The following is a 114,088-nucleotide window of genomic DNA, read 5'->3' on the forward strand; positions in this document are numbered from 1 at the left end:
ACCATGGTGAGGGAGAATTCGGGGCGGCGCGCCAGCGCCTCGCGGAAGGTTGTTGTGCTGCAGACCAGGATCTCGGCCCCCTCGAGGGCCTGTACGAAAGCGGGGGTGTGCGTACTGAAGACGTCCCCCTTCTCCAGGAGGGCCAGGGTGAACTCCTTGTCCTCGTAGGCGAGGTAGATGCGCAGCCTGCCGCTTCGCACCACGAAGACGAGGTTTTTCTCCTCGAAAGGTGAGTAAATGAGGGTTTTTCTGTCGTAGCGGCGCGGCGTGAAGCCGGCCTGAAACTCGGGGTCGGCCTGGAAGAGCGAGAGGAGGTCCGCGTCGGAAAGCTTCATCTTTTTATGCATCGATAGCTCCTCCATCAGAGTTACCGGCGCATTATGAAGCAGCCCGAATGCAAAAGGCAAGGCGGGTAACGCACTCGATGCGTATACGGCCAATGACTGCAGGGCACCGCCTGTCGACCAAAATCTTGCCGCGGGCTCTTTTTTTGTTAGCCTTCTCCAATGTGTTTTTTGACGGGGAGCGATTCATGGGAACGAGACGCGACATACTGATCGTCGATGACAACGAGGTGGTGACTTCGGTCCTGGTCGAACTCTTTTGCAAGGAGGGGTACGACAGCTCCGGGGTCGCGACCGGCGAGGAGTGCCTCGAGGAGTTGCAGCGCACACCGTACAAGCTGGTCATGCTCGACGTGCGCCTGCCGGGGATCAGCGGCATCGAGGTGCTGCGCGCCATCGGTGAGTCCCACCCCGGCGTCGACGTCATCATCATGACGAGCCACGTGTCGCTGGAGACCGCGGTGCAGGCGCTACGCCTGGGAGCCCAAGATTACCTCTTCAAACCGTTCGACGACCTGGAGATGGTGCTCACCACGGTGAACAAGACCCTGGAGCGGCGCCGCCTCATGAGCGAACACGACGACCTGGTGCGCACCTTGGCCGACCTCGCCGTCGAGAACACGCGCATCATGAAGGAACTGCGCCAGGCGAACAGCGACCTCGAGGAAAAGGTGTCGCAGCGGACCGCGGAGCTGTCCCGGGCCAACCTGCACCAGAAGGCGATCATCGCGGAGCTCAGGGAGGCAAAGGAGGCGGCCGAGGCGGCGAACCGGGCCAAGTCCCAGTTCCTCGCCAACATGAGCCACGAGATCCGCACCCCGATGAACGGCGTGCTCGGCATGGCGGAACTTTTGCTGCGCACCGACCTGGATCAGAGGCAGCGCGGCTACGCCGAAATGCTGCACCACTCAGGGGCGTCGCTCCTCGCCATCATCAACGACATCCTCAACATCTCGAAAATCGAGGCGGGAAAGCTGGAGCTGGAGAAGATCACCTTCGATCTGCACGACGCTGTGCAGGGGGCCGTCGAGCTGTACCGCGAGGTCGGGCGGCGCAAGGGGGTGGCGGTCGAGCTCGAAGTGGCGGCCAAGGTTCCCCGCCATGCCGTCGGCGACCCGAACCGTCTGCGCCAGGTGCTGATCAACATCATCGATAACGGCCTCAAGTTCACCGAGCAGGGCTCGGTCGAGGTCCGGGTCAACCTCATCGAGGAAAGCGGCGCGGGGCATCACGTCGGGTTCGAGGTTAAGGACACCGGCATCGGCATCCCGGCGCAGGCACTTGACACCGTCTTCGACCTCTTCGCCCAGGTGGACGGCTCCACGACGCGCCGATACGGCGGGACCGGTCTCGGGCTCGCCATCGCCAAGCAGCTGGTCGAGCTGATGGGAGGCGAGATCGGCGTCGAGAGCGAGCCGGGAAAAGGGTCCACCTTCAGCTTCATAGTCTTTCTCGGCAAGAGCCCGCAGGTACCGAAGCTTCAGCGAGAGACGCCCCGCGAAGAGCAGGCGGACGGGGAAAACTCCGCGGCGGCCTTTGCCGCCCATGTGCTCTTGGCCGAAGACAACCCGGTCAACTGCGAGGTGGCCCACGCCATGATCACCGCGCTCGGGTGCCAGGTAGACGTGGTTCAAAACGGCGTGCAGGCGATCGCGGCGCTCTCCTGCAAAGGGTACGATCTCGTCTTCATGGACTGCCAGATGCCGGAGCTCGACGGTTACGAGGCGACCCATGCGATACGTTCCAAGGAGCGCGGCACCGGCAGACATACCACCATCGTCGCCCTCACCGCCCACGCCATGGCCGGCTCCCGCGAATTCTGTCTCGGCGCCGGCATGGACGACTATCTCAGCAAGCCCTTCAGCCTCGATCAGCTCCGGGAGGTGGTGTCAAGGTGGCTACGCCCCTGCTGTCCCTCGGACTTCATCTCTCCGTGACGGTGAACCTGTCGAAGAAAACATAGGAATCGGCCTTCGACCAGAGGCCGATGCGGCCGTCGACCGGTTCACTCCAGGGCTGATCCACATACTTCACCCCGTTCAGGTATCCGAGTATCCTTTTCCCTTCCACGACGAGCCTGAGATCGTGCCACCGGCCGGACGGGACCGGCACCTTGCCGGCCCACTGCACCGTGGTCCGCCGCCCCTGTTCCATACGGAACAGGACCAGGTTGTCCTCCAGTGCGTTGGCGCGCAGCAGCAGGTAGTCCCCGTTCGGCTTGATGTCGAAGGCGATCCCCGCCGCCTGATCGATCGTGCCGCTCACCCCCTTGAAGGCCACCTCGATGCTCCCGCCCCGGAAGTTTCTGACCTCGTTGCAGATCGACAGCGGGAAGTATCGGTACCGCTCCAGTCCCGCAAGGAATTGCGGGGCGCCCGATCCGTAGAACGCCTTCGCCTTGACGGGGGCTGCCGGAGCCAGGACGCCCTGTTCCCAGCTCCGGCCGTCGACCGCGTAGACGGCGCGGGTCCCGTCCCGGTCCACGTGCCAGCTCCCGACCAGCGCGCTGAAACTCCGCGCTTCGGCTCCCGGCCTCTCCCCGGCAAACCCGATTTGCCCTTTCGCCGAGGCCGGAAGTGCTGTAGCGGCCAAGGCAGCCGCCGTCACAAGTATCGTCAAAATTCTCCTGCAGTTTCTCTTCACCTGGCTCATCTGTCGGCACTCCCGGCGCATTTTTGTCACCCCTGCTTGACCTTCAAGGTGAAGGTCACCCCGTTCATATCGGTCTGATCCTCGGTGTAGGAGCGGCTGTTGTAACGGTTGAGGTCGTAGATCAGGCGCGCCTTCACCGTGTAGGTGCCGCTTGGAAGCGCCGGGGTCCAGGTGAGGATGCGCTCCTCGCCGGCCCTGATGATCGCCTCATGCGGCCCCTGCGCATCGGCCTGGCTCGCCGCGATCGCATCGGGACGCTTCTTGTCTTCCTCGAGGAATTTCCTGTCGTCCGGGCGGGGGCCGTAGGAAGGGGCGAACATCCATTCCCTGGTCGCTACGGGCTTGCCCATCTGGTCCGTCACCACAACGTTCAGGTAGACGGCGCGACGGTTGGAACCGGTGGGGACCGAGTGTCCCGCGCCGATGTTGATCAGATGGAAGGCGAGATCGGCTTTCCCCTCGCCCGGCTGGCTGATCGCCATGCTGAGCGCGCTCGCCAGGCGCTGCTGGGAGCGCCCACCGGTCCACAGGTGGCGCGCCACCGGGCGCTCCGGGTTGTCATAATCCTCGGCGACCTTGCGCATCGTGCGCGGCATGTGGCAATCCTGGCACTGCTGCTTGCCAAGCCCCGGTTTGAAGAAGTCCTCGCGCCATTCGAGGAAGGTTTGCGTCTGCTTGCCTGCCACCCGTTTCCCCATGCTGTGGCAGTAGGCGCACATGGCGGACGTCTGTATGGCGGGATCGGCCACCGTCTCGTGCGGCGCATTGACGGCATGGGCGGAGCGGATCTTCCCTTCCGGGGTGAGATGGCAGCTCGCACAGGTGATGCCGACTGCCTCCTTGTCCTTGCCCCGGGCCTTCGGCTTGCTCATCTCGGCGACGTTGATGTCGGGAATGGCGAAGGGCTCGGGGTAATGGCAGACGTTGCAGGAACGCCCCTCCTCCTCAGCCTCTCGGGCGTGCACCGGGTACTTCTCGGACCCGGCGAAGGCGTGGGCGGTGGCGGTAGCCGAAACTCCCGCAGGCATCGGTATCGCCTCCCCTTCCTTCTGCGGAATGGTGGTCGGCCGGTAGTGCAGATCACTGCCGAAGCCGAAGGCGAACTCCCGGTAAATGGCCTTGTGGCACGCTCCGCAGGTCTCGGAAGGGGTGGCGGTCCCCTGCGGGAAGTTCATCCCTCCGGTACCGGCACCGGCGGCCAGCGCCGTTCCGGCCAACAGCATGGCAACGAGCCCCGCGCATCCCGAGATGATCGATTTTTTCATGTTTTCCTCCTGTGGCGGCCGTGCCGCCTTTGCCGTCCCACGTTACGTGCGGTTTATGTGATCGGAAGCAGGATGCTGAACCTGCAGCCCCGTCCCTCTTCGCTCTCCAATTCGATCCTGCCGCCGTTCAACTCCACCGCCTGGCGCGAAATGGCGAGGCCAAGCCCCGCCCCACCCATCTCGCGAGAGCGTCCGGGGTCGGCTCGGTAAAAGCGGTCGAAGATGAGTGCCCGGTGTTCCCGCGCGATTCCCGGCCCCTGGTCCTGCACCTCGAGCGCGGCCTCGCCCCGCTCCGTCCTGCGCACGCGCACCTCGATGCGTCCTCTCGGCGGCGAGTACTTAACCGCGTTGTCCAGCACGTTGATCAGCGCCTGGCGCAGCATCTCCGGGTTCACCATGGCGTAAAGCCCCTTTTCGGCCCGCAGTTCGATCGTCTGTCCCTTTTCCTCCGCCAGCACCCCGATGATCTCCACCACGTCCGCCGCCATCTGCGCGAGCTCGACCCGTTCCCTCACCACGGAAAGCGCCCCCGCGTCACCGCGGCTCAAGGTCAGCAGGCTGTCCACCAACCTGGTCAGCCGGTCCGATTCCTCCAGCATGCTGGCAATCACCTCGCGACAGCCGGCGGCATCCAGTTCCCGCTGCAACCCTACTTCTCCCACGCTCCTGAGCGCCGTGAGCGGCGTGCGCAACTCGTGCGAGGCGTCGGCGCTGAAGCGGCGCAGCCTCTCGAAGGAATCCTCCAGCCGCGCGAAGGTGCCGTTCAGCATCAGCGCCAGGCGGCCGAACTCGTCGTCGGAATTTTCCACCGGAAGCCGTTCGGAGAGCCGCTCCGCGGTGATGACACCCGCCCGCGCCGTCATCGTCTCGATGGGAATGAGGACCCGACCGGCCAGCAAATACCCGCCCAACACCGCCATGAGCACGGCCAGCGGGCTTCCCACGAGCAGGATGATGGCGACGCTTTCCAGACTGGTCCTTAGCGTCTGTTCGTTCTCGGCGACGACGACACGCGGCTGTCCCGGCAACTGCAGTACCGCGTTCCTGATCCGGAAGGGTTGCCCGGCGTGTGAACGCCAGGAGCGAGCGGGACCTTCCGGCACCTCGGCGAGCGCCTTCTCCAGCACCTCCTTGCTCCACCCGGGCGTCTCGGCGACGACCACGTTCCCATGGCTCACCTGGAAAAATTCCACCGAGCCGTGCTGCGCCAGTTCGTTGATCTCGAACGGCTCCTCGCGCAGCACCCGCGTCACCGTGGCGAGGTCGCGCTCCAGTTGCGCGTCCATCTCGCGCAGCAGGCTGGCGCGGACGAAGAGGTACACCCCGAGCGCGAAGGCGATCACGATGGCGGCCAGGGCGGCGGCGTACCAGACGGTCAAGCGCAACCGTATGCTGCGCGGTCTGAGGATCATTGCCCTTCCTCCATGGTGAACCCAAGCCCTCTTACCGTCCTGAGCAGCTTGCGCTCGAACGGGCCATCCACCTTGCGCCTTAACCTGGCGACGTGCACGTCGATCACGTTGTCGAGCGGGGTCGAGCGTTCCTTCACCTGCCAGACGTCCCGCGCCAGCATCTCGCGGGTCACCACGCTCCCCTGGTTGCGCAACAGGTACTCAAGGAGCTGAAATTCCTTGACCGTCAGCTCGATTCCCTCGCCGTCGCGCTTCACCTTCCGCCCTACCAGGTCCATCTCCAGCCCCCCCAGGGAGAGTTTCACCGGAGTCTCCTTCTTTTCCCGGCGCAGGATCAGCCTGATGCGGGCCAACAACTCCGGGAACGCGAACGGCTTCACCAGGTACTCGTCCGCACCGCTGTCCAGCCCGAGGACGCGATCCTCGATCGAGTCGCGCGCGGTCAGTATCAGCACCGGCATCTCAAAGCCGCGCTTTCGCATGGTGGTAAGGATTTCGAGCCCGTCGCGCCCCGGCAGCATCAGATCGAGCAGGACCAAATCGAAGGTGCCGGCACTCAGCTGGTAGAACCCGTCTTCACCGCTGTAGGCCACGCTCACCTGGTACTGCTCGGCCTCGAGCCCGACCTTCAAGGCATCGGCCACCTTCTTTTCGTCCTCTATCACCAGCACGTGCATTCACGCTCCTTGAACTGTTTGCAGTATCAGCGAAATCGGTCATCCGTCTCAACTGAAGTTGTTCTGACAAAGAAGTAAGAATAGCCGTCGGAGCGCCGGGTTATCGACGCACGGTCGGTCCGCCTGGTTCGTGAAGGCAGAAGTTAAACCTGAAGCGGGCTTTGCACGATACCCGTAACGGAGAGAGGGGTGCACCGTTGCCTGGAGGTGAGTGTGGCAAAGGCGTGGATCAAGGCTTAAGTTGGTCGAAAAATTTCCCGTGATATTTCGCCGTCCCGATGCAGCGCTCGAAAACGAACTGGCAGATCCTCGTCCCCGGGTAGAGCGCCAGCGGCTTGTGCCCCAGGTTCACGATCTCGAGCACCTGCCGGTTCGAGATCCCGGGTTGCATGAACCCGGCCGTGACATGCACCGCCAGCCCGAAACGGGCGAACCGGCTTCTTCCCTCGAGCCATCCGGCGACGGTCTCCGCAAGCGTTATGCGCTCCCTGGTGATCCCGAGAACCATCTCGCAGGGTGCGATGGTGATGAATTCCCCGTCCGCCACCGAGACGGCTTCGGTCACGTCGGCGAAATCGGACTCGTTGTGCACGTGGCAGAGCCCGGTCTGCTTCTTGAAAATCCTGAAGTCGTTTCCCAGGGTGAGATCTACGGAGCCCGGCCCGATCTGGGAAGGGTCCAGCGGTTCTATGGTTATCTCCCCGCGTCCGATCGCCGCCGTTATTTCCCGGCCTACGAGTATCGACATTTTGCCACCTCCCTAGTGTGTACCGCCTTCCTTATCCGGGCAGCCCCTTTGTGCCCCGCCCATCTTCTACCCTGCTACCGGCTGAAAAAACTTCCAGGGTCCACACAAGCCACATGAGCACCAGCACTGCGACGAGAGGGACCAGGCTGATCGTCGTAACCGGGAAGGGAACCAACGGGCGGCACGCCCCGGCAGACGCTGGGTCGCCCATGCCGGACATGAGTCGGTTCAGAGTGGTCGGCGGCACCATCAAAAGCGCCCCGGCCATGATTGCTGCGTTGGTTGGGACGACCGGGAACTGTTGCTCAACCAGCCGCTTCGCGACGAGGGCGGCCGGGATGGCTGCCAGCACAAGATAGCAGTTCCAGGCGACCGGAGAGATCAAGATGCTGACGCAGACCATGAGGGCGAAGGGAGCATCGAAAGATGATTTCGAAACGCGTGCGGAGGCGAATAACCCCGCCCCGAGCAGTACCACCGGCGCAACGAACGCGAGGGGCCCGGCGAGTTCGGGTGCGCTCCAGAGCGGCGCAGCCTTCACGCCGCACATAGCCGGCGAGTCGGTTCCTGCGAAAAGCCTCCCGGCAATGCTCCAGACCGAGAAGTTGGAAGCGTGCCCCCGATACAGCGAGGAGACCAGCGGCCCGACCTTGGTGTAGTAGGCGATGACGGCGTCACTCCCGATGACCATGGCGGCGACGCCGTTGGCCGCGAGGACGGTTAGACCCGCCGCGACCACGGCCTTCCAGCGTCTCAGCACGGCAAGGAGAAGCACCAGCGGCCACGCGATGAATTTGACGGCGATAGCGGCGCCGAGAAAAAGGCCGCCGCCGGCTTCCCGACCGGTTTTCAGCATGTACCAGGTCCCGATAAGCAGGGCGAGTTTCAGGGTCATCAGTTGGCCGAGTACCAGATCCTGGAAAAACGGGCTCCAGGTGACTGCGAGAAAGGAGCAGGTGAGCACGACAAAGGGCGTAGGCCGCAGCTCCAAACAACGCAGCATCCCGTACGCCGACGCCGCCACGAGGGCAAGCTGGATGACGAACCACGTCTGCACCGCGTGCTGGTAGGAAAGAAGGCCAAGCGGGGAAAAGAGCAGCCCGACGGCCGGAGGATGGGGTGTGGGATGCTGAAAAACGGCGGTGGTGAGGGGGCCAAGGAAGCGTTTCGCCAGTTCCGGGAGGGGAGCGTATGGATCAGTGCCGGTAAGGACCGCCTTCGCCAGGAGGTATTCCTGAATAAAATCCCTCTGGTATATGTACTCGGGAGTGAAGTACTGGACCAGTCGCCAGAGGGAGAGTGTTCCGCAGACGGCAATGAGAGTCGCCAGGACCGGCTTGGCGAAGGACGGCATCGAGACGACTATCCTCTTTATGACGTGTCCTGACTCAGCCACACCCCCTCCGCTCCATTCCACCAGGCATTGCCATCACACAAGTATCAGTGCAATTGTAGCGTTCGACTCAGCTTGCGCCACTTGAAACCGAGTGAGTAAACGAGTCGATAGGATACTACCTGCGTAAAGGAGGTCAAGCTTGGGCAGGACGAACGAGCCGGCGTGTGGCTTCGAAGCGAACGGCTTTAGCTCAAAATTGGAACGTGACTAAGGTGTAGGATTACGGTATACCATTGGAGGCGCTAGCTATAGGAGGTGTGCAATGCACATTGCAAAAGCCAAACTCGAAAGCTTCCTTGAGGACCTTCCTGAGCAGGTAGACACCGAGGAAGTAATGTATCGCCTCTATCTTCTAGAGAAGATTGAGGCCGGCGAGACCGACATTGCTGAAGGCCGTTCTCTGCGCCATGAAGAGGCAGTGCAAAGGCTAAAGCGCAGATGGCAACAATAACGTGGTCTGAAAAATCGCTTTCAGACCTCGAGGAAATCTTCGACTACATCGCCCTCGATTCACAATTCTACGCGCAACACCAAGTCACCAAGGTGATTGCTGCTGTGGAACGGCTTGCAATCTTCCCGACTTCCGGTCGCCCTCTCCCCGAGTTCCCCACTTCTCCCCTACGCGAAGTCATCGTCGACCCCTACCGCATCGTCTATCGCACTTCAGGATCTGAGATTTTGATCCTTGCCGTCATCCATGGGAAACGGCTGCTAAAAGAAGAGGTGCTGTGAGCTTTCCCTACATTTAACTCTGACACTCAGAAAAAAAGGGGAGACGGCTTGCGCTATCTCCCCTTTAAAATTTCCACTGCGGTAAAACCTATTCCACCGTGACGCTCTTCGCCAGGTTCCTCGGCTGATCGACGTCGGTTCCCTTCAGCACGGCAACGTGATAGGCGAGCAGTTGCATCGGGATCGAGATGATGATCGGCATCACCTCATCGCCGTCCTCCGGAACCTCGAGGGCGACCTCGACCTTGTCGGCCACCTCGGCGTCCCCCTTGGAGCAGACCGCGATGACGCGGCCGCCGCGGGCGATGACCTCCTCCATGTTGGAGAAGACCTTCTCGTAGGTCGCCCCCTTGGGGACCAGCACGACGACCGGCATGTGCTCGTCGATGAGGGCGATGGGACCGTGCTTCATTTCGCCGGCCGCGTACCCCTCGGCGTGTATGTAGGAGATCTCCTTCAGCTTCAAGGCCCCTTCCAGGGCGATCGGGTAGTTCATGCCGCGCCCCAGGTACAGGAAGTCGCGGGCGGAGAGGTAGTTCCTCGCCACTTTTTCCACCTGCTCGTTCAGCTTGAGCGCCTCTTCCATGAGGGCGGGGACGCGCACGATCGCGGAGATGAGCTTTCTCCCTTTTTCCACGTCCATAGCGCCGCGGGCGCGTCCGAGACGGATGGTGAAGAGGTAGAGGGCGATCAACTGGGTGACGAAGGCCTTTGTGGAGGCGACGCCGATCTCGGGCCCGGCGTGGGTGTAGATGACACCGTCGGCCTCGCGTGCGATGGAGGAGTCCACCACGTTGCAGATGGCGACGCAGGCGCCGCCGCGACGCTTGGACTCGCGCATGGCGGCCAGGGTATCGGCGGTCTCGCCGGACTGGGAGATCAGCATCACCAGGGTGTTGTCGTCCACCACCGGGTTTCTGTAACGGAACTCGGAGGCGATATCCACTTCAACCGGTATGCGGCAGTACTCCTCGATGAGGAACTTGCCGACCAGCGCCGCGTGCCAGGAAGTGCCGCAGGCGACGATGCAGATACGGCTGATATCTTTCAGCTTTTCCTCGGTGAGGGCAAGATCCTCGAGGTAGACGTCACCCTGTTCTTCGCGAAGCCTGCCGGCGATGGTGTCGCGCACGGCGCGGGGCTGCTCGAAGATCTCCTTGAGCATGAAGTGCTTGTAGCCCCCCTTCTCCGCCATGTGCGGCGACCAGTCGATGTGGCGCGGTTTCTTCTCCAGCAAATCCCCCTGCACGTTGCTGAACTGGGCGTTTCCCCCCTTGAAGACCGCCATCTCGCCATCCTCCATGAAGATCATGGAACGGGTGTGGGAGAGGATCGCCGGGATATCGGAGGCGACGTAGAACTCCCCTTCGCCAAGTCCCACCACCATCGGCGCGCCGTGCTTCGCCGCGATCAGCTTGTCGGGCTCGCTCTCGCTCACGATGCAGATGGCGTAGGCGCCGCGCAGGACGGCGAGGGCCTGGCGCACCGCGCTCTCGAAGTTACCCGTCCCCTTCATGTACTGGTCGATCAGGTGCGCGATGACCTCGGTGTCGGTCTCGCTCTTGAAAACGTGCCCCTGCGCCTTCAGTTCCTCGCGCAGTTGCAGGTAGTTCTCGATGATGCCGTTGTGCACCACGACGATGGGTCCGGCCTGGTGGGGATGGGCGTTGATCTCGGAAGGACGACCGTGGGTGGCCCAGCGGGTGTGCCCGATGCCGACGGTGCCGACGACCGGGTTCGCCGCGAGGAGCTTCTCCAGGTTGGAGAGCTTGCCTTCGCTGCGCCGGATGCTCGCCTTCCCATCGTTGATGGTGCAGATACCGGCCGAGTCGTAGCCACGGTACTCGAGCTTTCTCAGCCCTTCAATGATGATGGAGGTGGCCTCCTGGTGGCCGGTGAATCCTACGATTCCGCACATGTATGACTCCGTTTCGACGATTTCTTAATTAACAAAGGGAAGTTCCCAAGACGTTACAGGATAACATCTCGTCGGAAGCAGCAACAGTTATTTTTTCCTGAGGGTCCACCCCTCTTTGTTCACCTGGGGCGAGCGGGCGATGGCAAGCGAGTCGGCCGGGACGTCCTTCGTCACCGTGGTTCCCGCGGCGATCAGGGAGTTTTTCCCCACCGTGACCGGGGCGACCAGCTGCACGTCGCTCCCCACGAAGACGCCGTCCTCGATCACGGTCTTGTGCTTTTTCACCCCGTCGTAGTTGCAGGTGATGGTGCCGCAGCCGATGTTCACGTCGCGGCCGATGGTGGCGTCGCCCAGGTAGGTGAGGTGGGAGGCCTTGGATCCCTCGCCCATGAAGGCCTTCTTGGTCTCCACGAAGTTGCCGATTTTAACGTGGGCCGAGAGCTCGGTGCCGGGGCGCAGGTGCGCCATGGGGCCGATGGCGGCATCGGGACCGACGACGGACTCCTCGAGCACGCTCCCCGCTTTCACCGCCACGTCGTCGGCGATGCGGCAGTCGATGATGAGGGTGTTCTGTTCGATACGGCAACGCTCGCCGATCACGGTGTTGCCGCGGATCACGGCGCCGGGATGGATCACGCTGTCGCGCCCGATCTGCACGCCGCGCTCGATGTAGACCGCGTCCGGGTCGATCATGGTGACCCCTGCGCGCATCAGCTCTTCGTTGATGCGCCGGCGCAGCACCCGGGAAGCCTCGGCCATCTGTACCCGGTCGTTCACCCCGGAGATCTCACGGGAGTCGCCCACCTGATAGCTGCGGCAGGAAAGCCCCTTCGCCCGCGCCTGCCGCACCACGTCGGTCAGGTAGTATTCCTTCTGGGCGTTGTTGTTGTCCAGTTTCGCCACCGCCCCGGCGAGGAAGGCGCGGTCCACGCAGTACCCCCCCGCGTTCACCTCGCGGATCAGGCGCTCGGCTTCACTTGCGTCCTTCTCTTCGGTGATGGCCACCACGTTCCCCGCCTCGTCCTTCACGATGCGGCCGTAGCCGAACGGGTTCTCTACCGTCGCGGTCATGACGGTCACGCAGGCCCCGCTCTCCGCATGCGCCTTCAGCATGGCACGCAGGCTCTGCTCAGTCAAAAGCGGCGTGTCGCCGCAGAGGATGAGGACGGTGTCGGCATCCGAATCTATTTCCGGCATGGCGCAGGCGACCGCATGCCCGGTGCCTAGTTGCTCGGCCTGGACCGCGAAGCTCACCTCGGTCCGCCCGGCGAAGCAGTTGCGTACCTTCTCCTGCTGGTGCCCCACCACGAGGACGCAGCGCTCGACGCCGGAGGCGAAGGCTGCGGCTACCGGCCACTCAATCATGGGCGGGCCGGCGACCGGATGCATCACCTTGACCAGATCCGATTTCATCCTGGTTCCCATACCGGCTGCGAGCACTATTGCTGATGTCTTGTTCATGGTTTCCCCCTTGCGGCCGAGCAAATTGTTCTTTTTTAACAACAATGACTCACCAGGTCAAGCTGTTTCGCCTGCGGTTTTCGACGCCCTGCATCCTTTTATCGTTTACTAATCCGTCACTTACGGCTATAGTCCTGCGGTGGAGGTTTCATGGGAGTCGCCGAGGACATAGCCAAGCTTGAGCTTGACCTGCGCGAGCTGATTATCAAGTACGAGCAGTACTTTTTCGGCATCGAGAAGCGGGAGCCGCTGCGCCTGCTCGACGCGGTCGAGCGCGCCGTAAGACGCTACCAGAACGTGAGCATCCCGAACACCAGCCACAGGTTCAAGTACGAATCGCTTGTCTCTACGCTTAGCGTGCACAAGCAGAAATGGGCCCGCACCAACCGCCTCATTGAGGAGGGGAAGTTCCAGCGCGACCGCTTCCGCATGTCGCTGCACCAGGCTGAACGTGCCGAGAAGGCCGAGAAGAAAAGCACCACCGCCGCTCCCCCGCAGGATGCACAGATCGAGAACATCTACCAGCAGTACGTGAACGCCCGCCGCGCCTGCAACCTCCCGGTTGAAAGCGTGACCCGCGAGAAGCTCGCCGAGGCGATCAACCGGCAAAAACCCGCGCTTATGGAGAAGTACCGCTGCCGCGACGTCGAGTTCGTCGTCGTGATCGAGGGTGGCAAACCCTCCCTGAAGGCCCGCCCGAAGAATCCATGAAAATAGCCCTTATCGCAATTCACCCGTACCCATCGCCGCAAGCGGTGCCGCTTGCCTGTGCCTTTCTCCGGGAGGCGCTTTTGTCCGACGTCACCCTCGCCGGGCGCGTCGACACCGAGATCCTCGAGTTCTTCACCGACGACGATCCCGCCGCGTGTGCCAGGACCGTCGCCTCCCGCGCACCCGACCTCGTCGCCTTCTCGATCTATGTCTGGAGCCGTGAGTGCGCCCTCGCCATGGCCGTGGCCCTGCGTCCCCTGCTCCCTGCCGCCCTCTTCTGCGCCGGAGGCGCCGAGCCTACCGCGAACCCCGACGGCCTTCTGGACGGTGCCTTCGACTTCGTGGTCCGCGGCGAGGGTGAAACCGCCCTGCCGCAGGCGGTGCGCCGTCTCCTGGAGGGTGCGCAACCAGACGGCATCCCTGGCGTGCTTCTGCCGGGCGCATCCTCCGCTCCCCTTCCCTCTCCCGCCGACCTGGAGACGATCCCTTCCCCTTACCTCTCGGGAAGGCTCGATCCTTCCGCCGTCGGCGGCGCGCTCTGGCAGCTCTCGCGCGGCTGCGACTTCGCCTGCTCCTTTTGCTTCGATCACAAGGGGGCAGGCGGGGTACGCCGCTTTTCCATGGAGAGGATCGAGGCGGAGCTGCGCCTTTTCGCCCGTCTTAAGGTCCCCCAGGTCTTCGTGCTCGACTCCACCTTCAACAAGGTGCCCAAGCGCGCGAAGGAGATCCTGCGCCTCATCAGGAAGGTGGCGCCGGACATCCACTTCCACTTCGAGGTGAGAAGCGAGTTCATCGACGCGGAGATGGCCGGGCTCTTCGCCTCCATCACCTGCTCGCTGCAGATAGGGCTGCAAAGCGCCGACGCCGCCGTGCTGCGCGGAGTGGGACGCGGTTTCGACCGCGACGATTTCGTGAACCGCGTCTTTCTCTTGAACCAAAGCGGCGCCATCTTCGGCTTCGACCTCATCTTCGGACTGCCGGGGGATACGCCGGAGCTTTTCCGTTCTTCACTCGACTTCGCCCTGTCGCTGTACCCGAACCACCTCGACATCTTCCCGCTCGCCGTACTTCCCGGTACGCGGCTTTACGGAAAGGCGGCGTCGCTCGGCTTGAAGCATCTGGACACGCCCCCCTACACCGTCCTTGCCACCCAAGGTTTCACGCCGCAAGAACTCGTTGATGCCGGCAGGCTTGCCGCGGCCTGCGATCTCTTCTACAGCAGGGGAAAGGCCGTGGCTTGGTTCAACTCGGTAGTCGCCGCCTTGCGGCTCAGCCCGAGCGCCTTCCTGGCCCACTTCGCCGCTTTCATGGGGGAGACTCCGGAAGCCGAGGTCCCCGAAGACGCGATCTGGGGGATGCAGCGCACTTTCCTGGAGCGGATCTTCCAGGAGCGCAGGAAGGCGAAGCTTTTACCGCTCGCCCTCGACCTGGTCGACTACCACCATCATTACGCGTCGGCGCTCATGGCGGCGCCGCCAACACCCCTCTCCCCGAAACGGCTGCGCAAGCTGGACCTGTTGCAGGAGCCGCTGCAGCTCTTCGCCAGTTCCACGCTCGCGCGCTTCAACTACGAGGTGCTCGAAATCCTGGAAGCCGGCGAGCCCGATCTCGCCGATTTCGCGTCCTGCTTCCAGGCCACCGGTTCCTGCGCCGTCATCTACCCCGCGCACGGCGAGGTGTGCACCGAATCGCTGTCCCCCGCCTATTTCGAGCTTTTGCAGGCACTGGACGGGAAAATGAGCGCACGGCAGCTTTGCCGAAAGGTACGACTCTCGGAAGAAGAGGCCCGGGAATTCCTGGAATTCGCCATCGGGGAAGGGATCGTGCAGCTCGCGTCCCCGCCTGCAGATTAATGGGACCATTTTAGTCTTCTTCCTCCCCCCTGCCTCCTCCCCCCTGCCCAGCACCCGAACGCATTAAAACGGGACAATACAGGCGTCCGCCGGGTCCCTCTCCAATGGTGCGCAATTAATCATCGCTCTGTCATAGATCCCGACCACCCACAGCTGCCATTACAAAGAATCCGTGTACTTGTAAACATAATCTTAGTTGGCGCCCATCTTGATAAAGAAGCGGCATTGTCACATAAACAGCGTGAAAAACATTGAACGTGAAGTTGTATCCTGCTTATTAATTGACGCTTTTTCAGTTGATTTCTTAGGCCGCGCGTATTAAAGTAGCCGCCGTTGCGAGCGCCGACCCAGATTAAAGCGTTCTAAAACGATCCTAAATACAGGAGATCACAATGGTTCAAGTTTTCACACGCCTCATCCCGCTGCTACTGCTCCTCGCACTAGCCCGGCCCGGTTTTGCAGCACAGGGCCTGGCCATCGACCCGGCAACCTGCCTTGGCTGCCACGGCAACAAGATTTCTGCCGAGCAGATGGCCAACTCGGTGCACGGCAAAAACGGCTGCACCAGCTGCCACATCGAGATCGTTGAACTCGCCAAGCACATGAAGGGCGAGATCAAGGTGGGTAAGGTCCAGTGCGTGCGCTGCCACAAGAAGGAAGCGGCCGAACACGCAAGGAGTATCCACAGCGAGAAGGGCGTCGGGTGCGCGCAGTGCCACACCGACATGCACAGCCACACCTACTGGAACAAGGACAAGCGTAGGGTCATCGTCAAGTGCACCCAGTGCCACAAAGACGAGCGCGGCTTCAGCCAGTCCGTACACGGCAAGGGCGTCCTCGCCGGGAACCAGGATTCGGCAGCTTGCAACGACTGCCACAACCTGCACGAGATCAAGGCGCTTGGTGACCCGAACTCGAAAGAGAACCGCGAGTTCCATACCAAGGTCTGCCTCCGCTGCCACGCCGACCAGAAACTCGTCGAGCGTAACCACATCTCCGAAGTGGCCGTGAAAAGCTACATGGAGAGCTACCACGGCAAGAACTACCGCCTGGGCTATCCGGAGAAGGTTGCCGGCTGCGCTGACTGCCACACCGCGCACGCCATCCTCCCCTCCAAGGATCCCAAGTCCTCGGTCAACCCGGCGAACCTGGTTCAGACCTGCAGCAAGTGCCACGCCAAGGGGAGCCAGCTCTTCACCAAGTTCTACGCACACGGCGAGCACAACGACCGCGAGAAGTACCCCATCCTGTTCTACACCTTCATCGCGATGACCGGCCTGCTGGTCGGCACCTTCACCGTCTTCTGGATCCACACCCTGCTCTGGATGATCCGCGGCTTCGTGGAGAACCGTGAGAAGGCGGCAGCGCTCGAAGAAGGCATCATCATGCATCACGTCCCCGAAGGGCACAAGCAGTACCGCCGCTTCAGAAGGGTCCACGTGTTCATGCACCTCCTGGTCATCATCAGCTTCCTCGGCCTTTCCCTCACCGGTCTGCCGCTCAAGTTCAGCGACCAGGTATGGGCCAAGTTCCTCATGGATCTCTACGGCGGGGCGCCCAATGCAGGCTTCTTCCACAGGGTCTGCGCAGGCATCACCTTCGTCTACTTCGCGATGGCGCTCTTTATGAGCATCCACTTCCTCTTCGTCAGGAAGGACATCAAAGGCAACCCGATCCAGAGGCTCTTCGGACCGGACTCCCTCTGCCCGAACCTGCGCGACATCAGCGACGTGATCGGCATGGTCCGCTGGTTCTTCTTCAAGGGTCCGAAGCCGACCTTTGAAAGGTGGACCTACTGGGAGAAATTCGACTTCATCGCGGTCTTCTGGGGTATGTTCGCCATCGGCGGCTCCGGCCTGATGCTCTGGTTCCCCGAGTTCTTCGGCATGTTCCTGCCGGGTTGGGCGTTCAACGTGGCGACCATCATCCACTCGGACGAGGCGCTCCTGGCTACCGGCTTCATCTTCTCGGTCCACTTCTTCAACACCCACGGGCGTCCGGAGAAGTTCCCGATGGACTTCGTCATCTTCAACGGCCAGATGTCCAAGCACGAGTTCGTCGAAGAGCGTGGCGATCAGTGGGCTCGTTACGAGAAGGACGGGATCACCGAGCAGTTCGCTGCCAAGAAGTCTTCCGGCATCTTCTATGACTTCTGCCTGAAGGCCTTCGGCTTCACCGCGCTGTTCACCGGCATCACCTTGCTGCTGCTGATGATCTACGCTTTCATGCACCCGCACCACTAAGCGGTTGCTGAACATGCAGTAAAAAAGGGGCCTCCCATTCGGGAGGCCCCTTTTTGTTTTTAGCCGTCTGAGCTGTCTGAGTAGTCAGACCGGTCCGACTGGTCAGACGGCTTCGTCGAGGGAAGCAGCGCCTACAGCATGTCCACCGGATCGACGTCGATGGTGAGGCGTACGGTGGAGGGGTGGCTGAAGCCGCCGCGGAAATGGAAGAGGAGCCGGTGCAGATCGGCACGCTCCACACCTTTCAGAAGGATCTGCCAGCGGAACCGGCCACGCACCTTCCCAAGCGGAGCGGTCACCGGACCTAGCACCTCGACCCTCAGGCGCGTCTCCCGCTTGATCTTGCGCAAAAGAGCGGCCGCCTCGTCCGCAGCACTCTCCCCCTGGCGCGCCGCCACCGCCGAGAAGGTGAGCGCGGCCAGGTGCGCGAAGGGAGGATATCCCACCTCCTCGCGGAAGGCGATCTCCTCGCGGTAAAACGCCTCGTAGTCGTGGGCGACCGCGTGGGTGAGGGCGTAGTGCCCGGGGGCGAGCGTCTGCACGAAGACACGTCCCGGTTTGTCGCCGCGCCCGGCCCGACCCATCACCTGGGTCACCAGCTGGAAGGTGCGCTCGGCGCTCCTGAAGTCCGGGAGGTTCAGCGAGGCATCGGCGGAGAGCACCCCGACCAGGGTGACGCCGGGGAAGTCGTGCCCCTTGGCGATCATCTGGGTCCCGATCAGTATGTCCACCGTCCCGTCCTCCAGTTCCTTCAGGACGCGCGCATGCCCCCCCTTCCCCTTTGTGGAGTCCCGGTCCATGCGCGAGACCCGGGCGTCCGGGAAGAGCTTCTGGACCTGGTCCTCGACCCGTTCGGTGCCGCGCCCGAGCAGGGTGATCGCACCGCTCTTGCAGTCGGGGCAGCTGGCGGGGGGGAGCATGGTGAAGTCGCAGTAGTGGCAGACGTGCTTTCCCTTGATGCGGTGGAAGGTAAGGGTGACGGCGCAGTTCGGGCAACGCAGCACGTGGCCGCAGGTCTCGCAGACGAGGTAGGTGGCGAAACCGCGCCGGTTCAAAAAGAGCAGGGTCTGCCCCCCGGCATCCAGGTTCTCCCCCATCGCCTCGACGAGCTCGGGGAGGAAGGTCTCCCCCTTCTGGTTGCGCGCGTCCAGCATCGTCGTCTGGGGCATCGGGAGCTCGCGCACCCGGTCCGGGAGGTGAAGGTAGCCGAGCCTGCCCTGCATCGCTGCGTGGTAGCTCGTGACGAGCGGGGTTGCCGAACCGAGGATCACGACGGCGCCGGCCTGTTTGCCGCGCACGAGGGACAGGTCGCGGGCGTTGTAACGCACCCCCTCGGACTGCTTGTAGCTACCTTCGTGCTCCTCGTCGACCACGATCACCCCTACCCCCTGCAAGGGGGCGAAGAGTGCGGAACGGGCGCCGATGACAATGGAGGCCTCCCCGCGCCGGATGCGTCGCCACTCGTCGTAGCGCTCCCCGTCGGAAAGTCCGGAGTGCAGCACCGCGATGCCGCAGTCGAAGCGGCGCTTGAAGCGGCCGACCAGCTGCGGGGTGAGGGCAATTTCGGGAACGAGGACGAGGGCCGTCTTTCCTGCGGCCAGCGCGATCGCGATGGTCTGCAGGTAGACCTCGGTCTTGCCGCTCCCGGTAACCCCGTGCAGCAGAAACGGTGCGAAGGAGCCGGCACTTAGTGCGGCGGTGAGCCGGGCGAGCGCTTCGCCCTGGGCCTGGTTCAGGGGCAGTGGCGCGTCGTGTCCGAAACTCTGCGCCTTGAACGGGTCCCGGTACACCTCGCGCTGTGAGAGCCTTGCCGCGCCGAGCTCCACCAGGCGCGCAAGCTGTGCCGTGCACCCCCCGAAGCGTTCCCTGAGCTCGGGGCCGGAGCATGGCCCCGCATCGAGGAGATACTCCAGGATCTCCAGCCCCTTGCCGCGCGGACGGGCCGCACACTCCGGGTCGGCGGTGTAGATCCGCTCGGTGCGCACGCTTTTCCCCCCGGCCAGGTACTCCTTGAGGACTGGCGTGCCGTCCTCGGACTCCTCGCAGCGGTAGCGGCTCACCACGTTGATCCCGGCGGGAAGCGCCATCTTGATCACTTCGCCGAGCGGGTGCAGGTAATATCCGGCGATGAAACGGTAGAAGTCGAGTTCTGAGGGGGTGAAGAGCGGCTCCTCGTCGAGGACGTCGAGGACCTCCTTGAGCTCCCCCACTCCTGGATGATCGTCGTCGCCCAGGAGGTATCCGGTGACCTTGCGACGGCCGAAGGGGACGAGGACACGCTTGCCGGCCACGGCCACGGACGAGAGGCGTTCGGGCACGAGGTAGTGGAAGCTTCCCTCCAGGGGGAGGGGGATGGCGACCTCTACGATGTGCTGGCGGGCTGTCTGCATGGAGTAGAGATGTCTGCTGCGCTTAGGGTTAACGACCTCCCCCCGGTGGGGGGAGGAGGTCGTAAGAGGAAGGAAGGGGGAGCGTGAAGCGGAGCGGATTACTTTTTCAGGACCTCTTCAGCCACCGCACGTCCGAGGGCCTCGCACTCGGCGATCACCTCGGGCTTGGGCATGAAGGGGGAGCGTACGAAGGGATGCGGGAGCTTGAAGTTCATGCTCTTCAGCCGCTCCTCCGCCATCCGGCACGCCTCGCCCGACCAGCCGTAGCTGCCGAAGATGCCGCCGACATTGCCTTTGAGGCTCACCGTCGAGAGGTAGGCGAGCACGTCCCACATCGGCTTCGGGATGTCACGGTTGATGGTCGGGGTGCCGAAGATGAGCGCGTCGCACTCTTCCATCAGGTCGCGGATGTCGGCCACGGAGGCGTGGTTGATGTGGCACAGGGTAACGTGCACCCCGACCTCGCCTGCCCCCTTCGCCACCGCCTCGGCCATCTGCTCCGTGTTGCCGTGCGGGGAGATGTAGAACACCGCGATGCGGCGGCCGGCCGCTTTGGGCTCGGACCACTTGCGGTACATGTCGATCGCTTTTCTCGCGTCGGCGCGGTAGACGGGACCGTGGCTCGGGCAGAGCATGTTCAGCTCGACGCCGTCGAGTTTCGCCACCGCCTGGAGGATGCGCTCCTTGAAAGGACGCATGATGCAGTCGAAGTAGAAGCGGGTCTCGCCGGAGAAATCGGGGCACTCGTCCGCGAAGAGGGCCTCGGGGGAGAAGTGGGAGCCGAAGGCGTCGCAGGAGAAAAGGGCGCGGTCCTCCTCGAGAAGGGTGAACATGGTGTCAGGCCAGTGCAGAAACGGCGCGGAGATGAAGCGAAGCGTGCGCCCGCCGAGGTCGATCTGATCGTTATCCTTCACGATCTTCGACTCGAAGGGAGTGTGGATCTGGTTCCCGAGGAAGGTGCGCGCCGCCTGGCTGGATACCACGGTCGCCTTCGGGCAGTGCTGCAGCAGCTTGGAAAGGGAGCCGGAGTGGTCCGGTTCCGAATGGTTCACCACGATGTAGTCCACGCACGCGGGATCGACCAGGGAACGGATCTTCTCGAGGTACTCGTCGAAGCGCTTGGCCTTGACGGTGTCGATGATGGCTATGTGACTCTCCCCCTGCACGAGGTAGGAGTTGTACGTGGTACCGTGTTCGGTGGGAAAGAGATCGTCGAAGACGGCGAGGCTCGGGTCCTTGACCCCGATCCAGTGGAGACCCTTCCCTAACTCGACTGCTGCAGACATACCGCTACCCCCTGTCTTATCTTTCATAACGGCCGGATGCCGGCCCTCGCTCAGTTGACAAGCGGCCCCGCGGCGATGCGCCGGGGGGCCGTATACACAGATGCGAACTGTACCAAAATCAAAAGCTTAAAGCAAGGAAAAGGCTAGTTTCCGGCGCCGTCACGGCCGCGGCGATACTCGACCACGACCTGCGCGTCGCGCCTTCCGGAGCGCCCTGCCGGGGCGGGACGCCCACCCTGGCCGGGACGTCCGCCGTGACCTGGGCGCTCGTTCTGGCCGGGACGCCCCTTGGCGCCGAACGGCTTTTTCCTGGGGTCGAAGCCGGGACGCCCTTTTCTGGCACCGGGACCACCGTTGTTCCTTCTCAGGGGGCGGGTCGGCTCGAACCCTTCGATGACGTGCTGCGGCAGCGGCTTGCCGGTCAGGCGCTCGATGCGGTCCAGGTAGGCCACTTCGTTCATGGAGCAGAAGGAGATGGCGATCCCGGTGGCACCGGCGCGGCCGGTCCTGCCGATCCTGTGCACGTAGTCCTCGGCGAACTTCGGCAGGTCGTAGTTGATGACGTGGCTGATCCCGGAGACGTCGAGACCGCGGGCGGCGACGTCGGTGGCGACCAGAAGACGCACCTTGCCGCGGCGCATGTTGGTGATGGTCTTGTTGCGTGCTCCCTGCGACATGTCGCCGTGCAGCGCAGCCGCGGCGTGTCCCTGGGAGTAGAGTTCGAAGGCCAACTGGTCGGCGTCCTTCTTGGTCGCGGAGAAGATGATCGCCTTGGTGACGCTCGCGTCGGAGACGAGGTGCTGCAGCAGGCGATTTTTGTGGCGCATGTCGTCGGTTACGTGCAGGCGCTGCTCGATCTGGAGGTTCGTGACCTGCGTTACGTCAACGGCAACGCGGACCGGATCCTTCAAAAGACGCTGAGCGAGCTTCGCCATGGCGTCGTCCATGGTGGCGGTGAAGAGAAGCGTCTGGCGCTCGGTCGGAGCCGCGGCGGCGATGCGGTCCACGTCCTCGGAGAAGCCCATATCGAGCATACGGTCAGCTTCGTCCAGGACCAGCATCTCGAGACGGGAGAAGTTGATGGTGCGGCGGTCGAGGTGATCGATCAGGCGCCCGGGGGTGGCGACGATGATGTCGACCGGGCTGGACAAAAGCATCATCTGGTCGCGGTAGGGCATACCGCCAAGGATCGAGCCGCAGCGCACGCGCATGAACTTGCCGTAGGTCCTGATCGCGTCAACCACCTGGATGGCGAGCTCGCGGGTCGGCGTCAGCACGAGGACGCGCGGCCCCTTGCCGCGCACCGGCGACGGAACGAGCAGGCGCTCCAGCGCGGGGAGAACGAAGGAGGCAGTCTTGCCGGTACCAGTCTGGGCGCTGCCGATCAGGTCGCGTCCGGAAAGCGCGAGCGGAATCGATTCTGCCTGGATCGGGGTGGGCTCGGTGTAGCCGCAGGCGTTGATTGCTTTGACAAGAGGTGCGGAGAGTTTCAGTGCTTCAAAAGACATGTGTTTCCTTTACGTTCCCTCGAGGCAAAAAGCGGCCGTGCTGCGTCCCGGACATCCCCGTGGGACGGACGCGGCTTCTTCGCCGGAGGGCGGTTTGATGTGGGGCGTGCCAAACCCACCGCGACAGTGATTGTCGCAGGCTCAGCTAAAAAGATGGATCGGCAACACGCAATATGACCGGCAAACCTTACATCGTCGCCAACCATGGTTGCTGCCGCATTTCTCGTGGGGATATACCTGAATGCGAGGGGTTGGATCGATGGGAGGGGGAGGTCCCCCGTTGGAACTGATGTCAGTCAGTCAGAAAGCTTTACTACAGGAAGGGGATAAAAGGCAAGTTTTTATTGAAACGTATACAGTTTACAAAAAAACCCCGCCGATGAGGGCGGGGTTTTCGGTGCGTGCCGGGACGGTACAACAGTCGTGGAGGGGCACGTCGCTGGCTGGTCCAGGATTACTTCTTCTTGGCTGCGATAGCGTCTTTCAGTGCCTTGCCCGGGCGGAACTTGGGGACCTTGGCTTCGGCGATCTTGATCTCCTTGCCGGTCTGCGGGTTCCTGCCGGTACGCGCCTGGCGGCTAGCCACTTCGAAGCTGCCGAAGCCTACCAGAGTTACCCTGTCGCCCTTCTTCAGTGCGCCGCTCACGGTGGAGATGAATGCACCGACGGCCTTCTCGGCTGCGGCCTTGGGGATGTTTGCGGATTTCGCCACTGCTTCGACCAGTTCTGCTTTAGTCATGTGAGACCCTCCTTGGCTGGATTAAATTAACGCCACTATAATCATATATCGGTAATTTGCAAGGGTTTTCTTGATTCCCCCGTGATTTTTCCCGCAACTGGCGCGGCTTTAGCCCCTTTTTAAGGCGCGAAGCCGCTCCTGGCAAGGGTTTACAGCAACCGGTTTCGCCGGATGAAACAGCCCCACCCAAACCGCAAAAAGCCTTTGATTACGGACGTTTACTGGACCGGAGCCGCTACTTCGGCGGGCTCGGCGGCGTAGCTTGTAGGCTCGGTCCCGGAAACGAAGCACTCCTGCACGGCGCCGGGGGTCCCTTCGCGCGCGAGTTTGCCGCTACGCGGGTCGATAAGGGCAAAGGTGACGTTCCCCGGGGTGGGGAAGGACCGCACCGGCACCCCGGCGAGGGCGCGTTGCATGAACTCGGTCCAGATCGGCGCCGCAGCCTGCCCGCCCGAGCCGCCGGAGCCCAGGCTTCTCTCCTGGTCGTAGCCAACCCACACGCCGGCCACCAGTTGAGGCACGTATCCGACGAACCAAGCGTCTTTCATGTCGTTGGTGGTACCGGTCTTGCCGGCCACCGGCCTCCCGAGAGCGCGGGCTCTGCTGCCGGTGCCGCTGGAGACGACGCTCTGCATCAAGTTAGTCATAATGAAAGCAGTCTCAGGCGGGATGGCAGGCACGGCACCGCCGGTCGCCTCCGACATCACCGGGACCGGTTTGTTCTGCTTCAGTTCGATCGGCTTTCCGTCCTCCCCGTCCCCTGCGCTGTCCCCCTCCCCTGCGGCATCCGGCGCGGCGCTCGACATCCGGGTGAACACCGGGACCTTCGGCTCCTGGATCTCCTCCAGGACGTTGCCGTCGCGGTCGAGCACCTTGGTGACGAAATACGGGGCGGTGCGGTAGCCACCCGAGGCGAACACGGCATAGGCGCTGGTGAGCTCGATGGGTGTAACGCTCGAGGAACCAAGGGCAAGGGTGAGGTTCGCCGCAAGCGGCGAGGTGATGCCGAGTTTCTTGGCGTAGTCGATCGCGGAACCGACGCCGATCTGCTCCAGGATCTTGACGCTCACTACGTTGATCGAGTTGGTGAGCGCCTCGCGCATGGTCACCGGCCCGCGGTAGACGTTGTCGTAGTTCTTCGGCTTCCACGCCTTGTCCCCGCCGCTTTCGTACTCGACCTGGGAGTCGTCGATGATGCTCGCCGTGGTCATGCCGTGCTCGAGGGCCGCCGCGTAGATGACCGGCTTGAAGGCGGACCCGGGGTTTCTCTTCGCCTGCATGGCGCGGTTGAACTGGCTCTTCTTGAAGTCGTACCCGCCGACCATGGCGCGGACGCCGCCGGAGGTGGGATCGATGGCGATGAGCGCGGCCTGCGCCTCCGGCACCTGGTCCAGGGCGAAGACGGCTCCGGTGCGGTTCTTGTCCGGCTCCTTGACCTGCAGCTCCAGCACGGCGCCGAGGCCGATGGCGCGTTTGGCGGTCGGCTTGCCGTAGCTGTTCACGAGCTCCAGACGCCCGGCCCAGTCCATACCCTTCCTGGGTACGGTGCCGGTCCGCTCGCCCACCCTGACCGTCAGCTCCTGCTTAGCCGGGTTCACCCCGGTAACCACACCCTGGTAGACCGAGCCCTGCTTGAGCGAGAGATCGTCGATGTCGTCCTCAACCTTCTTGCAGAAGGGATCGACCTCGGCCTCGGCCAGGTACTTCGCCGCCCCGCGGAAGCCCTGGCGCTTGTCCACGGCCTTCAGGCCGTTCACCACCGCGTCGTAAGCCGCCTTCTGCATCTCGGCGTTCATGGTGGTGTAGATCTTCAGCCCGTCCTTGTAAAGCCGCTCCTCGCCGTACTTCTCCACGAGCTGCTGACGCACCTGTTCCAGGAAGTAGGCCGACTGTTCCGCGTTCACCTTCTTGAGCGGCTGGATCACAATCGGGGTGGCCTTGGCGTAATCCGCCTCGGCCTGCGTTATGTAACCCTCCTTCACCATCCGCTCGAGGACGTACCCCTGGCGCTCCTTGGCGCGCTCCAGGTGCTTGATGGGGGAGTAGCTGTTCGGCGCCTTCGGGAGCCCCGCCAACATGGCCATCTCGGCCAGGTTCAGCTTGTCAACCTCTTTGCCGAAGTAGGTTTCCGCGGCGAGCTGCACCCCGTAGGCCCCGGCACCGAGGTAGATCTGGTTCAGATAGATGTAAAGGATCTCGTCCTTCGTGAGACGCTCCTCCATCCTCTTCGCGAGGATCGCCTCCTTCAGCTTCCTGGAAAACTTCTTCTCCGGGGTGAGGAGCATCGACTTCGCGACCTGCTGCGTGATGGTCGAAGCCCCCTCCTTCTTGCGCATGGAGATCACGTTTTTGAAGGCCGCCCGCATGACGCCGATGTAGTCGATCCCCTTGTGCTGGTAGAAGTTGGAGTCTTCAGCCGCCACGAAGGCCTGGATCAGGCGTTTGGGCATCTTGTCGACCGGCACCACGGTGCGCCGCTCAAGGTAGAATTCGCCGACCAGGGTGCCGTCCTGGCCGAAGACCTGGGAAAGGATGGGCGGACGGTAGTCGGCCAGGCGGTCGACCTTCGGCAGTGCGCCGAGAAGGTAGAAGAAATAGCCGAGCAGGGCGAGGAGCATGATGGTGGAGCCGCCGGCGGCGCCCCAGAGGAGGTACTTCAGGGGGGAAGACTTCTTCAACCTGCGCTGCTGGCGCGGCTGCGCCTTGTAGGTTTCCATGTCGCGAGGATCTCCGATCGGGATTGATGCGTACGCTGGGGTATACCCGGAAGGCCGGTGGCGGGCGAGGGGGAGAAGCTCCTTTGCCTGCGGCTAGGTGGAGCCGGTCGGGAACCTGCGGGTGCATCTGGTGTGCCGCGCCCCACTGGGGGCGCCAGGAGTGAAGATTATCCCAGATGGGCTCACTAATTCAAGGTTAATGTGGGGCGGGGAGGCCTTCCCCACGCGGCGGCAGCCGTTCGGGGACGGCGCCTTATCACAGCATAATGTATACACATTACGTTCTTGCGCCAAACGATGCTATGATTTCCAGGTGCATATGACTAAGTGCGGAGACATTCCCGAAGCGATGACGGCACACCTGACAAGACTGACCAATAACCTGGTGCGCGGCGCCTTCATGGAGCTCTACCTCACCCCGAAACCGGGGCTGGTGGATCTCTGCGACAGCGGCTCGCATCCCGAGCTCTCGGTCGAGCGCATGGAGGCGTCCCTGAAGATCGTCTCCCTGTACCTGCTCGACCTCTGCGACGCCGTCGCGCGCGGCGAAGAGCTGAACGAACAGGTGCGTCTCGGGGTTGCCGCGGAAAGCGCGGTGCAGCGTGCCATCGGCACCAGCTGCCACAAGGGGTACATCTTCCTGGCCGGGCTCATGCTCTGCGCCAGCGCCTGCAGCAACGGGCGCGACGAAGACGCGCTGCGCGCTTCGATCACCCGGCTCGCCGCCCTCTTCTTCGACCAGGGGGAGCCCGGTGCGGCGCACCGGGTCAGAAACCGCTTCCAGGGAGGCGGCCTGAGGGAAGAGGCGCTGGCCGGGCTGCCGAGCCTCTTCGACGAGGCGCTCCCCGTTTTCCGGCGCGAGATGGCGAGCGGCGGCAACCGCGGCAGCGCCATCTTCGCCATGCTCGGCAGGCTCATGCAGACCGTCGAGGACAGCACCGCGCTGCGCCGCTGCGGCCGCAGCGGACTGAAGACGATCCGGGAAGACGGCAGACACCTGGAGCGCATGATCGCGCAAAGGGATGATTTCCTTGCCTTCCTTGCCGAGCGCAACGCTCACTACGCGAGCCGCAACCTCACAATGGGTGGCGTGGCCGGGCTCCTCGCCCTGGGCCTTGCCTGGTTAAGCCACACCGGCGAGCTCGAAGCCGCCTGATCACCCCTCCTCCGTTTTTACGAAATCCCCAGCAATTCCCGTTTACTTAGCCCCGACCCCATGCTAGAATCTCCCCGCTAAACCCGCTCCAGCTCACCCGCCGCCAGGCTAACAAGGGTACCGCCATGTCCTTCGAAGGCGATTTGGAACACCTTCCCCTAGTGGATGTCATCCAGCTGCTGCACCAAACCGGCAAGACCGGCACCCTCACGCTCAAAAGCAGCAAGGGGGAGAGCCAGCTTGTCTTCCGGGACGGTTTCATCGTCAGCGCCAACCACGTCAACAACAGCATCCGCATCGGCCAGGTCATGATCGACATGGGGCTTCTGAGCCGCGAGGCGCTGGAGCACGCCCTCAAGGAGCAGCAAAGGGCCGGCTCGGAGCGCAAGCCGATCATCCAGATGCTCATCGAGGAGGGAATCGTCGAGACCCAGGCCGCGTACCAGGGGCTCGAGGCACTCATCGAGATGACCATAGTCGATGTCCTCACCTGGACCAAGGGGACTTTCTGTCTCGACGTCAACGAGATCGTCGTTTCCGACGACTATCGCTACTTCCCGGAAAAGGCGAACACGCAGATCCATATGAACACGCAGAGCATCCTGATGGACGCCCTGCGCATCTACGACGAGCGTAAGCGCGACGGCACGCTGACCCCGGAGTCCATCTTCGACGCGCCACCGGTCGCCGAGTCCCAGTCCGGCTCCGGCATATCTGCCGCCGACCTCGGGCTCGAAGAGCTCGACGAGCTGGAAAGCCGCATCCCGAGGTTCTTCTCCGCCATCAAGGAGGAGACCCCCGACACCATCGCCGGCAGGCTGCAGAAGGAGCTCTCCGGGATTCCGGCACACGAGCAGCAGGAGCTTTTCGACTACCTCGAAGGGGCTTCCGCGCGTGCCGCCGAAGCGGAAGCGACGCTCGGGGTGATCCTCGTCACCTCCTCCAGGCTGATGCGTGAGTGCATCTCGGCGGTGTGCGGCCCGCGCTTTGTCTGCGCCACCGACGATCCCCTCCAGCTCGATCCCTTTATCGAACAGACCCGCTCCCGCGAGAAGTCGCCGCTGCTTCTGCTGGATGCGGGGGAGGACCGCGGCAGAAACGGCCGCGACGTCGCGGCGCTGCTGCAGCAGATCCGCGAGCGCCACCCTGCCCTCCCCGTCGTGCTCTTCGCCGCTCCAGACGATTTCCAGCTCGCCGCCTCGGCGCAGGAGTACGGCGTGACGGCGGTGCTGCCCCGCGCCTGCCGCGATGATCGCAGCGAGAGCTTCATCGCCGACCTCACCGCCGGATGTCGGGCGCTTGCGGCATGCCTTAAGCGACAGACAGGCGCCCCCACCTCTCAGATCCCGGCGCAATTTCGTGCGCAGTTCGCGGCCCTTGCCGAGCAGCGCGAGGCCGCCGAGGTCACCTTCGCGCTGTTGCAGGCCGTTTGTGGCGTCTTTCGCCGCGGCGTCACCCTGGTCGTGGTCCGCTCGGAACTCATCGCCGAGCGCGCCATGGGAATCGGCGCCGACGGCGCCGTCACCTCGGTCAAGCTGCGCCTGAACGCTCCCGAGGAGTCGCTGTACCAAAAGGCGTTAGGCGGCGAACTCTGCTACGGCGACGCGGACCAGTCGCTGCGCGACACTATCTACGCTGCCGTCGGGACGCCGATCAGCGGCAAGGCCCTGCTCCTCCCGGTGAAAAGCTTCGGGCGCGTCATCGCCATCATCTACGCCGACTTCGGCGCCGGCGCCGGAACCGACCCGCAACTGCCGCTTCTAGAGATCCTCGCACAGCACGCGGGGCTCGTTATCGACAACATCCTGTACCGCAAGCGCTGCGCCCAGAAGTAGGGAGGGCGTGCGGAGAGCACGAAAGGGGCAACCATGGATGCCAAGATCTTCGTCCAGATTCTTGAAATAGCCTTCAGCAAGAAGGTTTCCGACGTGCATTTCGAGGTGGACAACCCTCCCTTCTTCCGCGGCAAGGGGCAAATCATCCGCTCCAAGCTCCCGAACCTCACCGCCGAGGACACCGAGTTCATCGCCGCGCAGATCATGACGCACCACGGCCGCCGCTGGGAACCCGACCAGAAGGAGTTCGACACCTCCTTCTCGCTGCCGAGCGGGGCGCGCTTTCGCGTCAGCATCTTCCGGCAGCGCGGTCATTTCGGCATCATCATGAGGGTAATCCCGGCCCACATTGGGACCTTCGAAGAATTGCGCCTCCCCCCGGTATTGGGCGAGATCGCGAAGGCCCCCAACGGCCTCATCCTGGTCACCGGCCCCACCGGCAACGGCAAGTCGACCACGCTCGCCTCCATGCTGCGCTACATCAACGAGAACTTCAGCTACAACTGCATCACCATCGAGGACCCCATCGAGTTCCTCTTCCACTCCGAGAAGAGCTGCATCATCCAGCGTGAGGTCGGCATCGACACCGACAGCTTCAGCTCGGCGCTAAGGGCCGCGCTGCGCATGGACCCGGACCTGATCATGGTGGGCGAGATGCGCGACACCGACACCATCGAGTCGTGCCTCATGGCCGCCGAGACGGGCCACCTGGTCCTTTCAACGCTGCATACCCAGGGTGCAGTCTCGACCATCAACAGGATCGTGGGACACTTCCCCCCTGACGCACAGGAGATCGTGCGCCAGCGCCTGGCGGACATCCTAGTGGCAACCGTCTCCATCCGCCTCGTGATGAACAAGACCGGCGAGAACATCATCCCCGTCCTCGAGATCATGCGCGCCACCACGACCATCCAGAGCTGCATCCGCGAGGGAAGGCTCGACGAAATCGAGGCGCACATGGAGAACGGCCGCAGCCAGTACCAGATGCAGACCCTCGACCAGCACCTGATACAGCTCCACGAGCAGGAACAGATCACCATGGAGGAGGCAAAGCGCCTCTCCCATTCCATGGACCTGGAGCGGAAGCTCATGTTCACCAACTAGCCCGATCACCGTCACACAAAAGGGGGGGCGCGGATCACCCGCGCCCCCCTTTTTCATTTCCTGCCCGACGTGCACACACCCGCCAGTGTAGTTTCAAAAATTAAAAAGAGTAACTAATGTAAACTCTGCCTCGCCATCTGATCATTTTTGCAGCAGCCACGCGCAGACACCCACCAGCGTTTTGCCTCCAAATTCAGCACACTTCCCGCAGCATGCCTAATTTGTTTGCATACATGCACAAAAATGGTTCACCTCGTGCATAGAGGAGTCCACATTTAAGGCAGAAGCTGGGAGTTACCCTCTCTATGCTGATTAAAGAGTGATCAAACGCACTCATTCATGACCAAGGAGGATGTATGTCGCCACAGATTGACGAGAAAGTAGAACCGATTTTCCAAGAAGTGCTGAAGAGAAACCCGGGCGAAGTGGAGTTCCACCAAGCCGTCCGCGAAGTACTGGAGTCGCTGGGACCGGTCCTGGTGAAACACCCCGAATTCGCCGAGCGCAAGATCATCGAGAGGATCTGTGAGCCGGAGCGCCAGATCATCTTCCGGGTACCCTGGCAGGACGACGCCGGCAACGTGCATATCAACCGCGGCTTCCGCGTGGAGTTCAACAGCTCTCTCGGCCCCTTCAAGGGCGGCCTCCGTTTCCATCCCTCCGTTTACCTCGGGATCATCAAGTTCCTCGGCTTCGAGCAGATCTTCAAGAACTCCCTGACCGGCCTTCCGATCGGCGGCGGCAAGGGTGGTTCCGACTTCGATCCCAAGGGCAAATCCGACAACGAGATCATGCGTTTCTGCCAGAGCTTCATGACCGAACTGTACCGTCACTTAGGTGAGCACACCGACGTCCCGGCAGGCGACATCGGCGTGGGCGGGCGCGAGATCGGCTACATGTTCGGCCAGTACAAGCGCATCACCAACCGCTATGAGCCCGGCGTCCTGACCGGCAAGGGCCTCGACTGGGGCGGCTCGCTGGTACGCACCGAGGCGACCGGCTACGGTGCCAGCTTCTTCGTCGACGCCATGCTGAAGGTGCGCAAGGACTCTTTCGAGGGCAAGACCTGCTCGGTTTCCGGCTCCGGCAACGTCGCCATCTACACCATCGAGAAGATCCACCAGTTGGGCGGCAAGTGCGTCACCTGCTCCGACTCCAACGGCGTCATCTACCACGAGAAAGGCATCGACCTCGACCTGGTCAAGCAGCTCAAGGAAGTCGAGCGCCGTCGCATCGAGGACTACGCCAAATACCACAAGGACGCGAAATACGTCGCAAACGGCAAGATCTGGGAGATCCCCTGCCAGGTCGCCATGCCGTCCGCGACCCAGAACGAGATCAACGGCAAGGACGCCGCCACCCTGGTCAAAAACGGCTGCATCGCAGTCGGCGAAGGCGCCAACATGCCGACCACCCCGGAAGGCGTCAAGGTGTTCCTCGAGGCGGGCATCGCCTACGGCCCGGGCAAGGCTGCGAACGCTGGCGGCGTTGCCACCTCGGCACTTGAGATGCAGCAGAACGCCTGCCGCGACGCATGGACCTTCGAGTACACCGAGCAGCGTCTGGCCCAGATCATGAAGAACATCCATGACACCTGCTACCAGACCGCCGAGGAGTACGGCACCCCCGGCAACTACGTGAACGGCGCCAACATCGCCGGCTTCATCAAGGTGGCCAAGGCCATGGTTGCCCACGGACTGATCTAGTCCCGGCGCTACCTTAGCAAGAAAGCGAGAAGGCTCGGCCGCAAGGTCGGGCCTTCTTTTTGTTTGGTCTCGAGAAGTCGGCGAAGGAGCCGGCAAGGAGGGGGAGTCGGAGCGCGGAACATTAGGGGGGTGACACGGCACCGCGGAAAATGTATTATGGACCGGGTCGTGCTCCGGCCACCCCGCCGGGCACCGATCCTACCCCACGTAAGAGGAACTTGAAGATGGGTAAAGCCAGACTGCTTTATGCGGCTGCCGCCTTGACCCTGGCGCTGACAACCGACGCCTCGGCCTTCTGTTTCGAGGAAGCTGGCATCGAGTACGGCATCAACCCGCAGATCCTGCGGGCGATCGCCAAGGTCGAGTCCAACTTCAACCCCGCCGCAGTCAACTACAACACCAACGGAACCTACGATTTTGGCCTGATGCAGATAAATTCCAGCTGGGCCTCCACCATCGGCAAGCAGCGCTGGAACTCACTGGGCGACCCGTGCAACAGCGTCAAGACCGGCGCATGGATCCTTTCCATGTGCATGGAGAAGTACGGCTACACCTGGAAGGCGATCGGCTGTTACAACAGCCAGACACCGGACAAGCGTGACCGTTATTCGAAGCGGGTTTTCGATCAGTTGCAGCGCGTAAAACCGGTGAAGCAGGAGGCGGCCTACACGCCGCTCAAGGACAGCATAGAGGCGCTGGTGCGGCAGAAGGTTGACGGCTGGGTAGACGATGCGGCGCAAGGGAAGGCCGAGGAGTTCAAGGCGAAGGCGAAGGGTAGCGTTCCCGCCCCGAAAGAGGTGCTGCAGCAAAAACCGCAGCCTGCTGAGACCACCGCGAAGACGGCCCTCCCGGAGATTCCCGCCACGCAGGACAACGCGATGTCGCACGACAACATCGGCTACTATACGGAAGAAGGGGAACGCTCGGCGATCCCCATCCCTTGATCTCTTCTTATTTTGCGCCGCACCCTTTGGGCATGGCCCACTTGTACCCGGCAGGGGGCGGCGCGTTGGTGATCAGCACAAGTTTCCCCGCCGCATCGTCCTGCTGCAGCAGGAATCCTGATCCCCGCCCCCCCTCCTGTAGTTGGTGCTCACCGTAGCCCGCCGTCAACCCCACCAGCTTGAACAGCTTTTCGGCTACGACCTTGAAATCCTCTTTTCCACCCAGCATGAGCGCCCGGTACCCCGCCGTCTCCAGTATCCTGATCAGGGTGTAGTTGTACGGGTCGCTCTCGCCTATGCTGACGATGTAGCGCCCACCCTTGTACTCGAAGTAACGGTCCACCCTGATGCTGAAGGGAGTTGCTGCGCCGTCACCGGAATGGATGATCCTGTTGCGGCTCCAGTTTGCGGAAAGCGCGTTCAGTACCGAATCGACAATACTCGCAGTGTCATGCTGGTTCACCGGACAGACCCACGTGGTAGCCTGCGGGACGGCCGGGATGGCCGGGATGGCAGGCGGGGCAGGCGCCACCTTGGCCGGAGTTGCTTTAGGAGTCGGAGTCGGAGTCGGAGTCGGAGTCGGAGTCGGAGTCGGAGTCGGAGTCGGTGCCTGAGCCGGGGGCGACGCAGGTGCGGGTGTGGACACAGGAGCCGGTTTAGAAGCCGGTGCGGGAACCGGTTTAGCGGCCGGGGCCTGCGGAGCTGCGACGACAGGCTCCGGAGCACGTGGTGCCTCGGCAACAGGCTCGGGGGCCCGGGGAGCCGCCGCGGGAGCAGGTGCCGGCATCTTGGCGGACTCGACTTTCTTCTCCCTGCCCTCCTTCGCCTCCTTCGCCTCCTTCGCCTCCTTCGCCTCTTTAGCCTCTTTAGCCTCTTTAGCCTCTTTAGCCTCTTTAGCTGCCTTCGGCGCGTGCTCATGGAGCGCCGCCGCCGGGATCAGCAGAGTCTTCCCGACCTCAAGCGACTTGATGTTGCGTATGCCGTTTAACTCGACGATGGAAGGGATGAGGCGCTCCGCCTGTTCGTTGGACAGGCCGAACCGGGCTACCAGGATCTTGAAGATGTGGTCCCCCGGCCGCACCGTGTAACGAACGTACTCCCCTTGTGCCGTCTCGGGACGGGCCTTCTTCGCCACCGGGGCCGCCTTTGCGCTCGGCTCCTTCTTTACGGGAGCCTGTTTCTTGCTCTTCGGCACCTGCTTGGGTGACGGTTTGGCAGGCGCCGGCTGCTGTTGCCGCTCCAGTTCCTTCAGATCGATCTGGAATTCAGGCGAGGCCGCGTTCAGTTGGGCGGGAAGCAGAAGGAGGGCGGCAAGGAGCGCTCCCTTTTTGGCATGGATCATCGGTAGCCTCATATCAACGGTAATAGACCACCAGGGCCTTAATCTTGCTGCTGTCCTTGTGGCGGTAGATAGTGAGCGCCAGATCCCCCGGGGCGGAACACTGCTCGATGACGTACCCGTCTTTCGGGGCGCTCGACTCGACGCGGTAGCTCTCCACGGCACCGAACTGCCTCAGCACCCTCTTGAACAGGTCGTCGGAGATGACCCCGCCGGAAACCGGTATCACTTGGATGGCCCGGTACAGGTTGTTCTCCTTGAAGAGTTTGTACTCCGCTCTAAGGCCGACGTAGCGCACCCATCCCGGATTTTTCCTGCCGTACTCGGCGTCCAGCTTTGTCCCTTCCAGCATCTCCGGGAGCTTTTCGATTCCCTTTTTAGGAGCTGCCTGCGGCTGTACGGGAGCGGACGGTGCTGGGGTCACTTTTGCCGCGGGTGGCGCCACAGGCACTGGGCTTTGCACCGGTGCTGCCGTCTTCGGAGCAGTCTGCACAGCAGGGGGAGTGCTCCCTGGCTTGTAGGGCGACCCGGGCTTAGCCACAGGCTTTTCAGGAGGGGCCGACATCTTCCCCGCGAGGTAGGAAACCAAAGGCACGGCGAGAAGAAGCAGCACCGGCACGATAAAGAGGTACGGCCTGCGCCGCTTGGTCTGCTGTGCCTTGCGAAGCGCCTCAGCCACGGTCTCCCCGGCGTAATATCCCCCGCCCACCACCATCGTCTCGTCAGCGGCGGCAGCAGTTGACGGCGATTGCCGGGAAGCCGCGTCCACCACTTTCCTGCCTACCTCGACGTGGTCCTCCACCTCGAGCATGGAGGCATCTATCGGCGCGATGTCCGTCTCGGCCCGCTGCATGACCTCCTCGAATGCCGAGGCTGCCGCCTTCCCAGCGGCGAGCGGCACCTGGGGATACTCCTCTGCTACCTTCGGTTCTGACACTTCCGGTTCCGGCACTTTGGGAGTGAACGCGGCCGGCTCCCAGGCCTTCGGCTGAAACGGAACGAAGGCAGGCGTCTCGACCTCCTCCTCGTCCTGGAGGCCCGCTTCTTTACCCGCGGCTGCTGCCGTCGCATCAGGTACGGGCGCGCCCCCCTTGGTCCTCGCGGCCGTACGCTTTGCCGCCGCGGCGGTTTCCAATACCTGCGGCTCCGGGGCTTGCGGCTCCTGTGCGGGTGTATCCTCTACCGGCTGCTCCTGTCCCGGCGGCTCCGGGAGCGCAATCCCGGCCAGAAGCGCGGCTACGCTTCGTTCCAGGAAGGCGTCGGTCATGGAGAGGTCAAGTGAGGTCCTCCCCTGCCTTTTGGCCTGGGCGGCGTCCTCGCTGTCACCGGCCAAAAGCACGAGTTTCCCGCCGGAGGGGAGCATCTTGTCGAGATGACGCAGCAGGATATCGCCGGAGAAACCGGAGATGCGGCTCTGCACGAAGGTGAATTCCGGGGAAGAGGCGGTAAGTTCGAGCTCTCCCAGGGGGAGGGTCGAGGCGGTCTGCAACTGCAGGGAACCCTGCTCCGCCATGGACTGGAAGATACGTTGCACCCTTTCGGTGTCTGCAATGAGTAGGACGCGCGTCACTATTTCCCCTTGGTTTTTAACGGCACATTCTAGGGGAGGTAAAACGAATAATCAACAGCATTCATTTATGTGAGGGCTTTACAAGATGGCCCCAGCGCGATTGGTTGCGCTGTCCGGCGGTAATGTGTTACATTTCCGCCGGGTCGGCAGCGTCGCCCCCCGGGAGTCCCAATGCACCCTGTCGTAAAAATACTGTCCATGCTGCTGCTTGCGTTTATGCTGACAGGCTGCAGCACGACCTATGTCCCTATCAGTTGGGGGCAGGGGGACCTGGCGAAGAAAATCTCCCACGAGGACCCGTTTCTTTGTCTTCTCTTCGACCGTTACGACCCGCAGCGCAGCACCCTGAGTGTTTCCGGTGCCTCCTTCGACGAGGTCATGATGCCGAGCGAGGTGAAGTACCATCTCGGCGCCTACCGGCGCGACTCGAAGGTTATCTACCGCAACCTCTACCAGGAGTACACCCGTGACCAGCTCTGTTCCCTCATGCTGCACGAGTTCTCACACCACATCTGGTATTACGGCATGAAACAGGAGCAGCGCGACGCCTGGCGGGCGCACATGGTGGCACACCCCACCGCGCTGCAGGAGATCGTGCGCAGCACGTACCGGCCCGGCTCCGACTTCGACACCGAGGACTTCGCCTTCACCGTAGAGCACGCCCGTCCCGTGGACCTGGACGAGCTGGCGGCGCTTAAGATCATCACCCCCGACGACCGGGACGCCCTCATGGCGCTCAGGTTCCCCGGGAAGGCCGCAGCGGCCACCGGCAAAGCGACCCGCAGCTCAGGCACGGATCACCCGACACAACTGCAAGCAAAGGAACATCTCGAGCGCCATGAAGATAATTGACCGACTGGACCGGAAGTTCGGCCGCTACGCCATCCCGAATCTCACCATCTACCTCATCGCGGGGCAATCCTTCTTCTACCTCATGTACATGACGGGGAAGCTGGACCGGATGGCAACTTACTTCTCCGCCGACCTCTTCATGTCGGGTGAATGGTGGCGCATCTTCACCATCCCGTTCGACCCGCCCAACTCCAGCATCATCTTCACCCTGATCGCCTGGTATTTCTTCTACATGCTCAGCTCCACGCTTGAGGAGCACTGGGGCGCCTTCCGGTACAACATCTACCTCCTGCTGGGGTGTCTGATCACCTTCCTGGCGTCCTTTTTGATACCGTCGTACCCGGTGAGCAACGCCTTCCTGGCAGGCTCGGTCTTCCTCGCCTTTGCCACGCTCTTCCCGGAGTTCCAGATACTGCTCTTCTTCATCATCCCGGTGCGCATCAAGTGGCTCGCACTTCTCACCTGGCTGGGCTACGCCTACCAGCTCGTCTTCGGGGGGTGGCCCGCCCGGGTCATGGTGCTTGCCGCCACGGCCAACTACCTGATCTTTTTCGCGCACGACATCTACCTGAACCTGCGCCACGGCAAGAGGCAGATCGCTAAGAAGGTGCGCTTCGCCCCGCGCGAAGAGGTGCTGGTGCACCGTTGCACCACCTGCGGCATCACTGAGAAGACGCACCCTGACATGGACTTCCGCTACTGCCCCAAGTGCAACGGGCAATACGGCTACTGCAGGGATCACATCTTCAGCCACGAACACAAGAAATAGGCGCCCACGGGAGGCGCACAGGAGAAACGAGCATGCTTGAAAAGCTGAGCGGCATACAGGGAAAGTTGAACAACCTGGGCGACGAGGTCTACCAGACCTGGAGCTATGAGCAGCGCCACGATGAGATCGGGAAACTGGTGCAGGGGTACCGAAACGGGCTGCCGGTGCAGATCCTGTGTCAGCTCTCCGCCTCCATCGCGGGCGGCACCGTCGAGGCCGCCGAGCACCTTGGCATCCTCATCTCCCGCCGGGAACGCAAGGCGATCGTCAATCGCGAGGCGGGAAGCGACAAGGCACTGCGCGCCCTGCTGGAGGCGACCCTGCTGCCGACGCGGCAGTAATCCCGGAGTCCAGGCCTCGTGCGGAGAAGCGGCGCACACACACCGCTGGGGGTGACATGGAACGACTGACCTTGATAGGGATGCCGGGCTCCGGCAAGAGCGCCATCGGCCGTACCGTCGCCGCGCGGCTCGGCTGGGAGTTCATCGACACCGATCATTGCATCGAGCAGCGCTTTGGAAAAAAACTGCAGGCGGTGGTCGACGAGCTCAATGCCGAGGAGTTCCGCCGGGTCGAGGAGGAGACCGTGCTGGCGCTTTCCCCTGACGGTCACGCCGTCATCTCCACCGGGGGAAGCGTGGTCTATTCTGAGCCCGCCATGCATCACCTTGCCTCAATCTCCACTATCGTCTTCCTCGCCCTCCCAGTTCAAAAACTGTATGAACGCATAGCAAGTGAAGCACCGCGCGGCATCGTCGGGATGAGTGAAGGCGGTCTGGATGAGCTGTACGAACGGCGCTTCGCACTGTATCAGAAGCATGCTCACCACGTCATACTGCTGAACGACGAGACACTCGAAGAGGCCGCAACCAGGGTACTGTCCCAGTGCCGTCTCGCATCACACCACTGACAGCAACCACCGCGTTGACTTTGCCGGTGCCGTGCCCTAATATCTATACCCATGTCTGAGACAGCCAGCACAAGAACATCTTCCCGGTTCAGTCTGTCCAACCTGACCCTGATCCAGAAGATAACGGCAGGCTACGCAGCCATGGCGCTCTTCACCGCCGCGGCCCTGGTCTTCTCTTCCTACAACATCTACCGCAGCACCAACATCTCCCGGGATATCGCCAACAACGAGCTACCCGTCATCGGCACCCTCATCGAGTTGCGCTCCTCGTTACTGGCACAGGAAAGTTTCGCCGGGAAGTACATCATCCTCAGGGACCCCGCGTTCATAGATCTCTTTCACCAGCGGCAGGCCGAGGCACAGGCAAGCCTCACCATGCTGGAGCGGACCCCCCCCACCTCCGACCTCAAAGAGCTGAAGCGGCTCTATCTCGAATACCAGAAGGCATCGGAAAAACTCTTCTCCGGGCACTCGGCGAGCAACGGAGCGCTACGCACCCCGGCACTCAGGGTACTGAACGCCATCGACACGAGCTACCTGAAACGCAGGGACAAGCTGAAGGTGGTTCTCGCGCGCGCCGACGAACAGCAGAAGCGGACCGTCTGGTGGACCATCGCCATCTCCTGCACCGGCTTTCTCCTCGCCATCGGCGTCGCCCCGGTGGTCACCTACCGCACCTTCGGGGCGATCAGGGAGCTGCAAAGCGCCACGCACCGGATCGCCGCCGGCGACTTCGACTACCGCCCCGAGGTCCCCTACGGCGACGAGATCAGCGACCTCGCCCGCGACTTCACAAAAATGGCGGCGCGGCTCAAGGTCCTCGAACAGATGAGCCTCGACGCAAGCCCGCTCACCCGGCTCCCCGGGAACATAGCGATAGAGCGTGTGCTCGAGGAGCGCCTGCAAAGCGGCGCGCCTTTCGCCTTCTGCTACGCCGACCTCGACAACTTCAAGCCGTACGGCGACCACTACGGCTACGCCAAGGGGAGCGAACTGCTCCGCCTGACCGGCGATCTGATCCAGGCCGCGGTGAAAGAAAACGGGGGGAGCGAGGGATTCGTCGGGCACGTGGGGGGAGACGACTTCGTCATGGTGATCCCGGTGGACCTGGTAACGCCGGTCTGCGAGGAAGTGATCCGCAGCTTCAATGCCGAGGTGGCCAAACACTACTCCCCCGAAGACCTGAGGGCCGGCGGTATCGAAGGGAGCGACCGCTACGGCGTACATCGCTTCTTCCCCGTGATGACCATCTCAATCGCGGTGATAGTCTGCGGCAGGGACCAGTTCGCCTCCGCCGTCGAGATCGCGAGGGCCGCAGCCAAGGTGAAGGACCGCGCCAAGGGGAAGACTGGGAGCACCTACCTGATCGGGACCCCGGAAAGTGAGAAGGCATGAGAAAGACGCTGCTACTCATCCTGATCCTCCTATTCTGCGGAGGGTGCGCCGGCACCCGGACCGGGGAGGCGAACCTTTTCGACCGCTACAGCGGATCCCGCCAGCTCGCACGGGCGACGACGCTGCTCCAGGAAGGAGACGCTACCGGTGCCGCCGGACTTCTGACCGCGGTTTGCAACGCACCCGGCGTGGCGGGAGTGACCGACGAGGCACTCTTCCGCCTGGCCCTTCTGACCATGAAAACCAAGGCCGACCGTCCCGCATCGGCGCAGGCGCAGCGCCTCTTGCGGCGGCTGAAGAAGGAGTATCCGGCGAGCCAATGGACCTTGCTGGCAGCTCCGGTGACCGACCTGGTGAACCTGGCCGAAGAACAGAAACGACAAAACCGCGCCCTGCGCACCAACAACCAAGCACTGAACCGTGAGATCGAGGAGCTGAGCCAGCGCATCGAGCAGTTGAAACACCTGGACCAGGAACTGGAGAAGAAGTCCCGCTAGCGCGGTACGGTGCGACGTGTAAAAAAAGAGGCGGCCCAATGGGCCGCCTCTTTTTTCTTGCAGGTCAGGGGAGTTCCAGCGGCGGCTCATCCAGCGCCGCCAGCTGCTCGCGCAACTGGAGCAGATGCTCGCCCCAGTAGCGCACCGTGTTGAACCAGGGGAAGGCGACTGGGAAAGCTGGATCGTCCCAGCGCCGGGCAAGCCACGCGCTGTAATGCATCATGCGCAACGCCCGCAGGGGCTCGATGAGGCGCAGCTCGGCCGGGTTGAAGTCGTAAAACTCGCGGTACCCCTTGACGAGCTGGGCAAGCTGTGCCAGCTGGCGCGGCCGGTCTCCCGAGAGCATCATCCAGAGGTCCTGGACCGCCGGCGCCATGCGCGCGTCGTCGAAGTCGACGAAATGGGGGGCGTCGTCGCGCCAGAGGATGTTCCCGGCGTGGCAGTCGCCGTGAGCCCGGACGCAGGCGAGCTGTGGTACCGAGGCGAAGGCGTCGTCGATCCCCTGCAAAAGCTGCCGGGTCACCGCCTGATAGCTCTCGCGGTATTCGTCCGGGATGAAACGCTCGGCGATGAAGGCCGCGCTGTCGTAGCCGAAGTCGCCGCTTGTGAGCGCGGGGCGGTGTTCGAAGGGGCGCACCGCCCCGATACTGTGGATCCGGCCCAACATGCGGCCGAGGATCAGGAGGTTCGCGTCGTTGTCGAACTCGGGGGCGTGCCCCCCCTGGCGCGGGTAGAGCGCGAAGCGGAACCCATTGTAGTGGAAAAGGCTCGCGCCGGCCTGGTTCAGCCAGGGGGCCACCACGGAGAGCTCGTGCCCGGCGAGTTCGAGGGTGAAGCGGTGCTCCTCGATGATCTGGTCGTCGCTCCAGCGCCCGGGCCGGTAGAACTTGGCGATGAGCGGCTTTTCTTCCTCTATCCCCACCTGGTAGACGCGGTTTTCGTAGCTGTTGAGGGCCGAGGTGCGGCAGTCGCAGCGAAACCCCTGGCTCTCCACGGCGTCCATGATGAAGTTCGGGGTCAGGGTATGGAACGGGTGCTGCGCGTCATGCATAGGACTCTCCTGCGTGATTTTGACCGATGCACAATAGCATCAATTGCTGCGGGAACCAAGAGATGAGTCGAGCAAGCTGAAGGGCATAAAAAAGCCTGCAACGTCCGTCACGCTGCAGGCTGTGTAACCGTTTTCTCGGTCCTGTCAGAAGAGCGCCTTGGTGATCATGTCGGCAGGGGCCTGCAGCGGCCCGAGTGGATTAACCTGGTCCGTCATCTGGTCGATCTTCGGTTCGCCGCTGGAAAGCTTGTACGCCACATGATGGTTCACGAACACGATGAGCGCCTTGAAACGCCAGCCGGTCTCGTGGGTCTTGCGCTTGAAGTTCAAGATATCGAGCCAGAAGTTGCCGACCCGCTTGCTGTAGTTGCGTTTGGGCTCGAAGACGTAGGCGCGGCAATCCTCGCGCGCCCTCAGGCATGCCTGCAGCCCCGGGTCGATGTCCTTGGCCGGCAGCCCTTGCAGCATGGCGGCGATGTCCAGGTAGTTGAGGACCCTGATGTTGGGGGAAGACTTGATGTCGAACCCCATCTTTTGCAGGTCCTCCACGGTGGTCTTCCCGACGGCGATGCTGTCAAAGGAGGCCTTCGCCGCTTCGTACTCCTGCCACGGCGACTCGGTGATCGCCTTCGTTCTGGGGAGTAGATTGGAGCAGCCGACCTGTGTCAGCAGCAACAGGAAAAACATGATCTTGATAAGCGATGCGTTGCACATGAGAAGCTCCTTCCGTACACCGCCTGACAAACAATGAGCAGATTATAACGTATTTTCTCGTTAAATCGTCTGGGCTATCCCTTCTTTTTCCGGGCCTTCAGACCGCAGTACGGGCACCGCTTCCGCGGTACTCCCCTGTTGCAGGAGCCGCACCAGAAAGCCTCGGGCTCCTCTTCCCGGCAGGCGGCGCACCCTTTCCTTTCCTCAGGAGTGTGGCTGCATTTTTCTCCGCCCGTCATGGTCTCTCCTCCCCGTCCCCGTCGGCTAGGGGAGCATCTTCGCGAGGTACTGCCCAGTGTAGGAGCGCTCGACACGCGCCACCTGCTCCGGGGTACCGACCGCGATGATCTCTCCGCCGCGGTCCCCGCCTTCCGGCCCGAGGTCGATGATCCAGTCCGCCGTCTTGATGACGTCCAGGTTGTGCTCGATCACCACGATGGTGTTCCCCGCCTCAACGAGCTTGTGCAGCACCTCCAAAAGCTTCGCGATATCGGCGAAATGAAGGCCCGTGGTCGGCTCGTCCAGGATGTAGATAGTGCGCCCGGTGGCGCGCTTTGAGAGTTCCTTGGCGAGCTTCACGCGCTGCGCCTCGCCGCCGGAGAGGGTCGTGGCCGACTGGCCAAGCTTTATGTAGCCAAGCCCTACCTCTTCCAGGGTCTGCAGCTTCGTCCTGATGCGCGGGATGTGCTCCAGGAAAACGAGGGCCTGCGAGACCGTCATGTCCAGAACCTCGGCGATGGAGTGCCCCTTGAAGCGCACCTCGAGGGTTTCACGGTTGTAACGGGCCCCTTTGCAGACCTCGCACTCCACATACACGTCGGGGAGAAAGTGCATCTCTATCTTTATGATGCCGTCCCCCGAGCAGGCCTCGCAGCGCCCCCCCTTCACGTTGAAGGAGTAGCGCCCCGGCTTGTATCCGCGCACCTTCGATTCCGGCAGTTGCGCGAAGATCTCCCGGATCTCGGTGAAGAGCCCGGTGTAGGTCGCCGGGTTCGAGCGCGGCGTCCGCCCGATGGGGGACTGGTCGATGTTGATGACCTTGTCGAGCACCTCGGTGCCGCGGATCGCCCGCACCGCCCCCGCCTTCTCGCGGCTCTTGTAGAGGCGCTGATTCAGCATCTTGTACAGGGTGTCGATGATGAGCGACGACTTCCCCGAACCCGAGACGCCTGTGATGCAGGTCATCACCCCGAGCGGCACGTCGACGCTCACGTTCTTCAGGTTGTTCTCCGCCGCCCCCTCGATATGCAGGAAGCGGTTCCCTTTCCTGCGCTTTTTAGGTATCGGGATGGTGAGCGCGCCGGAGAGGTAGCGGCCGGTAAGGGAGTGCGGATTCGCCATGATCCCGGCCGGAGTCCCCTCGGCCACGACCTCGCCGCCGTGCACCCCTGCCCCCGGCCCCATGTCGATGACCCAGTCCGCCTCGGTGATGGTCTCCTCGTCGTGCTCAACGACGAGCACCGTGTTGCCGATGTCGCGCAGGTGCCGAAGCGTCGAGAGCAGGCGCCCGTTGTCGCGCTGGTGCAGCCCGATGGAGGGCTCGTCGAGGATATAGAGGACACCTACGAGCGAGGAGCCGATCTGGGTCGCGAGCCTGATCCTCTGTCCCTCACCCCCTGAAAGTGTCCCGGAGGAGCGGTCCAGGGAGAGGTAGTCGAGCCCTACGTTGACCAGGAAGTGCAGGCGCTCCCGGATCTCCTTCAGGATCCGGCGCGCGATGTCCTCCTCCTTGTCGGTGAGGGAAAGCGCTGCGAAGAAGGCGAGGGAGTCCTTGATGGAGAGCGCGGTCACCTGCCGGATGTTTCTTTCCCCCACCGTCACGTGGAGCGCCTCCTTTTTAAGGCGCGCCCCCTCGCAGGTCGGGCACGGCATCACCCCCATGTACTTCTCGAGTTCCTCGCGCACCTGCTCCGATTCGCTCTCGCGATGGCGCCGCTCCAGGTTGTTCAGCACCCCTTCGAAGGCCTTCTTGTAGTTGTGCTTCTTCCCGGTCTCGTCGATCCACCAGAACTCGACCTGCTCTCCTTGCGACCCGTTCAGGATCACGTCCTTCGCCTTCTTCGAGAGGCTCTTGAAGGGCGCGTGCATGTCGAAGCCGTAGGCCTTGGCGAGTGCGGCAAGCGTCTGCTGGTACCACCCGGAGAAGCGCTTCTCCCAGGGGGCGATGGCGCCGTCGGCTAGCGAGAGCTCTGGCTCCGGGACGACCAGCTCCGCGTCGAGGTACATGCGCGTGCCAAGACCGGTGCAGTCCGGGCAGGCGCCGTAGGGGTTGTTGAAGGAGAACATGCGGGGGGTCATCTCGGGATAGGAGATGCCACACTCGATGCAGGCCGCCGACTCGGAGAAGAGGTGGGTCTCGGCCTTCACCCCGCGGCTTTCATCCTCGGAGAGCGCCACCTTCACGATCCCCTCAGCATGGGAGAGTGCGGTCTCCAGGGAATCCGCGAGGCGCTTCTCGAAGCCCGGCTTCACCACCAGGCGGTCCACCACGATGTCGATGTCGTGCTTTTTCTTCTTGTCGAGGGTGATCTCCTCGGCGAGGTCGTGGGTCTCGCCGTCGACGACGATCCTTACGAAGCCGTCCTTTCTAAGCTGCGCCAGTTCCTTTTTGTACTCTCCCTTCCTGCCGCGCACGATCGGGGAGAGCAGGGTCAGCTTCGCCCCCTGGGGGAGCGCCGCGATCTGGTCCACCATCTGCGACACCGTCTGCGACGTGATGAGCCGGCCGCAGTTGTAGCAGTGCGGCTTGCCGATGCGGGCGAAGAGCAGGCGGAGGTAATCATAAATTTCGGTGACGGTTCCCACCGTCGACCGGGGGTTCTTACTGGTAGTCTTCTGTTCAATGGAGATGGCCGGGGAGAGACCCTCGATCGATTCGACGTCCGGTTTCTCCATCTGCTCCAGGAACTGGCGGGCGTAGGCGGAAAGGGACTCGACGTAGCGCCGCTGCCCTTCCGCGTAGATAGTGTCGAAGGCGAGCGTCGATTTCCCCGAGCCGGATATGCCGGTGATGACCACGAGCTGGTCGCGCGGGATTTCGACGTCGATGCATTTGAGGTTGTGCTCGCAGGCACCTTTTACGATGATCTTGTTCGTTGCCATGATGCTCCCGATGAAAATTATCTGCGTGGCGCGCCGGGCGCGCGACTGTTAAATATAGCACACCGCCCCGCTTATTGTCGGGACGGCACCTCCATTATAATGAGAATATCGTCCATACCACAAGGTAAACACCTTTCAGTTTTTTCGCACCCCTGCCGATAAGGGAACAAGCACATCCCCGGGACCGATCCGGGGAGTCGGAACACGTTACGGAGGCGCTTATGAACCGCCCTTTTGCAGCGCATATCGCACGCATCACCCTCGCCGCCTGGCTGGCCGCGACCTATCCCGTACTTGCACTGGGGGCCGACGCCCCTGCGCCGGCTCCCGCCAAGGAAGCACCCGCCAAAGATAATGCGGCCAAGGACAACGCCGAGGCACAGACCCTAAAGGCGGCCGAGGCGAAGCTGGCCGCCCTCGCTAAAGAAGTGGAGTCGGGGAAGTCCGCGGCCCAGGTCAGCAAAAAGAAAGGTGGCAAAAAGCAGGTCAAGGGAAAGAAAAAAAAGGTAGCGAAGGGTAAGAGAAGCGCGAAGGGCAAGGGGGGGAGCGCGGCGGTCAAGGCGAAGGTCACGGACCGGCGCATGACCCAGCCCGAGGTGCAGAGGATCCTCTCCTCCACGCGCGACTTCTCCGGTGCCGACCTAAGCGGCCTGAACCTGGTGGGTTACGACCTGGCGGGCGCCAAATTCAACCGCACCAACCTGCAGTCCGCGAACCTGGAGCGGGCGAACCTCGCGGAGACCGACCTCGAGCTCGCCGACCTGACCGGCGCCAACCTGCGCGGCGCCTCGCTGAACCAGGCGCGCCTCAGGGGAACCCGAATGGCGGGTGCCAAGCTGGAGGGGGCACTTTGGACCGATAAGACCATCTGCCGTTCCGGCTCGGTCGGCACCTGCATCGAATAGCGGCGCAGGCGATGCGCACAAAAAAAAGCCCCCGGAAAATCCGGGGGCTTTTTGTCGTTTAAAGGTAACTTTAAACCCTGACTACATTGGCCGCCTGGAGACCTTTCGGTCCCTGCTGCACGTCGAAAGTTACGGAATCGCCTTCTGCCAGGGACTTGAAGCCGTCGGACTGGATGGCGGAGAAGTGTACGAACACATCCTCGCCGTTATCCTGCTCGATGAAACCAAAACCCTTGCTGTCATTGAACCACTTAACTACACCTTTAGCCATTACGACTTCTCCTGTTACTACTCTTTCGTGATAAGCGGGACCATCCCCGGCACTGATAAAGAGTTTATTCACGGGTCTGGTCCCTGTCAAGCGCTTTTGTTAGATTTCTTTCTTATTTCTCGAACTCCATTTCGGCCATCCGCTTGTACAGATCGTAGCGGCGTGCAGTGAGTTCCGCCGAGCGCGCCATGAGTGCAGCGGCGGCCTCCGGGTTGTTCTTCTTCAGTACGCGGTAGCGGTTCTCGCCGTAGGCGTATTCCTCGAGAGAGATGCTCGGGTCCTTGCTGTCGAGGACGAGCGGGTTCTTGCCCTGCTCGGCGAGCTCCGGGTTGTAGCGGACGAGCGGCCAGTGGCCGGAGGCGACCGCGCGCTTCTGGGTCTCTACCGCGGTGGCCATGTCGATGCCGTGCGCGATGCAGTGGCTGTACGCGAGGATGAGGGACGGGCCGTCGTAGGCCTCCGCCTCGATGAACGCCTTGACGCACTGTGCCGGGTTGGAGAGGGCGACCTTGGCGACGTACACGTTGCCGTAGGCCATGGCGATCATGCCGAGGTCCTTCTTGGCCTGCGGCTTGCCGCCGGCGGCGAACTGCGCCACCGCGCCCATCGGCGTCGACTTGGAGGCCTGACCGCCGGTGTTGGAGTAGACCTCGGTGTCGAGCACGAGGAGGTTCACGTTCTTGCCGGAAGCGATGACGTGGTCGAGGCCGCCGTAGCCGATGTCATAGGCCCAGCCGTCGCCGCCCACGATCCAGACCGACTTCTTGACGAGGTAGTCGGCGAGGGAGAGGAGCTGCTGCGCCGCCGGCTCCTTGCTTGCTGCGAGCGCCTGCTTCAGCTCTGCGACGCGTGCACGCTGCGCCTCGACGCCGGCCTGGTTCTGCTGGTCGGCACCCTTGATCTGCGCAACGAGCTCCGCCGGGAGGGAGACCTGGTCCAGGAGCTCCTGAGCGGCCTGGTTGAACTTATCGACGGCGAGCCTCATGCCGAAGCCGAACTCGGCGTTGTCCTCGAAGAGCGAGTTGGACCAGGCCGGGCCGCGCCCGTCCGCGTTCTTCGCCCACGGGGTGGTCGGCAGGTTGCCGCCGTAGATCGAGGAGCAGCCGGTGGCGTTGGCGATGAGCGCGCGGTCGCCGAAGAGCTGGGAGAGGAGCTTCAGGTACGGGGTCTCGCCGCAGCCGGCGCAGGCGCCGGAGTACTCGAAGAGCGGACGTGCCAGCTGGCTACCCTTCAGGGTGTCGACCTTGATGAGGCTCGGGTCGGTCTCGGGGATGTTGAGGAAGAAGTCGTAGTTGGCCGCCTCGGAAGCCCTGAGCGGCGCCTGGAACTTCATGTTGATCGCCTTGTGCTTGGGATCATCCTTGGACTTGGCCGGGCAGTTTGCCACGCAGGCGCCGCAGCCGGTGCAGTCTTCGGGGGCTACCTGGACGGAGGCCTTCTTTCCCTTGAATTCGTTGCCGCGGGCATCGGCGGACTTGAAGGTGGCCGGTGCGCCGGCGAGCTTGTCGGCGTCGTACACCTTCATCCTGATGGAGGCATGCGGGCAGATGAAGGAACAAATGCCGCACTGGATGCACAGTGCCTCGTCCCACACCGGGATGTCGACGGCGATGTTGCGCTTCTCGTACTGCGAGGTCGCGGTCGGGAAGGTGCCGTCGGCCGGGATCTTGGAGACCGGGAGCTGGTCGCCGAGGCCTGCGATCATGGTGGCGGTCACGTTCTGGACGAAGTCGGGGGCGTGAGCGCCGACGACCGGGGGCTTTCTGAGCGCGCTCGTGGCCGCGGCCGGCACCTGCACCTCGAAGATGTTCTCGAGCGCTGCGTCCACCGCCTTGTTGTTCATCTCGACGACCTTCTCGCCGGACTTGCCGTAAGACTTCTTGATGGCGTCCTTGATCGCAGCGATGGCGGTGTCGAGCGGGATGATGTTGGAGATCTTGAAGAACGCGGTCTGCATGATCACGTTGATCCTGGCGCCAAGGCCCAGCTTCTCGGCGAGCTCGATGGCGTTGATCACGTAGAACTTGAGCTTCTTGGCGATCACCTGTTGCTGCACCTCGACCGGCATGGAGTCCCACACCTTGTCGTGCTCGAAGGTGGAGCAGAGGAGGAAGGTGGCTCCTTCCTTCGCGTTCGCCAGCATGTCGTACTTCTCGAGGAAGGAGAAGTTGTGGCAGGCGACGAAGTCGGCCTGGTCGATCAGGTACGGCGCGTGGATCGGATTCTTGCCGAAACGCAGATGCGAGGTGGTCACCGAGCCCGCCTTCTTGGAGTCGTACACGAAGTAGGCCTGGACGTTGTTGTCGGTGGTCTCGCCGATGATCTTGATGGAGTTCTTGTTTGCGCCCACGGTACCATCGGAGCCCAGGCCATAGAACATGGCGGCGTAGGTGCCGGCGGAGGGGTTCACGAACTTCGGATCGTACTCGAGGGAGGAGTTGGTCACGTCCTCGATGATACCGACCACGAAGTGGTTCTTCGGCTTGTCGAGCTTCAGGTTGTCGAAGACCCCCTTGGCCATGCCCGGGGTGAACTCCTTGGAGCCCAAGCCGAAGCGGCCGCCGACGATGATCGGGTACTGCTTGAAGTTGGTGAGCCCGTCGCCCATCGCCTCGCCGATCGCGGTCCTGACGTCGAGGTAGAGCGGCTCGCCCAGGGAGCCCGGCTCCTTGGTGCGGTCGAGTACGGCGATCTTCTTCACCGACGCGGGGAGCGCCGCGGCGATGGCGGCGACCGGGAACGGCCTGAAGAGGCGGATTTTCAAGAGGCCGACCTTCTCGCCGGAGGCGTTCAGGGTGTTCATCGTCTCCTGGACGGTGTCGGCGGCGGAGCCCATCACGATGATGACGCGCTCGGCGTCAGGGGCGCCCACGTACTCGACCAGCTTGTACTGGCGGCCGGCCACCTTGGCGAACTTGTCCATCTCCTCCTGCACGATGGTGAGGCAGGCGGGGTAGTAGGGGTTGACCGTCTCGCGACCCTGGAAGTAGACGTCCGGGTTCTGGGCGGTGCCACGCATCACCGGGCGGTCCGGGGTCATGCAACGGTCACGGTGCGCCTGGACCAGCTCCGGGGTGATCATGGCCCTCATGTCGTCAAAGGTGAGTTCCTCGACCTTCTGCACCTCGTGGGAGGTCCTGAAGCCGTCGAAGTAGTGCATGAAGGGGACGCGGGCCCTGAGGGTCGCGGCCTGGGAGATCAGGGCGAAGTCCATGACCTCCTGCACGTTGTTGGAACAGAGCATGGCCCAGCCGGTGGAGCGGGCCGACATGACGTCGGAGTGGTCACCGAAGATGTTGAGCGCGGCCGCGGAGATGGCGCGGGCGGAGATGTGGAATACGGTCGAGGTGAGCTCACCGGCGATCTTGAACATGTTCGGGATCATCAGCAGGAGCCCCTGGCTCGCGGTGAAGGTGGTGGTCAGTGCGCCCGCCTGCAGGGAGCCGTGCACGGCACCGGCGGCGCCACCTTCCGACTGCATCTCGGCGACCGAAGGGACGGTCCCCCAGATGTTTTTCTCGCCCCGGGCGCTCTTCTCGTCCGAGATCTCCCCCATGACGGAAGAAGGGGTGATCGGGTAGATGGCGATCACCTCGTTGGTGGCGTGGGCCACGTGGGCTGCCGCGGTGTTACCGTCGATTGTTACCATTCTGCGGGACATTGATTTCCTCCTGTAGTTTGAAAATCTTGCATTGGCTTTACGGTAAAAGATCGTTCTACATTTCCATCGGACGTCGGCTCACAGCTCCGACCGTCCCTCCACCGCCCGCTGCACCGTCGCCGCATCCACGTATTCCAGATCGCTTCCGATGGGGATGCCGTGCGCCAGACGCGTCACCTTGATCCCCAGAGGCTTGATCATCCTGGTGAGGTAGAGAGCGGTCGCCTCCCCTTCAACACTGAAGTTGGTGGCGATCAGCACCTCCCTTACCTCGCCCCCCTCAAGCCGCTGCATAAGCTCTGCGATCCTGAGGTCACGCGGTGTAACGCCGTTTAACGGTGAAAGAGCACCCTGCAGCACGTGGTATCGGCCGCGAAAAGCACGGCTTCTCTCCAGTGCGAGCAGGTCCTGCGGCTCCTCGACCACGCAGAGCGTGGCGGCGTCCCGCTCACCGGAGCAGATCCAGCAGGGATCGTCCTCGGTGATGGCAAAACAGACGGAACAAAAACGGACCCTTTCCTTCACCTGCACGAGGCTCTCGGCTAACGCCTCGATATTGCCGGGATATTTAAGCAGATGAAACGCGAGCCGCAAGGCACTTTTTTCACCGACGCCAGGCAGTTTCTTCAATTCCCCCACCAGCCTGGTCAGCGAGCCCGAAAAATGTAGCATATTCCCACCACGGATAAAACAAGTTTTTACTGGTTATTTTTACCAAAAAAATTTTGATCGAAGATTTCTATAATTAGAGGGTGCACACCAATCGGCATGCACCCTCTCCCTTGCGTCAGGCGCCGCGCGGGCGCCAAGTACCTAGAACAGTCCCGGAATGCTCAGGCCGCCGGTGATCTTGCTCATCTCTTCCGACATCGCCTGGTGCACCTTCTTGAGCGCCTCGTTCACGGCGGTCATCACCAGGTCCTGCAGCATCTCGACGTCTTCCGGATCAACCGCTTCTTTCTTGATGACCAGGGAAAGCACCTGATTCTTGCCGTTAACAACCACCGTTACGGCACCACCGCCGGTGGTCACTTCGGCGGTGCGCTCCGCCGCCTCTTCCTGCAGCTTTCCCATCTTCTGCTGCATCATCTGCGCTTGTTTCATGATCTGCGCCAAACCTTTAGACATCTTATCCTCCAATTTATCTTTTATTGTCGCAGCGTACCGCGGAACATCGTTATGATTTTGCCACTTCTTTTCGCGGTAATTCCTGCACCTCGGCGATTTCGCCGTCGAACATCTCCACCGCGGCGGCCACCAGCGGGTGCGCCTCGGCCTCGCGCCTCAGGGTTGCCTTTCGCTCGGCATCTTCAAGGCTTTTTTTTTCCGAAAGGGTCGGGGCGGCATCGGAGGGAGGAGCACTGAGCGCGACCACCTTGATCTGGGTCGGCACCCCGAAGTGTGCCTGGGCAAGCCCCTTCAGCTCGTTGACCTGGTCGGGGTCCTGCAGGCGGGTCAACTGGAAGCTCCCCTGCAGGCAGCCGATCTCCAGGTGCCCCTCGGATACCCGCACCGGGTAGACCTCCTCCAGCGCGCCGCCAAGCATAGGTTTCTTAGCCTTCACGGCGCGGACGAAACCGCTCCAGAGGTCGGCGGTGGCGGCACCGGCGAAACTGGCGGCTGCAGCTGCCGGGGGTACCGGGGCTGGCGAGGCCGAATGCGAAGCATGGGAGTTATGGGAAGCATGGGACGGCGGCGCAGACGCCGCTGCAACGGGGGCGGCTGCGGGCCGCGCCGGGGCGGCGTGCTGCGACGCCGGACGTGCCGCCGGGGCGGACGGGCGCGCCGCTTCGACACGCTGCGGCACCGGGCCTCCCTGCTCCAGGGTGTCCAACCGGCGCAGAAGCTCCTGCACGGGAATCGCCGGCGCGAGGGCCGCCATTTTCATCAGCGCCATCTCCAGGATCAGGCGCGGGAAACCGGCGTGGGCCATCTCGGCCTCGCTCTTCAGCAGGATGCTCAGATGACGCTGCAAGTCCTGCTGCGCGCTCTTCTCTCCGAAACCGCGCAGCTCGGCGAGCTCGGCATCGGAGAGCTCCAAAAGCTCACCCGGCTCGCCCACCGCCTTCAAGATGGCGATGTTCCTGAACTGGTTGATGAGCTCATGGCAGAACTGGCGCATGCTGTAGCCGAAAGAATCCACCTGGGCCACGATCTCGAGCGCCCCCTTCACGTCGGAGTCGAGCACCGCGCGGCAACCATCCATTATGAGACGCCGGTCCACGACGCCCAGCAGCGCGGCCACATCGGCATCGGTGACGGAATCGCCGCAGAAGGCGAGCACCTGGTCGAGCGTGGAGAGCGAGTCGCGCATGCTCCCGTCGCCCTTTCTCGCCACCACGGCGAGCGCCTCGTCCGAGATCTGCACCCCCTCCTGGTCGACTATGTAGCGCAGCCTCGAGACGATGCGCGGCAGCGCGATCCTCTTGAAGTCGAAACGCTGGCAGCGCGAGAGAATGGTAATCGGGACCTTGTGCGGTTCGGTGGTGGCGAAGATGAACTTGACGTGCGGCGGGGGCTCCTCCAGCGTCTTCAACAGCGCGTTGAAGGCGTTGGTGGTGAGCATGTGCACTTCGTCGATGATGAAGATCTTGTAGCGCGAGCGGGACGGCAGGTACTTGATGTTGTCCCGCAGTTCGCGGATGTCGTCGACGCCGGTGTTCGAGGCGCCGTCGATTTCGAAGACGTCGACCGAGTTCCCGTCGGTGATCTCGAGGCAGGTAGCACAGCTGTTGCAGGGTTCGACGGTCAGCCCGCTCTCGCAGTTGAGCGCCTTGGCGAGGATACGCGCGGAGCTGGTCTTGCCGACGCCGCGTGCGCCGGTGAAGAGAAAGGCATGCGCCACCCTGCCGCCGTCGATGGCGTTTTTCAGGGTCTGACTGACGTGCTCCTGGCCGACCAGGTCGCTGAAGGTCTGGGGGCGCCATTTTCTAGCGAGAACGAGATAGGACAAGGCGGCGTACCTCTATGGCAACAAGTGGTTCATGGTTTCGCGTGGGGCTTGGGGGGCAGGGGGGTTGCGGAAAGAGCTGATAGCTGGGCTACCCCGCGGCACACGGGGGCGGTTACTGCCGCTGCTTCCTTCCGGACCTGACGGGGTTCATAACCTTCCGTTGCGCGGGACCCAGCTATCAGGTCTATCCACAAAGGGTAAATATAAATATGGCGGAGAGAGAGGGATTCGAACCCTCGGTACGCTATTAACGTACACACGCTTTCCAGGCGTGCTCCTTCAACCACTCGGACATCTCTCCACAGCAAGGAGGAGATATATAATACACGCCGAGTTAATTGTAAAGTGAATTCTTCATGGGGACGAAATACACCGGCAGCCCCGGCAGAAGCTGTGCGCCGGACCCGGCACCAGGACGCTCCGGTCAACCAGCCAGCTCATCCGGGCCGCGCCGCTTCTTGCGCATGAAGATAGCCTGCAGCAGGGACTGCTTCTCCTTTTTCAGGAGCTGCTTCGCGATGATGGAACGCACCGACAGGAGCTCCATCCTGAGCGCCTCGGCGTCCTTCACCAGGTGGCGCGCCCTCGGATCGCTCCTGACGTACGGGGAGAGCAGGTGCACCGCCTCACTGATCTTGCGGCTCACCAGCACGCGCTCCCGGTAGTCGTCCAGCCCCCCCGATTTGAGGCGTTCCTCTAGTGCGGCAAACTCCGTGGTGAAGTAGTTGATCACGTCGGAGTGTAGGACATCTTCTTGTTTCATAGGCTCACCAATCCTTAATGAAGGTTTGTACTTACACCGTTTTCCGACCTTCACAGAGCTATTCGGCGGCTCCATTTTTTTCTTTACCTTTATTTGGGGTCCGCGACAAAAGTTTGCGGCGCAACTGGCTGGATAATCGGCCCCGATTTTGCTATGCTCGACCGGTGCTGTCCGCTCCACCCACCAAAGAGAAAGGCCCCCCCGCGACGATGACCATGCCCGTACCGCAGTATCTTAAACAGCTTAGCGAGAAGCTCTCGGCTTCCTCCTGCCAGGTGAGCGTGGCGGGGCTCGAGGGTTCGGCCCCGGCCTACCTCCTCTCCCGGCTCGCCGCGAGCGACGCTTCGCCGCTCATCGTCCTCACCGCCGACCAGGAAAGCGCCGACGAGATCACCCGCGAGCTCCGCTTCTTCTCCACGCACCCCGAGACCGTGCTCCCCCTCCCCGCCTGGGACGTCACCCCCTTCGAGGCGGCCTCGCCGCACCCCGACATCGTGGGGGAACGCCTGAACGCCCTGGTGCGCCTCATGGACGGCGCGGTCCGCGCCCTCGTCCTCCCGGTGGCAAGCGCCATGCAGCGCGTAATCCCGCGCGACACGCTGGGCGGGGTGTGCCAGTACCTCGTGGCGGGCGAAGAACTCGAGCGAGAAAGCCTGGTCGAGAAGCTGGTGAAGCTCGGCTATTCACACGTTCCCCTGGTCGAGGACCGGGGCACCTTCTCGGTACGCGGCGGCATCCTCGACATCTTCCCTCCCGACCGGGACATGCCGGTCAGGATCGAGTTCTTCGGCGACCTGGTCGAGACCATGCGGCTTTTCGACCCGGTGACCCAGCGCTCGCTCGAAGCGCTCCCGGAACTGGTGCTGCTCCCCTCCCGCGAGGTGATCCTCTCGGCGGAGGTGGTGAAGGAGCTGGCCCCCAGACTGAAGCGGCGCTGCGACCACCTGGGGATCGGCGCGGACCGGCGCCGTGAGCTCCTCGACCAGCTGCAGCATGCCATCTACCCGCCGGGGGTCGACTTCCTGCAGCCCCTTTTCCACCCGGGACTGCAGACCGTCTTCGACTATGCCGGCGAAGGGGCGGTGCGCGTCCTCGTCGATCCCGAGGCGATCCGCGAGGCGGCCCAGCGTTTCCGCGAGGAGCTCGACAGCGCGGTCCGGCGCGCCGAACTGCGTGACGCCATCACGGGCGACCCCGCCGAACTCTACCTGGCCGACGACGACTTCGAACGCCTCCTTCTTGCCGGGCGCCGCCTCGAGTTCCCGCGCCTTGAGATCGAGGGGGAAGGGGGCGAGAAGCTCCGCCTTAAATGCACGGGGAACCAGGACCTGAAACTTGACGCCACGCCGGAAGGGGAGCGGGTGCTGGCGCCTCTCACCGAGAAGATGGTCGGATGGATCGCGGCCGGGCACCGCGTGCTCGTCCCCTGCCACCAGGCGGGACAGGCGCGCAGGCTCTACGAGCTTCTCTCCCACTACCGGATGCCGCTTGAGCACTCCTCCGACCGCTTCGAGGTCGCGGCGGGACGCCCGCCGGGGCGTGTCGAGATCGTCATCGGCGAGATCTCGCGCGGCTTCCGCCTCGAGGAGGAGCGCCTGGTGGTGGTCGCCGAGGAGGAGATCTTCGGCAAGAGGGTGAAGCGGCGCGGCCTATCCGAGGCGAAGAAGAAGCAGCTCCTCACCTCTCTCGCCGAGCTTAAGCCCGGCGACCACATGGTGCACGTCGACTTCGGCGTCGCCCTTTACCGGGGGCTCGAGCACTTAAGCCTCACCGGTCTCGAGGGGGACTTCCTGCTCCTCGAGTACGCAGGAGGGGACAAGCTCTACCTCCCGGTGGACCGCATAAACCTGGTGCAGCGCTACGTGGGCGCCGAGGGGATCGAGCCGAGGCTCGACAAGCTGGGCGGGGCCGGCTGGGAGAAGGCGAAGGCGAAGGCCCGCGCCGAGATCGAGGAGATGGCCGCCGAGCTTTTGAAGATCCATGCCGCGCGCGAAGTGCAGCAGGGGTACCGCTACTCCCCGGCCGACGACATGTACCGCGCCTTCGAGGCGTCCTTCGCCTTCGAGGAGACCCCGGACCAGGCGGCCGCCATCGACCAGGTCATCGCCGACATGGAGAGCACCCGCCCAATGGACCGCCTGGTCTGCGGCGACGTAGGCTACGGCAAGACCGAGGTGGCCATGCGCGCCGCCTTCAAGGCGACCCTGGACGGCAAGCAGGTGGCTATCCTGGTGCCGACCACGGTTCTCGCCCAGCAGCACGCCGAGAGTTTCGCGGCGCGTTTCAAGGAGTACCCGGTCCGCGTGGAGATGCTGTCGCGTTTTCGCACCGCGCAGCAGCAAAGGGAGATCCTCGAGGGTGTGAAAAAGGGGGACGTGGACGTCGTCATCGGCACGCACCGCCTCCTGCAGAAGGACGTCGTCTTCAAGGACCTGGGCCTTCTCATCGTCGACGAGGAGCAGCGCTTCGGTGTAGCGCACAAGGAGAGGCTCAAGCAGTTCAGGGCTGTGGTGGACATCCTCACCCTCACCGCGACACCGATCCCGCGCACCCTTTACATGTCGCTCATGGGGATACGCGACCTCTCCATCATCGACACCCCGCCGGTGGACCGGCTCGCCATCAAGACCTTCGTCTCCCGCTCCTCGGATGAGCTGATCCGCGAGGCGGTGCTGAGGGAGCTTAGGCGCGGCGGCCAGGTCTTCTTCGTGCACAACCGGGTGCAGACCATAGGCGCCATGGCCGAGGAGCTGAAACGCATCGTGCCGGAAGCGAAGATCGCGGTCGGGCACGGGCAGATGGCCGAGAAGGAGCTGGAGCAGGTGATGCTCTCCTTCATGCACGGCGAGACCAACCTCCTTTTGTGCACCACCATCATCGAGAGCGGCCTCGACATCCCGACCGCCAACACCCTCATCGTGAACCGCGCCGACACCTTCGGCCTCGCGCAGCTCTACCAGTTGCGCGGCAGGGTCGGCCGGTCCAAGACCCGCGCCTACGCCTACCTACTCATCCCGGGAGAAGGGTCGATCTCCACGGACGCGCGCGAGCGGCTGAAGATCATCCAGGAGCTCACCGAGCTTGGGGCCGGCTTCCGCATCGCCACCCACGACCTCGAGATCCGCGGCGCCGGCGACCTTTTGGGTGCGCGGCAAAGCGGGGACATCGCCGCCGTCGGCTTCGAGCTTTATACCGAGCTCCTGGACGAGGCGGTGCGCACCTTGAAGGGGGAGGAACTCCCGGAGCGGGTCGAGCCGGAGATCAAGCTCAAGGTCCCCGCCTTCATCCCGGAGGAGTACGTCAGGGACCCGAACCAGCGCCTCATGATCTACAAGAAACTCACGCAGCCCGCCGACGAGGCCGAGATCGACGACATCAAGGAGGAGCTCGCCGACCGCTTCGGACCGCTCCCTCCGGCGGCGCTCTACCTCATCGAGGTCATGCGCCTGCGCGTCGGGCTGAAGCGGCTCCTCGTCAAGGAGATCGAGCTCGCCGGCAACGAGATCGCCCTCGCCTTCCACGAGAGGACACCGGTCTCCCCCGACGCCATCACCGGCATCTTACGCAAAGAGAAGGGAAAATACCGGTTTACGCCGGACTTCCGGCTCTACGTCCGGGTCACCGACAGCTCCTTCGACGGGGTGCTGGCGGAGGCCAGAAATGTCTTGAAATGCTTAGTCTGATATGCTAGCGTTCACCGGATTGGAAATCATTTACGCAACTTATAAAAGGAGCTAACCGTGCAATTCAGCAAATCTGCCACCATACTTTTACTCGCTCTCTGCGTTGCCGTGACCGGCTGCAAGAAAGAGGCGGCCACCGGGGCGAAACAGGAAGGCCCGGGTAAAGGGGTCGTCCTCGCCGAGGTGAATGGCGCCACCATCACGGACAACGATTTCTACAAAGAGCAGGCCGCTCTTCCCCCGTACCTGAAGCCGATGACCGAGACCCCGGAAGGGAAGAAGGAAATGGTCGACACCATGGTGGTGCGCGAGTTGATCATGCAGCAGGCACAGAAGGAAGGGATCGACAAGAGCCCGGACGTCGCCGCACGCCTGGAAGACCTGAAAAAGCGCGTCATCGTCGAGGCATTCCTGAAGAAGAAGGTTGAAGAGATCGGCAAGGTCACCGACGCCGAGCTGCAGGACTACTACAACAAGAACAAGGACAAGTTCCAGACCGGCGCACAGATCAGGGCAAGCCACATCCTGGTCAAGTCCGAGGATCAGGCGAAGGACGTCGAGAAGCAGCTTAAGGCCGGCGCTAATTTCGAGGACCTGGCCAAGAAATTCTCCATCGACGGCGCAGCCCAGAAAGGCGGCGATCTCGGCTGGTTCGGCAAAGGCTCCATGATCCCCGACTTCGAAAAGGTCGCTTTCGGCCTGAAAGAAGGGCAGACCTCCGGCATCGTGAAGACCCAGTTTGGCTACCACATCATCAAGGTGACCGGCCAGCGCCCCGCGGGCCCGCGCTCCCTCGAAGAGGTGAAGGACCAGATCAAGGCGGCCCTCCTCCCGGAGAAGCAGCAGGAAACCTTCAAGAAACTCAAGGATGACCTGAAGAAGCAGGCGAAGATCAGCGTGAAGGAAGACGCGCTTAAAGGGCTCAAGGGACCTGAGGGCGCCAAAGAGGGCGCACAGCCGGCAGCCGGCCAGCCCGCCCAGGCGAAATAGTCGGAATTACTAGTAATAACCGAAACAGCCAACGGCCGGGCGCAAGTCCGGCCGTTTTTGCACAAACGCCGCATGCGCGGCTATAGAGAGACACCATGGCTAAGATCATCATGGCCTGCACCCTGCTGGCCCTCCTGGCAGTATCCCCCTTCCCGTCCCAGGCAAAACAGATCAGCGGCATTGCTGCCGTCGTCAACGACGAGGTGATCACCACCGTCGACCTCGACAAGGAATACGCCCAGATGCTGAAGGAGAGCGAAAAGCTCCCGCCGGCGGAGAAGATGGGGCTCAGAAGCGCGGCGCTGAACCGGCTCGTGGACAAGAAACTGGTCGAGCAGAAGATCCGCGAACTGGACATCAAGGTAGGCGAGGATGAACTGCGCGCTTCCATCGAGGACGTCAAGAAGCAGAACAACCTCACCCAGGAGGCGCTGGAACAGGCGCTGGCCGCCCAGGGACTCACCTTCCCGCAGTACAAAGCGCAGTTGAAGGAGCAGTTGGAGCGGATGCGGCTCATGAGCCAGGAGGTCCGTTCCAAGATCCAGGTGGGTGAACGCGAGATGCGCGAGTACTACGACGCGCATAGCGACAGCTACGGCGGCGCCGAGACCTTCCACGCCCGGCACATCTTCTTCAAGCTCGACCCCAAGGCTAAGCCGGAAGATGCCGCCGCCACGGAGAAGCTCGCCAACGAGGTGCTCGCGAAGGCGCGGGCGGGCGAGGACTTCGCCGCCCTCGCCAAGAAATACTCCCAGGATCCCGCCGCCGCCAAAGACGGGGGAGACTTAGGCAGCTTCAAGAAGAGCGACATGCTGCCCGAAATCGGCGATACCGTTGCCGCCATGAAGCCGGGCGACGTGAGCTCCATCGTACGGAGCCCGGCCGGTCTCCACATCATTAAGCTGGAGCAGAAGAGCCGCGGGACGGGCCGTCCCTTCGAGGAGGTCAAGGACTCCATCGAGGAGCAGCTCTACAAGAAGAAGTCGGACGAGCGCTTCAACCAGTGGGTGAAGGACCTTCGTAACGCCGCCAGCATCGACATCAAGCAGCCCTAGCCTCTGCTACCCCAGAAACGAAAAATCCCCCTCGCCGGTCCGCGGCGAAGGGGATTTTTTTTGCCGGTGCCGGAGGGGTCAGAGCCCTTCCGCCGCCAAATGCTCCACCAGCTCGCGCTGGCGTGCGGTGGGTTTCTCCGGCACGTGCACCGCGACCCGCACGTACATATCGCCACGTCCAGCGCTGCCCATCAGCGGAAAGCCGAGCCCCTTGAGGCGCACCTTGGTGCCGGACTGGATGCCGGCCGGGATCCTGATCCGCTTGGTCCCCTGCATGGTCGGCACCTCGATCTGTCCCCCGAGGACCGCCTCGGAGAAGCGCACCTCGTGGTTCAGCACGATGTCGTTACCCTCGCGTTGGAACATGGGATCGGCGCTGACCAGGACGGTCAGGTAGAGGTCCCCGGAAGGCCCCCCCATGCGCCCAGGCCCGCCGCGTCCCGCCACCCTCAGCCGCGCGCCGCTTTCTATTCCGGCGGGAACCTTCACCGACAGCTCCTCGCGGGAGCCGTCGCGCATGAAGGCGACCCGTTTCTCCGCGCCGTCGTAGGCGTCCCGGAAGGTGACCTGGAGTTCCATGGAGAAGTCCTCGCCCTTTGCGGCCGCCCTGCCCCGGCCGCCGCGCTGGCGCCGCATGGCGTCCCCGAAGATACGCGAGAAGATGTCGTCGGTGCCGAAACCCTGGTCGCGGAACATGTCGTCCACGTTGAAGCCCCGGAAGATGTCCTCCTGCGAGAAGCGCTGGTGAAAATTGGTGGAGCCGAACTGGTCGAACTGCTCCTTCTTCTGCGGATCGGACAGGACGGCGTACGCCTCGTTGATCTCCTTGAAGCGCTCCTCGGCCTCTTTGTTCCCCGGGTTCTTGTCCGGGTGGTATTTCACCGCGAGCTTGCGGTAGGCCCGCTTGATTTCGTCGGCCGAGGCGCCTTTTTTCAGACCGAGCACCTCGTAGTAATCTCTTTGTGCCATAACGGAAGTCCTTTCAATGTCCCTGGAATTGCTCCACAGAATGTAATTGCTGCCCCCACTAATGTCAACATGTTGTAAACCTTGACAACTCCGCGCGGGCGGGCTTATATAGGCTGCAATTAACGACCCTTAAAAACAGGAGCCGCCAGATGAAGCAATTCGACGCCATCGTGATAGGAGCAGGGATCAGCGGGCTCAGTTTCGCCAGTCATGCAGCCGCCAAGGGGCTCAACACCCTGGTCCTTGAAAAGAGCGATCGTCCCGGCGGATGTTTCCATTCGCACCGCTTTCAGGGAAGTGCCGAAGGCTTCTGGCTCGAACTCGGCGCCCACACCTGCTACAACTCCTACGGCGGGCTGTTAGAGCTCATGGAGCGCCACGGACTGATGCAGAGCATCCTTCCGAGGGAGAAAGTCTCCTTTAAGATGCTTGTCGGCAACGAGGTCAAGAGTATCCCCTCTCAGCTCTCCTTCGTCGAGCTTTTCACCTCGGCCTGGCAGCTCTTCACCCTGAAGAAGGATGGGGAGAGCGTCGCATCGTACTACGGGCGCATCGTTGGGCGGAAGAACTATAAAAACGTATTCGGTCCCGCCTTCAACGCGGTCATCTCGCAGCGCGCCGACGACTTCCCCGCCGACATGCTTTTCAACAAACGTCCGAGGAGAAAGGACGTCATCAAGAGCTTCACCCTGAAGGGGGGGCTTAACAGCGTCATCGACGGGCTCGTCGCGGCCCGTGGCATAACCCTGGAGACCGGTGTGGAGGTCGTCCGCATCTCCAAGGACGCGTCCGGTTATGAGGTGGAACTCTCCGAAGGGACCGTCTATGGTGCACCGAGGCTCACCCTCGCCGCCCCGCCGCCGGCGAGCGCGACGCTTGCCGCCGGCATCGCCCCCGAACTCGCCAAGGTGCTTTCCGCGCTCAAGCTGGAAACCATAGAGACGGTAGGGTTGGCGGTCCAGAAGAGCAAGCTGCAGCTGCCGCTTCTGGCCGGCCTGATCCCGATCGGTGAAGAATTCTACTCCGCCGTTTCCCGGGATACCGTCGCCCACGACAGCTATCGGGGATTCAGCTTCCACTTCAAGTCCGGGAAGCTCCCGCTGGATGCGAAGCTGAATCGGATCGCCCAGGTGCTGAAGGTCAAGCCCGAGGATCTCGAGCAGGTGGTGGAGCGTGAGAGCCAGCTCCCGTCGCCGGTGGTGGGCCATAAGGCGCTCACCGACGAGGTCGACCGCCTGCTGCAGGGAAGCAGCCTATACGTGACAGGGAACTACTTTGCCGGGATGGCGGTGGAAGACTGCATCGTGCGTTCGAAGAAGGAGTTCGAGAGGCTGGCAGAGACGCTCTAAAGATTGGCTGGGATAGATGACAAGGCGAGCCCGCCTCCACGAAAGTGGGGGGCGGGCTTTTTTAACCCCTAAAGTCCCGCCCGCCAGAAATAGAACCCCGCCGCACCGCCGTAGAGCAGCACCCCCGCAGGATTGGAAAGGGCAACCCGCACATCCTGTCCCGACGGAATCGAGCTGTAACTGAAAACGTAAATGGCGACGTACATGAGCAGGGTATGCGGCAGGTCCGCGGGAAACCACGTGTTCCACCCAAGGTACAGATAATAAGCGACCACGTTCAGCAAAAGCGGCGCAAGCGCCGAGGGTAGCGCGGAAATGGCCCCGGCGTTACTGATGGTCACCGAACCCAGCACCCAGCGCCCCTCGCCTTCCCGCCGCGGGATAATGCTGAACCCCACGGGCCTCCCGCCGGTCACCGCGGCCACCACCAGGTGGGAAAGCTCATGCAGCAGCGTCCCCGGAAGTGCCCAGCAGATCTGCCATAGGGCTCCAGCCCTCCCGACCCGCGCCTGCAACACCGCCATCGCTATCACGAGCAGGACCCCGGCAAAGTGATGCCACCGCTCCGGGGCGCCCGCCACCTCCATGATGCCACCCATCTCCCCCCTCCCATAAAACCGGGCACAGCATACCCCAAAAAGGATCTGGCTGACAACCGCAGCCTTATCCCTTGCCATTCATGCCCAGTCTGCTATGTTTAACCAGCTAATGAGAACCACAACCAAGGAGGCAGGCATGTCACTAGAAGGCCAGAAGGCGCCGGATTTCAGGCTCCAGGGGAGCGACGGGAAGGAGCATTCACTTAAGGATTACGCGGGAAAGCTCGTGGTGCTCTTCTTCTACCCTAAAGACAACACCCCCGGCTGAACCGCTGAGGCGGTCGGCTTTGCAAAGCTGCAGCCGCTTTTCCTCCAGTTGGGGGTCGTGTTGGTAGGTATTTCCAAAGATTCGCTGAAGTCGCACGAGAAGTTCATTGCCGACTTCAAGCTCCCGTTCCCCCTCCTCTCCGACCCGGACGCGTCGGTGATGAAGGCATACGGTGCCTTCGGTGAGAAGGTTCAGTACGGCAAGACCACCATGGGGGTGATCCGCTCCACGGTGATTCTCTCGCCTGAGGGAACCGTGATCAGGCAGTGGACGAAGATCGCCAAGGCCTCGGAACACCCGGACAAGGTGCTGGATTTCTTCAAGATGCTGGCCAGAGGCTGAACCTGGACGACAAAAGGGGCGAAGACCGAAGTCTTCGCCCCTCATCGTCAGCAGAAGCGGAGGCGCGCGGACGCGGAGCCTGTCTATCAGTCCACGTAGTTGTAGTTGGTTTCCGAATCCAGAATCTTCACCAGTGACTCTGCCGTGTACGGGAACTCTGTCTGTGCCTCCTCAACCTTTCTGTCAGGCGGAGGCGTCCAGTGCAACACCCACTCTCCGTCACGCTGTTCCCTCGTCACCCGCCCGCGGCATCTCGCTTCAAGAGTGCGCCACATCTCATCCTCGTTGATCAACTCGAATCCGCCGATGTTTTCGCTCTCTTTCAGGTTCTGCAGGAATCGGTCAAGCAGGTCGAAATCGATGAAATCCTCCTCATTGCGCCACCACTTGATGAATACCATGTCGGGGTGAGCGCTCTTCGCATCTCTGATCTCTTTTACCAGCTGGTATCCTTTCATGGGCACCTCCTTCCGGCTGTCATTAACAGCCTCCTCCTGCCTGTTTACCGCCTATTAAATAGTACCTCCAGCAATTTTTTTCCGCAACTAAAGGGCTTTCGGACGACACGCATCCGTGCCCTCGTGAAACCTGCTTGAATTTCTCCAAATTGTGGATACACCTTATGAGGTTAGCATGCCCTAACCGCGTGGGGATACATCATGAAAAGCATACTCCTTCTGCTAATCGCAGCACTCGTTCTGCTCCCCGTAACGGAAAAATCCGCCGCAGCCGGCAACTGGGGCCCGGTGGGGATCAGGGGCGGGGTATCCGCAGACGGCGAGGATAACAGCGCTTATCTCGTCGAAGCATTCGGTACCTACCAACTCCCCTGGGGCCTTTGCAACAAGGCAGGCTGGGGTGTATGGACCGAGGCTGCGATCACGGCAGGTACTTTGAGTACAGACGAAGACAACGGGTTCATCGGCACCCTCGGGCCCGCCTTCAGGTTCGGCAATCCGGACTTCCCCGTCGAGCTCGATCTTGGTGTCAGCATCGCCATCATTTCCCGCGACCGCTTCGGATTGAAAGACTACAACGGCATCCAGCAGTTCGTCTCGCACGCCGAGCTTATCTACCATTTCACCCCCGGCTTCGGTCTATCCTACCGTTTCCAGCACATGTCCAACGCCGGTTTCAACGGCGGCCCGAACCCGGGCATCAACATGCATCTGATCGGGATCAACTGGTACCCCTAGACAGATTCCTCCGCGCGTTATAGTATCGTCGCCGTCACCCGACAGGTGACCTAACACATCCCTCAGGAAGGTTTCCCATCGTAGCGAACAAAAAGAAGCAACTGCACCGTCTCATCATCGACCGTCTCACCCATGACCTGGACACCCTGATGAAGGCCGCGAAAGCGGCCCATGAAGCGGCCATCCACGAAGAAAACATCCCCGACAACAAGTACGACACCCTGAGCCTCGAGGCCTCTTACGTGGCGCAAGGGCAGGCAAACCGAGCCCAGGAGATAAAGCGCGCCCTGCAGGCCTACCGCGGCCTGTCGCTGCAGCCCTTCGACGCCTCGGCCGAAATCCGCCTCACCGCGCTGGTCACCCTGGAAGGGGACGACGGAGCGCTGAAAACGGTCTTCATCGGCCCGCAGGAAGGCGGCCTCAAACTGCTGCTGGACGGCGAGGAAGTCCTGGTCATCACTCCGAGTTCCCCGATGGGGCGAGAGCTGATCGGCAAGTCCCTCGGCGACACGGTGGAAATAGGCAGCGCCTCCTATGAGATAGTCGACCTCTACTGAGCGACAACGCCCCCCTTTGCTATTGACATCTACGTGAAGCGGCTCTAAATTGGCGCCTGACCGGCACGGGGTGCCGCCCCAAAACGGCAGTTCCGCCCCCCTGCACCTGGTGCGGCATGACCGGTCTTGCGATGCGATTTCATGTGATGGCGGAGGACGTTTTGGAGAAGATGAGATTGGGCGAAATGCTGGTCCAGGCGGGAAAGATCACGCCGTTCCAGTTGGAGGAAACCCTCAAGGGGCAGGCCATTTTCGGCGGTCGTTTCGGCACCAACCTCGTAGAGATGGGGTACCTCGACGAGCGCGACCTGGCTGAGTTTCTGAGCCAGAAAACCGGAGTTCCCCACGCCACCCCGGAACAGTTGCTCGACATCCCCGACGACGTCATCAAGCTCATCTCTTACGACTACGTGAAGAAATACCGCGTGGTCCCCATCGAACTGAACAAGCGCAAGCTCACCCTGGCGATGGTCGACCCTACCGACTTCCACGCCATAGACGAGATTTCCTTCGCCACTGGCCTCATCATCATGCCGGTGATCGCCCCGGAACTGCGCATCGTCACCGCGATGGAGAAGTACTACCGTATCAAGCGCGAGGTGCGCTACATAAGCGTGGAAGGGGGGAGCCGAAGCAGGAACCGGCACCATGCCGCGCATCAGTCCGCTCCTCAAGCCGCTCCCCCGGCAAGCCGCGTGGCCGCCGCCACCCCGCCTCCCGCACCCCCGAAGCCGACCCTCGAGTTATGGTCGGCCCACGAAGAGGATGAGATTCTCGACCTCCCGGTGCTCGAGGACCTGAGTTGCCTGGAACTCCTTGAACAAAGCGAAGTGCCGCAGGCCGACCTCGCGCCGCAGCCAGCCACACAGGCTCCGGCGGCAGCGCCCCCGGCCGCAGCGATTCCACCGGCGGCTCCGGAAAGTGCCGCCGCGCCCGAGCCGCCCGCCGTCCCGCCCGCCGCCGAGATCTACGAGGAGGTCGAAGACCCGGAGCAGGATTACTCCCTGGAGAGCGTGCTTGCAGGTCTTGCCGAGCCGGATGACCGGGACTGGATCGCGGAACTGGTCACCGGCCACCTCGGCTCCCAGTTTCGCCGGGTCGCCTTTTTCCTTTTGCGCGGCGGCCGTGCTTCCGGCTGGGTGGCGCGGGTCGACAACAGGCCGGTGCCGGAGTTCGAGGAGCTGGAGCTCTCGCTTGCCGAGCCGTCGGTGCTGAACGTGGTGGACCAGAGCAAGAACTACTTCCTGGGCCCGATGCCCGCGACGGCCGGCAACCAGGCTATCATGGAGGCGCTGGGTGGGGGGACTCCCTTTAACAACCTCCTGGTCCCGCTCGTGATGATGGGACGCGTCGTAGCCGTCCTCTATGTCGGCGGCGGCAGTACCCCTCTCGAGGAAAAACTCCCCGAAATCCAGAAGCTCATCGGCAAGGCCGCCATGGCCTTTGAGATACTCATCCTGAAGAGCAAGATCATGATGACCTAACCCTCTAATGAAAGACTAAATTAACCGCGGGAAAAATTGACTTTCAGCCGCCCTACGCTAGATTATACGGGTACCAAAATCCCCTGATACTCTCATTGAAAGGCCGGTATGCCAGTAACCGCTCAGCAGGTAGAGTTCATCCCTCTCGCCATCTACACCGCAGCCGCGGTGGGGCTCATCGCCCTGCTGCTGGCCGCGGCGTACTTTCTCGGCTCCGGGAAGGACTCCGCTGACAAGCACATCCCGTACGAATCGGGCGTCGTCCCCACCGGGGCCGCCCGCCACGCCTCACGCGTTCCCTTCTACCTCATCGCCATCTTTTTCATCGTCTTTGACGTCGAGGGTGCCTTCATCCTGACCTGGGCCACCGCCTGGGACCTTCTGGGCATCCCCGGCCTCGTCCACATCACCGCCTTCATCGTCATCCTCATGCTGGGGCTTGTCTGGCTCTGGATCAAGGGTGGCCTTGAATGGGGACCTTCAGCCGTCCGCGAGCGAGGTAAGCCTTGAGCGAGAGGGCCGACGAAAAAATACCGGAAAACGTCCTCCTCACCAACCTGGACGACCTGATCAACTGGGGGAGGGCGAACTCGCTGTGGCCCATGTTCTTCGGGCTGTCTTGCTGTTTCGTGGAGATGATGGCCTCCTTCACCTCGCGCTACGACGTCTCGCGCTTCGGCGCCGAGGTCCTGCGCGGCACGCCGCGCGAGGCGGACCTCATGGTTATCGCGGGGACCGTCTTCAAGAAGATGGCACCCAGCATCCTCAGGCTCTACGACCAGATGGCGGAGCCCAAGTGGGTCATCTCCATGGGAAGCTGCGCCAACTCCGGCGGGATGTACGACGTCTACAGCGTCGTGCAGGGGGTGAACCAGATCCTTCCCGTCGACCTCTACATCCCCGGCTGTCCGCCGCGCCCCGAATCCTTCCTCGAAGGGCTCATGCTGCTGCAGCAAAAGATCAGGACCGAGGAGCGCCCGACGCGTCCCGTGCTCCGCATGCAGGGGGGGACCCAGGGGACGGTGGCCCCGATCCTCGTGGACGGCGTCACCAAGTCGCGAGACACCCGCGGCCCCGGCATGGAGGGGACCGCCATCCGCGGCAGCGCCATGCAGCACCCGTACTTCGCGGCGCCCCGCTCCGACGAGCTCTGGCGCCCGAAACAGCCGCGCCTCCCCTACCCCGACTTCGGCCTCGAGGGCGAACTGCACGCCGCTTTCGGCGGCGAAGTGGCCGTCGATCCGGCCGCCTGCGACATGCTCACCCTGCGCGCCCCAGCCCGGCTGGTGCCGGAACTGCTCGCGCACCTGAAGAAGCGCAGTGCCTCCCCCTTCCGCCGCCTGGAGGATATCGCCTGCGTCGACGAATCGTGCCGGCGCGACCGCGACCGCTTCCGCGACTTCACCGTGAACTACCACCTCACCTGCTTCGACACCCCGGGCAGGATTCGGGTCAAGACCGAGCTCGACGGGGCGTACCCCGAGATGCCGAGCGTCACCTCGGTCTTCCCGGCCGCCGACTGGTACGAGCGCGAGGCCTACGACATGTTCGGCATCCGCTTCGCCGGACACAAAAACCTCACCCGCATCCTGATGCCGCCGGACTGGGAGGGGCACCCGCTCAGGAAGGAACACCCCTCCCGGGCAACCGAGATGCCCCCCTACACCGCCGACGAGGCGCGCCGGCGCAAGGCGCTTCCCGCCAGCGACTTCTTCGACCGCGTCGACGATGAGACCCTCATCCTGAACCTCGGCCCCCAGCACCCGGGGACCCACGGCGTGGTCCGTTTCGTGTTGAAGCTCTCCGGCGAGGAGATCGTCGACATGGAGAGCGAGATCGGCTACCACCACCGCGGCGCCGAGAAGATCGGCGAGCGCCAGAACTGGCACCAGTTCATGCCCTACACGGACAGGATCGACTACCTGGCGGGGGTGCAGAACAACCTCGCCTACCTGAACTCGGTCGAGAAACTGTGCGGCATCGAGATCCCCGAGCGCGCGACATACATCCGCGTCATGCTCTGCGAGCTGTTCCGCATCGCGAATCACCTGGTATGGCTCGGGACCTTTGCCGCGGACATCGGCGCCATGACCCCGGTCTTCTACACCTTCACGGACCGCGAGAAGATCTTCGACATCGTCGAGCTGATCACCGGCGGCCGCATGCATCCGGCCTGGTTCAGGATCGGCGGCGTCGCCGACGACCTCCCGCCGGGATGGCTGGAGAAGGTGCGCGCCTTCCTGGAATGGTTCCCCCCCCGCCTTGGCGAGTACGAAAAGCTTTTGACCGGCAACCCTATCTTCACCGCGCGCCTCAAGGAGGTCTCCGCGATCACGGTCGACCAGGCGATGGAATGGGGCCTCAGCGGGCCGATGCTGCGCGCCTGCGGCTTCGACTGGGACCTCAGGAAGAAGATGCCCTACGGCGGTTACGACCGCTTCAAGTTCGACGTCGCCGTCGCGCAAGGCGGGGACTGCTACGCCCGCTACCTCGTGCGCATGGAGGAGATGCGGCAGTCCTTCGCCATCGTGAAGCAGGCCGCCGAGGGGATGCCGGACGGCCGCTGGATCTCCCAGGACTACCGCTACACGCTTCCGCAGAAACGGGACGCGCTGAACGACATCGAGTCGCTGATCCACCACTTCGTGAACGCGACGCGCGGCATGTCGCCCCCCAAGGGGGAGTGCTACGCCCCGATCGAGGCGCCCAAGGGCGAGTGCGGCTACTTCGCGGTCTCGGACGGCCTGCACACCGCCTACCGCATGCGGATCAGGACCCCGACCTTCCCGCACATCCAGTCGCTCCCCGTTTTGAGCCGCGGCTGGCTCGTGTCGGACTTTCTCGCCATCCTCGGTTCCATCGACTTCGTGCTGGCGGACCTGGACCGGTAACAACAAGGAGCAGAACTCGGGATGATACCGGAGAGTTTGAAAAATACGCTGGAGGCGCGCGTCGCCTCCGCCATCACCGCGCGGGAGGCCGCGGTGGACGTGATGAAGGAGCTGCAGGCCCATTACGGCTGGCTGACCGACGAGGCGGTCGGGGAGGCGGCGAGCCTTCTCGGGCTCTCGCCGCTGCAGGTCGAGGAGCTCGCCACCTTCTACGAGATGATCTACCGCCGCCCGGTAGGGAAGAAGGTGATCCACGTCTGCGATTCCATCTCCTGCTGGTGCGTCGACTGCGAAGGCATCATCGAGCACCTGAAGAAGAAACTCGGCGTCGGCCTCGGCGAGACCACCGCGGACGGCATGTTCACCCTCCTCCCATGCTGCTGCATGGGGATGTGCGGCGACGGTCCGGCCATGTCAGTGGGCGACGTCCCGTATGGGAAGCTGACCCCCGAGCTGGTGGACGAAATACTGGAGATGGAGCGGCAAAAAGCATGACACTTCCGCTTTTCCGACATAACCGCGCAAACCGCGTGGTCACCTTCGACGAGTACCGTGAGGAGGGGGGCTTTGAGGGGCTCAAGAAGGCCTTCACCGGGATGAGCCCCGCCGAGGTGCAGCAGACCGTGATCGATTCGGGACTGCGCGGCCGCGGCGGCGCCGGTTTCCCGACCGGCCGCAAGTGGTCCTTCGTGCCGCGCGACCTCCCGGGGCCGCGCTGGCTCATCTGCAACTGCGACGAGATGGAGCCCGGCACCTACAAGGACCGGGTGCTCCTCGAGCACAACCCCTACTCGCTGATCGAAGGGATGACCCTCGCCTGCTACGCGCTCGGCGTGCGCCACGCCTTCATCTTCATCCGCAAAGGTTACGAGAAGGCGGCGGCGAACCTCGCGCGCGGCATCGAGGAGGCGAAACAGGCGGGCCTTTTGGGTGAGAAGATCCTCGGGACGGAGCACTCCATCGACCTGGACCTGCACCTCTCCGCCGGCCGCTACATCTGCGGCGAGGAAACCGCCCTCATCAATGCCCTGGAGGGGAGACGACCGAACCCGCGGCAAAAGCCCCCCTTCCCCGCCGTGAAGGGGCTCTGGCAGGGGCCGACCGTGGTGAACAACGTGGAGACGCTGGCCAACATCCCCGCCATCGTCGCCAACGGGGCGGCCTGGTTCAAGGGGCTCGCGCTGAACCCGGAAGGGGCAGGGAGCAAGCTCTTCTGCGTGAGCGGCTCGGTTAAAAACCGCGCCTGCGTCGAGCTCCCGATCGGGAGCACCCTTGAGGCTGTGCTCGACGCCTGCGGCGGCATGCGCGAAGGGAGGAAGTTCAAGGCCTGCATCCCCGGGGGCGCCTCGACCCAGTTCCTGAAACCTGAGCACATGACGCTCCCGATGGACTACGACACCGTGGCCAAGGCAGGCTCCCGGCTCGGCTCAGGCGGCGTGATCGTCTTCGATGAAAGCCACTGCCTCGTCGAAGCGACCCTGAACCTGATCACCTTCTTCGCCCGGGAATCCTGCGGCTGGTGCACCCCGTGCCGCGAGGGGCTTCCCTTCGTGAAGGAGATCCTCACCAGGATCGAGAACGGCCGCGGCGTGGAGGACGACATCGTCATCCTGCGCGAGCACGTGAAGTACCTGAATTACACCTTCTGCGCCCTCGCCCCAGGCGCCATGGCCCCGCTCGACGGGCTTTTGCGCGACTTCGAGGACGAGGTGCGGGAGCATATCGTGAAGAAGAAGTGCCCGCTGAAGTAGGGCCGGAAGAAGCTAGCACCCCATCCCGCAAACTGCGGCAGGTAGATGGCTGATGCTGAGCGGCGGCTGCTCGGAGGTACCAGCGAAGAGCAAATCCCCCCCGTCCCCCCTTCGCAAAGGGGGGAGCTCGAGGTCAGGTACGGCACTTCGGGGCACACAAAGCCCCTCCCTCTGAACATCCTCCCTCTCCCCCCGGGAGAGGGTCGGGGTGAGGGCGCCGCGGGATAAGAGAGAAGGGACTGAAGCATATAAGGACGAAAGAGGACGATGCCCAAACTGATCATCGATGACATACCGGTAGAGGTCGCGCCGGGAACGAGCGTGCTGGAGGCGGCGCGAAGCGTCGGCATCACCATCCCGCACTTCTGCTACCATCCTGCGCTCGCCATCGCCGCGGCCTGCCGCCTCTGCGCCGTGAAACTCCTGGACGGCCCGGTGAAGGGAATCCAGATGTCGTGCGCCCTCCCGGCCCAGGACGGCATGGTGGTCTCGACCACCGATCCCGAAGCACTCAGGATGCGCCAGTTGGTGATCGAGTGGCTCATGATGAACCACCCGCACGACTGCCCGGTCTGCGACGAGGGGGGCGAGTGCCTCCTGCAGGACTTCACCATCGCGGGGGGACACAGCCGGCGCCGCTACCAGGGTAAGAAGAGGACCTTCCAGAACCAGTACCTCGGCGAGACGATCCACCACGAGATGAACCGCTGCATCGAGTGCTACCGCTGCGCCAGGTTCTACCAGGATTACGCCGGCGGTACCGACTTCGGTGTGACCGGGAGCGCCGGCCGGGTCTACTTCGGCAGGTTCCAGGAGGGGGCCCTCGAGTCTCCCTTCTCAGGCAACCTGGTCGACATCTGCCCGACCGGGGTCTTCACCGACAAGACCGGGCGCTTCCGGGCCCGCTACTGGGACTACGAGTTCGCCCCCTCGGTCTGCCAGCACTGTTCGGTCGGCTGCAACACCGCGCCCCAGAACTTCCAGAGGGAGACCATCAAGATCGTGGGACGCCGCAACGACCAGGTGAACGGCTGGTTCATCTGCGACCGCGCCCGCTTCGACAAGGGTTACCTGAACGACCCGCAGCGCCCGCGCGAAGCGCGCCTGGATGGTGCCACCTGCGGCTACGAAGACGCCATCGATGCGGCCGCCAAGGCGATCGGGAAGTTCGTCGCCCAAAACGGTGCGAAAAGCCTCGCCTTCGTCGGCTCCTCAAGACTCTCCCTGGAGGGGATGACCCTACTGGCGCAGCTCGCCCGCACCGTCGACGGCGCCAGGCTCTGCTATTTCGGCGACGGGGCAGAGCTTGCCGGCAGCGTGGCGGCGGCGAGACTACTCCATGAGAAGAACAGCGCCTACCTGCGTGACATCGAGAAGGCGGAGTGCATCGCGCTCTATGCCCTTGATCTCATGGAGGAAGGCCCCATGCTGGCCCTGGCGGTGCGCAAGGCGTTTCTTGCCGGTGCGCAGATCTACCTGGTGGACGGCGATCCTATTCCGGCCAAGCAAAAGCTTCCCTTCACCTTCACCGCGGTAGCCAACCTGGACGAGGTCCCCTTCGAGGGGGGCGGCAGGGGGGTGGTCATCGCAGGCGCCGGGAAGAAGGATGCGGACCTTTTGGATCAGCTTGCCTCGGGGGGAGCCAAGCTCGTGATGCTACAGCCGGGCCCCAACGCCATGGCGGGGGGGCTCCTCACCCTGGAATTCGGGGGAGAAGCGTTTTCGGAGCTGGCTTCGGCCGGGAAGATAAAGGGTGTCGTCTGCTTCGAAGCAGACCTTCCCGACGGGTTCAACGCCGACGTAGAGGTGCTGGCCTGCGCAGACTGGCGTACCAGCGCGGCTGCCGCGAAGGCGCCGGTCTTTCTCCCCACCACCCCCTGGATCGAGTCGGACGGCACCGCCATCAACTACGAGGGGCGCGCGCAGCGCTTCCGGCGCACGCGGGTGTCCGGCCTTCCCCTTAAGGGGCTGGACTCCAAGTACTACGGCTCCGCAGCCGACGCAGCGGCAGAGCACCCGCCACGGGTGCATCGAAAAGAGATACCCGGCGGCGCGGAGCGGGACGCCTGGCGTGTCATGGCGCAGCTCATCGAGAGACTGGGGGGACGGACCATCGAGGAGCCCCTCACCGGGAGATGGAGCAAACTGAAGGACCTCGATCCGGAAGGTGAAGGGGTCCGCGTCTTCAACCTTCTGCAGGGCGATCCAAGGACCGAGCCATGACTTGGGATACCGTCGACATAGCGCTGATGCTCGGGAAGATCGTCTTCGTCTTCGCCGTCATCCTCACCTACGCAGCCTACCTGGTGCTGGCGGAACGGCGCATCCTCGGCTTTCTCCAGGACCGCATCGGCCCGAACCGCGTCGGCCCCTGGGGGCTTTTGCAGCCGCTGGCCGACGTCATCAAGATGCTCACCAAGGAGGACATGATCCCGAGCGCTGCGGACCGCCTCCTCTTCTCGTTAGCACCGGCCATGGCGGCGCTGCCGGCCATCCTCACCTTCGCCATCATCCCCCTGGGGGCACCGGTGGAGATCTTCGGGCACAAGGTGACCATGCAGGTCGCCGACCTGAACGTGGGGGTGCTCTACTTCATGGCGCTCTCATCGGTCGCGGTCTATGGCGTCGCCCTCGGCGGCTGGGCCTCCAACTCGAAGTACGCGCTCCTCGGGAGCATCCGCGGCCTGTCCCAACTCATCTCCTACGAGCTTTCCATGGGGCTCTCCCTGGTTCCCGTGGTCATGCTGGCCAAGTCGCTGAGCCTCGCCGACATCGTCAACGCCCAGGCCGACATGCCGTTTATCGTGTACCAGCCGCTCGCCTTCGCGATCTTCCTGGTCAGCATCCTGGCCGAGTGCCGCCGTATCCCATTCGACCTCCCCGAGGCGGAAGGGGAGCTCGTCGCCGGATTCCACACCGAGTATTCCGGGATGCGCTTCGGGCTCTTCTTCGTCGGGGAGTACATCAACATCATCTCTTTGGGCTCGCTCGCCTCGCTCTTCTTCCTGGGCGGATGGCGCGGCCCGCTACTGCCGCCGATCCTCTGGTTCTTCATCAAGGTCGGATTGTTCTCGTTCCTGTTCATCTGGGTCAGGGGAACCCTGCCCCGCCTTCGCTATGACCAGCTCATGCATCTGGGCTGGAAGTTCCTGACACCGCTAGCTCTTCTCAATATTCTGGTCACCGGTTGGTGGCTGGCTTTACGATAGGGGGCGTTGTACTGGGCAATGCATTCAACAAAGGAGGAACTGCGATGACGACAACCGTGGAAGTCGAGTTGGGGGCAGGGTTTACAGCACAGGTGGATGCGGTGGACAAAAACGGCCACACCGCACTCATGGACGCGGCAAAGGCCGGCAATCTTGCTGAGGTGAGCGAGCTTTTGGAGCGCGGCGCCAGCATCACCGCCAGAAGCGACAAGGGAAAGACCCCGCTGCATTTCGCAGCAGCGCACGGCAAGGCGGACGTGGTACGCCTGCTGCTGCAAAAGGGCGCCGAGGTCGATGCCCGCGACCGCGACGGCCACACGCCTCTCATGCTGGCAGCCAACTACGGCTGCACCCAGACCAGTCAACTGCTGGTCGACAACGGCGCCGACCCCATGGCGCTGTCATACTCCGGAACCACCGCCCTGGCCTACGCAGAGAACAACCGTCACAAACAGACCCTCGACGTCTTGCTGAAGGCACTACGGCCCAACTAACACCTCCTTCCGGCAGACAGCCCCGCGCTGTCTGCCGGGCCCCGGCCGCCTCTCCGGGCGCGGCAAATCCTGCCGAAGTTTGAGGCGACGGCAGGCAACTTACGGCAACAAGAACAACATCGGGAACAGATGTCCATACTGACCGACATAAAAGAGATCTTTACCGGCCTTTCCATCACCCTGCGCCACATCTTCAGGAAGCCGGTCACGGTGCAGTTCCCCGAGGAGCGTCGGCCCATGCCGGAGCGCTTCCGCGGCAGCATCGTCCTGACCCGCGATCCCGACGGCGCCGAGCGCTGCGTCGCCTGCTATCTGTGCTCCGGGGCCTGCCCCGTCGACTGCATATCGATGGCGGCGGCCGAAGGTGAGAACGGCCGGCGTTACGCCGCCTGGTTCCGCATCAACTTCTCGCGCTGCATCCTGTGCGGCCTCTGCGCCGAGGCGTGCCCGACACTCGCCATCCAGATGTCGCCCGAGATGTTCAACTGCAGGCGCCAGGTGATCGACATGGTGTACGAAAAGGAAGATCTGCTGATCGACGGGACCGGGAAAGATCCCGACTACAATTTCTACCGCCATGCCGGCATCGGCGTGGTGCAGCCGCGCGGTAGCGGCGACGGCGAGCAGGCGCCCTTCGACCCGAGGAGCCTCATGCCGTAGAGGCTTAAAAAGCTCCATCCGAGCACTCCTCCCCCTCCGGGGGCGGGAACGCCAGGGGTGGGAATCGCATAATCTGGAGAGAGATGGAAGCGACTGTTTTCTACATACTGGCGGCGATACTGCTGATTGGAACGCTCTGCGCCATTACGGCGCGGCAGGCGGTGCGGGCGATCGTCTACCTGGTGGTTTCGTTCTTCGCGCTGGCCTTGATGTTCTACCTCCTGGGCGCCCCGCTCATCGCCGCCTTCGAGGTCATCATCTACGCCGGCGCCATCATGGTGCTCTTCCTGTTCGTCATCATGATGCTGGAGCTGGAATCGCCCGAGAAGCTGCCCAAACCGCGCTTTTCCGACTGGTGGCCGGCCCTGGCCCTGGTGGTCGTGGTGGTGGGCGCGCTGGCGGTGCTGCTGCTCAGCCACGTGCGGGCGGTCCCCCCTGGCTTCACCGACATCCCGGTGCGCCAGTTCGCCTACACGCTCTTCAAACAGTACGGGGTCGCCGTGGAGATCGTCTCCATGCAGCTACTCTTCGCCCTGGTGGGCGCGCTGTACCTCGGGAGGCACAAATGAGCGTACCGCTGTCGCACGTCCTGATCGTCGCCTCGCTCATGTTCGCCATGGGTCTTGCCTGTGTCGTCGCCTGGCGCGCGAACGTGATCATGATGCTCATCGGGATCGAGATCATGCTGAACGCCGTCATGCTCACCTTCGTCGGTGGCTCCGCGCACTGGGGCATCGCCGATGGACAGCTTTTTTCGCTGATGCTAATGGCACTCACCTCGGCTGAGGTGTCGCTTGCGCTCGCGATGGTCGTCTACCTACACCGGCGCAAGCAGACGGTCAACACGGACCGGTTCGATTCGATGAAGGGATAATGATGCCGGCAACCTACCTGACATTGATGCTCCTCTTCCCGCTTCTGGGCGGTCTCACCTGCGCTATCGCCGGGAGGAAACTGCCGCGCGTGCTGGTGGAGAGCCTCGCCTGCGCCGCCGTCTTCGGGAGCTTCGTATGCGCGCTCCTCACCGCCCTATCCTACACGGCGCCGACGGTGGTCACCCTGGCGGAATGGTTCGCGAGTTTCGACCTCGTCATCCCGATCTCGCTCTACCTCGATCCCCTTTCGCTCTCGCTTTCCGTGATGATCGGCTTCGTGTGCGGCCTGATCCACCTCTACTCTGTCTTCTACATGCGCGAGGACGAGGACTACGCGCGCTACTTCGCCCTGCTGAACATCTTCGTCTTCGCCATGCTGACCCTGGTCCTCGCCGAAAGTCTGCCGCTTCTCTACCTCGGCTGGGAGGGCGTCGGCTTCTGCTCGTACCTCCTGATCGGTTTCTGGTACCGGGACACGAACAACGCCGACGCAGGTCGAAAGGCGTTCATCACCACGAGGATCGGCGACACCGCCTTCATGATCGCACTTGCCTGGGTCTTCCAGCTCTTCGGGACCCTCTCGGTGACGAAGCTGAACGGCATGGGCTTCCTGATGCCGGTCTCCGTACTCACCGCCCTCGGCATCCTTTTCCTCATCGCCGCCATGGGCAAGTCGGCCCAGGTCCCGCTCATGGTCTGGCTTCCGGACGCGATGGCCGGCCCGACACCGGTCTCCGCCATGATCCATGCGGCAACCATGGTCACCGCCGGGGTGTACCTCCTGGCCCGCATGTACCCGCTGATTTCAGCCTCGCATGCAGCGCTTGCCGCCATCGCCGTGACCGGCGCGGTGACAGCCTTCTACGGCGCCACCTGCGCCCTCGCCCAGCGCGACCTGAAACGTGTGCTCGCCTATTCGACCATCAGCCAGATCGGCTACATGATGCTCGGCGTCGGTGCCGAAGCAGTCACCGCGGCGACCTTCCACCTGCTGGTGCACGCCTTCTTCAAGGCGCTCCTCTTCCTCGGCGCGGGCTGCATCATCGCAGCGATGCACCACGAACAGGACATCTTCAAAATGGGCGGGCTCCGGCGGACGCTGCCGCTCACCTTCTGGAGTTTCCTCGCCGGTGCCGCCTGCCTAGCGGGCCTGCCTTTTACAGGCGGCTTCTTCAGCAAGGACAGCATCCTCATGGCGGTCTGGCACAAGGGGGGAGCGCTCTACCAGTCCCTGTACCTTTTGGGACTCCTGACCGCCCTCATCACCGCCTTCTACAGTTTCCGTCTCGTCTTCTTGGTCTTCGGGGGGAGCAACGGACACGTGCACCGCACCTCCGGCCTCGGCGTGATGCAGGCGGTGCTCATCCCGCTGGCCATACTCGGTCTCTTCGGCGGCGTACTGGACCTGCCGGGATACATCGGCGAAGGTCTCCTCACCCGCCTCTTCGCCGCTATCCCAGGGGGCGGCGCCGTTGAGGCGACGCACGAGCAGGAGATCGTCATGCAGGCCGTGGCCGGGACACTCGCACTCGCGGGACTCGCGGCGGCGTGGCTGCGCTACGGCAAGGGACGCGCGCACCGGATGCAGGAGGCGCAGTCGCCTCCCTCCCCGCTCATCTCGTTCCTCGCCAACGGCTGGTATTTCGACGCGTTGTACAACGTCCTTTTCATCCGCCCCTACCGCGCGCTCGCCGGCATTTTGTGGGAGCGCATGGACAAAGGGGTCATCGACGACTCGCTGGACGGTCTGGGCAAGGGAATCGGCTCGGTCGGTCAGCGGCTCGGGCGCTGGAGCACCGGGCGCGTCGCAGTCTACCTGATCAGTTTCGCCGCCGGGGGAGCCCTCATCCTTTGCTACCTCGCGTGGCTCGTGCTGTAACGTAACCGGCGCAAACGCGCCACGGGACCTCTGATGACATCTCTCATCCCGATACTTTCGCTGCTTATCTTCCTCCCGCTCGTGGGAGCGCTGCTCGTGTTCGCCCTTAGGCAAAGCGCGTCTGCCGCGCGGTGGCTCGCGCTCGCCTTCGGCGCGGCGGAGTTCGTCCTCGCCTGCGCCCCGCTCGCCCTTGACCGCCAGGGCACGGCGCAGGTCGGCGTACCCACCGGGTTCTTCCTGTACCAGGACCATGGCTGGATCGACCGTTTCGGCATCCGCTTCACCCTCGGGATGGACGGCATCAGCCTCGTCATGGTTATCCTCACCGCCTTCATCACCATCGTCGCGATCATCGCCTCGTGGAAGGTGAAGGAGCGGCAGGGACTCTACCTGTCACTGCTCCTGGCCCTGCAGGGCGCGGTGCAGGGGCTCTTCCTGAGCCTCGACCTTTTCCTCTTCTACCTTTTCTGGGAAGCGATGCTGATCCCGATGCTTTTCCTGATCGGCGTCTGGGGAACCGGCAGGCCGGTCTACTCGACCATCAAGTTCTTCCTCTACACCTTCGTCGGCTCGCTCCTCATGCTGCTCGCCATCATCGCGCTCTACCTGATGCACGGCGCCCAGACCGAGAGCTACACCTTCGCGCTTCCGGCGCTCATGCACACCACCGTTCCGTACCAACTGGGGCTCTGGCTTTTCGGCGCATTCCTGCTCTCGTTCGCCATCAAGTTCCCGCTTTTCCCGCTACACACCTGGCAACCCGACGCTTATTGCGACGCCCCCGTCGCCGGTACGCTCATGCTCGCGAGCCTGCTATCGAAGACCGCCGCCTACGGCCTGATCCGCATCGCCTACCCGCTCTTCCCCGAGGCCTCCCGCGCACTGACGCCGCTCGTCTACGTGGTCGCCGTGCTCGGCATCTGCTACTTCGCCTGGGTCGCCTTCGCGCAGCGCGATATGAAGCGGATGCTTGCCTACTCGAGCGTGAGCCACATGGGGTTCGTCGCACTCGGGATCGCGGCGTGGAGCCCGGTGGCCGTTTCCGGAGCGCTCATGCAGATGGTGAACCACGCCATCACCACCGGCGCGCTCTTCGTCATGGTAGGCATGCTCGACGAGCGCGTGGAGAGCCGCGACCTTTCAGATTTCGGCGGCGTATGGGGCAAGGTCCCCGTGCTCGCCTTCTTCTTCCTCATCTTCAATATGGCCTCCGCCGGGGTGCCGGGGTTGAACAACTTCGTGAGCGAGCTGATCGTCCTGGTCGGTGTTTTCAAGGTCGCGCCCGCCGCCGCACTGGGGGCTTTTCTGGGGAGCGTCCTGACGCTCATCTACACGGTGCGCCTGGTGCAGGAGGTGCTCTTCGGCAAGGAGAGCAAACCGACCGTGCTCGCGGAGGTTTCGCTGAGAGAAGGAAGCGTGCTGGTTCTGCTAGCCGTGGTAGTGGTGTATCTTGGCGTGCACCCCGGGCCGGTGCTGGACCTGTTCAAGGCGCCTTTGGAGCTTCTGCTGAATAAGTAACCCCGGAACGCAGATGACCCAAACCTCTGTGGTTAGCTTTTGGAGCATTTAGAATGACCCTTACCGAACTATATTGCCTCATGCCGATTGTGATCACGGGCTGCGCTGCGCTCTTCGTGCTGCTGTGCGGACCGCTGCTCCTTTCCTCGAGCCTTACCGCCATTGGGGTCACCGCTTCCGCTGCCGCCGGCATCTGGGCTGCCTTCACGGCACCCGCACCCATCCAGTGCATCCCGGGACTCGCCTTCACGCCGCTTGCCCAACTGCTGATCCCCCTCTTCAGCTTCGCCGCCGCGCTGACCCAGCTCCTCTCTCACGGCTACAACGAACGGCGCATCCTGAAGGGAGAGGAATATCCAGCGACCGTCCTCTTTGCGCTTTTCGCCATGTGCGTGCTTCCCTGCGCCACCAACATGCTGATCCTCTTCCTTGCGCTGGAGTCGGTCTCCTTCGCCTTCTACATCCTCGTCAGCATGGATCTCAACCGGGCGGAATCGGGGGAGGCGGGGCTTAAGTACCTCCTGATGGGAGCCGTCGCGGCGGCCTTCACCGCATTCGGCTTCGCGCTCATTTTCACGGGTAGCGGCACCCTTGCGCTTTCAGCAGCGCTTGCGCGCCCCGAGAACAGGGCCATCATCTCCGCAGGCTGGGGTGTCCTCATCCTCGGCATGGCCTTCAAGCTCTCGCTGGTCCCCGCCCATCTCTGGACGCCCGACGTCTACCAGGGCGCACCTTCACCGGTCGCGGCCTTCCTCTCCACGAGCTCGAAGGTCGCCGCTGCAGCACTGCTTCTCATCCTGCTCGGGCACTTCCCCCCCATGGCCGAGCTGCGCGCCCCACTCGCCCTCCTATCCGTTCTTTCTATGGTGCTCGGCAATCTGGCCGCCCTCAGGCAGACCAACATCAAGCGGATGCTCGCCTACTCCTCGGTCGCACACATGGGATACCTGGCCCTCGCGCTACTGACCGGCTCTCGGGACGGCTATGCGGCGGTGCTTCTTTACGGCGCCATCTACACGGCCATGAACCTAGCCGCCTTCGGCGCCATCTCTTCGCTCTCTTTCGAAGAGGAGCGCGAGCAGATCACGGATTTCACCGGAATCGGCTTTTCCGCACCGGTCCGAGGTGGAGTGCTCGCCCTCGCCATGGTCTCTCTGGCCGGCATCCCCCCGACGGCCGGCTTCATCGGGAAGTTCTTCATCTTCTACTCGGCCCTGAAGAGTGGCCTGATTGCACTCGCAGTCATCGGCATCCTTAGCGCGGCAGCATCCGCCTACTTCTATCTCAGGGTAGTCGCGCAACTCTACATGCACCGCTCCGAGGCCCCCGCACCTAAGCCGGTCGGTTTTGCCGAAGGACTCGCCCTTTGCGCTGCATCGGTCTGCATCCTCGTCATCGGCGTCTATCCCGGCCCGCTACTGGAAATGGTGGAATCGGCCTTGCGTTAGACACCGCGGCTTCCCCTGATGCATAAGAAAAAGCCCCGCTGGTCCTATAACCGGCGGGGCTTTTTTGTTCAACATGGGGATGGCACTGTCAGTTGAGACTGTCCCGGAAGGAGTTCAGGTACTGCAGGTCGAAGGAGCCGTCCATCTCGCCGTACATGATCTCCAGGGCGCTCTCCTTCGAAAGGGCCTGGCGGTAGGACCTAGTCGTGGTGAGGGCGCTGAAGACGTCGGCGATGGCCGTGATCTTGGAGCTGCGGGCGATGTCGTAGCTGGAAAGCCCGTCGGGATAACCGCTGCCGTTCTCCTTTTCGTGGTGATGCTTGACGATCCCCAGGGCCACAGGGGTGAAGATACCGAGATCCTTCAAGGTGCTGAAACCGTAGACGGGGTGCTTCTTTACCTCTTGAAATTCGGTAGCGGTTAGCCTGCCCGGCTTGTCGAGCAACTCCTTCGGGACGTAGACTTTTCCGTAGTCGTGGAAGAGCGACCCCATCCCGACGTCCATAAGCTCGTCGCTACTCAGCTCGAACATCCTGACATGGAGGGCTATCGAGTAGGTCGCAACTGTACTGAGTGAACATAGGTGTAGGTGTTGTGGTCTACCAGGCTGCTGAGTGCAGGCATGACACCGTCCGACTTCATCACGTCATCCAATATATGCTGGATCAGGTTCCTGCAGCGCTCCACGTTTTGCCTGATAGCGATTGCGGGGCTGTCGAATATCTCTTGAACGTAGTTGACCGAAGTCTGGTACAGCATCGCCTGTTTGACTTCGGGCTCGAGGTGCTCGTCGTTCAGGGCCGCCGCGAGGTTGGCTTCGACGTACTGGTTGAAGATAGACATCTCCGCCGATTTCACGTAGAGGTGCGTCACGTTGTTATCCAGCAACCGCTCCTTATCCCACTGTGTGAAGGAGAGATCCGGATTCTTGTAGAGCACGTGGTTTTCGCCGTGCTTTATAAACAGCGATACGCCCGGCAGAGTTTCGGGTACCAAGGATTCCAGCTGGATCATCCTGTACATGCCGACCTCCTGAAGAGTTCTGTCCGGCCCCCGCTCAGCACCTGTCACAGTCCGACCGCTTACAATGTATTAGAAATCACAAATATCGTAGTCTATCATGTCTTTTCACAATTGCCGCCCGGAGCCCCCTTCCGCGGCTGCGCCCCACAAAGAAAAAGGGGGAGAAGCTTGCGCCCCTCCCCCTTCAACACTCCACTATGTGCCACCCGTTACCAGGTCTCCTCCGGCTCGCCCCAAAGGTTGAAGGCGATGTCGTCCAGAAGTTCGGCGATCCCCTCGCCGGTCGCGGCCGAAATCGGGAAAACCCTGATGCCGCGCTCCTCGAAGTAAGGGAGTACCTTCTCCAGGTTCTCGCGAACGTGCGGCAGGTCGATCTTGTTGATCACCACGGTCTGCCGCTTCTCAGCGAGCTCCGGGTTGAAGAGTGCGAGCTCGCGGTTGATCGCCTCGTACTCGGCAATCGGGTCCCGGTCGGGCATCCAGGAGAGGTCGAGCAGGTGCAGCAACTGCCCGGTGCGCTCCAGGTGCTTGAGGAAGCGGTGCCCAAGGCCTGCCCCCTCGCTCGCACCCTCGATGAGGCCCGGGATATCGGCCATGACGAAGGTGCGGTAGTTCTTGTATTTCACGACACCCAGGTTCGGCTTCAGCGTGGTGAAGTGGTACTCGGCGATCTTCGGGCGCGCCGCTGAGATCTTGCTGATGAGCGACGACTTCCCGACGCTCGGCATCCCAAGAAGGCCGACGTCCGCCATGAGCTTCAGCTCGAGCCTGATCCAGCGCTCCTCACCCGGCTCGCCGGGCTGCGCGAACTTCGGGGCCTTGTGCGTCGCGGTCTTGAAGCGGGCGTTCCCCTGCCCGCCGCGTCCACCTTTGAGGAGCACGATGGAGGAATCCGGGTCGGTCATGTCGGCAAGCGTTTCGCCGGTCTCCGCGTCCTTGATCACGGTGCCCCGCGGCACCAGGATCTCCTTGGCCTCGCCATTGGCGCCGTGCCGGTCGCTCCCCATGCCGTTCTTGCCACGCCCTGCCTTCTGGTGCGGGTGCTGGCGCAGGTCGAGCAGCGTAGCGAGGTGCGGCGATACCTTCACCACCACGTCACCACCCTTGCCGCCGTCGCCGCCGTCGGGACCGCCCAGCGGTATGAACTTCTCGCGCCGGAAGGAGACGCACCCCCCGCCGCCGTCACCGGACTTCACGTAAATCTTTACTTCATCAATGAAACTCATTAGGAACATTCCTGTGCAAACGGCAAAAGCCCGGACCTTGCGGCTCCGGGCTTTCACACTTTCGTCTTGCTGCGCTGGCTAGTTGGCCGGGTAGACGGAGACCTTCTTACGGTCTTTGCCCATACGCTCGAACTTCACCACGCCCTCGATAAGGGCGAACAGCGTGTAATCCTTGCCGAGGCCAACGTTGTTGCCCGGGTGGATCTTGGTGCCGTGCTGACGGTAGATGATGTTGCCGGCTTTCACCGCTTCGCCGCCGAACTTCTTGCAACCAAGTCTTTGGCCGTCGGAGTCGCGACCGTTCCTGGAACTACCGACGCCTTTCTTGTGTGCCATTTTCTGCTCCTTCTGCCGGTAGCGGCCCTGATTCTAAAATCGCGGCTGCCGCACCGCCGTTTAAGATATTACCTAGGCGTTGATCTTCTCAATCTTGAGGATAGTCCTGAGTTGACGGTGCCCGTTAAGTTTCCTGGAGTTTTTCCGGCGCTTGGATTTGAAGACCAGAATCTTCTTGTCTTTGCCCTGCTCGACAATTTTGCCGACTACAGAGGCGCTGGGCACTAAAGGTGTTCCGATAACAACCTTATCGCCGCCAACCATCAGGATTTCGGAGAACTCAACGGTATCGCCTACCGCGCCCTCCAGTTTTTCGACTTTCAGAAAGTCGCCTTCGGAAACTTTATATTGCTTCCCTCCGGTTTTGACTACTGCGTACATGAACTTCACCACCTTTACTCTGGATTTACAATTGAGCGGTCAAACTTATCTTGAAAAGTATTTTGAGTCAAGGTTTTTTTGTGACACGTGCAGTTTTTCTGTGAGGGACACACAGACTACCCGAGGTCTACAAATACCTCGTCACCGCGGATCTCTACGGGGTAGATCGTAAGAGGGCACTCCGGGTGCTCAGGACAGATGCCGGTCTCCAGGTCGAAGCGGTAGCCGTGACGCTGGCACGAGAGTTTCCCGACTTCTTTGACCAGCGCCCCCTGCAGCGGCGCCCCCTGATGCGGACACTCGTGTTCACAGGCGTAGACCTTCCCCTTGGTCTTCACCAGGAGGACCTTCTCCCCGCCCACTTCAACCAGTTTCTTGCCGAACTCCGGAATCTCGGAAACTTTCGCTGCGAATACCATGGAAATGCCTCCTTACCTTTTTAGTTCAAACAGCCCTTTTACCGGACATTGAATAAGCGAGTACGGCGAGCCCCGCGAATAGCAGCGGGATCCCGGCGAGTGCCGTATGGGTGAGCCGCTCGCCCAGGAACAGTATTCCTAGGAGCGCAGCCACCAGCGGTTCTGCGAGTGACAGGGTGACCGCCGAGGCGACCGGCACGCTGCGCAGTCCCATGGCGAAGAGACAATAGGAAAGGGCGGTAACCACCACGCCGAGGTAGAGCACGACGCCGATCCCCCGCGGCTGGGCGACCCAATGGAGATCCGCCATGAAGAGAATAGGGGCGAGGAGCAGGGCTCCCAGACTGAAGACCACAGCCATGACCGCCTCTGAGGAGCGGCCGGGTAGGAGCACCTTGATGGCCATGGTGTAACAGGCATAGGAAGTGCCGGCACCGAGAGCGAGTAGGACACCCACCACGTCGATGGCTACCCCTCCTCCGCCGGTGACCAGGAGGCTGCAGCCGGCCAGGGCGAGCACGGTGGCGATGCCCCAGGCACGTCCCGGGCGCTCTCCCCGGACGACAAATCCGAGTATCCCGGCGATGACCGGCGAGCTCCCGATGGCGACGAGGGTGCCGACAGCCACGCCGGTCCTGCTTACGGCGGTGAAAAAGGCGAGTTGGTATATGGCGACGAAACCGCCCGCAGCCAGGGTGCCCCAGAAGGGCCAGCGTCCTTTGCCCAGGCCGCCTCTCAGGAAGGCGAGGACCATGAGTGCCGCGCCCCCTGCCAGCAGACGCAATGCGCCGACGCTCCAGGGGCTGACACCTTCGGGCGCCAGGGCCTGCGAGGTCCCCGAGGTTCCCCAAAGGGTGGCGGCAGCAAGGACGAGCAGGGCACCGCCGGCGTTGCGTGCGGCCGGCGCTGCTGCTGCAGTGTTATTTTCTGCCTGGATGTCCATCGTTGCAGTACTCTCTGAGACCCTGTCAGACAAGTCAGACAGGTCGGACGGTGTTAAAACCGTTTAGCTGTGCTCGCGGGTGGCGTGGAAGTTTAGGTCCTTCCAGTTCTCCATGGTGTTGTCCAGGCGCCACTGGCTCCCGGCAAGGTACGCAAGGTTCCCTTCTCCGTCCAGGTAGAGGCTCATCGCCTCTTTCTTCTGGAACTCGTCGAGCCTCTTCCTATCGCCGGTGACCCAGCGGGCGGTGACGTAGGAGACCGGCTCGTAGGTCGCCTTGACGCCATACTCGTGCTCGAGGCGATGCATGACCACGTCGAACTGCAGCATACCCACCGCGCCCACGATCCAGTCGGCGCCCATCAGGGGGCGGAAGACCTGGGTGGTCCCCTCCTCGGCGAGCTGCACGAGCCCCTTCTCCAGGGACTTCGACTTGAGCGGATTCAGGATGCGTACTTTACGGAAGTGCTCCGGTGCGAAGTTCGGGATACCGGTGTACTTGAGATCCTCACCCTGCGTGAAGGTGTCGCCGATCTTGATGGTGCCGTGGTTGTGGATGCCGATGATGTCGCCCGCGTAGGCCTCGTCGACGTTGGTGCGGTCCTGGGCCATGAAGATGGTGGCGTTGGAGATCTGGACTTCGCGGCCAAGACGCAGGTGCTTCACCTTCATGCCACGCACGAACTTGCCGGAGCAGATGCGGAAGAACGCGATGCGGTCGCGGTGCGCCGGGTCCATGTTCGCCTGGATCTTGAAGGTGAACCCGGTGAACGGCTCCTCGTAGGGGGAGACGGTACGGGTGGTGGCTTCGCGCGGCAGCGGCGACGGCGCGTTCTCCACGAAGGAGTCGAGCAATTGCTGCACGCCGAAGGTGTTGATGGCGGAGCCGAAGAAGACCGGCGTCTGTTTCCCGGCCAAGTAGGCCTCGGCGTCAAACGGGTGCGCCGCTCCTTCCAGGAGCTCGACGTCGTTACGCAACTCCTCCACCTGGCTCCCCAGCAGCTCGTCAAGAAGCGGGTCTTCCAGACCCTTCACCGTGATGACCTCCCCGACGCCGCGGTCCGCCTCGGGGTCGTAGAAGGTGATCTCCTTGGTGTAAAGGTGGTAGGTGCCGCGGAAGCGTTTTCCCATCCCGATGGGCCAGGTCATGGGCGCGCACTGGATCTTCAAGGTGCTCTCGATGTCGTCGAGCAGGTCGAGCGGCTCGCGCCCCTCACGGTCCAGCTTGTTGATGAAGGTCATGATCGGGGTGTTGCGCAGGCGGCAGACCTCGAGGAGTTTCTTCGTCTGGCTCTCGACACCCTTCACGGAGTCGATGACCATGAGCACCGAGTCAACCGCGGTCAGGGTGCGGTAGGTGTCCTCGGAAAAGTCGTTGTGGCCTGGGGTGTCCAGGAGGTTGATCTCGAAGTCGCGGTAGGTGAACTTCATGACCGAAGAAGTGACCGAAATGCCACGCTGTTTTTCCATCTCCATCCAGTCGCTCGTGGCATGCCGCGCCGACTTTCTCGCCCGGACCTCGCCCGCCTGCTGGATGGCACCGCCGAACAGCAACAGCTTCTCGGTTATGGTAGTCTTACCGGCGTCCGGGTGACTGATAATGGCGAAGGTGCGCCGCTTCTCTATCTCTTGTTCGTGGTACCGTATCAACTTAAACTCCCGTTAAAATTCTCTGGACAAACGAAAGGCGAAGAGGGTATCTTCGCCAAGCGCTACAACGTGGCATAATTGCACAGCAAGCGCCTAAAGAGCAATAACTTTTTTCGGGCGGAACCGACCATGAACGACAACTACCAGAGGTTGCAACTTGCCGACGAGCAGCGTGACCGAGCCGAGATCCTCGCGACTCTGGCCGCCATCCGCTCCGGCAAGCTGAAAAACGACCTCAGGCTCCTCAACTTCTACCGTGAAGTCCCGGTAAGCTACGGTGCGGAAGTCCTCACCATCGAAGAAAATGACGCCGAACTTCTGGTGCACCAGGTACAGGCCGTTGTCATAGCACAGGAAAAGCTGACCGTACTGAAGAGCAGCCACTTCCGCCGGGATGTGGTCGCCTCGGTGACCTACGTAAATGTAGAGAAATCACGGGTCATCCTGTCCAATCCGGGTTACACGCTGGTCCGCGCCGACCGCCGTATGTCGGTGCGCGTGCAGCTTGGGGTAACCATCAAGGCCTGGTTCGCCGCACCGGAACTTGAAGCGACGGTGCGTGGCAAGCTGCACGACATGTCGCTCACCGGCATGACCATGGACGTCGAACGCAACCCCGGTCTTCCCCTGAGCCAGAAAGGGGAACTGTCCATCGCCCTTCCTACCGGTACCATCGTGATCGCGGCATCGCTTTTAAAGGTGTTCGAGAGGGACGGCAGCTGCCGGCTCGTCTTTGAAATAGCGCCCACGCGTTCCGAGGAACTCAACATCTCCCAGTACATATTCCAGCGCCAGGTGGAGATCATCAAGGAGCTCAAGGATCACCCCGGCGTCACCACCTGACTCCATGTTTTTTGACAGCCACTGCCACCTGGATGACCCGCGACTCCGGCCCCGCCTCGACACGCTCATCCCGGAGGCGGAACACGCCGGTGTGACCGCCTTCCTGGTCCCGGGCGTTGCCCCGGAAGGCTGGCCGGAGATCGAAACACTCGCCCTTCGCTACCACCAGGCCCTACCCGCCTACGGCGTACACCCCATGCACGCCGACCAGCTCACCCCCACAACCCTCTCGGAACTCAGACGCTACGCTCCCTTCGCCACGGCCATCGGAGAAATCGGGCTCGATTACCTGCTCCCTTCGCCATCCCGCAAAATGCAACAGGAGGCCTTCCGGGCTCAATTGGAGATCGCCCGCGAAGCAGGGCTCCCCGTGCTGCTGCACTGCCGCCGGGCCTTCGACGACCTGCTCGCCATAATCAGGGCAGCGGGGATCCAGGCCTACGGCGGCGTGATGCACTCCTTTTCCGGCAGCGTCGAGACGGCTATGACCTGCCTGCGGCTCGGGCTGCACATCTCCCTCTCCGGCACCGTCACCTACCTGAACGCCAGGCGACCGGTCGACGTCGCGGCCGCCGTCCCCCTTGAGTGGCTACTGCTCGAGACCGATGCGCCGGACCTCTCGCCGGAGCCCCATCGTGGGGAGGTGAACGTTCCCGCCCATCTCCTGGCCACGGCGCGGCGGGTCGCACAGATCCGTGACATTCCGGTCGAGGAACTCGCCCGCATTACGTCGGAAAACGCCAGGCGGCTCTTCAAGCTCGACCACTCCCTGCGCCCCCGCCCCAGACATTAGGCTGTATTCACTCGTTTTTTCGGGTATTTGACCTCCCCGGTCCCTTCGATATACTCTTTGCCAAGCAATCCCACTGAAGCCTACGGAGGTGCAGCCATGTTCAAGGAGTACACACTGCAGGAAGCATTGAAGCTGGCGATCAAGACCGAGAAGGAGAGCATGGACTTCTACCGGCGCGCGGCTTCGGTGAGCAAGGACGAAAGATCGAAGAAGGTTTTCGACCTTCTGGCCGGCGAAGAGGTCAATCACCTGAAGGCCTTCTTCGATTACTACCGCGGAGGCGACCTGGGTGACATCGACACCTACATCGCCTCGCCGCCGGACAAGCAGTCGGCTACCCACCTCGCCCTGGAGCAGGCGATCGCAGCCGACAGCCACGAGCAGAAGGCGCTGGAAATCGCGCTCAAGGAGGAGAAGGCCTGTATCGACTTCTACACCATCCTGGTGAAGGACGTGGTGGACCCGCTGGTGCGCAAGGTATTCGAAACGGTGATCAAGGAGACTCAGGGGCACTATGACATGATCGAGGACGAGTACATGCGCGTCATGACCATGGTGCACAGCTCGGATCAGAACATCTACGTGAGGGAGTAAGAAAAGGCGCCCGAAGGGCAAGTGCAGTCAAAAGAAAGCCTCCGCACCCTTTGGTGCGGAGGCTTTCTTTTTTTACCGGCCTCGGCTTGCTGTTAAGACTCAGCTTCTAGGCCACGTACTGGGCGTAGTACCCTTTCACCTTCGCCAGGTACCCCCTCGTCTCGCGTGGGAGGCTCTCGGTGCCGTGACGGTCAACATTGCCGGGGCCCCAGTTGTAGGCGGCCAGTGCCTCATCCACGTTGCCGTTGTACCGCTGCAGCATGTCTTTCAAAAACCGGGTCCCGGCCATGACGTTCTGCTCGGGATCAAAGGGGTCGGTGACACCCAGCCCGCGCGCGGTGGCGGGCATCAGCTGCATAAGCCCCTGCGCACCGGCGGAACTCACGGCCCGCGGGTTAAAGCCGCTCTCGGCCTTAATAACGGCCCGGATCAGCCCACTGTCTACCCCGTAACGCCTGCTTGCCTTATCTATGATCGCATCCGTGCCGCTGTCCGCACCGGAAACCGGCACCTCCGGCAGACGTCCGGCCGCGAAATTTGATTGCTGCGCCTGGAAGGCCCCCTCGGGACCTTGGTCGACTGCGGGCTCCCCACCCCCGGCCGCTACACTCCCGGATGGGAGCTGCTCAAGGAACCGATTCAACAGCCCCTGCACGTTCACGGAACGGGACGGCGCCGCAGGCGCATTAGCATCACTGCCGATATCGAGGGCGGAACTCAGCATCTTGAGGCGCAACACTTCGGCCGCCGCTTCCGCCGTCACCTCGCCTCCGGACGTTTTCGATGCCAGCATCTCCTCAAACGGAACAGTCGCGCTCGTATTCCCGGACGCGGCTATCCCCTTCTTGGTTGCTTCGACGCCGCCAGGCGCCGTGGTTACCGGATTTATCGACATCAGCCCCCCTGTTACGGGGAAACCGGATGCTCCCCGTAGACCAGTTTTTTCTTCTTCAGCTTCTCGATCAGCGTGGTCCGCTTCAGGTTCAAAAGCTCGGCGGCTTCCTTCTTGTTACCGCCGCTTCGCTCCAGAGCCTGCAGGATCAGCCGGTTTTCGAACTCCTCGACGGCGCTGTTCAGGCAGAAACCGTCGTCGGGGAGGTTGATCATGTGCTCGCCGTGCACCGCCGGGGTGCTGCGACCGCCGCGGTACTTCTCGGGAAGGTCGTGGATGTTGATCACCCCGCTCCCCTTGATGATCACCAGGCGCTCGACCAAGTTTTCCAGCTCACGGACGTTGCCGGGCCAGTCGTAGCTCCCCAGTATCTCCATGACCTGCTTGTCAAAACCCTGCACCTTGCGCTGCTTGCTCCGGTTGAACTTCTCCAGGAAGCTGTTCAAAAGCAGCGGGATGTCTGCGCCGCGCTCCCGCAGAGGGGGGAGCATGATCGGGATCACCGAGAGCCGGTAATACAGGTCCTCGCGGAACTCTTTCGACGCCACCATGTGGTCCAGGTTCTGGTTGGTGGCGGCGATGATCCTCACGTCCACCTTTTTGGAGCGGGTGGAACCCACCGGCTCCAGTTCCCGGCTTTGCAGCACGCGCAGCAGTTTGACCTGGAGGTTCGCCTTCATGTCCCCGATCTCGTCCAGGAACAGGGTACCCTTGTCGGCCATCTCGAAACGACCGACGCGAGTGGCGACGGCACCGGTGAAGGACCCCTTCACGTGGCCGAAGAGCTCGCTCTCCAGAAGCTCGTCCGGGATCGCCGCACAGTTGAGGGCGACGAAGTTCTTGTCCGAGCGGTTGGAGAGGTCATGGATGGCTCGCGCCACCAGCTCCTTGCCGGTCCCCGACTCACCCTGGATCAGCACGGTGGAATCGGAGGTGGCGACCTTCTCGATCATCTCGAAGAGCGAGAGCATCTTCTCGCTTTCCCCGATGATGTTGTTGAGAAGTGCCCTGTTCTTTATGCAAGGCTTGGACCGGAAGCTCTTGCTCTGCAGCGCCTGGTGCTCGAGACCGCGCTTGACGTGCGTCTCCAACTCCTCAAGGTTAAAGGGTTTTTCCAGATAGAAAAAAGCCCCCGCCTTCAGGAGATTAGCCGTCATCTCGTTATTGGCGAAGGCGCTGTAGGCTATGGTGACAATCTCCGGACGGAGCGACTTCAGCTGCCGGATGAACTCCAGTCCGTTCACCCGCGGCATCATGATGTCCGTGATGACCATCTGCACGTCGTGCGTTTCTATCTTCTGCAGGGCATCCTGCCCATCAAAGGCCTGGTAAACCTGGTACCCCTTGTAGCTCAGGAAAGCGGCCACGAAGTCCCTGGTTTTCTTATCATCATCTGCTATCAGTATTTTCGGCGTTTCCATCATTTCCCCGGATTTCGTTAAAGTTGCCTCGAAATAAGCCGATACAAAAACGGTCCGATCGAAACTATAGCGAGTTCTCCCCCCAATGTCAATTAAATGACTTGCCAGGGAAGTCACCCATGTCAATTTTTTGCTGACAGGGGTGTCGGGACGGCAACTACCATGGGCCGGACCGCTCGGGACGGGCCTTTGCAGAAGAAGTCGCCTGAATTCGTTAGAGAAAAAAAATATTCAACCTTTATCCGGCATGGCCGATTAGCACAGTATGGCGGGCGCCCGCGCCCGTAGAGATTTCAGCGCAGACGGAGGGTCCATGGAGACCGCACTCACTAAGGTAAAGAGCGAAGAGTACGGGGGCGAGCTGATCCAACTGGTGAGCTTCAACCTCGAGAAGGAAGAGTACGGGATCAACGTCCTGATGGTGCGTGAGATCATCCGGATGCTCAACATCACCCGCGTCCCGAACACGCCGCACTACGTGGAAGGGGTCATCAACCTGCGCGGCAAGGTCATTCCCATCATCAACCTGCGCAAGAAGTTCGATCTCATGGAGAACGACTACGACAAGCGCACCCGCATCATGGTGATGGAGGTGGTGGGTGAGCTGATGGGCTTCATCGTTGACGAGGTCTCCGAGGTCATCCGCATCTCGGAAAAAGAGATCCAGCCTCCCCCCCCTGTCGTTTCCAGCGGCATCGAGCAGGAGTGCATGGCCGGCGTCATCAACCAGGCTAACCGGCTCCTGGTCCTGCTCGACCTGGAGAAGATGTTCACCGCCGACGAGAGGCGGCTGTTCACCAACGTAGGATAAGGCACCAACAGGGGAAACGGTTTCCCCTTCCCGGAGCGCAACATGGCCATAGATTGCGAAGATCAGGAGCTACTTGACGGTTTCCTAGCCGAAACCACCGAACTCCTGGAAAAACTAGACGACGACCTGATCACCCTGGAGAAGAGTCCGGAAGACGCGGATCTGATGAACCGGATCTTCCGCTCCATCCACACCGTGAAGGGGGCCTCCAGCTTCCTCGGCTTCGACATGCTCGTCAAGGTCACCCACAAGACCGAGGACGTCTTGAACCGCCTGCGCAAGGTCGAGCTCAGACTGAACCCGGAGATCATGGACGTGATCCTCGAGGCGGTCGACCTGGTGAAGACCCTCGTAGCCGACATAAAGGCGGGCGAGATCGTCGAGCGGGACCTCGAGGGAACCATCAACAAACTGATCCCGTATCTCTCCGAGAACGCGGTCGAGGCGACCGTTCTCGCCCCCGTGTTCGCGCCCAAGGAGGGTAGCGCACCTGCAGCCCCCTCCTCTGCGGCCGAGCCGGAGCCAGTGACCGAACCCGCGGCGGCTGAGCCTCAGCCGGCGGCACCCCAGGCGGCAGCTCCACAGCAGGCGGCTCCTCCGCCGCAGCCGAAACCGCAGCCGGTTAAGGAATCGTCCAAACCCGCCCCTCCCAAGGGGGGGGAGGATCTTGCCGACAACTCCACGGTCAGGGTCGACGTGAAGCGTCTCGACGACCTGATGAACCAGGTGGGCGAGCTGGTGCTGGAGAGAAACCGCATGATCCAGCTCCACAGCGATTTCCAGACCGGTCTGGACCCCACCGGCTTCGGGGACGATTTCGGCAAGCTATCCAAAAGGCTCAACTTCGTCACCTCGGAACTGCAGATGCAGGTCCTCAAGATGCGCATGCTTCCGGTGGAGAAGGTCTTCAAGAAGTTCCCGCGCATCGTAAGGAACCTCGCCCGCGACCTCGGCAAGGAAGTGGACCTCATCATCTACGGTGAGGAGACCGAACTGGACCGCTCCGTCGTCGACGAGATCGGCGATCCGCTCATCCACCTGATCCGTAACGCGCTGGACCACGGCCTGGAGACTCCCGACGAACGCCTCGCCGCCGGCAAGGGACGTACCGGCACCGTGGTACTCTCCGCCGCCCACGAGGGAAACCAGATCGTCATCAGCATCAAGGACGACGGCCGCGGCATCAACCCGGACAGGATCGCGAGGAAGGCGATCGACAAGGGGCTCGTCAGCGAGGAGCAGGTGGCTGCCATGGGGACCCGCGAAATCCTCGACCTCATCTTCCTCCCCGGCTTCTCCACCAAGGAGCAGACGACCGACCTCTCAGGGCGCGGCGTCGGCATGGACGTGGTGCGCACCAACATCAGGAAGCTGAACGGCATCATCGAGATCAAGAACGAGCTCGGCCACGGCAGTGAGTTCATCCTGAAACTGCCGCTTACCCTGGCCATCATCCAGTCGCTCTTGGTCGAGGTCGAGGGTGAGGTCTACTCGATCCCGCTCGCCTCGGTCATCGAGACCATGCGGGTGAGCAAGAAGGAATTCCACATGATCGGCGGTCAGGAGGTGCTCAAACTCAGGGACTCGGTGCTTCCGCTTTTGCGCCTGCAGCAGGCCTTCGGCGTCAGCGAAGTCTACTCGGAGCGCGACACCTGCTACGTGGTAATCGTCGGCGTAGCCGAAAAAAGAATCGGCCTGATCGTGACCAGGCTCCTCGGGCAGCAGGAGGTCGCGATCAAGTCGCTTGGCAAGTTCCTGGCCAACCTCCCCGGGATAGGCGGTTCGACCATCATGGGAGACGGCAGGGTAGCACTGATCGTGGACCCGATCGGTCTGGTCGGGGGCGGGGCAGCCTGAGGGGACAACAATGGCCTTAGACATGAAACCATTTGACGCGAAGAGCGCCCCGAAGATTTCCGATAAGGATTTCGAACAGCTTCGGGACTACATATACAACGTCTGCGGCATCTACTTCCACAGCAGCAAGAAGTACTTCCTGGAAAGCAGGCTGGCGCGCAGGATGGAAGGAACCGGCTGCAAGACGCATGCGGACTACTACCAGTTCGTGCGCAGCCCGGCCACCGGCCGCAGTGAACTCTCAAAGCTCCTCGATGAGATCACCACCAACGAGACCTGCTTCTTCAGGAACATGCCCCAGCTGAATGCGCTGGAGAACAAGTTCCTGCCGGAGATCGTCGCGGCCAAGGGGAAGATCGGCTTCAAGAAGCTCCGCATCTGGAGCGCCGGTTCATCCTCCGGGGAAGAGGCCTACACCATGGCGATGATCCTTCTCGAAAAGCGGCAGACCCTCCTGAAGGACTGGATCATCGAGATCGTCGGGACCGACATCAACGAGACGGTGCTGGCCCAGGCCCGCGAGGGGGTCTACAACAGCTACTCGGTGCGCAACACCCCGGACTACTACCTGAAGAAGTACTTCAAGGAGGAGGCTCCCGGGAGGTTCGTGCTCTCCCCCGAGGTGAAGAAACTGGCCACCTTCAGCCAGCTGAACCTCTACGACGACAACAAGATGCTCTTCATGAAGAGCTTCGACTTCATCTTCTGCGCCAACGTGCTGATCTACTTCGACACATCGTCGAAGAGCAAGGTGGTGCAGCACTTCTACAACAACCTGCAGCCGTATGGCTACTTCTTCGTGGGGCAGTCCGAGTCGCTGCACGGGGTGAACGACAAATTCAAGACCGTACACTTCCCCGGCGGGTTCACCTACAACAAGTGAGGACGATGCGATGGATAAAAAAGCCATGATGCAGACCGCCCAGGAGATGGTCGAGAGTTTCGTAGACCTCCCAACCATCCCGCACGTGGCCACCCGGGTGATCGAGCTCCTGGACCGCCCCGGTGTCGAGCTGGACGAGGTGGCCGACATGATCCTGGCCGACCAGGTCCTCGCGGCACGAGTCATCAAGATGGTGAACTCCCCGCTCTACAAGCCGGCGAACGAGATCAAGTCGGTGAAGAGGGCCCTTATCTACTTAGGCTTCCGCCACATCCGCGAGCTCGCCTTTACCTGCTCCTTCGTCGACGTCTTCGAAGGAAGGGACGGCATCTTCGACGTGCGCTCATTCTGGGAGCACTCCTTCGGCGTGGGGGTCGTGGCCAAGATCATCGCCCAGCGGGTGCGCTATCCGGACACCGAGAAGGCCTACCTCGTCGGCATCGTGCACGACATCGGCGAAGTCTTCCTCTCCTTCTACCGCAAGGACGCCTTCCGCTCCCTGCTCGATTCCGTCAAGGGGCAGCCCTTCCGGCTGGTGGACAAGGAGGCGGAGTACCTCGGCACCTCCCACAGCGAGATCGGCTACTGCATCGCGAAGAAATGGAACTTCCCGGCCGACTACTGCGAGGTGATCGCGCTGCACCACGCACCGGAAGACGCGACCATCGATCCGACGCTCTGCGCCATCGTCAACCTGGCCGACCTCTTCTGCTCGGTGCGCCAACTCGATTACGGCGGGACCTCCTGGGTCTCCTTCAATCTGGCCGAGGAGAAGGCCTGGGCCATCCTAAGGTCTTACGCCCCGAGCCTCGCCGATCTCGACGTCGAACGTTTCTGCTACGAGCTCGATGACCGCGTCCCGGAAATCCAGGACATGGTCAAGTCGATCTTCCAGGGGATAGGAGCCTCAGAACCGTCATGATGCCAGCAATGCCGAAAAAGCTCAGGGTGCTGATCGTCGACGATTCCTCCTTCATGCGCATGGCGATCCGGGGCATCCTCTCCAAGGCCCCCGGCGTCGAGATCGTCGGCATCGCCGCGGACGGCATGGAAGGGGTCGACAAGGCACTCGCCCTCAAGCCCGACCTCATCACCATGGACGTGGAGATGCCCCGCATGGACGGCATCGCCGCGTTGAAGCAGATCATGGCGAAGCAGCCCACCCGGGTGATCATGGTCTCCACCCTCACCTGCGAGGGGGCCCGTTCCACCTTCGAGGCGCTCGAGGCGGGCGCCTTCGACTACGTCCCCAAGAACGTCAGCGACAACAAGGACGCCCAGGCGGTGTTCCAGAAGGCGCTTCTTGAAAAGGTCCAGGAAGCCTCGGTGAGCAGTATCCCGAAGCGTCCGGGCATGGGTCTCGTGCAACGCGTCACCCCGGCGCCGGCGGTCCGCCCTTCCCAGTTCGCCCACCGTCGCATCGGCTGCGTCGGCATCGGCGCCTCGACCGGTGGGCCGGTCGCACTCCAGGAGGTCATCTCCCGTATCCCGGTTAACTTCCCGCACGGCATCGTCGTCGCCATCCACATGCCAAAGGCCTTCACCGGCCCCTACGCCGAGCGTCTCAACGCCAAGTGCTCCCTCACCGTCAAGGAGGCCGTGGACGGAGATATCGTAAAGGGTGGACAGGTGCTGGTCGCGCCGGGTGGGATGCATACGACGCTGGTCAAACAGGGGAACAACATCGTGGTGAAGACCTCGCCGACGAGCGAGTTCCCGCAGTACATCTACATCCCCTCGGTGGACCAGATGATCACCTCGCTCGCCGACGCAAGCAACGGCGCCATGCTCGGCGTGATCCTGACTGGTATGGGAAACGACGGTTTCAAGGGGATGAAACATCTGAAGGAAAAGGGGGGGCTGACCCTCGTGCAAAACGAGGCAACCTCGACGATCTACGGCATGCCGCGCGCATGCATCGACGGGAAGGTGGCCGACGTGGTGCTTCCGCTGGATCAGATCGGTTTCGAGATCGGCAAGATAGGTTAGACGCTAACGCCTGGCCTCCACCAGGAGGCCGCGTTTTTTTACCGTGACGCTGCAGCGGGAGAACCCCTCCCGCTTCAGGCGGAACAAGAGGCAGGGAGCGGCGATCGCCCTTGTCTCCGCGAAGAAGAGACGCAACTCCCCCCGCCCATCCAGGAACAGCCCCATCCCCCCACGGATCTCGCCCGGCTCGCACTCGCGCTCCTCCCCCATCGCTGCGGGTTGCGCTTTACCCCCCTTTGACGGCAGCAGGCAGAGGCAGATGAGATGCAGGGTGCGCAGCGCTCGACGCATCAGGAGCCTTGCCCCGCTTCAGCCGCCTGTTCGACCGCACGTGCAGCAGGCTCGCCCTCGTTCTTCCCCTTGACGCGTCCGCCCCAATAGACGCCGGCCACCACCAGCATCCCGCCGAACAGTTGCGGCAGCACCACCTTCTCGCCTAAGAGCCACGCGGCTTGCAACGCACCGAAAAGCGGGACGAGGTTCACGAACACCGCCGCCCTCGAGGCACCGATGAGCCCCACCCCCTGGTACCACCAGACGAATCCTATTACCGTACCGAGGAGGGCAAGCTGCAGGATGGCAAGCCATCCGACCCAGGAAAATGCCGGCCACGGTCCGCCCAGCAGCAGATGTTCCAACAAGGCCGCGGGTACCAGAAGGAGCGTTCCGAAGAGAGCGGCGTAAGCCGTCGCCGCGAGTGGCGTGAAGGCGCCGAGCGCCTTTTTGCCGAGGATCGAGTAGAGCGCCCAGCAAAGGGGAGCCCCGAGCATGATGAGGTCCCCCTTGTTGAAGGCGAAGTTGGCGATCACCGCGAAGGAGCCTTTCGAAATGACGATGGATACGCCGAGGAGGGAGATGAGTAGCCCCGCCGCCTGGGTCGGGCTCACCCGCTCCCTGAGCCAGAGCGCCGAGAGCACCGCGGTCAAGAGCGGGTTGATGGCGACGATGAGCGCGCCGCTTGTCGCCGTGGTGAGTTTCAGGCCGGTGAAAAAGACCGCGTTGTAGCAGAAGATGCCGGTGAGCCCCAGGCTGAAAAGGAGTGCTAACTCCCGGAAGGTTTTCGGAGCGGGGAAGCTGCGGTTCTCGCGGCGTGCGTGCCAGACGGTGAGAGACACCAGGCAGAGTGCAGCGATGGCGAAGCGGCTGCTGGCCGCGAAGAAGGGGGGTGCCTCACGGACCGCAAGGCGCGCCGCCACGAAGGTCCCTCCCCAGAAAAAGGTGGTAAGAACAAGCTTCAGATAGACCGACTTCAAAGTGCCGCTCATCCCCGGCACCCCTTCTTCCGGGCGGTGCACTCCAACATCCGCCACCCGGTCATTACTGCCATCCGTTCCAAAAATCCTCCCGTCCCTGCCTTTAAAACCAGCGGATCGTCTCGTGCTCCATGTCGATCTGGTAGCGGTGCCTGCGCAGGAAGTCCATCCCGAGCAGCCCGTCATGCACCCCGGACGCGCCACCGTAGGAGATGAGCTCCACTTCCATCGGCCCGTGCGTGTTGGGACCTACCGTCAGCGCTTCCACCTTCACGATCCTGGAGCGGACCATGCGGCCGTCTGCGAGCTCCGCCAGCGCGGTCCTCGCAGAGAGTAAATCAAGGGGGAGCCTCGTGGCAACTGTTTCGTGCAGCGCCGTCCGTGTCGCACCGGTATCCAGCACGAGCTCGAGCCGTATCGTGGCCCCGCCTTGCCGCACCATGACCGGCACGAGCACTTGGTTATCGACCACTCGGACTCGGGTGATTCCTTCACCGGTTAAAGCCGTTACTGCTCCCATGGACTGCTTTTCCGCACGTGGGGCCGCGGCCTCGACTGCGCTTCTTTTCCCACCGTCGGCTTCCTGCACCCCGGCCTGTGAAGGTCCCGCTCCCTGCGCCCCCCCCTGCCCTTGCCGCTGTACATTCTCCTGCGGGACCTCCGCCTGCGCGACAGCGGTGCGCGTCGTCGGCGGTGTGGCCTCCGGCAGGAACAGGTATCCTCCCGCTGACACAAGACCAAGGGTAAGGGCAACACCGACGAACTTCGATGCTTTCGCGTGCCGCCGCTCCTGGCTCGCGACCGCCTTACCCGACAGCTCCTTCGCGTAAGCTGAGAGCCTTTTCTCAATCAAGGGATCAGGGCATTCCGCCGCAAGGGATTTGAGCACTTCGACGCCCCTTTGATCCCCGGCTCTCGCGACCGGCATCGCCACGACGCCAAGCAGCTCGAGCACCGCGGTCTGCACACGGCGTCGCTCATTCGGCTCCAGCGCCTTCCCCAGTTCCGGGAGCACCACGTTTCCGATGTCGGCAAGGGCAGCTAGGAGCAACTCCTGCCTACTCGCCGCGCCCCCCCCTTCCCGCATCTCGAGGGCGACCCTTTCCTTTATCCCCGCGCACAGATGCTCGATATCCATGGAGATCACCCGTACCTGCCGCGTCTAGTGGTATGAACCGCATCCGTCATTCGGCTTGACGACAGGACATTCTAGCGCAATAAGCGCCGACCGTCCGGTCCCATGGCCGGATCACTCTCCTTGCGCGTCAGCCTTTTGCAATTCAAGGTTTTCGCCGTCCATGGCCGCGGCCAGGCGCACCACGTACCCCATGATTACCAGCGCCGCTACCCAGGTAACGAGCAGGATGCCCAACCAGATGCCGGAAAGCCCTAGACCGAGCATATCAGCCAGGAGGTAGAAGACCGGGATCGGGAAGACGATCTGCCGCGCGAGCCCGATAACGAGCGGGATAGCAGGGCGCTTCAGCCCCTGCAGTACGGAAACGCTCGTGTAGAGGATCACGTAGGCGATGAAGACGAACGCCTCGATATGCAGGTATCCGACCCCGATGGCAACGACCTTCGGGTCCTTGCTGAAAAGCCGCATCAGCGGCCCGGCAAAGAGGAAAACGGCCGCGGTGCCGAAAGTCATGAGGATGATGCCGGCGCGCAGCGCGGTCCGTATGGTCAGCACCACGCGCTCATACTGCCGCGCACCGCTGTTCTGTGCGACGAGGGCCAGCGTCGCCACGTTCATCCCCATCACCGGGAGAAGCGCGATCTGCTCTATGCGGGTCGCGATGCCGTAGGCGGCAACCGCGTCGGAGCCGAAGCGCCCCACGAACCAGGTGATGACGAAGATGCCGATCGCTACCGTCATCATGTTGAGGCTGGAGGGGAAGCCTTGCTTTGCAAGCATGACGTAGGCATGTCGGTCAGGGATCAGTTCGCGCAGCCTGAAGCGGGAGAGCATGCCGGCGCGTTTCACCCGCACCAGCATGTAGGCGTTGCCGATGGCCTGCACCAGCACCGTGGCCCACGCGATGCCGGGAAGTCCCATGGCGGGGATGCCGAGGCCGCCGTACATGAACCAAGGATCGAGGGCGAGGTTCAGGAAGAAACCGAGCACGAGGTAGTTGCGGAAACTGCGGCTGTCCCCGGTGGCGTTCAGGATCGCGTTCAGAACGTAGTTCACCAGAAAAAAGATACTGCCGGCGAAGATGCAGTTCATGTACTGCAGGGCGAGGTCCTTGACGACAGCCTTCGCGCCCAGCAGGTCGAAGAGCAGGGGTGCCAAGGCAAGGCCGACTACGGCAAGGAGCACACCGTGCACGAGACCGAAGGAGACGGTCTGGCCGGAGAGGTGGCGCGCACCTTCCCGGTCCCCCGCGCCGAGGGCGTGGCCGATGAGAGCTGTGGCCCCGGTGGAGATGCCGGCGCCTATGGCAATGATCAGGAAGAAGACGGGGAAGGAAAGGGAAAGCGCCGCCAGAGCATCGGTGGAGATCCGTCCACCGTAGAAGGTGTCCACCACGTTGAACATGGTGTTGAAGAAATAGCCGACGCTCGTCGGCAGGGCGATCTTGCGGATCAGTGCCGGGATCGGGTTTTTCAGCAGGTCGTAGCCGGGGTCGTGCATTGGGGCCTCGTACATTGCGGCAGGGTGGTCCGGGCAAGCCGGCTTTCTTCGGCAGTCCGACCAGTCAGACCAGTCAGACCAGTGGGCGCCGGGCCGGGCCAAGCCCGAAAGCTTAAAGATTACCCGTTCGCAGGACAAAAAAAAAGAGCGGACGAGCCGCTCTTTTCATTTGATGCTGTGTGCGTGAGGCTTAACGCCCGCCCGCCTTGCCTGCCACCTGCACCCTGATCAGGGCACGCTCGAGGGCGGCCTGGTAGATGCGGAAGTTCTTGTCGTCCGAGGTGAGCGACTTGAGCTCGGTCTCGGCGCGGCCAAGAGCGGCCTTCGCACGCTCCAGATCGATCTCGTCGGCCCTCTCGGCGGTCTCGACCAGCACGGTTACCTGGTCGTTCTCCACTTCGAAGTAGCCCCAGTTGAGCGCCAGATGGTGCAGCACGCCGTCCTTTTTGTAGGCCAGCTCGCCGATCTTCAGCGAGGTGAGGAACGGGGCGTGGCCCGGAAGGACGCCGAACTCGCCGAGGGCACCGGTCGCGGTGATCTCGTCGACCTCTTCGGAGAGGACCTTCTTGTACGGGGTTACCAGTTCAACCTTCAGTTTTTCAGCCATATAAACCTCTTGAGGCAAAGGTGGGAGGGAGAGGGGGACAGGCACCTTGCGGAGCCGCTCCCCTTTCCTCAAACCTTCAGCCGTACCAGATTAATTACACCGCGAGCTTCTGAGCTTTCTCGATGGCTTCCTCGATGGTGCCGACCATGTAGAAGGCCTGCTCCGGAAGGTCGTCGTGCTTGCCGGCGATGATTTCCTGGAAGCCCTTGATGGTGTCCTTCAGCTCGACGTACTTGCCCGGGGAACCGGTGAAGGCCTCTGCAACGTGGAACGGCTGGGAGAGGAACTTCTGGATCTTACGGGCGCGGGCAACGACCAGCTTGTCCTCTTCGGAAAGCTCGTCCATACCGAGAATCGCGATGATGTCCTGGAGGTCCTTGTACTTCTGAAGTACGTACTGAACCTGACGGGCTACACCGTAGTGCTCGTCGCCGATGACCTGCGGATCGAGGATCCTGGAGGTCGAGTCGAGCGGGTCCACCGCCGGGTAGATGCCGAGCTCGGCGATCTGACGGGAAAGAACCGTGGTCGCGTCGAGGTGGGCGAAGGCGGTTGCCGGAGCCGGGTCGGTCAAGTCGTCGGCCGGTACGTAGATCGCCTGGACCGAGGTGATGGAACCCTTGTTGGTCGAGGTGATGCGCTCCTGCAGCTCGCCCATCTCGGTTGCCAGGGTCGGCTGGTAACCAACGGCGGAAGGGATACGGCCGAGAAGCGCCGAAACCTCGGAACCCGCCTGGGTGAAGCGGAAGATGTTGTCAACGAAGAGGAGCACGTCCTGGCCTTCCTCGTCACGGAAGTACTCTGCGATGGAGAGCGCGGAGAGAGCAACGCGGGCACGTGCCCCCGGAGGCTCGTTCATCTGGCCGTACACGAGAGCGGCCTTGTCGAGAACGCCGGACTCCTTCATTTCCATCCAGAGGTCGTTCCCTTCACGGGTACGCTCGCCGACGCCGGCGAAGACGGAGAAGCCGCCGTGCTGCTTGGCGATGTTGTTGATGAGCTCCATGATGAGAACGGTCTTGCCGACGCCTGCGCCGCCGAAGAGGCCGATCTTACCGCCCCTTGCGTACGGTGCGAGCAGGTCGACGACCTTGATGCCGGTGGTGAACGCCTCGACCTTGGTCGACTGGTTGACGAAGAGCGGAGCCTCGCGGTGGATGCCGTACTCTTTTTCGTTGCCTACCGGACCCATCTCGTCAACCGGCTCGCCGATGACGTTGAGGATGCGGCCCAGGGTCTTCTTGCCGACCGGCACGGAGATCTGCTTGCCGGTGTCCATGACCTGCTGTCCACGAACCAGACCGTCGGTACCGTCCATTGCGATGGTCCTGACGGCGTTCTCGCCCAGGTGCTGTGCGACCTCGAGAACCAGGTTGAACTCCTGATCGTCGATCGCGGGGTTGGTTACCCTGAGAGCCTGGTAGATCGGGGGGAGCTTGCCCGGCTCGAATTCGACGTCGATAACTGCGCCGATGACCTGCGAAATTTTTCCGAAGTTCTGACTCATGTTTAAACCTCTTCCTTTTGCGGCCGGTAGGGCCACATATTTTTATAAGTGTTAACCCTTGATCGATTCAGCGCCGGAGATGATTTCCATCAGCTCCGTCGTGATGGCAGCCTGGCGCGCCCTGTTGTAGATCAGGGTGAGCTTGGCGATCATCTCGGTGGCGTTCTTTGAGGCCGCATCCATCGCCGTCATCCTGGCGCCGTGCTCGGAGGCGACCGACTCGAGGAGGGACTTGAAGACCTGGACCTCGATGTGCTTGGGAAGGAGTTCGTCCAGGAGCGCGCCCTTGGACGGCTCGTAGATGTACTCGGTTCCGATTTCGTCCTCGTCGCCGGCCTTCGGTGCGATGGGCAGGAGCTGCTCCAGGGTGATGTCCTGGGTCATGACGCTCTTGAAGGCGTTGTAGATGATGAAGACTTCGTCGTACTCCTCCGCCAGGTATCCCTCGATCAGCTCGGCGGCGATGAGGGCCGCGGTCTGGTAGGAGAGGGTGGAGAAGATGTTGCCGTGATGTTTGCGGACCGTGTGGCGGTTCCTCAGGAACTCGTAACCCTTGCGGCCGATGGTCATCAGGGTCATTTCCTTGAAGTCGCCCTTGCGCTCCTTCATGAAGCGGTCTGCGGCCTTGGAGAGGTTGGCGTTGAAGCCGCCGCACAGGCCACGATCCGAAGTCACCACCACCAGGAGGGCACGACCGCCGTCGCGCTTCACCATGAGCGGATTGGCATCCGACTCCTGGGTCATGGCGAGACGCTCAAGCACCTCCGCGAGCTTGCCCGCGTAGGGGCGCGCAGCGACCACGTTCTCCTGGGCGCGACGCAGCTTGGCGGCCGAGACCATCTTCATGGCCTTGGTGATCTGCCGGGTATTTTTTACGGATACGATCCGTTTCTTGATGCTCTTAAGGTTTGCCATTCGCTAAGTCCGTCCTTGGTTTAGGCAGTAAATTCCTTCTTGAACTCCTCGAGGCTGGCGATGATCTGGGCTTTCAGATCGTCGTCGATGGCCTTCTTGTCGCGCAGGGTGGCGAGGAGGTCCGCCTTCCTTGCGTCGAAGAACGCGTAGAGTTCCTGCTCGTACTTGCCAAGCGAGTTGACCGGGTAGTCGTCGACGAAGCCGTTGTTGGCGGCGAAGATGACGAGGACCTGCTTCTCGTTGGAGAGCGGCTTGTACTGCGGCTGCTTCAGGATCTCGACCAGGCGTGCGCCACGGGCGAGCTGCATCTGGGTAGCCTTGTCGAGGTCGGAGCCGAACTGTGCGAACGCCGCCATCTCGCGGTACTGGGCGAGAGCCAGACGCAGCGTACCGGCAACCTGCTTCATCGACTTCATCTGTGCGGAACCGCCGACGCGGGAAACGGACAGACCGACGTTGATGGCCGGGCGTACGCCGGAGTAGAACAGGTCGCTCTCCAGGTAGATCTGGCCGTCGGTGATCGAGATAACGTTGGTCGGGATGTACGCCGAAACGTCGCCCGCCTGGGTCTCGATGATCGGCAGAGCGGTAAGCGAACCGGCGCCGCACTCGTCGGATACCTTGCACGCACGCTCGAGGAGACGGCTGTGGAGGTAGAAGACGTCGCCCGGGTAAGCTTCACGCCCCGGCGGGCGGCGAAGCAGCAGGGAAAGCTGGCGGTATGCGACGGCCTGCTTGGAGAGGTCATCGTAGATGATCAGGGCATGCTTGCCGCCATCGCGGAAGAACTCGCCCATGGTTACGCCGGTGTACGGTGCGATGAACTGCAGCGGAGCAGGCTCGGAAGCGGTAGCGGCAACGACGATGGTGTAGTCCATCGCGCCGTGCTCTTTGAGCTTGGAAACGACCTGGGCAACCGTGGAGCGCTTCTGGCCGATCGCAACGTAGATGCAGACCACGTCGCCGCCCTTCTGGTTGATGATGGTGTCGATCGCGACGGCAGTCTTGCCGGTCTGGCGGTCGCCGATGATCAGCTCGCGCTGGCCGCGCCCGATCGGAACCATGGAGTCGATCGCCTTGAGGCCGGTCTGCATCGGCTGATGCACCGACTTACGCTTGACGATACCGGGGGCCTTCACTTCGACCTTGCCGAAGGTGGAGGTGTTGATCGGGCCGAGGCCGTCGATCGGGTTACCGATCGCATCGACCACGCGGCCGACGAGGGCGTCGCCTACCGGGACCTCGACGATCCTGCCGGTACGCTTGACGGTGTCGCCTTCCTTGATCTCGGAGAACTCACCGAGGATCGCGGCGCCGACGTTGTCTTCCTCGAGGTTGAGGCACATGCCGGTGATGCCGTGCGGGAACTCGAGGAGCTCGCCTGCCATCGCCTTGTCAAGACCGTGGATACGGGCAATACCGTCACCGATGGAGATGATGGTACCGGTTTCGGCTACCGCCACCTCTTTGCCGTAATCCTTGATCTGCTTCTTGATAATCTCGCTGATTTCTTCCGCTTTGATTTCCATAGAACCGTCTCACCCCTTCTGTAATATATCCTGAATGTTAGCTAACTGTGTCCTTACCGAGCCGTCGAAGACTTTATCGCCGATCTGGGTGACCACGCCGCCGATGAGCGCCGGATCGACCACAACCTTCAGTTCAACCTTTTTCCCCGTCGACTTGGCGAGCGCGCCCTTGATCTCCTCGACCTGCGCCGCGTCGAGCGGCAGCCCGGAGGAGAGGGTCGGACGGATCACGCCGGAAAGCTCGTCGGCGAAGACGCCGTAGCTCTCCGCGATCTGCGGCAGCACCGAGATGCGGCTGCGCTCGAGGAGGAGCATGAGCAGGTTGGAGATCATCGGGGAGATGGAGAGCTTCCCCACCAGGTCCTTGAGGATCTCTTTCTTCTCTTCGATGCCGTAGGCAGGGTTCGCAAAGATTGCGGAAAGCTCGTTGCTGTCGGTCAGGACAGCGCTGAAGCGGGCGAGTTCGCCGTTGAACCCTTCCACGCTCCCTGCTTCCGAGCCAATCTGCACGAGTGCCTTGGCGTAACGTTTGGCAATAGCGTTAGTACTCAATGTAGAGTCACCACCTTCGAGATATAGTCGCCCACCAGCTTGTCCTGGTCGCCTTTTGCAATGTTCTGCTTGATCTTCTGCTCGGCCAGTTCGACCGCGAGGCGTGCGGCCTCGGCGCGGAGCTCGTCTTTCGCCTTGAGGACTTCCTGCTCGGCGGCGGCCTCGGCCTGAGCCTTGATGCGGGCGGCGGCCTCTTTAGCCTCGGCGATGATACGCTCTTTCTCGAGCTCACCTTCACGCTTCATGTTGGCCGAGATCACTTCGATCTCCTTGTTGGCCGAATCAAGACGCTGGGAGTACTCGGCGAACTTCTTCTCGGCGGCTTCCTTCGCCTCGACTGCTTCCTTGAGGGTCTTCTCGATCCCTTCGCGGCGAGCGGCCAGGGTCCCCTTCACGTCGGCCTTTTTGAGGGCCCAGACGGCGATGGCGACGAGGGCGGCGAAGTCGATGCAGCGCCACATGAAGTCCTTCATCTGGGCGCCGGTGTTCGCGTGGTGACCGCCTTCGGCAGCCTCCTGGGCGAAGCCCACGGCGGCCAGGCCAAGGACGAGGGCGCTGACGGAGAGGGTATAAACCAGGGTACGTTTCTTCATGCTACAGGCTCCTCCCCAGAACTTTTTCACAGATATCAGCGGACAGGGTCTCGGCGCTGGCGGTCAGGATGCGGCGTGCTTCCTCCGCCTCCTTGGCAACCTTCGCCTTGATGGAAGCCAGGGACTCGGTAGCCTCGGCACGGGCCTTGTCGAGGATGGCGGCCTCCTGCTGCTGGGCCTCCTTCTTCAGAGCCCCGCGCTCGTCGGCGGCGCCGGCGCGGATCTCGCGCATGCGTGCCTCGTAAGCGGCCAGCTTCTCCTGGACCTCCCTGTCAACCTCGGCGCTCTTCTGCTTCGCCCCGGCGACCTGGGCGGCGCGGTCGGCGAGCTGTTTCCTGAGCGGCTTATAGAGGAAGACGTTCAGGAGCAGTACCAGCACCAGGAAGTTCACCAGCTGGAATACAAATGCGATGTCTAAATTGATCACCAAACCACCTCTATTCGAACATTTTTAAAGGCGTATACGCCTTTGACTCTGTTTGGGGTCCGCGCAAAACAGGTGATTGCTATCACATAAATGCTTTTTGTGTCAAGCGATTTATCCGTTTGCGCGAAGAATTGTATACACTTCGACAAGGCCAAACATCAATGTCTTGTGGCTGTACCACTGGACCAATCGGGCCACCCGGAAGCGGCCTAAAGGACGTGAACCGTGAGTTAGCGCGGGTTTTGTAGACAGGATCGTGTATGACATTTGGAACGATGTTCGGAATTGCTACCCAATGGGTGGTGGATCTGAAACAGTTACGGCAGGTGCTGCTGAGGAAAAACGAAGAAGCTCTGCCTCATTCCCCCTCCCCGAAACGGAAAGAGGTTGAGCTGTTTTTGGGTTGTGGCCTTCACCCCCCTTTGCGAAGGGGGGCAGGGGGGATTTAGCCGAGGTAGCCACAGCACCCCCTGTTGCCACAGAGTTGAATCCCCCTGAATCCCCCTTTGCGAAAGGGGGAAGCTGGATAGGGCGAAGAAGAGCAGGACGCAAGCGTGCTAGACGTTAGAGGTCCAAAAGCTCCACGATGCGGGTCAACTCCTTCATATCGCCGAAGCTGATCTCGAGCTTGCCGCCGCGCCCGGAACGCTTGAGCGCGACCCTGGCGGCGAAATGGCGCTGCATGCGCTCAACTAAGTCCTTCTGGTCCGGATCGAGCGACGGCTTCGCCGCCTTCTTCGGCGGGCCGGCCTTCCTGCGCTTCACGAGCGCCTCGGTCTCGCGTACCGACAGGTGCCCCTTAACGATCTCGTCGCGCACCGCCTTCTGCTCCTCGGCGTCCTCAAGGGTCAAAAGCGCCCGGGCGTGCCCCATGGAGATGCAGTCCTCGGCAACGTCGCGCTTGATCTCCACCGGAAGGCGCAAGAGACGCAGGGCGTTCGCTATGGTGGAGCGCTCCTTGCCCACCCTTTTCGCCAATTCCTCCTGGGAAAGCGAGAAACGCTCCAAAAGCGCGTGGTAGGCCTCGGCCTCCTCGACCGCGTTTAGGTCCTCGCGCTGGATATTCTCGATGAGCGCCATCTCCAGGGCGGTCTCCTCGGAGACGTCCTGGATCACCACCGGGACCTCCCTGAGGCCCGCCTTCTGGGCCGCACGCCAGCGGCGCTCCCCCGCGATCAGCTCGTAGTGCCCCGCCTTCTTGACCACCACCAGAGGCTGGATGATCCCCTTCTCCCTGATGGAGGCGGCGAGCTCCTCGAGCTTCTCGTTGACGAAGGTCTTTCTCGGCTGTTCCTTGTTCGGCTTGATCTCTTCGATCGGGCAGGAGAAGTACTTCTTGCCGTGATCCTCCACGACCGGGAGCAGCGCCCCCATCCCCTTGCCGAGTCCCATTTTTTTAACCATGCGGCACCTCGCGCGCGATTATTTCCTTGGCAAGATCCATGTAGCTCGTCGCCCCTTTCGAGGTGATGTCGTACAGGCAGATCGGCTTGCCGTGCGACGGCGCCTCGGAGAGCCTCACGTTCCTCGGGATGACGGTCTGCATGGTCTCACTGGGGAAGTGGGTCCTGATCTCCTCGCCGACCTGGCGCGAGAGGTTGTTCCTCGCGTCGAACATGGTGAGGAGGATCCCCTCGATGGCGAGCGACTTGTTCAGCCCCTGCTGGATCAGGTTGATGGTCTTCAGTATCTGCGAAAGCCCTTCCATCGCATAGAACTCGCACTGCAGCGGGATCAGCACGGAGTGCGCCGCGGTCATCGCGTTGATGGTCAGAAGGTTCAGCGAAGGGGGGCAGTCAATGAAGATGTAGTCGTAGGAGCCTGCGAGGGAATCGAGGATCGTCTTCAGCTTCCTCTCGCGGTCGGTCACGCTCACGAGCTCCAGCTCGGCGCCGGCGAGGTCGGAGGTGGCCGGGAACAGGTGCAGGTAGGGGAGTTCCGTCTTCAGCACGATGCGCGCGGCGGGTGCGTCGTTGATCAGGGCGTCGTAGATGCTCTCCTCGAGGACATCCTTGTCGGCGCCCACGCCGCTTCCCGCGTTCCCCTGCGGGTCCATGTCCACCAGGAGGACGCGCCGCTCGGCAACGGCCAGAGATGCTGCCAGGTTCACCGCCGTCGTGGTCTTGCCCACCCCACCCTTTTGATTCGCCACACAGATGATCTTAGCCATGATTTCTTCTCGATTTGTGAATGATCCGAGTCTTTCCCACAATGCAAAGCATGGAAAACTACCATACTGGCGTGGCTATGAAAAGTGTTTTCTCAGGAAGCGAAGCCACCGCTTCCTTGACTTTGGTCAAGGCGCCCACACAGCCAAGGGTTTATGCTGCCCGGGCTGAAGCTGGATAGAAACCTGAAAGAAGAAGGAGCCGTCCCATGAAGAAACTGATTCCCGTCCTGCTGCTGTCACTCTGCGCTAGCGCCGCCTATGGCTTCGAATGCAACGTCTGCCACAGCAAAAACCCGGCGATGGTCAAGATGCACAAAGCACTGAAAGGGAGAAACTGCTTCGACTGTCACAAGATGGGTGAGAAGCTGATGGGTAAGGGGGTCCCCAAGGACAAGGCCGCCCAGATCAAGCGCCGCGAGACCGAAGAGATCTGCTTCGAGTGCCACAAAAAGTAACGGACGTTCTACGTTCTGCGTTCAACGTTCTAGGTTAAAACTCCACAAACACTCTTTTTGCCCCGTCCGGCCCCTCCGCGGATGGGGCTTTTTTTGCAGTTCGCGTCACCTCCGTTATACTTGGGGCTTTAGTGCCATGGATTTCAGGAGGATACATGCCCCGCCCGTCAGATTTGTCCATCCGCAGCAAGTTCTTCGGCCTCATGTCGCTGCTTCTGATAGCCCTCCTCCTCGCCACCGGCATCTTCACCTACCAACGCCAGAAAGAGTTCATCCTCCGCTTCGCAGTGGACAACGCACGCAGCCTCGCGACCCAACTGATTGAAACACGGGAGTACATGTCGTCGGTCGTGAAGGACGAACCGGAACGCAACTACGGCCTCGTGCCGCAGGTGGTCGCGACCCAGGTGGCCAGACGGGTCACCCAGAACAGCAAGTTCTACGTGCGCCAGGTCTCCTTGCGCTACCGCAACCCAGAAAACCGCCCCGACGCTTACGAGACCGCCCAACTTACCAAGTTCATCACCCAGCCTGCCACCGAGACCTACGGCATCGTGGAAAGCGGCGACTCCAGCGTCTTCCGCTACCTGCTGCCGATGCGCGCCACCGCCTCCTGCCTCGAGTGCCACGGCAGCTACCAGAGCGCCCCGGACTTCGTCAGAAAACGCTTCCCCCCCGGCCACTATTCGTACAACTACAAGGTGGGCGAGGTGATCGGCGCCGTCTCGGTGACCGTGCCGATCAAAGACCTTTACGCCCAGCTCGGCGCCGACTTCAAACTGGACATGATGGCGCGCGGCGCCGTCTTCCTTATCGTCACCATCGTCATGGGCTTCATCATGAGCCGCCTGATCATCGAACCGGTCCGCCTCCTCTCCGGCGCGATCACCAACGTAACCAGGACCGGATTCTTCGACGAAAAGCTCCCGCAGAAGTCCCACGACGAAATCGGCATGCTGATCGGCGCCTTCAACGACATGATGGACGAACTCTCGCGCCGCACCGTTCAGTCGCGGGAGGCCGACGAGCGTTACCGCCGCTTCATCGAGGTCGCCGCCTCGGCCGTAATCACCTTCCTGAAGGACGGCAAGATCGTCATCGCCAACGAGAAGGCGGAGGCGCTCTTCGGCCGGAACCGCCAGATGCTGCTCGGCGAGTCGGTTTACGATTTCCTCGAAGAGGGGGCGGCGCTCAGGGAGCGGATCGAACAGCCCGGTGAATTCACGGAGGAGACCACAAGGCAGCAGGTGGTGAGCGCGGGGGGGAAACTCGTCCAGGTGGAGATGGTCGTTTCGGCGTCAAAGGCCGACCGGGAGCCGCTCTTCACCGCCATCCTCAGGGAGCGACACGGCGCCTAAACGGGCGATGCGAAAGAAACTTTGCGGCGCCGGGGCCTGTTGTGCTAGAGTGTGCCGACCAAATCAAGGAGAGAACGTTACATGGCAAAAGCTGGCAAGGAACTTTACGTGGGAAGCCTGTCCTACGATATCACCGAATATGAAATCAATAAGTTGTTTTCCGTCTCCGGCACGGTGACCTCGATTCACCTGATCACCGACCCGGCGACCGGCCAGTTCAAGGGATGCGGCTACGTGAGGATGTCCACCGAGGCGGAGGCGAAGGACGCCATCGACTCGCTGGACGGCGCATGGCTCCTCGACAAAAAGGTCACCGTGTCGTACGCCAATCCGCAGAAGATGAAGGCGGGCGGTGGCGGCGCCAAGACCCTCCCGAGGTGGCGCGTCGAGGCGGCAGAAAAGAAAGCAGCCGAGAAGAAGGCTGCAGCGGCAGCCGAGGCGGCTAAGCCGGTTGCGAAACCGGCAGCCAAACCGGCAGCCAAACCGGCAGCCAGGCCCGCAGCCAAATCGGCGCATGGTGCCGCCGCCAAGCCAGCCGGGACAAGACCCGCCGCAGCCAAAGCAGGAGCGGCCAGACCCGCCGGTGCTTCCAAACCCGCTGGGAGCAGGCCGACCTCCCGTCCCGGCGGTGCCGCCAAGCCCTGCAACAGGACCGGGAAGCGCTAGTCACCACTCCACTGACTTCTCTCAGGCTCTCCCTCCCCCGGAGGGGGAGGGCCGGGGAGGGGGAAGAGGGAGCCGTAAGGCTTCCCCCCTCCCAACCTCCCCCCTCCGGGTGGAGGAGCATACCCTCCCGTCAGCACGTCCCACCTTCCCTTCTAATCAGCAACCGTCTATACTACGCCACATGATTACCCAGGAGATGATCCAGAACTTCCCCACCTCCCCCGGCGTCTACCTCATGAAGACCTCGGACGGCACCGTCATCTACGTCGGCAAGGCGCGCAACCTGAGAAACCGCGTCCGGGCCTACGTCGGGGACACCCGCGACTCCCGTGTGCACATACGCTTCATGGTGCAACTGGTCGAGACAGTCGACTACCTCGTCACCGACACCGAGAAAGAGGCGCTGATCCTCGAGAACACGCTGATCAAGCAACACCGCCCGAAGTACAACATCAACCTGCGCGACGACAAGACCTACTTCTCGCTGCGCATGGACATGAAGGAAGACTTCCCGCGCCTCTCGCTGGTTCGCAAGATCCCTTCCGACGGTGCGCGCTACTTCGGCCCCTATTCCTCCGCCACCGCCGCGAAGGAGGTGCTGAAGCAGCTCTACAAGATGTTCCCGCTGCGCCACTACCCGCTGGCGACCTGCATGGCCAGAAAGCGCCCCTGCCTGTACCACCAGATCAAGCAGTGCTCCGCCCCCTGCTGCGGCCTGATCAGCAAGGAGGATTATGCGACTCTCGCCGAAGGAGCAGCACTCTTCCTCGAAGGGAAGAACACCGAGATCGCCCGCCTGTACCGCGCGAAGATGAACCAGGCAAGCCAGGAGATGCGCTACGAGGACGCGGCCCGCTACCGTGACTTGGTGCGCGCCATCGAGGTGACCGTGGAACGCCAGAAAATGGTGGCTCGCGGTGGCGACAGCGACGTCTTCGGCCTGCACCGCGACGGGGACCGGATGCAGATCGCCCTCCTGCACATCCGCGGCGGCACCGTCACCGGCGGGCGCAGCTTCCTCTTCGAGTGGGAGATGGAGGTCGAGGAAGGGCTCGCTTCGTTCCTGAACGAGTACTACGCCCTGGACGCGCCGATCCCGCCCCAGGTGCTGATCCCGCTGGCGATACCCGAGCCGGGCCCGCTCGAGGAGCTCCTTTCCGAGAAGGCTGGGAAGAAGGTGAGCATAGCGGCGCCGCAGCGCGGCCCCAAGCTGGAGATGGTGAAGCTCGCGCAGAAGAACGCCGAGACTGCGGCCAAGGAGCGACTGGCAAAGGAGAGCTCGTCCGAGACGCTGCTGAGCGAACTCGCCGAGAAGCTGCACCTCACCCGTCCCCCCAAAAGGATCGAATGCTACGACATCTCCAATATCCAGGGGGAGATGGCGGTGGGGAGCCGCGTCGTCTTCATCGACGGCAAGGCCCACAAGAACCTGTACCGGCGCTACCGGATCAAGGGGGTGCTGCAGTCCGACGACTTCGCCATGATGCGCGAGGTGCTTTCGCGTCGTTTCAAGGCGGAGACCACCGAGGAACAGCCCGATCTCATCGTGGTGGACGGTGGTTTAGGGCAGTTGGGCGTACTGAACGCGGTGCTCGACGAGTTGGGCGTTTCCGGGGTCGAGGCCGCCGGCCTCGCCAAGAGTCGCACCTTCAGGGACATGGAAAGCGAGGAGATCTCGAAGAGCGACGAGCGGGTGTTCCGCCCCGGGAGGAAGAACCCGATAGTGCTCAGGCAGAGTTCCGCGCCGCTCTTGCTCCTGGCGCGCATCCGCGACGAGGCGCACCGCTTCGCGGTCACCTACCACAAGGCGGTCCGCAGCAAGATCATGACCGGTTCGGAATTGGATCAGGTGCCGGGGATCGGCGCGAAGAGGAAGAAGGCGCTCTTGAAGCACTTCGGAAGTTTAAAAGGGGTGCAGGGAGCGACGCTGGATCAGCTTGTCGCCGCACCTGGGATGACCGAGAGCGCCGCCAGGGCGCTGTGGGAACATTTACATCAGGGGGAAACGCAGGCCTAGATCCCTTTTCCCTCCGGGAGAGGGTGGCCGTAGGCCGGGTGAGGGTCACGCCACGGAGAGAGAATCTGCCTGTGCCACTGCCCTCGCCCCCTCCCCTCTCCCATTGGGCGAGGGGAGAACACCACAAACACGAAGGGGGCGCCGGTTTATCCGGCGCCCCCTTCTCTTTATCTCACAACCGCCGTCCCGGCGGCGCTGCCTACTTCCCTTTCTTCAGGTCGAACAGGATCAGCTTGGCGATCGCCTTCAGCGTCTCGAAGACCCCCTCGCCGGTGGTGGCGCAGGCCTCGAATTCGGGCACGCCGGTCGGGTTCAGCTCGCGGCGCAGCTCATCCACGCTCACCACGTTCGGGAGGTCGCGCTTGTTGTACTGGACCACGTAGGGGATCTTGTCCAGATCGTACCCCTGCTCGATCAGGTTGATGCGCAGGTTCTCGACGCTCTCGATGTTGGCGTCCATCCTCTCTTCCTGTGAATCGGCGACGAACACGACGCCGTCCACACCCTTCAGGATCAGCTTTCTCGACGCGTCGTAGAAGACCTGCCCGGGGACGGTGTACAGATGGAAGCGGGTTTT

Annotated in this window: 103 protein-coding genes, 1 tRNA gene and 1 other RNA gene (2 of these 105 cut by a window edge); 51 read left to right on the forward strand and 54 right to left on the reverse strand. The window is 62.4% G+C overall.

The window, feature by feature from the left end:
* Nucleotides 1–347, reverse strand: the 5' portion of a protein-coding gene (locus E4633_RS03095) for a Crp/Fnr family transcriptional regulator (RefSeq protein WP_135868794.1). Its footprint begins 313 nt before the window's first position; 347 of the gene's 660 nt are visible here — the first part of the coding sequence; it begins with the start codon at nt 345–347; its stop codon lies beyond the left edge, outside the window.
* A 185-nt stretch (nt 348–532) separates the two neighbouring features.
* Here E4633_RS03095 and E4633_RS03100 point away from each other — a divergent pair, with 185 nt between their 5' ends.
* Entirely contained in the window at nt 533–2,281 is a 1,749-nt protein-coding gene (locus E4633_RS03100; protein WP_135868795.1) for a response regulator, read from the forward strand.
* Here the strand turns inward: E4633_RS03100 and E4633_RS03105 are convergent.
* The 6 genes from E4633_RS03105 to E4633_RS03130 form a co-directional block, all read right to left on the reverse strand.
* Nucleotides 2,268–2,963, reverse strand: coding sequence for a DUF1080 domain-containing protein (locus E4633_RS03105; protein WP_246037882.1), 696 nt, complete (start codon nt 2,961–2,963; stop codon nt 2,268–2,270). The two genes, E4633_RS03100 and E4633_RS03105, sit on opposite strands and share 14 nt — an antisense overlap.
* 59 nt (nt 2,964–3,022) lie before the next feature.
* Nucleotides 3,023–4,261: a hypothetical protein gene (locus E4633_RS03110; protein ID WP_135868796.1), complete on the reverse strand. Its 1,239-nt coding sequence runs from the start codon at nt 4,259–4,261 to the stop codon at nt 3,023–3,025.
* Nucleotides 4,262–4,314: 53 nt separating this feature from the next.
* Nucleotides 4,315–5,673 carry a sensor histidine kinase gene (locus tag E4633_RS03115; RefSeq protein ID WP_135868797.1) on the reverse strand — a complete coding sequence of 453 codons (1,359 nt, stop codon included), beginning with the start codon at nt 5,671–5,673 and terminating at the stop codon, nt 4,315–4,317.
* Nucleotides 5,670–6,350, reverse strand: coding sequence for a response regulator transcription factor (locus E4633_RS03120; protein ID WP_135868798.1), 681 nt, complete (start codon nt 6,348–6,350; stop codon nt 5,670–5,672). The genes E4633_RS03115 and E4633_RS03120 overlap by 4 nt, the downstream gene beginning before the upstream one ends.
* Before the next feature lie 229 nt (nt 6,351–6,579).
* Complete coding sequence (dcd, locus tag E4633_RS03125; protein WP_135868799.1) at nt 6,580–7,098, reverse strand: dCTP deaminase; 519 nt, start codon at nt 7,096–7,098, stop codon at nt 6,580–6,582.
* A gap of 31 nt (nt 7,099–7,129) precedes the next feature.
* A complete protein-coding gene (locus E4633_RS03130; RefSeq protein WP_135868800.1) occupies nt 7,130–8,494 on the reverse strand; it encodes a glycosyltransferase family 87 protein in 1,365 nt (454 codons plus the stop codon).
* A gap of 262 nt (nt 8,495–8,756) precedes the next feature.
* Between E4633_RS03130 and E4633_RS03135 the strand changes: the two genes are divergently transcribed.
* Nucleotides 8,757–8,945: a hypothetical protein gene (locus E4633_RS03135; protein ID WP_135868801.1), complete on the forward strand. Its 189-nt coding sequence runs from the start codon at nt 8,757–8,759 to the stop codon at nt 8,943–8,945.
* Nucleotides 8,933–9,226, forward strand: coding sequence for a type II toxin-antitoxin system RelE/ParE family toxin (locus E4633_RS03140; protein ID WP_135868802.1), 294 nt, complete (start codon nt 8,933–8,935; stop codon nt 9,224–9,226). The genes E4633_RS03135 and E4633_RS03140 overlap by 13 nt, the downstream gene beginning before the upstream one ends.
* Before the next feature lie 88 nt (nt 9,227–9,314).
* On the opposite strand, the gene glmS is transcribed toward E4633_RS03140, so the two are convergent.
* Nucleotides 9,315–11,144: a glutamine--fructose-6-phosphate transaminase (isomerizing) gene (gene glmS, locus E4633_RS03145; RefSeq protein ID WP_135868803.1), complete on the reverse strand. Its 1,830-nt coding sequence runs from the start codon at nt 11,142–11,144 to the stop codon at nt 9,315–9,317.
* Nucleotides 11,145–11,231: 87 nt separating this feature from the next.
* On the reverse strand, nt 11,232–12,605 hold the full coding sequence (gene glmU, locus E4633_RS03150) for a bifunctional UDP-N-acetylglucosamine diphosphorylase/glucosamine-1-phosphate N-acetyltransferase GlmU (RefSeq protein WP_135868804.1): 1,374 nt from the start codon (nt 12,603–12,605) through the stop codon (nt 11,232–11,234).
* 150 nt (nt 12,606–12,755) lie between these two features.
* On the opposite strand from glmU, the gene E4633_RS03155 reads away from it, so the two are divergent.
* The 3 genes from E4633_RS03155 to E4633_RS03165 all read left to right on the forward strand — a co-directional run bounded on the left by E4633_RS03155 (nt 12,756) and on the right by E4633_RS03165 (nt 17,412).
* Nucleotides 12,756–13,316 carry an MXAN_5187 C-terminal domain-containing protein gene (locus E4633_RS03155; protein ID WP_135868805.1) on the forward strand — a complete coding sequence of 187 codons (561 nt, stop codon included), beginning with the start codon at nt 12,756–12,758 and terminating at the stop codon, nt 13,314–13,316.
* On the forward strand, nt 13,313–15,169 hold the full coding sequence (locus E4633_RS03160; RefSeq protein WP_135868806.1) for a B12-binding domain-containing radical SAM protein: 1,857 nt from the start codon (nt 13,313–13,315) through the stop codon (nt 15,167–15,169). The genes E4633_RS03155 and E4633_RS03160 overlap by 4 nt, the downstream gene beginning before the upstream one ends.
* Before the next feature lie 392 nt (nt 15,170–15,561).
* Nucleotides 15,562–17,412 (forward strand): cytochrome c3 family protein, encoded by a 1,851-nt coding sequence (locus tag E4633_RS03165; RefSeq protein WP_135868807.1) that lies wholly within the window; start codon nt 15,562–15,564, stop codon nt 17,410–17,412.
* A 131-nt stretch (nt 17,413–17,543) separates the two neighbouring features.
* On the opposite strand, the gene priA is transcribed toward E4633_RS03165, so the two are convergent.
* The 5 genes from priA to E4633_RS03190 form a co-directional block, all read right to left on the reverse strand.
* Entirely contained in the window at nt 17,544–19,802 is a 2,259-nt protein-coding gene (gene priA, locus E4633_RS03170) for a replication restart helicase PriA (protein ID WP_135868808.1), read from the reverse strand.
* 98 nt (nt 19,803–19,900) lie between these two features.
* On the reverse strand, nt 19,901–21,088 hold the full coding sequence (locus E4633_RS03175) for an FprA family A-type flavoprotein (protein WP_135868809.1): 1,188 nt from the start codon (nt 21,086–21,088) through the stop codon (nt 19,901–19,903).
* 143 nt (nt 21,089–21,231) lie between these two features.
* A complete protein-coding gene (locus tag E4633_RS03180) occupies nt 21,232–22,596 on the reverse strand; it encodes a DEAD/DEAH box helicase (RefSeq protein ID WP_135868810.1) in 1,365 nt (454 codons plus the stop codon).
* 454 nt (nt 22,597–23,050) lie between these two features.
* Nucleotides 23,051–23,335: an HU family DNA-binding protein gene (locus tag E4633_RS03185; RefSeq protein ID WP_015718556.1), complete on the reverse strand. Its 285-nt coding sequence runs from the start codon at nt 23,333–23,335 to the stop codon at nt 23,051–23,053.
* 218 nt (nt 23,336–23,553) lie between these two features.
* Entirely contained in the window at nt 23,554–26,052 is a 2,499-nt protein-coding gene (locus E4633_RS03190; RefSeq protein ID WP_135868811.1) for a penicillin-binding protein 1A, read from the reverse strand.
* Nucleotides 26,053–26,401: 349 nt separating this feature from the next.
* Here E4633_RS03190 and E4633_RS03195 point away from each other — a divergent pair, with 349 nt between their 5' ends.
* The 5 genes from E4633_RS03195 to E4633_RS03215 all read left to right on the forward strand — a co-directional run bounded on the left by E4633_RS03195 (nt 26,402) and on the right by E4633_RS03215 (nt 32,797).
* Nucleotides 26,402–27,208 (forward strand): triphosphoribosyl-dephospho-CoA synthase, encoded by an 807-nt coding sequence (locus tag E4633_RS03195; RefSeq protein WP_135868812.1) that lies wholly within the window; start codon nt 26,402–26,404, stop codon nt 27,206–27,208.
* A 125-nt stretch (nt 27,209–27,333) separates the two neighbouring features.
* Complete coding sequence (locus E4633_RS03200; RefSeq protein WP_135868813.1) at nt 27,334–29,043, forward strand: response regulator; 1,710 nt, start codon at nt 27,334–27,336, stop codon at nt 29,041–29,043.
* 33 nt (nt 29,044–29,076) lie between these two features.
* Nucleotides 29,077–30,147, forward strand: a complete 1,071-nt coding sequence (locus E4633_RS03205) for a type IV pilus twitching motility protein PilT (RefSeq protein ID WP_135868814.1) — start codon at nt 29,077–29,079, stop codon at nt 30,145–30,147.
* Nucleotides 30,148–30,503: 356 nt separating this feature from the next.
* Nucleotides 30,504–31,853 carry an NADP-specific glutamate dehydrogenase gene (gdhA, locus tag E4633_RS03210; protein ID WP_135868815.1) on the forward strand — a complete coding sequence of 450 codons (1,350 nt, stop codon included), beginning with the start codon at nt 30,504–30,506 and terminating at the stop codon, nt 31,851–31,853.
* Nucleotides 31,854–32,077: 224 nt separating this feature from the next.
* Nucleotides 32,078–32,797 carry a lytic transglycosylase domain-containing protein gene (locus tag E4633_RS03215; RefSeq protein WP_135868816.1) on the forward strand — a complete coding sequence of 240 codons (720 nt, stop codon included), beginning with the start codon at nt 32,078–32,080 and terminating at the stop codon, nt 32,795–32,797.
* Between the two features lie 7 nt (nt 32,798–32,804).
* Here E4633_RS03215 and E4633_RS03220 read toward each other — a convergent pair whose 3' ends face one another.
* Together E4633_RS03220 and E4633_RS03225 are read right to left on the reverse strand one after the other, a co-directional pair.
* A complete protein-coding gene (locus E4633_RS03220) occupies nt 32,805–34,139 on the reverse strand; it encodes a LysM peptidoglycan-binding domain-containing protein (RefSeq protein WP_135868817.1) in 1,335 nt (444 codons plus the stop codon).
* A 13-nt stretch (nt 34,140–34,152) separates the two neighbouring features.
* A complete protein-coding gene (locus E4633_RS03225) occupies nt 34,153–35,706 on the reverse strand; it encodes a hypothetical protein (RefSeq protein ID WP_135868818.1) in 1,554 nt (517 codons plus the stop codon).
* Nucleotides 35,707–35,877: 171 nt separating this feature from the next.
* On the opposite strand from E4633_RS03225, the gene E4633_RS03230 reads away from it, so the two are divergent.
* Genes E4633_RS03230 through E4633_RS03255 form a run of 6 tightly spaced genes read left to right on the forward strand, consistent with a single transcriptional unit; the run spans nt 35,878 to nt 40,129 of the window.
* Nucleotides 35,878–36,558: a hypothetical protein gene (locus E4633_RS03230; RefSeq protein WP_135868819.1), complete on the forward strand. Its 681-nt coding sequence runs from the start codon at nt 35,878–35,880 to the stop codon at nt 36,556–36,558.
* Nucleotides 36,545–37,327: a rhomboid family protein gene (locus E4633_RS03235; protein WP_135868820.1), complete on the forward strand. Its 783-nt coding sequence runs from the start codon at nt 36,545–36,547 to the stop codon at nt 37,325–37,327. The genes E4633_RS03230 and E4633_RS03235 overlap by 14 nt, the downstream gene beginning before the upstream one ends.
* Nucleotides 37,328–37,359: 32 nt before the next feature.
* Nucleotides 37,360–37,668, forward strand: coding sequence for a hypothetical protein (locus E4633_RS03240; protein ID WP_135868821.1), 309 nt, complete (start codon nt 37,360–37,362; stop codon nt 37,666–37,668).
* Nucleotides 37,669–37,724: 56 nt separating this feature from the next.
* Nucleotides 37,725–38,237 carry a shikimate kinase gene (locus E4633_RS03245; RefSeq protein WP_135868822.1) on the forward strand — a complete coding sequence of 171 codons (513 nt, stop codon included), beginning with the start codon at nt 37,725–37,727 and terminating at the stop codon, nt 38,235–38,237.
* 51 nt (nt 38,238–38,288) lie between these two features.
* Nucleotides 38,289–39,632, forward strand: coding sequence for a GGDEF domain-containing protein (locus E4633_RS03250; protein WP_135868823.1), 1,344 nt, complete (start codon nt 38,289–38,291; stop codon nt 39,630–39,632).
* Nucleotides 39,629–40,129 carry a PCI domain-containing protein gene (locus E4633_RS03255; protein WP_135868824.1) on the forward strand — a complete coding sequence of 167 codons (501 nt, stop codon included), beginning with the start codon at nt 39,629–39,631 and terminating at the stop codon, nt 40,127–40,129. The genes E4633_RS03250 and E4633_RS03255 overlap by 4 nt, the downstream gene beginning before the upstream one ends.
* Nucleotides 40,130–40,193: 64 nt before the next feature.
* Here E4633_RS03255 and E4633_RS03260 read toward each other — a convergent pair whose 3' ends face one another.
* The 3 genes from E4633_RS03260 to uvrA all read right to left on the reverse strand — a co-directional run bounded on the left by E4633_RS03260 (nt 40,194) and on the right by uvrA (nt 44,996).
* Nucleotides 40,194–41,180 (reverse strand): serine/threonine protein kinase, encoded by a 987-nt coding sequence (locus tag E4633_RS03260; protein ID WP_135868825.1) that lies wholly within the window; start codon nt 41,178–41,180, stop codon nt 40,194–40,196.
* Between the two features lie 144 nt (nt 41,181–41,324).
* Entirely contained in the window at nt 41,325–41,894 is a 570-nt protein-coding gene (locus tag E4633_RS03265; protein ID WP_135868826.1) for a hypothetical protein, read from the reverse strand.
* 264 nt (nt 41,895–42,158) lie between these two features.
* Nucleotides 42,159–44,996, reverse strand: coding sequence for an excinuclease ABC subunit UvrA (gene uvrA / locus E4633_RS03270; protein WP_135868827.1), 2,838 nt, complete (start codon nt 44,994–44,996; stop codon nt 42,159–42,161).
* 221 nt (nt 44,997–45,217) lie between these two features.
* Here uvrA and E4633_RS03275 point away from each other — a divergent pair, with 221 nt between their 5' ends.
* The gene (locus E4633_RS03275) at nt 45,218–45,901 is read left to right on the forward strand and encodes a pentapeptide repeat-containing protein (protein ID WP_135868828.1); all 684 of its coding nucleotides are present in this window, start codon (nt 45,218–45,220) and stop codon (nt 45,899–45,901) included.
* Nucleotides 45,902–45,971: 70 nt separating this feature from the next.
* Here E4633_RS03275 and E4633_RS03280 read toward each other — a convergent pair whose 3' ends face one another.
* The 8 genes from E4633_RS03280 to E4633_RS03315 form a co-directional block, all read right to left on the reverse strand.
* Nucleotides 45,972–46,172 carry a cold-shock protein gene (locus E4633_RS03280; RefSeq protein WP_135868829.1) on the reverse strand — a complete coding sequence of 67 codons (201 nt, stop codon included), beginning with the start codon at nt 46,170–46,172 and terminating at the stop codon, nt 45,972–45,974.
* A gap of 112 nt (nt 46,173–46,284) precedes the next feature.
* Nucleotides 46,285–49,833, reverse strand: coding sequence for a pyruvate:ferredoxin (flavodoxin) oxidoreductase (nifJ, locus tag E4633_RS03285; protein ID WP_135868830.1), 3,549 nt, complete (start codon nt 49,831–49,833; stop codon nt 46,285–46,287).
* A gap of 78 nt (nt 49,834–49,911) precedes the next feature.
* Nucleotides 49,912–50,505 (reverse strand): recombination mediator RecR, encoded by a 594-nt coding sequence (recR, locus tag E4633_RS03290; protein ID WP_135868831.1) that lies wholly within the window; start codon nt 50,503–50,505, stop codon nt 49,912–49,914.
* A 141-nt stretch (nt 50,506–50,646) separates the two neighbouring features.
* Nucleotides 50,647–50,961 carry a YbaB/EbfC family nucleoid-associated protein gene (locus tag E4633_RS03295; RefSeq protein ID WP_135868832.1) on the reverse strand — a complete coding sequence of 105 codons (315 nt, stop codon included), beginning with the start codon at nt 50,959–50,961 and terminating at the stop codon, nt 50,647–50,649.
* A gap of 49 nt (nt 50,962–51,010) precedes the next feature.
* A complete protein-coding gene (dnaX, locus tag E4633_RS03300; RefSeq protein ID WP_135868833.1) occupies nt 51,011–52,786 on the reverse strand; it encodes a DNA polymerase III subunit gamma/tau in 1,776 nt (591 codons plus the stop codon).
* 78 nt (nt 52,787–52,864) lie between these two features.
* An RNA gene (gene ffs / locus E4633_RS03305) (signal recognition particle sRNA small type) lies at nt 52,865–52,963 on the reverse strand.
* A 33-nt stretch (nt 52,964–52,996) separates the two neighbouring features.
* Nucleotides 52,997–53,087: transfer RNA gene (locus E4633_RS03310), tRNA-Ser, on the reverse strand.
* 123 nt (nt 53,088–53,210) lie between these two features.
* Nucleotides 53,211–53,549, reverse strand: a complete 339-nt coding sequence (locus E4633_RS03315) for a hypothetical protein (protein ID WP_135868834.1) — start codon at nt 53,547–53,549, stop codon at nt 53,211–53,213.
* Between the two features lie 209 nt (nt 53,550–53,758).
* Here E4633_RS03315 and mfd point away from each other — a divergent pair, with 209 nt between their 5' ends.
* The 3 genes from mfd to E4633_RS03330 all read left to right on the forward strand — a co-directional run bounded on the left by mfd (nt 53,759) and on the right by E4633_RS03330 (nt 59,277).
* Nucleotides 53,759–57,232: a transcription-repair coupling factor gene (gene mfd, locus E4633_RS03320; protein WP_135868835.1), complete on the forward strand. Its 3,474-nt coding sequence runs from the start codon at nt 53,759–53,761 to the stop codon at nt 57,230–57,232.
* A gap of 57 nt (nt 57,233–57,289) precedes the next feature.
* Entirely contained in the window at nt 57,290–58,222 is a 933-nt protein-coding gene (locus tag E4633_RS03325) for a peptidylprolyl isomerase (protein WP_135868836.1), read from the forward strand.
* Nucleotides 58,223–58,317: 95 nt separating this feature from the next.
* Nucleotides 58,318–59,277, forward strand: a complete 960-nt coding sequence (locus tag E4633_RS03330) for a peptidylprolyl isomerase (protein WP_135868837.1) — start codon at nt 58,318–58,320, stop codon at nt 59,275–59,277.
* A gap of 78 nt (nt 59,278–59,355) precedes the next feature.
* Here E4633_RS03330 and E4633_RS03335 read toward each other — a convergent pair whose 3' ends face one another.
* Nucleotides 59,356–60,246, reverse strand: a complete 891-nt coding sequence (locus E4633_RS03335; protein ID WP_135868838.1) for a DnaJ C-terminal domain-containing protein — start codon at nt 60,244–60,246, stop codon at nt 59,356–59,358.
* A 149-nt stretch (nt 60,247–60,395) separates the two neighbouring features.
* On the opposite strand from E4633_RS03335, the gene E4633_RS03340 reads away from it, so the two are divergent.
* Nucleotides 60,396–61,595, forward strand: coding sequence for a protoporphyrinogen/coproporphyrinogen oxidase (locus tag E4633_RS03340; RefSeq protein ID WP_135868839.1), 1,200 nt, complete (start codon nt 60,396–60,398; stop codon nt 61,593–61,595).
* Nucleotides 61,596–61,663: 68 nt separating this feature from the next.
* Here the strand turns inward: E4633_RS03340 and E4633_RS03345 are convergent, their stop codons facing one another.
* A complete protein-coding gene (locus E4633_RS03345; protein WP_135868840.1) occupies nt 61,664–62,194 on the reverse strand; it encodes a hypothetical protein in 531 nt (176 codons plus the stop codon).
* A 136-nt stretch (nt 62,195–62,330) separates the two neighbouring features.
* Here E4633_RS03345 and E4633_RS03350 point away from each other — a divergent pair, with 136 nt between their 5' ends.
* Nucleotides 62,331–62,804, forward strand: a complete 474-nt coding sequence (locus E4633_RS03350) for a peroxiredoxin (protein ID WP_135868841.1) — start codon at nt 62,331–62,333, stop codon at nt 62,802–62,804.
* An 86-nt stretch (nt 62,805–62,890) separates the two neighbouring features.
* Here the strand turns inward: E4633_RS03350 and E4633_RS03355 are convergent, their stop codons facing one another.
* Complete coding sequence (locus E4633_RS03355; protein WP_135868842.1) at nt 62,891–63,262, reverse strand: hypothetical protein; 372 nt, start codon at nt 63,260–63,262, stop codon at nt 62,891–62,893.
* Nucleotides 63,263–63,463: 201 nt separating this feature from the next.
* Between E4633_RS03355 and E4633_RS03360 the strand changes: the two genes are divergently transcribed.
* From E4633_RS03360 to E4633_RS03435, 16 genes are all read left to right on the forward strand, one after another.
* Nucleotides 63,464–64,000 (forward strand): acyloxyacyl hydrolase, encoded by a 537-nt coding sequence (locus E4633_RS03360; protein ID WP_135868843.1) that lies wholly within the window; start codon nt 63,464–63,466, stop codon nt 63,998–64,000.
* A gap of 149 nt (nt 64,001–64,149) precedes the next feature.
* On the forward strand, nt 64,150–64,557 hold the full coding sequence (locus E4633_RS03365) for a GreA/GreB family elongation factor (protein ID WP_135868844.1): 408 nt from the start codon (nt 64,150–64,152) through the stop codon (nt 64,555–64,557).
* Nucleotides 64,558–64,727: 170 nt separating this feature from the next.
* A complete protein-coding gene (locus E4633_RS03370; RefSeq protein WP_198419400.1) occupies nt 64,728–66,041 on the forward strand; it encodes a GspE/PulE/PilB domain-containing protein in 1,314 nt (437 codons plus the stop codon).
* Between the two features lie 108 nt (nt 66,042–66,149).
* A complete protein-coding gene (locus E4633_RS03375) occupies nt 66,150–66,551 on the forward strand; it encodes an NADH-quinone oxidoreductase subunit A (RefSeq protein ID WP_135868846.1) in 402 nt (133 codons plus the stop codon).
* Nucleotides 66,548–68,932 (forward strand): NADH-quinone oxidoreductase subunit B/C/D, encoded by a 2,385-nt coding sequence (locus E4633_RS03380; RefSeq protein ID WP_135868847.1) that lies wholly within the window; start codon nt 66,548–66,550, stop codon nt 68,930–68,932. The genes E4633_RS03375 and E4633_RS03380 overlap by 4 nt, the downstream gene beginning before the upstream one ends.
* A gap of 21 nt (nt 68,933–68,953) precedes the next feature.
* Entirely contained in the window at nt 68,954–69,427 is a 474-nt protein-coding gene (gene nuoE / locus E4633_RS03385; RefSeq protein ID WP_135868848.1) for an NADH-quinone oxidoreductase subunit NuoE, read from the forward strand.
* A complete protein-coding gene (locus E4633_RS03390; protein ID WP_135868849.1) occupies nt 69,424–70,683 on the forward strand; it encodes a complex I 51 kDa subunit family protein in 1,260 nt (419 codons plus the stop codon). The genes nuoE and E4633_RS03390 overlap by 4 nt, the downstream gene beginning before the upstream one ends.
* Before the next feature lie 267 nt (nt 70,684–70,950).
* Nucleotides 70,951–72,906: a 2Fe-2S iron-sulfur cluster-binding protein gene (locus tag E4633_RS03395; protein ID WP_135868850.1), complete on the forward strand. Its 1,956-nt coding sequence runs from the start codon at nt 70,951–70,953 to the stop codon at nt 72,904–72,906.
* Nucleotides 72,903–73,892 (forward strand): NADH-quinone oxidoreductase subunit NuoH, encoded by a 990-nt coding sequence (nuoH, locus tag E4633_RS03400; protein ID WP_135868851.1) that lies wholly within the window; start codon nt 72,903–72,905, stop codon nt 73,890–73,892. Before E4633_RS03395 ends, nuoH begins: the two co-directional genes overlap by 4 nt.
* Nucleotides 73,893–73,936: 44 nt before the next feature.
* Nucleotides 73,937–74,386 carry an ankyrin repeat domain-containing protein gene (locus E4633_RS03405; RefSeq protein ID WP_135868852.1) on the forward strand — a complete coding sequence of 150 codons (450 nt, stop codon included), beginning with the start codon at nt 73,937–73,939 and terminating at the stop codon, nt 74,384–74,386.
* Between the two features lie 129 nt (nt 74,387–74,515).
* Complete coding sequence (gene nuoI / locus E4633_RS03410) at nt 74,516–75,046, forward strand: NADH-quinone oxidoreductase subunit NuoI (protein WP_129125202.1); 531 nt, start codon at nt 74,516–74,518, stop codon at nt 75,044–75,046.
* Nucleotides 75,047–75,129: 83 nt separating this feature from the next.
* Entirely contained in the window at nt 75,130–75,615 is a 486-nt protein-coding gene (locus E4633_RS03415; RefSeq protein WP_135868853.1) for an NADH-quinone oxidoreductase subunit J family protein, read from the forward strand.
* Entirely contained in the window at nt 75,612–75,920 is a 309-nt protein-coding gene (gene nuoK, locus E4633_RS03420) for an NADH-quinone oxidoreductase subunit NuoK (RefSeq protein ID WP_135868854.1), read from the forward strand. The genes E4633_RS03415 and nuoK overlap by 4 nt, the downstream gene beginning before the upstream one ends.
* A gap of 2 nt (nt 75,921–75,922) precedes the next feature.
* A complete protein-coding gene (gene nuoL, locus E4633_RS03425; RefSeq protein WP_407925450.1) occupies nt 75,923–77,800 on the forward strand; it encodes an NADH-quinone oxidoreductase subunit L in 1,878 nt (625 codons plus the stop codon).
* Between the two features lie 33 nt (nt 77,801–77,833).
* Complete coding sequence (locus E4633_RS03430) at nt 77,834–79,318, forward strand: complex I subunit 4 family protein (RefSeq protein ID WP_135868856.1); 1,485 nt, start codon at nt 77,834–77,836, stop codon at nt 79,316–79,318.
* A 53-nt stretch (nt 79,319–79,371) separates the two neighbouring features.
* Nucleotides 79,372–80,766 carry an NADH-quinone oxidoreductase subunit N gene (locus E4633_RS03435; RefSeq protein ID WP_135868857.1) on the forward strand — a complete coding sequence of 465 codons (1,395 nt, stop codon included), beginning with the start codon at nt 79,372–79,374 and terminating at the stop codon, nt 80,764–80,766.
* An 88-nt stretch (nt 80,767–80,854) separates the two neighbouring features.
* On the opposite strand, the gene E4633_RS03440 is transcribed toward E4633_RS03435, so the two are convergent.
* From E4633_RS03440 to E4633_RS03475, 8 genes are all read right to left on the reverse strand, one after another.
* Entirely contained in the window at nt 80,855–81,298 is a 444-nt protein-coding gene (locus E4633_RS03440) for an HD-GYP domain-containing protein (protein WP_135868858.1), read from the reverse strand.
* A 14-nt stretch (nt 81,299–81,312) separates the two neighbouring features.
* The gene (locus E4633_RS03445; protein WP_135868859.1) at nt 81,313–81,789 is read right to left on the reverse strand and encodes a hypothetical protein; all 477 of its coding nucleotides are present in this window, start codon (nt 81,787–81,789) and stop codon (nt 81,313–81,315) included.
* A gap of 209 nt (nt 81,790–81,998) precedes the next feature.
* Complete coding sequence (obgE, locus tag E4633_RS03450; protein WP_135868860.1) at nt 81,999–83,015, reverse strand: GTPase ObgE; 1,017 nt, start codon at nt 83,013–83,015, stop codon at nt 81,999–82,001.
* Nucleotides 83,016–83,093: 78 nt separating this feature from the next.
* A complete protein-coding gene (gene rpmA, locus E4633_RS03455; RefSeq protein WP_012528602.1) occupies nt 83,094–83,351 on the reverse strand; it encodes a 50S ribosomal protein L27 in 258 nt (85 codons plus the stop codon).
* A 72-nt stretch (nt 83,352–83,423) separates the two neighbouring features.
* Nucleotides 83,424–83,732 carry a 50S ribosomal protein L21 gene (gene rplU, locus E4633_RS03460; RefSeq protein ID WP_129125194.1) on the reverse strand — a complete coding sequence of 103 codons (309 nt, stop codon included), beginning with the start codon at nt 83,730–83,732 and terminating at the stop codon, nt 83,424–83,426.
* 116 nt (nt 83,733–83,848) lie between these two features.
* Nucleotides 83,849–84,151 carry a Rieske (2Fe-2S) protein gene (locus tag E4633_RS03465; protein ID WP_135868861.1) on the reverse strand — a complete coding sequence of 101 codons (303 nt, stop codon included), beginning with the start codon at nt 84,149–84,151 and terminating at the stop codon, nt 83,849–83,851.
* 25 nt (nt 84,152–84,176) lie between these two features.
* Complete coding sequence (locus tag E4633_RS03470) at nt 84,177–85,094, reverse strand: EamA family transporter (protein WP_135868862.1); 918 nt, start codon at nt 85,092–85,094, stop codon at nt 84,177–84,179.
* Between the two features lie 63 nt (nt 85,095–85,157).
* Entirely contained in the window at nt 85,158–86,738 is a 1,581-nt protein-coding gene (locus E4633_RS03475) for a peptide chain release factor 3 (RefSeq protein WP_135869569.1), read from the reverse strand.
* A gap of 132 nt (nt 86,739–86,870) precedes the next feature.
* On the opposite strand from E4633_RS03475, the gene E4633_RS03480 reads away from it, so the two are divergent.
* From E4633_RS03480 to E4633_RS03490, 3 genes are all read left to right on the forward strand, one after another.
* Entirely contained in the window at nt 86,871–87,584 is a 714-nt protein-coding gene (locus tag E4633_RS03480) for a PilZ domain-containing protein (protein ID WP_135868863.1), read from the forward strand.
* A gap of 4 nt (nt 87,585–87,588) precedes the next feature.
* Complete coding sequence (locus E4633_RS03485) at nt 87,589–88,377, forward strand: TatD family hydrolase (RefSeq protein WP_135868864.1); 789 nt, start codon at nt 87,589–87,591, stop codon at nt 88,375–88,377.
* 96 nt (nt 88,378–88,473) lie between these two features.
* Nucleotides 88,474–88,971 (forward strand): ferritin-like domain-containing protein, encoded by a 498-nt coding sequence (locus E4633_RS03490; RefSeq protein WP_135868865.1) that lies wholly within the window; start codon nt 88,474–88,476, stop codon nt 88,969–88,971.
* Nucleotides 88,972–89,077: 106 nt separating this feature from the next.
* On the opposite strand, the gene E4633_RS03495 is transcribed toward E4633_RS03490, so the two are convergent.
* Nucleotides 89,078–89,866 carry a lytic transglycosylase domain-containing protein gene (locus tag E4633_RS03495; RefSeq protein ID WP_135868866.1) on the reverse strand — a complete coding sequence of 263 codons (789 nt, stop codon included), beginning with the start codon at nt 89,864–89,866 and terminating at the stop codon, nt 89,078–89,080.
* A gap of 11 nt (nt 89,867–89,877) precedes the next feature.
* Nucleotides 89,878–91,284, reverse strand: coding sequence for a sigma-54-dependent transcriptional regulator (locus E4633_RS03500; RefSeq protein ID WP_135868867.1), 1,407 nt, complete (start codon nt 91,282–91,284; stop codon nt 89,878–89,880).
* Between the two features lie 313 nt (nt 91,285–91,597).
* Between E4633_RS03500 and E4633_RS03505 the strand changes: the two genes are divergently transcribed.
* Genes E4633_RS03505 through E4633_RS03525 form a run of 5 tightly spaced genes read left to right on the forward strand, consistent with a single transcriptional unit; the run spans nt 91,598 to nt 96,824 of the window.
* Nucleotides 91,598–92,095, forward strand: a complete 498-nt coding sequence (locus E4633_RS03505) for a chemotaxis protein CheW (protein WP_135868868.1) — start codon at nt 91,598–91,600, stop codon at nt 92,093–92,095.
* A gap of 42 nt (nt 92,096–92,137) precedes the next feature.
* The gene (locus E4633_RS03510) at nt 92,138–93,952 is read left to right on the forward strand and encodes a chemotaxis protein CheA (RefSeq protein WP_135868869.1); all 1,815 of its coding nucleotides are present in this window, start codon (nt 92,138–92,140) and stop codon (nt 93,950–93,952) included.
* Between the two features lie 10 nt (nt 93,953–93,962).
* Complete coding sequence (locus tag E4633_RS03515) at nt 93,963–94,835, forward strand: CheR family methyltransferase (protein WP_135868870.1); 873 nt, start codon at nt 93,963–93,965, stop codon at nt 94,833–94,835.
* Nucleotides 94,836–94,845: 10 nt separating this feature from the next.
* Nucleotides 94,846–95,757, forward strand: a complete 912-nt coding sequence (locus E4633_RS03520; protein ID WP_135868871.1) for an HDOD domain-containing protein — start codon at nt 94,846–94,848, stop codon at nt 95,755–95,757.
* The gene (locus E4633_RS03525; protein WP_135868872.1) at nt 95,754–96,824 is read left to right on the forward strand and encodes a protein-glutamate methylesterase/protein-glutamine glutaminase; all 1,071 of its coding nucleotides are present in this window, start codon (nt 95,754–95,756) and stop codon (nt 96,822–96,824) included. The genes E4633_RS03520 and E4633_RS03525 overlap by 4 nt, the downstream gene beginning before the upstream one ends.
* 3 nt (nt 96,825–96,827) lie before the next feature.
* Here E4633_RS03525 and E4633_RS03530 read toward each other — a convergent pair whose 3' ends face one another.
* From E4633_RS03530 to E4633_RS03590, 13 genes are all read right to left on the reverse strand, one after another.
* On the reverse strand, nt 96,828–97,115 hold the full coding sequence (locus E4633_RS03530; RefSeq protein ID WP_135868873.1) for a hypothetical protein: 288 nt from the start codon (nt 97,113–97,115) through the stop codon (nt 96,828–96,830).
* A complete protein-coding gene (locus tag E4633_RS03535) occupies nt 97,115–98,134 on the reverse strand; it encodes a DMT family transporter (RefSeq protein ID WP_162604931.1) in 1,020 nt (339 codons plus the stop codon). The genes E4633_RS03530 and E4633_RS03535 overlap by 1 nt, the downstream gene beginning before the upstream one ends.
* A 46-nt stretch (nt 98,135–98,180) precedes the next feature.
* The gene (locus E4633_RS03540; protein ID WP_135868875.1) at nt 98,181–99,215 is read right to left on the reverse strand and encodes a retropepsin-like aspartic protease; all 1,035 of its coding nucleotides are present in this window, start codon (nt 99,213–99,215) and stop codon (nt 98,181–98,183) included.
* 111 nt (nt 99,216–99,326) lie between these two features.
* A complete protein-coding gene (locus E4633_RS03545) occupies nt 99,327–100,715 on the reverse strand; it encodes an MATE family efflux transporter (RefSeq protein ID WP_135868876.1) in 1,389 nt (462 codons plus the stop codon).
* 190 nt (nt 100,716–100,905) lie between these two features.
* Complete coding sequence (locus E4633_RS03550; protein WP_135868877.1) at nt 100,906–101,322, reverse strand: F0F1 ATP synthase subunit epsilon; 417 nt, start codon at nt 101,320–101,322, stop codon at nt 100,906–100,908.
* A gap of 94 nt (nt 101,323–101,416) precedes the next feature.
* The gene (atpD, locus tag E4633_RS03555) at nt 101,417–102,829 is read right to left on the reverse strand and encodes a F0F1 ATP synthase subunit beta (RefSeq protein WP_135868878.1); all 1,413 of its coding nucleotides are present in this window, start codon (nt 102,827–102,829) and stop codon (nt 101,417–101,419) included.
* Between the two features lie 51 nt (nt 102,830–102,880).
* Nucleotides 102,881–103,744, reverse strand: coding sequence for an ATP synthase F1 subunit gamma (gene atpG, locus E4633_RS03560; RefSeq protein ID WP_135868879.1), 864 nt, complete (start codon nt 103,742–103,744; stop codon nt 102,881–102,883).
* 20 nt (nt 103,745–103,764) lie between these two features.
* Nucleotides 103,765–105,273: a F0F1 ATP synthase subunit alpha gene (gene atpA / locus E4633_RS03565; protein ID WP_135868880.1), complete on the reverse strand. Its 1,509-nt coding sequence runs from the start codon at nt 105,271–105,273 to the stop codon at nt 103,765–103,767.
* Between the two features lie 9 nt (nt 105,274–105,282).
* Nucleotides 105,283–105,825, reverse strand: coding sequence for an ATP synthase F1 subunit delta (gene atpH / locus E4633_RS03570; RefSeq protein WP_135868881.1), 543 nt, complete (start codon nt 105,823–105,825; stop codon nt 105,283–105,285).
* Nucleotides 105,822–106,418: a F0F1 ATP synthase subunit B family protein gene (locus E4633_RS03575; protein ID WP_135868882.1), complete on the reverse strand. Its 597-nt coding sequence runs from the start codon at nt 106,416–106,418 to the stop codon at nt 105,822–105,824. The genes atpH and E4633_RS03575 overlap by 4 nt, the downstream gene beginning before the upstream one ends.
* 1 nt (nt 106,419) lies before the next feature.
* A complete protein-coding gene (locus E4633_RS03580; RefSeq protein ID WP_135868883.1) occupies nt 106,420–106,845 on the reverse strand; it encodes a F0F1 ATP synthase subunit B family protein in 426 nt (141 codons plus the stop codon).
* A 564-nt stretch (nt 106,846–107,409) separates the two neighbouring features.
* Nucleotides 107,410–108,249 carry a ParB/RepB/Spo0J family partition protein gene (locus E4633_RS03585; protein ID WP_135868884.1) on the reverse strand — a complete coding sequence of 280 codons (840 nt, stop codon included), beginning with the start codon at nt 108,247–108,249 and terminating at the stop codon, nt 107,410–107,412.
* The gene (locus E4633_RS03590; protein WP_135868885.1) at nt 108,242–109,015 is read right to left on the reverse strand and encodes a ParA family protein; all 774 of its coding nucleotides are present in this window, start codon (nt 109,013–109,015) and stop codon (nt 108,242–108,244) included. The genes E4633_RS03585 and E4633_RS03590 overlap by 8 nt, the downstream gene beginning before the upstream one ends.
* 206 nt (nt 109,016–109,221) lie before the next feature.
* On the opposite strand from E4633_RS03590, the gene E4633_RS03595 reads away from it, so the two are divergent.
* The 4 genes from E4633_RS03595 (at nt 109,222) to uvrC (ending at nt 113,511) form a co-directional block, all read left to right on the forward strand.
* Entirely contained in the window at nt 109,222–109,470 is a 249-nt protein-coding gene (locus E4633_RS03595) for a cytochrome c3 family protein (protein ID WP_135868886.1), read from the forward strand.
* 155 nt (nt 109,471–109,625) lie between these two features.
* Nucleotides 109,626–110,828, forward strand: coding sequence for a Tll0287-like domain-containing protein (locus tag E4633_RS03600; RefSeq protein ID WP_135868887.1), 1,203 nt, complete (start codon nt 109,626–109,628; stop codon nt 110,826–110,828).
* An 81-nt stretch (nt 110,829–110,909) separates the two neighbouring features.
* Nucleotides 110,910–111,494: an RNA recognition motif domain-containing protein gene (locus E4633_RS03605; protein WP_135868888.1), complete on the forward strand. Its 585-nt coding sequence runs from the start codon at nt 110,910–110,912 to the stop codon at nt 111,492–111,494.
* A 181-nt stretch (nt 111,495–111,675) separates the two neighbouring features.
* Entirely contained in the window at nt 111,676–113,511 is a 1,836-nt protein-coding gene (gene uvrC, locus E4633_RS03610) for an excinuclease ABC subunit UvrC (protein ID WP_135868889.1), read from the forward strand.
* 199 nt (nt 113,512–113,710) lie between these two features.
* Here the strand turns inward: uvrC and E4633_RS03615 are convergent, their stop codons facing one another.
* On the reverse strand, nt 113,711–114,088 hold the 3' portion of the coding sequence (locus E4633_RS03615) for a GTP-binding protein (RefSeq protein ID WP_135868890.1). It continues 210 nt past the right edge of the window; only the last 378 of its 588 coding nucleotides appear in the window; its start codon lies beyond the right edge, outside the window — the gene reads right to left on this strand; it ends in the stop codon at nt 113,711–113,713.

Source organism: Geomonas terrae (assembly GCF_004791675.1).
Lineage (GTDB): Bacteria > Desulfobacterota > Desulfuromonadia > Geobacterales > Geobacteraceae > Geomonas > Geomonas edaphica.

Coding starts and splice junctions, on each gene's coding strand:
- E4633_RS03195 (WP_135868812.1), top strand. CDS start 26,402: ATGACGGCACACCTGACAAGACTGACCAATAACCTGGTGCGCGGCGCC.
- nuoH (WP_135868851.1), top strand. CDS start 72,903: ATGACTTGGGATACCGTCGACATAGCGCTGATGCTCGGGAAGATCGTC.
- atpG (WP_135868879.1), bottom strand. CDS start 103,744: ATGGCAAACCTTAAGAGCATCAAGAAACGGATCGTATCCGTAAAAAAT.
- E4633_RS03505 (WP_135868868.1), top strand. CDS start 91,598: ATGGAGACCGCACTCACTAAGGTAAAGAGCGAAGAGTACGGGGGCGAG.
- E4633_RS03590 (WP_135868885.1), bottom strand. CDS start 109,015: ATGGCTAAGATCATCTGTGTGGCGAATCAAAAGGGTGGGGTGGGCAAG.
- E4633_RS03605 (WP_135868888.1), top strand. CDS start 110,910: ATGGCAAAAGCTGGCAAGGAACTTTACGTGGGAAGCCTGTCCTACGAT.
- nuoI (WP_129125202.1), top strand. CDS start 74,516: ATGTCCATACTGACCGACATAAAAGAGATCTTTACCGGCCTTTCCATC.
- E4633_RS03205 (WP_135868814.1), top strand. CDS start 29,077: ATGGATGCCAAGATCTTCGTCCAGATTCTTGAAATAGCCTTCAGCAAG.
- E4633_RS03220 (WP_135868817.1), bottom strand. CDS start 34,139: ATGATCCATGCCAAAAAGGGAGCGCTCCTTGCCGCCCTCCTTCTGCTT.
- uvrC (WP_135868889.1), top strand. CDS start 111,676: ATGATTACCCAGGAGATGATCCAGAACTTCCCCACCTCCCCCGGCGTC.
- E4633_RS03600 (WP_135868887.1), top strand. CDS start 109,626: ATGCCCCGCCCGTCAGATTTGTCCATCCGCAGCAAGTTCTTCGGCCTC.
- dcd (WP_135868799.1), bottom strand. CDS start 7,098: ATGTCGATACTCGTAGGCCGGGAAATAACGGCGGCGATCGGACGCGGG.
- E4633_RS03255 (WP_135868824.1), top strand. CDS start 39,629: ATGAGAAAGACGCTGCTACTCATCCTGATCCTCCTATTCTGCGGAGGG.
- E4633_RS03540 (WP_135868875.1), bottom strand. CDS start 99,215: ATGGATATCGAGCATCTGTGCGCGGGGATAAAGGAAAGGGTCGCCCTC.
- E4633_RS03545 (WP_135868876.1), bottom strand. CDS start 100,715: ATGCACGACCCCGGCTACGACCTGCTGAAAAACCCGATCCCGGCACTG.
- E4633_RS03395 (WP_135868850.1), top strand. CDS start 70,951: ATGCCCAAACTGATCATCGATGACATACCGGTAGAGGTCGCGCCGGGA.
- E4633_RS03500 (WP_135868867.1), bottom strand. CDS start 91,284: ATGGAAACGCCGAAAATACTGATAGCAGATGATGATAAGAAAACCAGG.
- rplU (WP_129125194.1), bottom strand. CDS start 83,732: ATGTACGCAGTAGTCAAAACCGGAGGGAAGCAATATAAAGTTTCCGAA.
- glmS (WP_135868803.1), bottom strand. CDS start 11,144: ATGTGCGGAATCGTAGGATTCACCGGCCACCAGGAGGCCACCTCCATC.
- E4633_RS03265 (WP_135868826.1), bottom strand. CDS start 41,894: ATGTGCAACGCATCGCTTATCAAGATCATGTTTTTCCTGTTGCTGCTG.
- atpD (WP_135868878.1), bottom strand. CDS start 102,829: ATGAGTCAGAACTTCGGAAAAATTTCGCAGGTCATCGGCGCAGTTATC.
- E4633_RS03470 (WP_135868862.1), bottom strand. CDS start 85,094: ATGGACATCCAGGCAGAAAATAACACTGCAGCAGCAGCGCCGGCCGCA.
- E4633_RS03120 (WP_135868798.1), bottom strand. CDS start 6,350: ATGCACGTGCTGGTGATAGAGGACGAAAAGAAGGTGGCCGATGCCTTG.
- rpmA (WP_012528602.1), bottom strand. CDS start 83,351: ATGGCACACAAGAAAGGCGTCGGTAGTTCCAGGAACGGTCGCGACTCC.
- E4633_RS03230 (WP_135868819.1), top strand. CDS start 35,878: ATGCACCCTGTCGTAAAAATACTGTCCATGCTGCTGCTTGCGTTTATG.
- E4633_RS03595 (WP_135868886.1), top strand. CDS start 109,222: ATGAAGAAACTGATTCCCGTCCTGCTGCTGTCACTCTGCGCTAGCGCC.
- gdhA (WP_135868815.1), top strand. CDS start 30,504: ATGTCGCCACAGATTGACGAGAAAGTAGAACCGATTTTCCAAGAAGTG.
- nuoL (WP_407925450.1), top strand. CDS start 75,923: ATGCCGGCAACCTACCTGACATTGATGCTCCTCTTCCCGCTTCTGGGC.
- E4633_RS03200 (WP_135868813.1), top strand. CDS start 27,334: ATGTCCTTCGAAGGCGATTTGGAACACCTTCCCCTAGTGGATGTCATC.
- E4633_RS03235 (WP_135868820.1), top strand. CDS start 36,545: ATGAAGATAATTGACCGACTGGACCGGAAGTTCGGCCGCTACGCCATC.
- E4633_RS03190 (WP_135868811.1), bottom strand. CDS start 26,052: ATGGAAACCTACAAGGCGCAGCCGCGCCAGCAGCGCAGGTTGAAGAAG.
- E4633_RS03495 (WP_135868866.1), bottom strand. CDS start 89,866: ATGTCGATAAATCCGGTAACCACGGCGCCTGGCGGCGTCGAAGCAACC.
- E4633_RS03370 (WP_198419400.1), top strand. CDS start 64,728: ATGAGATTGGGCGAAATGCTGGTCCAGGCGGGAAAGATCACGCCGTTC.
- E4633_RS03345 (WP_135868840.1), bottom strand. CDS start 62,194: ATGGGTGGCATCATGGAGGTGGCGGGCGCCCCGGAGCGGTGGCATCAC.
- E4633_RS03165 (WP_135868807.1), top strand. CDS start 15,562: ATGGTTCAAGTTTTCACACGCCTCATCCCGCTGCTACTGCTCCTCGCA.
- E4633_RS03515 (WP_135868870.1), top strand. CDS start 93,963: ATGGCCTTAGACATGAAACCATTTGACGCGAAGAGCGCCCCGAAGATT.
- E4633_RS03275 (WP_135868828.1), top strand. CDS start 45,218: ATGAACCGCCCTTTTGCAGCGCATATCGCACGCATCACCCTCGCCGCC.
- E4633_RS03575 (WP_135868882.1), bottom strand. CDS start 106,418: ATGAAGAAACGTACCCTGGTTTATACCCTCTCCGTCAGCGCCCTCGTC.
- glmU (WP_135868804.1), bottom strand. CDS start 12,605: ATGAACAAGACATCAGCAATAGTGCTCGCAGCCGGTATGGGAACCAGG.
- E4633_RS03415 (WP_135868853.1), top strand. CDS start 75,130: ATGGAAGCGACTGTTTTCTACATACTGGCGGCGATACTGCTGATTGGA.
- E4633_RS03510 (WP_135868869.1), top strand. CDS start 92,138: ATGGCCATAGATTGCGAAGATCAGGAGCTACTTGACGGTTTCCTAGCC.
- nuoK (WP_135868854.1), top strand. CDS start 75,612: ATGAGCGTACCGCTGTCGCACGTCCTGATCGTCGCCTCGCTCATGTTC.
- E4633_RS03155 (WP_135868805.1), top strand. CDS start 12,756: ATGGGAGTCGCCGAGGACATAGCCAAGCTTGAGCTTGACCTGCGCGAG.
- recR (WP_135868831.1), bottom strand. CDS start 50,505: ATGCTACATTTTTCGGGCTCGCTGACCAGGCTGGTGGGGGAATTGAAG.
- E4633_RS03375 (WP_135868846.1), top strand. CDS start 66,150: ATGCCAGTAACCGCTCAGCAGGTAGAGTTCATCCCTCTCGCCATCTAC.
- E4633_RS03405 (WP_135868852.1), top strand. CDS start 73,937: ATGACGACAACCGTGGAAGTCGAGTTGGGGGCAGGGTTTACAGCACAG.
- E4633_RS03360 (WP_135868843.1), top strand. CDS start 63,464: ATGAAAAGCATACTCCTTCTGCTAATCGCAGCACTCGTTCTGCTCCCC.
- E4633_RS03215 (WP_135868816.1), top strand. CDS start 32,078: ATGGGTAAAGCCAGACTGCTTTATGCGGCTGCCGCCTTGACCCTGGCG.
- obgE (WP_135868860.1), bottom strand. CDS start 83,015: ATGAGTTTCATTGATGAAGTAAAGATTTACGTGAAGTCCGGTGACGGC.
- E4633_RS03365 (WP_135868844.1), top strand. CDS start 64,150: ATGAAGGCCGCGAAAGCGGCCCATGAAGCGGCCATCCACGAAGAAAAC.
- E4633_RS03110 (WP_135868796.1), bottom strand. CDS start 4,261: ATGAAAAAATCGATCATCTCGGGATGCGCGGGGCTCGTTGCCATGCTG.
- atpA (WP_135868880.1), bottom strand. CDS start 105,273: ATGGAAATCAAAGCGGAAGAAATCAGCGAGATTATCAAGAAGCAGATC.
- E4633_RS03180 (WP_135868810.1), bottom strand. CDS start 22,596: ATGTCTTTTGAAGCACTGAAACTCTCCGCACCTCTTGTCAAAGCAATC.
- E4633_RS03585 (WP_135868884.1), bottom strand. CDS start 108,249: ATGGTTAAAAAAATGGGACTCGGCAAGGGGATGGGGGCGCTGCTCCCG.
- E4633_RS03245 (WP_135868822.1), top strand. CDS start 37,725: ATGGAACGACTGACCTTGATAGGGATGCCGGGCTCCGGCAAGAGCGCC.
- E4633_RS03280 (WP_135868829.1), bottom strand. CDS start 46,172: ATGGCTAAAGGTGTAGTTAAGTGGTTCAATGACAGCAAGGGTTTTGGT.
- E4633_RS03465 (WP_135868861.1), bottom strand. CDS start 84,151: ATGGTATTCGCAGCGAAAGTTTCCGAGATTCCGGAGTTCGGCAAGAAA.
- E4633_RS03100 (WP_135868795.1), top strand. CDS start 533: ATGGGAACGAGACGCGACATACTGATCGTCGATGACAACGAGGTGGTG.
- E4633_RS03440 (WP_135868858.1), bottom strand. CDS start 81,298: ATGTTCGAGCTGAGTAGCGACGAGCTTATGGACGTCGGGATGGGGTCG.
- E4633_RS03445 (WP_135868859.1), bottom strand. CDS start 81,789: ATGTACAGGATGATCCAGCTGGAATCCTTGGTACCCGAAACTCTGCCG.
- E4633_RS03335 (WP_135868838.1), bottom strand. CDS start 60,246: ATGGCACAAAGAGATTACTACGAGGTGCTCGGTCTGAAAAAAGGCGCC.
- E4633_RS03435 (WP_135868857.1), top strand. CDS start 79,372: ATGACCCTTACCGAACTATATTGCCTCATGCCGATTGTGATCACGGGC.
- E4633_RS03330 (WP_135868837.1), top strand. CDS start 58,318: ATGGCTAAGATCATCATGGCCTGCACCCTGCTGGCCCTCCTGGCAGTA.
- E4633_RS03430 (WP_135868856.1), top strand. CDS start 77,834: ATGACATCTCTCATCCCGATACTTTCGCTGCTTATCTTCCTCCCGCTC.
- E4633_RS03295 (WP_135868832.1), bottom strand. CDS start 50,961: ATGTCTAAAGGTTTGGCGCAGATCATGAAACAAGCGCAGATGATGCAG.
- E4633_RS03115 (WP_135868797.1), bottom strand. CDS start 5,673: ATGATCCTCAGACCGCGCAGCATACGGTTGCGCTTGACCGTCTGGTAC.
- nuoE (WP_135868848.1), top strand. CDS start 68,954: ATGATACCGGAGAGTTTGAAAAATACGCTGGAGGCGCGCGTCGCCTCC.
- uvrA (WP_135868827.1), bottom strand. CDS start 44,996: ATGGCAACGAACAAGATCATCGTAAAAGGTGCCTGCGAGCACAACCTC.
- E4633_RS03485 (WP_135868864.1), top strand. CDS start 87,589: ATGTTTTTTGACAGCCACTGCCACCTGGATGACCCGCGACTCCGGCCC.
- E4633_RS03530 (WP_135868873.1), bottom strand. CDS start 97,115: ATGCGTCGAGCGCTGCGCACCCTGCATCTCATCTGCCTCTGCCTGCTG.
- E4633_RS03480 (WP_135868863.1), top strand. CDS start 86,871: ATGAACGACAACTACCAGAGGTTGCAACTTGCCGACGAGCAGCGTGAC.
- mfd (WP_135868835.1), top strand. CDS start 53,759: ATGACCATGCCCGTACCGCAGTATCTTAAACAGCTTAGCGAGAAGCTC.
- priA (WP_135868808.1), bottom strand. CDS start 19,802: ATGCAGACAGCCCGCCAGCACATCGTAGAGGTCGCCATCCCCCTCCCC.
- E4633_RS03525 (WP_135868872.1), top strand. CDS start 95,754: ATGATGCCAGCAATGCCGAAAAAGCTCAGGGTGCTGATCGTCGACGAT.
- E4633_RS03550 (WP_135868877.1), bottom strand. CDS start 101,322: ATGGCTGAAAAACTGAAGGTTGAACTGGTAACCCCGTACAAGAAGGTC.
- E4633_RS03490 (WP_135868865.1), top strand. CDS start 88,474: ATGTTCAAGGAGTACACACTGCAGGAAGCATTGAAGCTGGCGATCAAG.
- nifJ (WP_135868830.1), bottom strand. CDS start 49,833: ATGTCCCGCAGAATGGTAACAATCGACGGTAACACCGCGGCAGCCCAC.
- E4633_RS03140 (WP_135868802.1), top strand. CDS start 8,933: ATGGCAACAATAACGTGGTCTGAAAAATCGCTTTCAGACCTCGAGGAA.
- E4633_RS03135 (WP_135868801.1), top strand. CDS start 8,757: ATGCACATTGCAAAAGCCAAACTCGAAAGCTTCCTTGAGGACCTTCCT.
- E4633_RS03160 (WP_135868806.1), top strand. CDS start 13,313: ATGAAAATAGCCCTTATCGCAATTCACCCGTACCCATCGCCGCAAGCG.
- E4633_RS03315 (WP_135868834.1), bottom strand. CDS start 53,549: ATGAAACAAGAAGATGTCCTACACTCCGACGTGATCAACTACTTCACC.
- E4633_RS03260 (WP_135868825.1), bottom strand. CDS start 41,180: ATGCATGACGCGCAGCACCCGTTCCATACCCTGACCCCGAACTTCATC.
- E4633_RS03340 (WP_135868839.1), top strand. CDS start 60,396: ATGAAGCAATTCGACGCCATCGTGATAGGAGCAGGGATCAGCGGGCTC.
- E4633_RS03520 (WP_135868871.1), top strand. CDS start 94,846: ATGGATAAAAAAGCCATGATGCAGACCGCCCAGGAGATGGTCGAGAGT.
- E4633_RS03240 (WP_135868821.1), top strand. CDS start 37,360: ATGCTTGAAAAGCTGAGCGGCATACAGGGAAAGTTGAACAACCTGGGC.
- E4633_RS03250 (WP_135868823.1), top strand. CDS start 38,289: ATGTCTGAGACAGCCAGCACAAGAACATCTTCCCGGTTCAGTCTGTCC.
- E4633_RS03175 (WP_135868809.1), bottom strand. CDS start 21,088: ATGTCTGCAGCAGTCGAGTTAGGGAAGGGTCTCCACTGGATCGGGGTC.
- E4633_RS03185 (WP_015718556.1), bottom strand. CDS start 23,335: ATGACTAAAGCAGAACTGGTCGAAGCAGTGGCGAAATCCGCAAACATC.
- E4633_RS03390 (WP_135868849.1), top strand. CDS start 69,424: ATGACACTTCCGCTTTTCCGACATAACCGCGCAAACCGCGTGGTCACC.
- E4633_RS03355 (WP_135868842.1), bottom strand. CDS start 63,262: ATGAAAGGATACCAGCTGGTAAAAGAGATCAGAGATGCGAAGAGCGCT.